This window comes from Legionella sp. PC997 (assembly GCF_014109825.1).
Classification (GTDB): Bacteria; Pseudomonadota; Gammaproteobacteria; order Legionellales; family Legionellaceae; genus Legionella.
Window position 1 is genome coordinate 3007844 of record NZ_CP059576.1, and the last position, 115343, is coordinate 3123186.

Below are 115343 nucleotides of genomic sequence, written 5' to 3' on the forward strand. Positions count from 1 at the left end.
CTAGTATTTTCAATTGTAGACCAATATAAAAAATCATTGCAGCAAATTGAAAATATTTTTATTTTTTTATTTAAAAAAAACAAAGAATAAACCGAAAAATTTGGTGAACTGCAATTCAATTGTTTTGTTCCTGAAAAAGTTTGGGTATACTTCTCAAAAATTTGCCTAAGAGATGCGAATATCATGGGTAGCATATTTAATATGTTTGGTCCTTCACCAATTAGACCGATAGAACAACACATGCGAAAAGTGCACCAATGTGCCAAACAGCTCTACCCATTTTTTGAAGCCGTCCTTAAAAAAGACTGGACGACCGCGAATAGAATAAAAGAAAAAATAATTTCTCTTGAAAAAGAAGCTGATTTAATCAAACGGGATCTACGTCTTCATTTGCCTACTGGACTATTCCTTCCTGTTTCTCGTACTGATCTGCTTGAGTTGCTTAGTGCTCAAGATTTCATAGCGAATAAGACGGAAGATATTGCAATACTCATCATTAGTAGACAAATGACTATCCCAGCAGCAATAGTTCCCATTTTTATGCCTTTTTTAAGTCGTTGTCTTGATGCATCAAAGCAGGCTTGTAAAGCAATTAATGAATTAGATGAATTACTAGAGACTGGTTTCAGGGGCTCAGAAGTAAAGATCGTTGAGGAAATGATCTTAACTCTTTATGAGATTGAACATGACAGTGATGAACGTCTAGCAGATATTCGACATCGTATTTTTGAAATCGAAAAAGATTTATCTGCAATTGATGCGATTTTTCTCTACAAATTGGTCCAATGGATTGATGATTTAGCCGATGGCGCTCAACATGTGGGCAGTCGTCTTCAAATTCTAATCGCGCGGTAGTCAAGTTCTATGGATTATTCAATTATATATCTTCTTGTAGCAGTCATTTTGTGTTTTTTGATGACTTGGGGTGTCGGTGCCAATGATTTAGCCAATGTCATGAGCACTACCATGGGCTCAAAAGCCGTTACCGTCAAGCAAGCAATGCTAATCGCCATAATTTTTGAATTTGCTGGTGCATTTTTAGGTGGAACTGGTGTTACCGAGACAATGCGTGATGGAATTATTAACTCCAGCGAACTTTCTGGACAGCCCTTGATCCTTATAGAAGGAATGTTGGGTGTTTTATTAGCTTGTACTATCTGGATGAATCTCGCGAGCTATCTTGGAGTTCCTGTTTCTATTACTAATGCCTTAGTGGGTTCCATGGTAGGTTTTGGCACGATAGTGCTAGGACCCCAAGCAATTCATTGGAATCAAGTAAGTCGTATTGCCATAAGTTGGATTACCTCCCCGATGATTTCAGGAATCACTGCATTTATATTATTTACGAGTATTCAACAAACTATTTTTGTTAAAAGTAACCCACTAACCAAAGCTAAATTATATATTCCTATTTATCTGTTCCTCATTGGCTCTATTTTGTCATTTATTACCGTATTTAAAGGGCTGAATCATTTTCATATTCATCTGAATTTCAAGCAAAATTTAGCGGTTACTTTAGCAACGAGTATTATTATCACAATTATTGGAATGATAATTATTAAACGCATTCCGGAGCACCCAAGAATAAGACGTAGAGAACGATTTATCCAAGTAGAAAAATATTTTGCTGTACTTATGGCGATGACTGCTTGTGCGATGGCTTTTGCACATGGATCCAATGACGTAGCCTTAGCAGTGGGCCCCCTTTCCATCATTTACAGCTTGATCATGAGTTCACATCAAGTTTTTAATGCCAATAATTACCCCGCATGGATTATCTTATTAGGTTGTGTGGGTGTAGTTACAGGCCTGCTTATGTACGGTAGAAAAGTCATTGAAACCGTAGGTAGCGCAATCACCGCTTTGACACCTAGTCGCGCCTTTGCAGCAACGCTTTCAGCCGCAACTACTGTAGTAGTAGCAACAAGTACAGGTATTCCCGTTTCCGCAACACAAACATTAGTAGGCGCTGTTCTTGGAGTGGGTTTGGCACGAGGTATCGGTGCGTTGAATCTGATTGTAATCCGTAACATCTTTATGTCATGGGTTTTAACATTACCTGCCGCATCTATTTTGACGATTCTAGCATACAAAGCATTACATTTCTTTTTGGGCTAATAAGTGTGTGTAGGCCGGGTGTAGCAACGCAAAATCTGGATGAAGAGTCCCGGGTTTCAGCTTAAGCCTTCACCCAGAATACAATGACTAATTGGACATCCCTTCTTGATGTAGAGAAGAAGCTCTCCCCTTAGACCTCCTGAGAGAATGGTGTATCAACGATTTATAAGCATATAAGGGTATAAAAACATCTGAGGAAAAATTTTGATTGCTAAGCTAAGCAACGATTAAAATTCTTCCCAGATCTCACCTTTTTCATTAACATAATCTTTATTATCACGCATCATAAAAATACGCTTGTGCTTGTTAATTTCTTTTACTTGAGATGCAGATTTATTATGAGTTGCATCAAATTCAAAGAAAAATTTATCATAAGGACTAACATAAGCTTTATCTATATCATCGGAATTCATAACCAATCCAAATAACTATAATTTAAACCAGGTATTTTATAGCTTTTTTATCTAAGTTACCATTACTCTAACTTTTTAAAAAATTAGGAGCGCGGGATGAGTTTAAAGAAAGCGGAGTTACACGTCCATTTGGAAGGTACCATCACTCCTGGATTAGCCGCAAAGCTGGCTGCACGGAATAAATTAGCTCTGCCTGAAGGCCTCGTTGCCCCTGATGGAAAAAGCTATTTATCTAAAGACTTTCTCGATTTCTTAAAGGTGTATGATACGTTGGCCTCGGTAATTCGATATCCTCAAGATTATTATGATATCACCTTTGACTATTTACGAGCTCGCGCCCAAGAAGATGCAATTTATATAGAAATGATGTATTCACCCGACCACGCAGAACTATCCAGTAAAATTCCTTCCGCAGAACATCTGTCAGCAATCCAACAAGCAATTGACGATGCTAAAGATCAATTCAATATCGTAGGACGTATTTTAATTACTGCCGTGCGTCATTTTGGAGTGGAAGCAGTAGAGAATGTTGCAAAACAAACTCATAAAGATAGATTTCCTTGTGTCACCGGCTTTGGTTTAGGCGGGGATGAAGCGAAATTTCCTCCTAAACTATTCAGTAAGGCGTACCATATTGCGGCGGATGCAGGGTTACAATGCACCGTTCATGCCGGAGAATTTGCTCCTGCAGACGGAATGGTTGAGGCAATGGAAAATCTACCCATCCAACGTATTGGACATGGGGTTAATTCCATTTATTCCCCAGATACCATGGCAATGGTAAAAGAAAGGAATATCACATTAGAAATTTGCCCCACCAGTAATATCTTTTTGGGCTTATTTAGAGATATGAATAATCACCCCTTGCCAAAATTTTATGATGCGGGCATTAAAATTAGTATCAATTCAGACGATCCACCCTTTATGAGTACTACTTTAGGTCAGGAGTATCAACGCGTACAAAAGTCATATAACTACAGCGATGAAACAATGAATGCAATAACGCGTATGTCCATAGAAGCTGCTTTTGTTGATGAAAAAACAAAAGCCGAACTTTTAGCAAGAATTTGATTCGATTAAATTGCACTCTGGGTTAAGGTTTGATTCTTAACCCAGAATCCTGGCCCAAAAAATCTGGACTTCTTGTGGGCAGGTTATGAGGGTTAATCATTGCGATGCAACTCACCCATTAGCTGTTCAATATAACGTCTGCAGGTCAAAGGATTATGCAAAAAATTAATAATACGACGAGTCCCACCCGTACCCGTGATGCTAATCATCCCATAACCCAAAAGGCTGCCCATAATAGATTGACGGATGTCGATCGCTTCAATTTTGCTTAATGGAATATCAATTGTTTGTCTCACAACGACGCCAGTGCGTATAATCACGTGATTTTTTTTGATTGTGAGCGAAGAAAAATAATAGGTCATCCAAGTTATGCCAATCCATAACAAGGATAGCGCAGCAAACCCGTATCCAAGTTTATGTAAAAAATCGATTTCCACATAATTAACAATGATTAAAGCGGCACATAACGCAACAACTGGCCAAAAAAATATAATCCAATGCATGCGGGTAAAATAAATAACATTAGTGTCGTAGGGCTTCTCAAACATTGATTCACCTATAATCCTGAAAGTCTACTGAAAAATTATAATATTGCATTTAGCTCGAATTTACTATTCTATACTTCTTACGGAGTATATACTAACTCTCTTACATTTTTTTATTTAGACTCAAAAAATGCGCTCTATCAGTCGTTGCCTCAATAAACAACTTGCTGACCTATGTCAACGCTCTGTTCAATTAGAAGAGCTCGCCAATAAAATAAAGCTTATGCTTCCGGATGTTTTAGCAAATCAATGTCAAGTTGGCAGTTTTAATAAAGGTTGTTTGCTATTAACAACAACTGACGCTGCCTGGGCAACACAATTACGGTATGCGATTCCTGAGTTACGGGATAAATTACGCAAAGAAGCCGGTATGTATCAACTTTCTTCAATTAAGGTGACGGTTATTGAACCCCTGATTGAGTACGAAAAAACATCCCCGTCCAAACATTCATTATCAAAAAAAGCTAAAGAAATTATAATTAGCGAAAGTCAGCAGTGTAATTATGAACCGTTACAAAAGGCGTTATTGCATTTAGCGCATGGTGATAATTAGATACATATAATTAAAATGCAGTCAAAAAAGTTTGTATGCATCCATAGAATAAAATTAGCTTGTTATTGCATCCTAAGGACAACGAAGTGAAAAACGGTTTTGTTTATTTATCTCTATATAATTCCAGATCGCGCATCACCTATCCGCCTACAAATACTCATAATTGATAAAAATTATTTGTTTCAGCCAACGCAGTTGCAAAACGACGGCTTACCCATTCCGATCCAAGATAAGCAAAACAATCTTGTAGATAATCAGTCAGCTCTACTTCTTCCATAACATGTTCTTGCCCACTTGGCTCGACATCATGATGAAAATAGCAATCAAAATAGCGCATTGAAAAATCGACATAATCTCGGGTATGAAGAATAAAGGTGTGCCACAGTTCATCAAGAATAAGCAAAGGGCCAAAAAGGTAGGTTTTTTTACCTTGTTTTGCCCTGTGCACATTTAACCACATCCAAGCCAATAAATCAGCGAATAAAGCCTGGCCTTCAGGCTCAGAAAAGTTCGGATGATGAGAGCAAAAATGCTTCACTACTGTATTATTTTTATAACCCAGTAGCTCGGACAAACCAATCATCCACAACACGCTTTTTTGGTGCTTGGTTTTTGGGTTACATACCGTATGATACGACAAATCATTTCTTCTTTAGTCATCATTATCTCCACAATAAATTGTATACAGTGCAGAAAGTCTAACCAATGTTCACAATGGAAGCAATTTAATTATTTATTATATCGACAGCGTACGGCACAATCTTCTGAGTATTCAGGAGATTGTGCCAAAATATTTACCAAATTACACAGCGGTTCTTATTCACCATGGGGCTGTCGTTAGGAATATGGAAGGCTTCCTGAAATTGAGGAATATTCGCTAAGCTTCCATTTACTCTATATTGTGCTGGAGGATGGGGATCCGTAGTGACCTGATTACGCAGTTGTTGGGGTCGAATGTTCATCGCCCAAACATGTGCTGTTGCGATAAAAAATTGTTGATCTGGTGTCAAACCGCCAATTGTAGGCGCATTTTTATAAGCATCCGAATGCTTAAACGCTCTATAGGCTAATGTAATTCCCCCTAAGTCTGCCGCAGCTTCTCCTACAACCAATTTTCCTTGGACATGTAAATTATCCTCTACGGTATATTGAGAGAACTGGTTCACAATACATTGGGTTGCAGCCTTGAATTTTTCTAAATCACTCGGGGTCCACCAATTTTGTAAGTTACCATGGCCATCAAATTGTGCACCTTGGTCATCAAACCCATGAGTCATTTCATGTCCCATTACAAAACCAATTGCTCCATAATTTACAGCAGCTGGTGCATTAGGGTCAAAAAACGGTGATTGAAGAATCCCTGCTGGAATATTTAAATTGTTCATCGAAGGATCATAATACGCATTGATGGTTTGTGGTGTCATGACCCATTCGGTTCTATCTATTGGCTTACCAATTTTGTTAAGATCACGCTTCGTCAAAAATTCATTAGCACGAATTACATTTAAAACGTATGGCCCTCTATTAATGACCAATTTGGAGTAATCTCTCCACTTGGAGGGGTAACCGACTCGTTCTTCCATCATTGCAAGTTTTTTCAATGCTGCTTCACGAGTTGCAGGAGTCATCCAAGATAGCGTGCTAATGTCTTCTTGAAGGACTGTGCGAATATTTTTAAGTATATCCAATGCTTGTTTTTTATCTTCGGGAGAAAAATAGCGGTCCACATACATTTTACCTATAGCAAAACCCAAGGCCCCATTTTCCGTAGCAACAACTCGTTTCCACCGTGGCAGTATTTTCTCAGCCCCCGTAAGAACCGAAACCATTTTAAAATTTTGATCTACAAAAGGTGCAGACAAATACGAAGCAAAGGCATCAATTAAATGCCAACGCAAATATGTTTTCCAATCATCTAAAGAGACCGTTTTTAATTGATTGTTCATATCCTTAAAAAAACCAGGCATTGCTAAATTAATACTTTTGATTTGGGCAAGTCCCATAGCTGAAAAATACGCTGGCCAGGAAAAATTGGGTGTAACTTGAGCAAGTTGGGCCCTATCCATAATATGATACACCGCATGAGGATCTCGTTGTTCTATTTGGGACATAGAAGCCTTGGCCATTTGTGTTTCTAACTTCATTACGATCATGGCTTCAGCAGCTGCTTTATCAGGCGAATCACCTAACAGCTCAAACATTTTGCGTATATGGTTTATATAAGCCTCTCGAATTTGTTTAAATTTAGGATCATCTTTTAAATAATAATCGCGATCGGGCAATCCTAATCCGCCCTGCATGGCCGCAGCTATCATATCCTTACTGTTTTTAAAATCTTGCATGCTGCCGAAATTAAAAAAAACATCAACTCCAATTTGATGCAAATGAGCTATTTCATTTTGTAGATCAGTTAAAGTTTTTAAATGATTAATGCGATCAAATTCTGGTTGCAAGGGTTTAATACCCAGTTGATTAATGCTAGCTTCATCCATCCCGCTAAAATAAAAGTCACCCACTTTTTGCTCTATGCTACCTTGTTTTGCATTTGTATTTTTAGCAGCATCGATTAGCATGTGATGAATGATATTTTGCACTTTCTCATTAATCAGATTAAAGCTTCCCCAACTCGAATAATCAGGAGGAATGGGATTGTTTTTTTTCCAGTTGCCCACTGCATAAGCATAAAAATCTTTACTGGGTGAGACAGTGGTATCCAACCAATCCATATGCAGTGCTTGTTCAGCATTTGTCTTGGGCGTTTCTTCAGTGCTGGTAGAATATATTGAAGTACTGCATAACAAAGCAAAAGTAAAAAGACTAATATTTAGTTTCATGCTACAACGCTCCCTTGCCAACATTTATGTTAATTCACTAGGAATCCGAAAACGTAGCCAGGAGGAGGCAAATCATAACCAGGGGACATATGCGGTTCTGTTTTCCTGGGTTACGAACATTGTCTTCCCCAGGCTACATTCCTACGCTTCGACAGGATAAAATTCAGTGTGCATTGTAGGGAGATATTCTTCTTTATCAAAATAAGTATATTCCCAAGCGTCTTGTCTTATCATTAGCTCACGCAACAATCTATTATTCAGTTCATGACCAGATTTGTACCCTTCAAATGCACCAATCAAACTAGAACCTAACAAGTATAGGTCGCCAATCGCATCCAATACCTTATGAGAAACAAATTCTGATTCAAAACGAAGTCCATCGTCGTTGAGAACGCGATAATCATCGACAACTATTGCATTATCCAAGCTTCCGCCTTTTGCTAAATCACATTCCCTTAATTTCTCATAGTCGGATAGGAATCCAAAAGTACGTGCTCTACATACCTCTTTCACATATGAAGTTGTTGAGAAATCAAAACTTACAGTTTGTGGCTTATCATTGAACGCTGGATGATCAAAGTCAATGGTGAAGGCAATTTTATACCCATCATAAGGATAAAATTGAACGTATTTTCCATTGTCTTCTACCCGAATGGGTTTAAGAATACGTATGTATTTTTTAGGTGCGTTTTGTTCACGTATTCCTGCTGATTGGATCAAGAATACAAAAGGAGCCGCACTACCATCCATAATGGGTAACTCTGGAGCATTCACATCAATATATGCATTATCGATTCCTAATCCTGCTAATGCGGATAGCAAATGTTCCACAGTAGCAATTTTTACTGCTCCATGGTGTAATGTGGTACATAACATAGTATCGCCCACGTTTTCATATGACGCAGGTATTTCCACTACGGGAGAAAGATCCACCCGTCTAAAAACTATGCCTGTATTAACAGGGGCAGGTCTCAAGGTTAACAGCACTTTTTCACCGGAATGCAATCCTACACCAGTTGCCTGGATCACCTTTTTAGGAGTTCTTTGTTTTGTCATTCAGTGCTCACCTTGTTCCTCATATATCGTTTTTAAATTTTTATTTTGCACGCAAAACCTAGTGATCGTATCAATATTTTAATATTTAGTCTAATTATTTTTTATCAAAAAATTAAACGGCCCTTCATCTACTCTGCTGCAGATGAAGGGATGTAACGTATAATTATGCCTCTTCTTGCCGGCGTAAAAATGCTGGAATATCAAGATAATCTACATCTGGAATGCTGTCGCCATTATGTTTTGCGCCCGAGGACATACCTGATTGAGCTTGTTTGCGAACTACAGCGGGTCTATCTAATTGTTGATAATCCAAAGAACCATCACTGCGCGTTGTTTCAAGCAAACGTGCACGATGAGATTGGGGTTGGGATTGTTGGTGGCGTTGTCGTCCATCGCCTAACCCAGTTACAATCACTGTTACGCGCATTTCATCGGTCATGTCTGGATCAATTACTGTACCAACTACCACTGTTGCATCATCAGAAATGAATTCTTTGACTACATCCCCGACTTCTTCAAACTCCCCTATTGACATGTCAAGACCAGCAGTAATATTGACCAAAATTCCTCGTGCGCCAGAAAAGTTTACATCCTCTAATAATGGAGATGCAATGGCTGCTTCTGCAGCTTGACGTGCTCTTTGTTCACCTACGGCACTACCAGTACCCATCATAGCCATACCCATTTCCGACATCACTGTACGTACGTCTGCAAAATCAACGTTAATCAAACCCGGACGAGTAATTAAATCAGAAATTCCTTTTACTGCACCAAGTAAGACATTATTTGCTGCCTTAAACGCATTAAGAAGACTGATGTTTTTTCCCAAAACACTGAGTAATTTGTTATTAGGTATGGTGATTAATGAATCCACATGTTCTGCTAAGCGACGGATTCCATCCTCTGCAGCCAATGCGCGTTGCTTACCTTCAAACGAAAATGGTTTAGTAACGACTGCTACAGTTAAAATACCTAGTTCTTTAGCAATTTCTGCGAAAACCGGAGCCGCCCCTGTACCAGTTCCACCTCCCATGCCTGCGGTAATGAATACCATATCTGCACCACTCAAGATTTCACGGATATGATCTCTATCTTCTTCGGCTGCCTCGCGACCTATTTGTGGGTTTGCACCTGCACCCAAGCCTTTAGTCAGTTCGTCACCTAGTTGAATATGTATTTTTGCATTTGAGCCTCTCAGAGCTTGTGCGTCAGTATTCGCACAAATAAACTCAACTCCATCAATATTTTCTGCAACCATATGTTGGACGGCATTACCACCACCACCGCCAACACCTACTACTTTAATAACAGCATTATTATCTTGGTGTTGGCCTTCCATTAATTCAAACATAACCTGCTCCCCTCATATGTTTAATCTTTCAACAAAATACGGCATGAACCCTTAAATTGCTCATTACCGATTTAGTTATATACGTTAGTTGTAACCTAAAAATTACCCTGAAACCATTCTTTCATACGGGCCCATAAACTTTGCGTATTATCATTCATTGTGGGTACCTTGTAGTTTGATACATACTGTTGTTGGTATCCTTGCAACAACAAACCTACCCCTGTTGCAAATGAAGGATTTTCTGTTGCTTCAGCCAATCCAGAAACATGATGAGCGCAACCTTTTCTTACAGGCATCTCAAAACAAAGTTCTGCAAGTTCAATACCGCCTCTAACATTAGCAGCACCACCAGTGAGAACTATGCCCGCAGCCATTCTATCTTCAAAACCACTACGTCGTAATTCATTGCGTACTAGAGTAAATAACTCTTCATAGCGCGCCGCAACTACATCAGAAAGAGTTTTAGCTGATATCTTTCTTCCTGGCCTGTCACTAACGCTTGTAACTTCTAACATGAGATCTGAATTTGCTAATTCAGTTAAAGCGCACGCATGATTCAGTTTAATGGATTCTGCTGCTTTTGTGGGTGTCCGTAATGCCATTGCTATATCATTCGTCACTTGATCCCCCGCAATGGGAATGACGGCGGTATGTTGAATCGCCCCTTCACAAAATATAGCAATATCGGTAGTTCCACCACCAATATCTATCAAGCACACACCAAGGTCTTTTTCATCTTCGGTCAAAACGGCATGGCTTGAAGCTAATTGCTCCAGAATAATATCATTTACCTCTAAACCACAACGTCGCACACACTTAACTATATTTTGCGCAGCACTTACTGAACCAGTAACAATATGTACTCGCGATTCAAGTCGTACGCCCGACATTCCTATGGGTTCGCGGATGCTGCCTTGTTGATCGATGATAAATTCCTGCGGCAAAACGTGCAGAATCTTTTGATCTGCAGGAATTGCCACAGCTTTTGCGGCATCAATCACACGTTCTACATCAGCCTGGGAAACTTCTTTATCTCGAATTGCAACGATGCCATGTGAATTTAAACTGCGAATATGGCTACCGGCAATTCCTGCATAAACCGTTCTCACTTCACATCCAGCCATAAGTTCAGCTTCTTGAACCGCTCGCTGAATAGAGTTCACAGTAGCCTCTATATCAACCACAACACCACGTTTTAAACCACGTGAGGGATGACGACCTATTCCGATAATTTCTATTGCACCATCAGCTGTGACCTCTCCAATTAATGCAATTACTTTTGAAGTTCCAATATCCAATCCAGTGATAATATCTTTTTCTATTTTTTTTGCCATTATCGTTCCGTTTGTTGTTTCCACTGCACCGCCATACCACGTGGATAACGCAAGTCCACGCTAGACAATTGCTCAATTTTTTCAGCAAACACTGCTGGATATGCTTTACAAAAACGCTGCAATCGTTCCTCTAACTCTTTCTTTCCCAAATATATTTTTATATCATTGCCTAAAAGTAATACCCAGGATTGGTTCTCTCTTAGATGCAGTCCAGTAGGGTTTAAACCGTACATTGACAATATCTTACTCAATTTTTCGTAAACTTGTAAGACTTCTTCTTGTTGAGATAGTGGTCCTTTTAATTTTGGCAAGCTTAGACCCTCTGGAACCGCACCTTCATTAAATAATCTGCCGTCCTCTGTCATCAGGGCATTATCCCAAATTGCAACGGGTTTTTTTTCAACAAGTCTTATTTTCAATGTGTCGGGCCAAACACGCTCAACCGATGCAGTATCGATCCACCCCAGTTCATTCAATTCGTTCTGTAACGCACTAATTGATAAAGTAAAAAAACTATTATTCAAGTGTTTTGATAATACCCCTTCCAGCTCTTTATGCGTCACATGTTCATAATTTGCAGCGACTTTAATTGTGGTAATTGGAAACCGCTCTGCATCGGATAGAAAATAGTACCCTAAGCGGCAAGTTAAGAATATTGCACTTAAACTTAATATCAACAACCAACAGATATATCGCAAATTACTGGAATCAACATCCCTATTTTTATTCATGGTGCTCACAAATAGTTGGTTACCAAGTGTTGGCGGCAATTCTGATGCACCATTGCAATACGAATCAACTCATCCAATAAATCAGGATAAGCTAAGCCACTCGCCTGCCACAATTTTGGATACATACTAATCGAAGTAAATCCAGGCAAAGTGTTTACTTCATTAAAATAGATCGTTTCTGTTTTATCATTAACAAAAAAATCCACCCGCGCCATACCCTTGCATTTTAAACGGATAAAAATATCTGCAGCAGCTTTCCTTAATTGCTCGTATAAATTCTGACTCATAGAAGCCGGTATAATCAGATCGGTTTGTCCACTTTCTAAGTATTTTGCTGAATAAGAATAAAAACCATCAGGATGATGAACACGTATTTCACCAGCGATGCTAACTCGTGGCTCACCCGAAGGTACTGAACTCTCCAGAACAGACAACTCAATTTCTCGTCCAGACACAAAGGACTCCACTAAGATCTCTTCGTCATAGCGTAAAGCATCATCCACTGCGACTAACAATTCAGCCATATTTTTTGCTTTATGTATGCCTACACTGGAACCCATTGAGCAAGGTTTAACAAACAAAGGCCAACCAAATTCTTCAGCAACTTCATGGCAAAAGTGTTGCCTTTCAGATACAGAGGCATGCCAAGATAAGAGCTTATAATTTGCTGATTTTAAACCATTAACGCAAACGATGCGTCTGGCCATATCTTTATCCATTCCAATAGATGAAGAAAGTACATCACAACCCACATAAGCAACACCCGCTAATTCAAGCATTCCTTGCAAGCAACCATCTTCATATAAAGGTCCATGCACTACCGGAAAAACGACATCAGCATCCACCGATAAACGTCCATTAATAAACAAGCTAACCAAAGGCTTCGAGTGTTCGGTTACTACAGGAAGTTTTTCTTTAAAGGCAAGTAAATCCTGGTATTGGTGAAGATGAAATAATCCCTCTTTATCCATTGCTATAGGAATAATATTATATTTTTCAGCATCCAAGTGAGTAAGCACAGATGCAGCGGAAATTAATGAAATTTCATGTTCTCCGGATTTTCCACCATAAAGCAGAACTAAATTGAGAAGCTTAGACATTTAACGGTCTCCGATTATATGAACTTCGCGCACCAACTCAATTGTTGTCTGCTCACGAACTTTAGTTTGTACTAAATTAATCAAGGCTTCAATATCAGCTGCAGTCGCTGTACCTTGATGGTTGATAATAAAATTAGCATGTTTCTGAGAAACTACTGCGCCCCCGATATTGAAGCCTTTTAATCCACAGGACTCAATAAGTCGAGCTGCAAAATTTTCTGGTGGATTTCGAAACACTGAACCACAATTGTATTCATTAGTAGGTTGCGTGTTTGCACGGTGAGCTAACAAATCTTTGATGACTTGTAGTGAAGTTTCTTTATCACCAGTAGGCAGCTTAAATGTGGCCGAAATGAACCATTCATCGGGAGGGACAGAAACATGTCGATAAACCACCTCATATTCCTGAGGTTTACGAATTCTTATTTCACCATTTCGTGTCATAGTTTGCAGTTCCACCACAAACTGCCACGTTTCGCCACCATGGCAACCCGCATTCATGCGTAAAGCGCCACCCATCGTTCCAGGAATGCCCGCCCAAAACTCACCACCAGACAAATTATTACGCGCACAAAAACGCGCCATACTCGCACAAGATACCCCTGCTTCAACTTTAACAATTTGTTTGTCTAAAAGTGCAATTTCTTTTAAACATCCTTGAGTCAAAATAACTGTTCCTGGAAATCCAGTATCGCGAATTAACGAATTGGAACCTAATCCCAACCATAATAAAGGTTCTGTTTCCGGAAGTTGGCGAAGAAAAATAGCCAGATCAGCAATGCTTATGGGCTTATAGAGCTTCGCAGCAGGTCCCCCAACTCGCCAGGTAGTATATTCTGCCAAAGACTCATTATAAAGCAAACTGCCTTGAAATTCTGTTACAAGGCTACAATCGTTCTCAGTTGGACACATGTTGCTCTCACACTTCCTTCATTAAGTTTACAGCAATTTGACCAATACTACCGGCTCCCTGCATCAATATCACATCACCATCTTTAATTAACTGATTCAATTTTGCTTTGAGCGATTGTTCATTTACCAGAGTTACTGTTTTATCTTTACCTCTAATTTTCTGCGCCAAACTCTCACTAGTTACTCCAGGGATTTCGGGCTCGCCTGCGGAATAAATATCAAACAAGAATAATTCATCAGCAAGGCTCAACACATCAACAAATTGCTCTTGTAGCGATTGAGTTCTCGTATAACGATGTGGTTGGAAGACATGTACCAGACGCTTATTGGGCCATACATGTCGAAAGGCATCGATGGTTGATAAAATTTCCTGGGGATGATGACCGTAATCATCTACAATAAGAGCTGAACCATTTTCAAATTTTTTCTCACCTAACATTTGAAAACGGCGGCCTACCCCTTGAAATTTTGCTAAAGCACGTTTAATAGAAGCATCATCCACCCCTAATTGCGTCGCTATCGCAATAGCGGCTAAGGCATTTAATACATTATGGCGGCCTGGATACTGAAATTGAATGTTTAATTCAGAATAAGGTACTGGACGTACTACGGTGAACTCACTAATAAGCTCATTTTGGGTCCAATTGGTCGCACGATAATGTGCTTCTTCAGAAAATCCGTATGTTAGAGTAGGTCGTTCAATAGCTGGAAGAATCTTACGTACTTCCGGATCATCAATACATACTACTGCTAACCCATAAAAAGGTAGATGATGTAAAAATTCAAGAAACGTTGTTCTTAATTTATCGAAATCATTTTCATAGTTATCCATATGATCCGCATCAATATTAGTTACTATGGCCATCATGGGTTTTAAGAATAAGAAAGATGCGTCACTTTCATCAGCCTCAACTACAAAATAGGGGGATTGGCCCAGTTGAGCATTTACTCCCAAACTATTTAATTTTCCACCAATTACAAAACTTGGATCTAAACCACCTTCCGCTAAGAGGCTGCTTACCAAACTTGTGGTTGTAGTTTTACCATGAGTTCCAGCTACAGCAATGCCATGGCGAAAGCGCATAAGTTCAGCAAGCATCGCTGCTCGTGGTATTACTGGAATCATTTGCTCGCGAGCAGCTACAATTTCAGGATTATTCATACCAACAGCTGAAGAACGCACTACCACATCTGCGCCTTTAATATGTTCGGCTTTATGTCCCATATAAACAGGGATTCCTAAAGATTTTAATCTTTGTACCGTACTTCCTTCTCCTAGGTCTGAACCTGTAATACGATATCCTTGGTAGTGTAATACTTCAGCAATACCACACATGCCAACCCCACCAATTCCTACGAAATGTATTTGTTCTACGCAGCCCATCCTTGAAGATATAAATTGTCCTGAATTACCCACAAATGCCCCCTTATGCTGACAGTGGCCCTAATCCAAGAGCTTGCCAACGATTTTCGTGATCAATGCGCAATAATAACGCAATTACAACACAATTGATAACCATACTTGCACCACCATAACTCATGAGTGGCAGAGTTAACCCTTTTGTTGGTAATAATCCCGAGTTAACGCCCATATTTATAGCTGCTTGTAGCCCCAGCCAAAAAGTCAAACCATAAGCCGTGTATGAAGCAAACAATCGCTCTTGTATATAAGCATTGTATGCGATAGTCATACCTCTAATAACAAGTATACTGTATAGGAGCATGACCATTAAAATGCCTACCAGACCCAATTCTTCTGCTAACACAGCGAATAAAAAGTCGGTGTGTGCTTCAGGTAAATACAATAATTTCTGGATGCTTTCTCCCAAACCAGAGCCGAACCATCCTCCTCGACCAAATGCAATCAAGGATTGAGTTAACTGATAACCACTATTATATTGATCGGCCCAAGGATCTAAAAACGCTGTAAGACGGGCAACTCGATAAGGAGACGACACGGCTAAAAAGGCCAGCGCTCCCATAACTACGAACATCAATCCTATATAATAGCGTAATTTTACACCCGCTAAAAATAGCATAGCCATAACCGTACCAGAAATCACCACTGTGGCGCCAAAATCTGGCTCAAGTAATAATAAAAAGGAAACAACTCCCAAAATTACCATGGGTTTAATAAATCCCAAAATACTATTACTAACTGCATTTTGTTGCCGTACTAAATAGCCTGATAGATAAAATATCATAGTAAGTTTGGCAAGTTCAGACACTTGCACACCTATTGGCCCTAAAGCCAACCACCGTCGGCTGCCATTAACTGACCGACCTATTCCGGGAATCAACACAATGACTAACATAAACAAACAAATTAGCAACATCGGCATGCTGATTCGTTCCCAAACACTACTATCTGTCCTAATCACGATAAGAGCAATCATTAGACCCGCAAATAAATAACATGCTTGGCGAATCAGAAAATGAAATGGTTGGTGGAAATATTTGGTAGAAATCATGACCGAACTTGAGGCCACCATCATCAGCCCGATGATCAGCAAACCGATAACCACACTAATTAGCCATTTATCATAAAGCGAAATAGGTCTACTTACAGGTTTGCCTCGTTGATTCACATGTCTTGGCCGCATTGATTACAATCCATTTACTAAAGACGCAAACGATTCACCGCGATGATTAAAATCACGGAACATATCTAAACTGGCACATGCAGGAGACAATAAAACAACATCGCCCGGTTTTGCCTGTGACTTAGCCACAACTACAGCATTATCCAAAGAAGAAGCGCGCGAAATAGGTACTACATTAGCTAATGCAGCTTCAATCTTATCTGCATCTTCACCAATTAAAATAATAGATCTTACATAATCAGCTATAGGTTGGGCCAGTTCACTAAAATCAGCGCCCTTTCCTTGCCCACCTGCAATAAGTACAATCTTACCTTCCATAGAACCTCCTATTCCATTAATAGCAGATATAGTTGCACCAATATTCGTCCCTTTAGAATCATTAATCCAGTCTACGCCATCGAGAGTTCGCACCCATTGGGATCGATGCGGCAAACCCGTGAAAGAACTTAACACCTTGATGATATGATGATGTGAAATTCCTGCAGCATCCGCTAAAGCAGAAGCAGCAAGCGCATTAAGCCAATTATGAACTCCTTTGATTAATACAGACTCAACAGGCAAAATGCAAGTACTACCTTTTGCCAAATAAATTTTATCTTTTTGGGTAATCAAACCCCAATTGTTTTTTTCAGGAGCATCAACACCAAAAGAAATATGATTCACTCCTGAAGTTGGAATAGTATAATGATCACCACGATTAAACAAAGCAACTTGTGCTTGATGATACACTCGTTGTTTCGCTTGTGCATAAGCTTCCATTGTATGATGTCTATCTAAGTGATCAGGAGATACATTCAGAATGGTAGCTGCGATTGGTGCTAAAGAATAAGTTAAGTCCAATTGGAAGCTGGACAATTCCAGAACCCACAAATCGTATTGATGCTCGTCATCAAGCATATCAAGAACTGGCGTCCCTATATTTCCGGCCACAGCAACTTTGAATCCTGCTGCCTTTGCCATTTCTCCTACTAAAGTAGTCACCGTTGATTTTCCATTAGTTCCAGTAATTGCGATCACTGGAGCATGAATCTCTCGAGCCAAACACTCAATATCACCATAAATAGGGATACCTATTTGCATGGCTTTTTTTAAAAAAGGTATCTCCAACGGCAAGCCGGGGCTTGCAATTATATCTGACAGTTGGGTTAGTACTTCATCAGGGATATGCTGAGTATAAACAAGAACATCGGGGAATTCTTTTGTGAATTCAGCCACACTTGGAGCTTGTGCACGCGTATCAAATGCAATAAAAGGTTTATTTTTCCTACGTAAATATCGCGCTACCGATATTCCAGTTTTACCCAAACCTGCAACTAAATACAAAGGAGAATTCATGAATGCACCTTTTTATCGAAGTTTTAAAGTGGCTAACCCGCATAGCACAAAAACAACAGTAATAATCCAGAATCTGACAATTATCTTAGGCTCTGACCATCCTTTTAATTCAAAATGATGATGTAACGGTGCCATTCTGAATAAGCGTTTACCATGAGTATATTTAAAATAACCTACCTGTAAAATGACCGAAATTGTCTCGATTACAAATAAGCCACCCATCATTAATAAAACCAGTTCTTCTCTAATGACTACTGCGACAATACCCAAAGCAGCCCCTAAAGCTAAAGAGCCCACATCGCCCATAAATAACTGAGCAGGATAACTATTGTACCAAAGAAATCCAAGTCCTGCGCCCACAATCGAAGAGCAAAAAATGGTTAATTCTCCGGTATTTGGAACATAAGGTATACCCAGATAAGGTGCATAGACCGAATTGCCAGAGGCATAAGTAAAAATCCCCAAAGCACCTGCAACCATGACGATAGGCATAATGGCCAAACCATCCAATCCATCAGTCAAATTTACTGCATTGGAGCTTCCCACAATTACAAAATAACCTAAAACAGGAAAGAGAATACCTAAACCTATCGTTAACGATTTAAAAAAAGGAACGGTTAATTGAGTATGGACCGGTAATGTAGCATGCATGTATAAATAAATTACAGCAATAAGCGCAATGACTGATTGCCAAAAATACTTCCAACGCGCAGGCAATCCTTTACTATTTTTTAATACCAATTTGCGGTAATCATCAACCCAGCCTACTACCCCATTTGCCAGAGTCACCAAAAGCACAAGCCATAAGCTGGACTGTTGCAAATCACCCCAAAGCAAACAACTTACCGTGATTGCCAATAAGATTAAAACTCCTCCCATAGTTGGAGTTCCTGCTTTGGATAAATGTGATTGAGGACCATCATCTCGTACCATCTGACCAATCTGTAAGCCTCGCAACCAACGAATCATCGCAGGTCCACACAATAAACCCACTAAAAGTGCAGTTAGAGAAGCTAAAATGGATCTGAAAGTCAGGTATTGAAAAACTCTTAACGCATGATATTGCCCTTGAAATAGCTGCGTTAGCCAGTAGAGCATAATTGTTCCTCTTGGTTAACCCAATTATGGGTTTGTGTTAAATATCGTCCAATAGAATAATGGGCCAAAAAAGCGGCCAAGCATACCACAAACCTACATACCATTCAGCATCGTACAAAAAAAATTCTTTGCTTTTTTATCATCATATAGACAGGTCGCTAGAACTCCTCAATCTAGCAGTTGGTGCACAATTTTTTCCATTGCACTGGCTCGAGACCCTTTCACCAAAACAACAACATCTGGGGCTAATTTTTCTACTAGATTGTGCACCAGTAACTCTTGGCTGGAAAAATGCTCACCTCCGACACCAAACGACTCAGCCGCCAATTTGCTGTAAGAGCCACAACTTAGTAACTGATCAATTCCTAATCGGCGCGCTGCAAATCCAACTTCCTGATGGTGCTGAGTTGCCCAAGTCCCCAATTCCCCCATATCGCCAAACACAAAGATTTTTTTATCAGGACGTTCTGCCAATACTTCTAACGCGGCTAGAACAGAACGTAAATTTGCATTATATGTATCATCGATTATTGTTGATTGATTTTTTCCTTTAAGAACCGTCAAACGTCCTTTTACACCGCCAAAGCTATTTAGCCCCTGTTGAATCTCTTTTATGGCAATTCCAACTGCATAACAGCAAGCTGCAGCAGCTAGCGCATTGCGAACATTATGCAAGCCAGGAATTTTTAAATGAATATCGGCCTGTCCATTAGGTACAATTAAAGAAAATTGACCACAACCTTGCTCATCTAGAACAACATCTTGAGCATAGATATCAGCAGGGTGATCTAGAGAAAAACGAAGAACCTTTTTCTCAATCAATATTTCATCCCAAAAATGAGCATAAGCATCATCATCATTAACTACTGCTACACCGGCAAGAGATAAACCTTGATGTATTTCTCCTTTGGCGCGAGCCACACCATCTATAGAACCAAATCCTTCCACATGGGCTGGAGCTATATTGTTAATTAATGTCACATCGGGATGAACAATTGCAACAGTGTGTGCGATTTCACCAGGGTGATTTGCACCCAGCTCAAAAACTGCATAACGGTGTTGGTTATTTAATTGTAAAATGCTTAGGGGAGCACCAATATGATTATTGAAGTTTCCCTTAGTAGCATGAGAAGGAGGGGGTAAAATGGCAGCAATCATTTCTTTGGTTGTTGTTTTTCCATTAGATCCAGTCAAAGCGATGACAGGGCAATGGATATTTTGTCGATGCGCTGCCGCTATTTTAGCTAATGCTTGTATGGGATCTGCAACAACAAATTGCGGTATACGTACTCCATCTACAGCATGACTTACTATGGCAGCGACTGCACCTCGAGTTTCTGCTTCTTTTACAAAGTCGTGTCCATCAAAACGCTCACCACAAATGGCAATAAACAAACTTCCTGGCTTGAGTTCACGAGTATCTGTAGAAATTCCAGTAAGTTCAGTATTAATCTGGCATGGTTGGGCAAGTAATGCAGCAACAGTATTTAGGTTCATAGTATTCAGACATAGCTAAAAGTCTAGTGTACTAAGACTTGTGCTTAGAGTTCAAGTGGGTAATAACAGTAAAAAAAGTTTAATTTTTTTTCCTTACCAAACGCTATCTTGGATGCGGGTGTACCATGCAGGTTTCAAGAAAATAAGTCGCGTATCAATTCCCGGATTCATCTAGACACCCGGGCTAAATGAGGCCTATCCAGCAGCAAATTCAAAATGAGACTGATTAATTTGTAATAGGCGATAATAGCGAGCAATACGATCTTCAGTTAAGGGTTTACGCTGATCATCCAGTAAGTGCGCATCCAAACCTTCACTTAATTGCCTTGCTGTTTCTAACATCACTGTAAATCGTTCCATATCGATACCGGGATTTTTTGAGGAGTGCATGTACAAACAAAGACCACGCACACTAAAGGCACCAATATTTTGTAAATCAAAAACGCCTGTCGCAGTTGCAGCTGCCAAACTACATAAAACAGGGCCTTGACCATTAGAAAATTGATGGCGGTGAAATAATTGTCCTTCACCAAATCGTAAACCGGCAGCTAAAACGGTTTGTAATAATTCATATCCAGCGAATTGTCTGTTTTCTTTTGCAAGCAAAAACATCATCAAAGTAGGCTGATGATCTGTTTGACCTTTCGTCTCAACTTCTATTTTAGGCGTGGATTTTGACTCAATTTCTATCTTTAATTTATGGTCCTCTTCATCATCCAAAGGCATTAAACGTGGCTGTGATGGCTTTGTAGTCGTTTTCTTTGTTAGTTGTAAATTCTTATCCACTTCAATTTTATTCTCCATTGCCGCAGCATTAACCTTACGCACAGCAATAATGTCATCAGTATAATTTTGTGTGCTATCGGAACTCCTTTCTGGTGTCCCCAAATTAGGTTGATAACGTTCTGGACTTAAGCTCTGTCTTCGAGCTTTCATTAAGCGCCCAATTGCTACGATAACGCCAATTAACAACAGGACATTAAGAATTAAGCTCCAATTTGCCTGCATCATTTACTCCATAGCCAAAGCTTGTGTTACATCAACCGCAACCAAGCGAGATACTCCAGGTTCACGCATAGTTACCCCAATCAAATGATCTGCCAATTCCATTGTAACTTTATTATGTGTAATAAAAAGAAACTGTACGAATTGTGACATCTCTTTCACTAAAGCGCAAAAACGCCCCACGTTTACATCATCTAAAGGGGCATCCACTTCATCTAACATACAAAAAGGTGAAGGATTTAACTGAAAAATAGCAAAAACCAATGCTACCGCAGTCATTGCCTTCTCTCCCCCGGATAACAAATGAATGGTACTGTTTCGTTTTCCAGGAGGTTGTGCCATTACTACAATACCAGCTTCCAACAGGTTATCACAAGTCAATTCCAGCTGCGCTCTCCCCCCGCCAAATAAACGGGGAAATAGGGCTTTGAATGCAGAGTTGACTTGGTCAAAGGTATTTTCCAAACGTGAGCGGGTTTCTTTATCCATTTTTTCAATGGCAGTTTCCAGTGTTGCCAACGCTTGATTTAAATCATTATATTGCTCATCCAAATACACTTTACGCTGTTGTTCTGCAGTAAATTCTTCAATTGCAGCAAGGTTAATAGCCCCTAAGCGTTTTATTTTTTCAGAAAGAGCAATTAATTCATCTTCCCGCATAACCTGAGTGATCTCAGCAGGAATCAACTCAAGTAATGAGGATGCTTGTAAACCTAATTCATCAAGCGATTCATGTACGGAACTAGCACGCACAGCCAAAGCCTGCTCTTCCATTCGAGCTTGGCTTATTTGTTCTTGGATCCGTTTTACCTCGAAATCACAGTTTAAAATATTTTTCTCACATTCTTCAAGCTCCATCCTTAATTGTGAGGACTGCTCCCTGCTTAGAGTCAATTGCAATTCTACTTCATTATGTTTTTGTAACAGTACACTCAATTGTTCGTTGAGCTCTTCTCCTGGACCTTCTGTTTGCAGGCAAAGCATTGCTAAATGTTCCAGCCGCTCCTCCAAAATATTTAACCGCTCTTGTTCTCGCTGAATACGATCGTTTATTTGCTGTATTTTATTTCGCTCTCTATCATATTCCAGTTCTGCCTGATGGAGCATAACCCGAGACTCTTCTACTTGTTTATTTCTTAAAGCCAAAGTGTGTAGCCATTCTTGTTTTTCACGTAGGCAATGCTCATGTTGTTGCTCATACTCTCGACATTGTTCTTCTAAAGATTGTAATTTCGCTTTTATATCATATTCTTCTGCAGCCATTGCTTCCAAAGTTAGGGTTAACTCTTCGCACTCGGAGGCAAGTGCTAGTGCTTGTTGTTCTGCATGAATAATGGCTTGTTCATTAGCACTTCTTGCCACACTATTTACTCTTAATGCCTCATTACTGGCATTTACATTGAGCTGTTGTAATTCGATTTCCTTTAAACTTCGTTGGACCTGCAGGTGAGTCTCATCACGTTCGGTCCTTAAAATCGCAATTTTTTGTTGTTGCTCCTCAACAACTAGAGATAAATCAGAGATTTTTTGTTGTCTTGCCAATAAGCCTAACTCATCCTGAGTTTCTGGAGTAACAAATTTCACCCAGCCCCTTCCCAACCAAAAACCGTCGGGAGTTATAATTGACTCATACTCGGCTAATTCAAGTAACCAGCTCAATGCCTCATCAATATCTTCGGCAGTGTAAATATGTTCCAAGGGGGATGCATGTGCGGGAATATCACCTTTTATTTTATCTATGAGACGTGGATGAGCCCCAGATTGAAGCTCTTTTTTTCTCAGAGTGACAATCTGTTCACCTTGCCGTTCACAAATTGTTCGCTGCGGCCATAGTTCATCAAAAGTTTCTAGGACATAGGCATGTAGTGCTTCATTAAGCACACGCTCACAAGCAGATTGCCACTTGGGCTCCACCTGTAAAACATCCATTAATCGAGGTTTTTCTGACCATTCCTTAATTGTATTCTTGTTGCTTTGCATACCTTGTTTTGCGGCACGCTGGGCTGCCATCAATGCGGCATATTCACTATTTGCATGATGGAAATCATCTTGTAATCCATGTAAGTTTTGTTCTACATCTTGTAATTGGGCGCGTAACCGTTCGGCATTCTCATGACTTTGTTTGAGTTGAAGCTGATCAAACTCTTGATCTGCAATTAATTTAATATGTTGAATCTGTAAATTTTCTCGAGTTTGTTGTAAATCTGCTACGGAAATTCGTTCTTGCTCTAATTGAAGTTTTTCTAATCTTAATAGGGTTTGCTGATGTTTCTCCTCCAGATGCTGTGCTTTAACTTGTGCTACTTGAAATTCCCTTTTTAGGGTACTTCCTTGTGTCTGAGCCTCTTGCCAACGAAGTTCCCATTCTGTCTGTTGTTTTTGCGTATCTAGCCAATTCGTTTCTTGTTCTTTAAACTGATTCTTTAATTGCTCAAGTTTCTTTTCTAAATCGCATGCATGCTGTTGACTATGCGCTAACTCTTCTCTATCGTGTTTGTGTTGTTCCGTAGCAACCCGCCAATCCTCTTGCATTTGCTGTTGATCTTGCTCCAAACGTTTTTTTTCACGTGTCTGCTGTTGTATGGTCTCTTCCAAACGTGCTATTTCAGTTCCCAACTGATAGAAGCTCGCTTGAATTTGCTGCGATTGGGTATCTGCATCATGCAGAGTTTCATTTAAAATGATCCGGTCTTTATTTGCTTTTGCTAATGCACTTTGCTGATGTTCGTAGCCCACTGCTAATTCTTGTATTTGGCGTTGTTTTATTTCTTGTTGGGCAATAAAATCTCGCCATTTTAGCGCTAAAATTTCTGCACGACATAACCGCTCTTCATCTTTAAGAATAAGATAACGTTCCGCCGCTTTAGCTTGACGCTCTAAGCGTTGTAATTGTTTGTCTAGTTCTTCTCGGATATCGGCAACACGGGTTAGATTCTCACGCGTATGTTCAATACGTTGTAAGGTCTCGCGTCGTCGCTCTTTATATTTGGAAACACCTGCCGCTTCCTCGAGGTGCGTTCTTAAATCTTCCGGTCTGGCTTCAATCAGCTGAGAAATAGTACCCTGACCAATGATTGAATAACCACGGGCTCCAGCTCCTGTACCAAGAAAAATATCGGTTATGTCTTTACGCCGACAACGACTGCCATTCAAATAATAAGAAGAATCACCATCACGAGTTACAACGCGCTTTACGGCGATTTCGCCATAACTTGCGAAAGGACCGGCCAAACGCCCTAGACTGTTATCGAAAACCAGTTCAACAGAAGCCTGGCCTACAGATTTACGATTAGAAGAACCATTAAAAATCACATCGGCCATAGATTCACCCCGCAAGTTTCGTGCGGAACTTTCTCCCATGACCCAACGTACAGCATCGATAATATTCGATTTTCCACAACCATTAGGTCCAACAACTGCCACCAATTGGCTCGGAAAATGAACCACTGTAGGATCCACAAAAGATTTGAAACCGGCTAGTTTTAATTGCTTCAAATGCATAGGTCGGGGCAATTTAAAAAAAATAAGCTCGCATTATAACTGAGGATGAGCAGGCTATCTACATAAGTACAAAACCTCTTTCCAATAAAGACCGGATGAAAATAACTTAGGTCGATGTAGCGATTACCTAAAGGCTAATTGACAAACAAATGAACAAGGATATAATTTGGGCATTTAGTAAAAATGGATAGATAATGAAGCGTGTACTCAATAAATCACTCTCCCTCCTTATACTCAGCACTGCTTTTCTTTTTTCAAATCCAATTTTTTCAGATCCACCGAATCTTACTTTAGTAAAAAATGAACTCAAAAATTATTATGATTCAGGCCTATATCAAAAAGAGTTAACTCAAGAGATAAAAAAAGCCCAAAATTATATTGATCAACAAGCCGAAATCAATCAAAAAGAAAAATCACCTAAAAAGCTTGCTTTAATTCTAGACATCGATGAAACCAGTTTATCGAATTATCAATATATGATTAAACGTGATTTTGGTGGGAACCGGGAAGCATATCATCAAGACATAATGGCTGCTAATGCTCCAGCGATTGAGCCTATGCTCACTTTATATCGAGATGCACAAGACCATGGTATTGAAGTATTTTTTGTTACCGGTAGAAATGAATCTGAACGCAAGGCCACGGAAGAAAATTTGCAAAAAGCAGGTTATACTGGATGGTCCGGTCTGTATTTGCGGCCTATGAACTATTCCTCAAAATCAATTATTCCCTTTAAATCCAATACCCGAAAGATGCTCACTGAAAAAGGCTACATCATTGTGGCATCGATAGGAGATCAATATAGTGATCTTAAAGGTGGGTATGCGCAAAAGATATTTAAGTTACCCAACCCCTTTTATTATTTACCGTAGGTATTTGATTATATGCTGCACCGCAGGCGAATAAAGCCGGTTATTCATAGTTTTTTAGAATTATCAGGTACAATTTCATTTGTATCCTGATGGACTATATCTTTTAAAACAAGTGACATTAACAATTGAATTTGTTGCTCATACATTTCTCGATCATATCCTCCTTCTAATCCCCAATATAATTTTTCGATGCAGCTTTTATTCTCTTGATATAATCTGAATAAACTCTCATAAAAATAGGTTAAGTCGGTTTCGTTAAAACGAGTTTTTCGTGCTTCAGCAGTCCCCATTAACTGACCGTCAACAAATTTCCCACAATAAGCTGTTTCCGCTTCATGAGAATCCCAACCTGTAGGTAAAAATAAAGCTACTTTCTGCTGATTCGTTTTCGCTTGTTTGATTTGTTCTTCAATTTTTTCTAATGCAAAAACTAAAGCTGGATGTACTAAACCGGGTTTGCGTACGGTACTACTTAAATCTACTGCAAAATATTCGAAACTTCCTCGTTGCCACGCCTGAATTTTTTGTCCTACATCTGTTGCACTCTGTTTAAAGGTTTTAGTAATAAATGCATTATCTTGTTGGGGATAAACCCTGGAGTCAAAAATATCAATATGGCATATATCCATATCTGAAGCAGAATTCATCAAAATATCACATAGGCCATTGTCTCGATTTACGTCAGTTCCAACAATAATATGTTTCAATGGTTTACTCGATAAATGCTCCAGATATTTAATTAGAACCGCTGACTTATTTAAAATACAAAAACCACTACCCTCGTCACTGTATGCATGATGCGTCGGCAAGCCAAAAGAAAAGTGTATTTTTCCCGAATTAAATAAAGTCATCGCAATATCTTTGATTAATACCTCAAACGTTCCAGGGGTAATGATGATATCTGGAGATAATTGTTTCCATCCTTTTTTTTGCGCTTGGATGCAGTAAATAATAATTTCTTCAAGATATTTTAATGGGTGTACTGCTAATAGAGCCTGGAGTATTTCATCTTCTTCGGGAAATTGCGCAAGAAGTGCCAAAGCGATTTCCGCATCCCCCTTTTTTATTGCAGTAAATAATTGTGTCCAGTGTTTCGGTAGGTTTACAAAATTAGTGGTAGCTACGGGTAAGGATGAGTCTGCTGATTGAATTTTTGTAATTACCTCGGTCATATGTTGGAGACGTTCAAATTGATCTTCGTCCGCACCTGCCGGCATGGCATGCATTTGATTTATATCTTGGGGGGAGGGAATTTGAATACAACATTCTTGAGCGTTATGCGTACTAGGAGAAACCTTAGGTCCAAAAAAATATTTATGCTTCATCTTCATTAATCCATATGAAAGTAAGGAGCAAAAGAGTTTCTGCTCCTAGCGAAACTCCTTTAATTTTTATTAGATTATAGCGTATAGGGGCATGATGCAATGAAGCGGGGCAATTAATTTAAGGCAACAGCACTATAAGGATAAGGTGGGGGTGCATCATAGCTCTCCATCCCATCTTTAATCTCTATAAGTTCTTGAGATAAACCTTTACGCCTTCCTGATTCAATAGCTTTAGGGCCCGCAAAGAAGGTTAATCCAACTCCAGTGGCTGCTGCTAGAGTAGAGGCAATTCCGAAAGCAAGCTCTGTTTCTAATAAGCTAAGTCCTAATGAAAAACCCCAGGCACTTAGAACAGAGCTCGAGCCACAAGTAGTGATAAAACCAGCTATACTAGAGCAAATGAGCAGAGCACCCAATACAATAAGTAGACCACCTAAAACTTGTTTACCCGTAGAGTTGCTTCCCGATGTATAGGCAGCGATATCTCCTAAACGTTGCGCTAGTTGTTTATCTGTAGGATTAACTAAAGCGGAATTTAAAATAAGAACAGTTCGCCCATAAAAATGATAATCAATGTCTTCATGCTTTTGCTTTTTTAATTTTACTTCGGCATCAATTAAATTGACTGCATTGATGATGTGTTTTTGAAGCGCGGTAGGCTTTAAGAGCTTATTCTGAGTAATATATGCCAATCCATTGTTCAGGATTTCTTCTTCCAAAATAGGCAAAAAGTATTCTTGAATTGCAAAACATCCTGGTGCACTTTGTTTATTACTTTCAAACCAGGCAGTCGCACTATAACCAGTCAATAATGGATATGGTAAATCTCCATGTTGCGCAATATGAGTACTTTCAATAAGGCTCCCTAAAACCTTCTCAAACTCGGCATCTTTTTTTTCATTTTTTACGTTGGTGTACATATCCCATAAGAAACCACACAAACGAAGATAATTACTCCGATGGACTTGATTCAAATAGTCAGGATCGCTTACTCCGGGATATATCGTCAATTGATTCAAATACCGCACAGCTATCAAGCAAATACGTACCTGAGGAGAAAGGTCAAACAGGTGCGTGTCTTCGTAATTAGCCAATGCATCCCAAATTCTATTACTCAAATCCTGCACCGATTTCATTGGATTTTCTTGCAACGTTTCTAAAAATAACTGTGCTGCAGGAATATGCTCATTTAACCATGCTCGGCGAGAAAAAAGGTTCTGCAACAACTCCTGGGTTCCAATTATTGCTTGCTCATGAGGAATCATCTTTTGTTCGAGGATATTACGTTCCTCTTGCAAACGGCTTAACTCCAGTTGCAACTTAAAGGTTTCTAGTACCTGAATATTCTCTCCATAATAATGAATCTTGGGACGCATTAAATCCTGAGCCAGCACCATATCCATAGAAACCTGGTGCTCTATTAAGGAAATACGTAAATTCAGAGACCGCAATTGTTCTTCATAGGGTTGAAGTTGTTGCCTCTGGCTTTCAACGAATTGTAAATTCTCTGAGATTTGTTGTTCCAGTGGGGTTAATTCTTTTTGCCAGGATAGGAGATCAGCGTGATTGTAAACAACTGGGTTAGCTGTAGGCATAATGATTCTCACATGTGGGTTACATTAGAAGCGCATTCGATTATACACGGTGGGAACTATTGATTCAATTATTGCATTTTATACTCATAGTAAGTTCTAACTTATTGATTATAAATGCAAAAAATTGGTTAAAAACTTTACCTATTTTCCACTTCCTCCATACATCCACTAATATATTGGGCCTAAACAAAGTGCTCCCTTATTTATTTCATTCAACTTACTTTTTAATCAGAATGGATCACTAGAAATCACCATTAAAATCAAAAATTATTTTTTTATTTATTTCAGAAAGTACCAATTTATGTCTTATAAAAAAATGTGTATTATGTGGCTCCATTAATCATCGATAAAAGGAGTTTTGATGAGGTTTATCCGAATTTTCTCAGCTTTGGGATTGATGGCATTCGCTTGTCTACCCACTCCACTCCATGCTATTTCTGCTGCTGAAGTTAAAAAGCTTTATGAAGAAGCAACTTTAACATTTGATAATGTTTTTATCGGTGATTCCATTACATTTCTGGGTTTATGGCCTGAACTGTTGAACCATAGTACAATTGGTAACCGTGGAATTGGTGGGGACACTACAAACGGTTTATATGAAAGAATGGGTAATATTTTAGCAACAAATCCTAAACGTGTATTCATAATGATAGGGCTAAATGACGCCTATCAAGACAGGACCCCTGTAGATTATATGTTTCTAAATTATAAAAAAATTGTCGATTTATTAATAAATAATAATATAAATGTTGTTATAACTTCAACTGTAATTTGCAATCAAGTTCTTTCAGAAAAATGCCGTAATGCATTACCTAAGATTAATGAGCTTAATAAACGTTTACACTCTCTGACCCAAGATTATAGAATTCCTTACCTGGATTTAAACTCATTGTTGTCCGGAAAAAACGGGCTTGACGAAAAGTTTACCTCCGATGGAGTCCATTTGAATTTGAATGCTTATAAAATATGGGCAGGGCTCGTAGCTCCTTATATCCTATAGTAGTTTTTTATTAAACTTAGGATGGTTGAAAGGAGCCTATTGGCAGTTTATTCAGAATTAAAAGAACATATATATCAAAAAGATCTTAATCAAAATAACCTCCCCAATCCTGGCGAGGCATAGATCATAATTTTATCAAAATTCAAATCACTACTTATAAGCATCCGAAAAAATAACCATCCGCTAACTTTCTTTAAAACATTCACCAGGATATAGCATGCCCCCTAGGGAACCGATACAATGGAAACAGTTCCTAAAATTTCTAAGGACATCGGTTGAGCACCCAAAAAACTTTTGGACCTTATTTTTTCCCATTTATGTTACTCACAGCTATTTTGCTTGGAGGCCTCACAGGTTATTTTTGGGGGTCAGCTACTCTCTATTTAAAACCTTTTGGGGAAATTTTTCTTAACCTCATTTTTACGGCAATTGTCCCTTTAGTTTTTTTTAGTATTTCTTCCGCGATTGCACGCATGGGCTCAATGGGAAAACTCGGTAAGATCTCTTTTTATATGGCGATTGTATTTGTTTTTACCGGAATCATAGCAGCAGTTTATGCTCTTTTTATTGTCAGCCTATTTCCTCCCGCTGAAGGAGTCACATTAACACTTCATGCTCAAGAAAAAACCTCTGAATTAAGTTTTCTCAATCAAATTGCTGATATTTTTACAGTTCCTGAGTTTAGCAAACTTCTTTCCCAGCAGCATATTTTGGCACTTATTGTATTTTCAATTCTCGTAGGCCTAGCGGCATCGAATACCAATAATAAAGAGACCATATTTATAGATTTTTTGAAAGCGGGTGAAGAAATTTTCATGCGTGTTTTTTCTTTGGTAATGTATTACGCACCATTGGGTTTTTTTGCTTATTTTGCAGTTTTAGTCCATGACCTAGGTCCTCAATTGATGACTAATTACCTGCGAATTGGAGTTCTTTATTATACATCCGGCATGATTTATTTTATCCTTGCTTCGACAGCATTTGCCTATTTAGCTGGAAAAACTCAAGGTATAAAATTATTTTGGAGTAACATTTTTTTACCCGTAGTTACTGCAATTGCCACATGCAGCAGTGCCGCGAGCATTCCTGCTAATTTGCTGGCCGCAAAAAAAATGCGAGTTGCTCCTGAAGTTTATGAAACTGTAATTCCTTTGGGTACCATTATTCATAAAGATGGCTCAGTAATCGGTGGGGTGTTCAAGATCGCTTTTTTGTTTGGAATCTTCCACTTAAATTTTTCAAGTCCCAGTGTACTGCTGACCGCCTTAGGAATTTCATTATTAGTTGGTACGGTAATGGGCGCAATTCCAAGCGGAGGCATGCTTGGTGAATTACTTATCCTCAATGTTTATGGATTTCCTCCTTCAGTTTTAATAGCAATAGCGGCAATTAGTATTATCATTGATCCACTTGCAACAATGCTTAATGTAACATGTAATACAATAAGTAGTATGATCGTTGCACGTTTTGTGGAAGGAAAAACATGGTTAACTTAACGTATTGAAGGTAAATTATGAATCAATCCTACAAAAAATTATGGCGCTCTCGTAAAGATCGAAAAATTGCTGGCGTATGTGGTGGTTTAGGGGTCTATTTTGGCGTCGATCCAGTATGGGTAAGAATTATTTTTGTTATTTTTTTCCTCCTAGGTGGTGCTGCATTTATTGCCTATGTTCTGTTATGGCTTCTCATTCCTTTAGAGCCTGAAGACTGGCAGGATGCATAAACCCGTATGCGACCTGCAAGGCTTGATAAGGATTTTTTTCTTTGTTTTTTACATTAAGACTAATCAGATTGGATTTTTAGTTCTAGGTAAGCCTGTACCCACTTCTATGAAGTTAAGTTTAATCGTTCCCACGCAGACGTAAATCTATTCTTAAAACACTATCTCTCCAGAAATGGTTTTCGCGTTTGTGGGAACAATCGATTTTTCCATAACTTCATGCCCGTAAGGTGCTTAAACCATATCTAACCAGTTATTTGCAGTTCATTGTTGTGTAAAACAAAAGACAATGCATTTAAAATCGCTGCAATCCGAAGTACAGATTGTACTGCAACTTTATTTAACTCATGTTCCAACAATTGCTTCACATGTGAGTGAATGCACATTCCACAACCATTGATTGCGGATACTGCCAAAGCGAATAACTCAAAATCCGCTTTAGGTACCCCAGGATTTAACATGGCATTCATACGTAAATTAGCAGGCATTGCTGCAAGTTCCTTATTTTCTGCTAAATGGATAGCTCGATAATAGATATTATTCATTGCCATTAAAGCAGCTGCGGTTTTTACAGCCTGCTCTAATTCCACAGTAATGTATGATGAACCTTCTGTTTTGATGGCATCGATAATATGATTATCTTTTAAAGTATAAGCTACAGATAATGCAACTCCATAAAACTGGGCCTCGGTTAAACCTGATTGAGTCACATTACCAAATAAACTGCTCACATTAAGACGAATATCTTTAGCAAAATCAGGTATCATTTGTTTCAATTGTTCTATAGACATAGTACTCTCCTTTGCAGAAGTTCTTATCGATAAGAACTTCTGGATTTTGCTCTGGTTATAATGTTTCACCGCCAATAGGACGATTACAAGGACATAATTCGTCGGTTTGCAAGGCATCCAAAATACGCAATATTTCTTGGGGATTACGTCCAACGTTTAATGAATTAACACTCACGTGTTGAATCACATTATTCGGATCAATGATAAATGTTGCCCTTAAAGCGCAACCACTTTCCTCATCCCTAATACCTAAACCGTCAGTTAATTTTCCGTGGACATCTGCAAAACTGTACTGATCTAACTGATGTAAATCCTTATGTTCTCTTCGCCACGCTAATTTAACAAACTCATTATCAGTACTTCCCCCGAGTACTACTGCATCTCTATCGTTAAATTCGTTATTTAATTTTGCAAACTCCACAATTTCTGTTGGACATACGAAAGTAAAATCTTTAGGATAGAAAAATAGTATTTTCCATTTTCCTGGAAAACTTTGTTCAGTAATCTCTTCAAAAGCACTTACACCATTTTCTTCATGATTATTAAAACCAGGCTTAGCTGCAACAACAGAAAATTCTGGAATTTTTTGACCAACAGTTAACATATCATTCTCCTCATTCATTTCGTTCAGTTAAATTATAGTTATGGTATATAATTATTTAAAATGAATAAAACAGATAACTTTAATCGGAAAAATCGATGAGTAGATTAATAAGTCTCAAACAACTCCATTACCTTATCACACTATATGATCACCAACATTTTGGTCGAGCTGCGGCTGCTTGTTTTATTAGTCAATCAACCTTAAGCGCAGCCATTACCAGTCTTGAAGAAACTTTGGAAGCTCAATTACTGGAGCGAGATCATAAAACATTTATATTCACACCCTTAGGGGAAGAAATAGTCCGTCGCAGTCGATTTATTATTGAACAAAGTAATGATTTAGTGGACTACGCACGGAATCAGGGAAAAGTAATGCAAGGACCATTTTATTTGGGAGTAATTCCAACCATTGCCCCATTTATTTTAAGTGATTTACAAAATTTGTGTCAGCAACTTTATCCTGAACTTATTTTATTTATCAGGGAAGACACTACGGACAATGTTTTAGACGATTTAAGTAAAGGAAAGCTTGATCTTGTTATTTTAGCACTTCCCTATCCTACCCAAGAATTCAAGACACATGTCTTATGCAAAGATTATTTTAAATTGGTCTTACCAAAAAGCTGGTCCAATAAAGGATTAGACAAAGAAATCAGTCAATTACCGGAAAATAGTATTTTTCTTCTGGAAAAAGAACACTGTTTAACAGGACATGCTTTACAAGCATGCCAATTAAAAGAAAGTAAACAAATTAATCGTTTCTTTGCTACTAGTCTGCATACTTTGATTCAGATGGTGAGTCACCAGCCCGGCATTACCTTTTTGCCTAACCTTGCAATTAACAGCGGAATTCTTACAGGTACTGATTTAGTCTCACTTCCTTTAAAAGGGGCTCACGCCTATAGAGAAATTGGTGTGGCCTGGCGCTCAACTTCCCATAAAAAACACGATTACACGCTATTAACAAAGTTAATTAAACAAATTGTTGTGGCAAAATGTGTCGATGCGATTGAAAAGCCTTCTGAACATACTCCCAATATATTATAGTATCCCACAATCATGGAGAACATTATGCGTAAATACTTAACTTTGAACCTTTTTATTCTTTCCCTTTCAACATCAATAAGTTCCTATGCTAAGGAACAAAACACGGTTCGCATTCCTCAGCTATCAAATAAAGAAGTATCAATATGGACAACCGTTATCCATCCCAATCAGAAACATATTCTAAAAATGCATCGACATGACCATAATCGAGTCATTGTTGCCTTAGATGATGGGCTGCTCAAAGTAGTAAACAATAAAGGAAAAGAACATTTCTTAAAATTGGAAAAAGATAAAGCATATTATCTGTCTAAAGACGTACCGGGGGAATTACACACTGATGAAAACATGAGTAATCATCCGATAAAAGTTGTGGTCATTGAATTAAACAAATAAACGGTTTCGCAAAAGGAACGAAACCGTCCAATGCGCTTTATGATCTTTTAACAAGATTTTTATTCTGAAAACCACAATGATGACTATGGTGGACAGGCAATAAAACACCCAATTTTTGATAGGTTTGAAATTGGGTTTGAGCCCAGAGGGTACTTATCTTAGCATTGACGCGATTTCTTTTTTCTACCAAGCTCGATATATCACTCCATTTTGCATTTGGACTAGCTACTTTGCCTTTTATTTGCATACTTAGAGCTCGTTTTTCTTTAATTAATGGTGCCATTTGTGTGCGAAAAGTATTTTTAATTTTAGCCAACTCTGAGCGTTGCTCCGGGGTTAACAGCTTACCAACATGCTGTTTATAATGGCCTGTGTGATTTATCGAAACTGTCGCACCCGATGCCGCTGGTTGTGCTATTGCAATAGAGGTACTTAATACACTAAAAGCTAAACTATTAATTAAAAGGAAACGTTTTACGTTCATTTTATTTTCTCCTATTAGGTTTTCACAGATAGTGTAAGGAGACAATGTAATAGGAATATGACAAATGCACTGTTTGTTGTAACAACTCTGTTACAATGCTGAACATAGGTCGGTTTGCTGTTATAATAAAGCCGGCATAGTCATAACCTTTAAACGTTATATTTTTTAAATTCTGCTTCCAGTACTTAGACTAAATTTCTTTTATCTGGTGATTCATGAGCACAAGAAAAAGCCACATATTGATTATTGATGATGATCAAGAAATTACGCATTTGATTAATGATTACTTGATTAAAAATGGTTTTCGCACCACCTGGACCTTGAATGGCTTAAACATCAAACAGTTATTAAGAGAACATAATTTTGATTTAATTATTTTAGATATCATGCTCCCAGGCATTGATGGATTAAATTTATGTCAAACAATTCGTCAAACTCATAGCATGCCCATAATCATGCTCAGCGCAGCAAACAGTATTGCAGATCGGGTTGCCGGCCTGGAGTTAGGCGCAGATGATTATATTTCCAAACCCTTCAGCTCTCGTGAATTACTCGCACGGATCAAAGCCCAATTAAGAAGAACGCAAGGTGAATTGGAACAGGATCGTAAAAAACTAACTCCACTACAACAAATTCATTTTGATAATTGGATACTTGATCGCAATACTCACTCTTTAATCGATAAAGAATCTGTAGCCATCCCATTAAGTCATCGAGAATATGAGCTATTGATTATTTTCTTAGAACACCCTGGTCGAATTCTGAGCCGCGATCAATTGATGGACTTATTGTACGACAAAGACTGTGACTCGCAAGATAGAACAATTGATGTACTTATAGGCCGTTTGCGAAAAAAAATTGAGCTCGATCCGCGCAATCCACGCTCCTTATTAACGATTCGAGGAGGAGGCTATCAATTCAAAACTAAGGTTAATTTGGTATGACGCAATTAACCAAAACCGCAAAAAAAACCCTCATCGGATTAATTCTTGGTAACTTATTAATAATTTTTTCCCTCATGCAGCTAGGGAAATATTATTATGAAAACATCCGTTCGCCTCTTCCTCCTAAAGCAGTGCACTCATTGATTCATCTCGTCACCTTATTACAAAAAAATCCACAATCCATATGGCCCTTGATCTTACGAAATCAAAGTATTTCTTGGGCTGAAATAACTTTGTCTCCTAAACCCTTGCATGATAAAAATGCATTGGTAACATTAAAAGCTCCAGTGCTTTTTAACTTAATCAAACAAAATAAAAAATTAGAATTCTCGGTTTTTATAAAAGAGAATAATTGGTTAAATATTAAGGTTATCTCCTTTTTTCCCGTCCAAGCAAACTCAGTGGTCAGCCTGTTTCTTATCTTAATTGGCGCGTTACTCTTCATCAATTATTGGGCCGTACGAACACTCAACCAACCCATTCATACCCTAATTCAAAGCCTTAATTACAGTGAGCACCAAGAAAATTGGTTACCTATCCCAGTGACTGGAAACCAGGATCAAAAAACTATTTTTAAGAAAATTAATGACTTACAAGAAAAAGTGAACAAGCTTTTAGCAAATCGAACTCGAGTAGTTACTGCAATTTCGCATGATCTGCGCACCCCATTAACTCGTTTAAAATTACGTGCTGAATATTTGGAGGATGATCCCAATTACAACAAAATAATGTCGGATATTAATGAGATGGAACTTATGATTCGTGAAACTCTAGATTATTTCCGGGACGTCAATGTTGAGGAAAAGCCCCAACTTTTCGACTTGGTAGCTCTGCTTTCATCACTGAAAGATGATGCTCTAGAACTAAGCTATGATGTCAGTTTTACTAGTGAACCCACGAAGCTGGTCTATTATGGTACGGTGAATTTATTAAAACGGGCGTTCAATAATTTAATTAATAATGCAGTTCATTATGGTTATAAGGCGATGATTCACCTAAATTCCCTAGCTAATAAAATAGAAATTACAATTACCGACCAGGGCCCAGGATTAGCGGAAGCCGATCTAGAACATGTTTTCTTGCCTTTTTACCGAGGTGAATATTCGCGTTCACGCAGTACCGGAGGCACCGGACTTGGATTAACTATTGCTAGAGAAATTATTCAAATGCATCAAGGCGATATTACCTTGACTAATAATTTACAAGGAGGCTTAAAAGTCATTGTAACTTTACCCATAAGAACAAATTAAAATTTGCGCATTCCGAAAAGATACTACCTCCCTAATGCAGTTAATGAGCTTCAGTAGATGGTATCGTCTTATAATGAAATAATTCACAATATTAAAGGCTGAAGAGCCCTCTTGCCAAACTCATGATGACTGCTCAGAATAAGAACACGTCATCCCAAATCCAGTAAGGGATCTCCAGTAAGTAGTATATCCTGCGCTAAGATCTCAAATTAAATTCGCAGCCCCTTCCAGACGTGTCTTAAGTAAGAATAGTATTATATTTTTCTTCTCATTGGGTAGAGAATTGGATTGTACCAAACCCAAACAATATTCAGCGAAGGCTGCAAGTTTTTGCTGGTTTGTCTGTGTCGATTCCTCCAACATATGAGCTTTTCTATAATTATTTTCCAGCTCGTTAACAACAACATCCATCATCTTCGAATCCGGATTTTTTATTTTTTCTATCCCCGCTTGTTTACTAACTTCCGCAATTTGTTCTAAAAGATCGCTAACTTGTTCCGAGGTCACTTCGTTCGTTTGATTCCGTTTGTTCGCAATGGACTTTAAGTCATTTCGATGCGTACTTTCCCAATATTCCCTATCACCCTGGAATGCAATTACAGTCATCAGCACTCGAGAATCAATGTTTTTTTGATTAAATAACGCCCGGTCAGTGATATTAAAAGTCCAATCATTCTTCAGTCTAAAAAAGGGTCGATACAGAGTAGCCATTTGTCTATCGGTTACTGGATCATAGATTGTGAATGTCGTCCCCCAGAAGTTCATACTCGCCTTAGCCAATTTTGTATACCCGTCTGGTCCATAAACATCAAAGGTAGGAAAAAAGGCAAATAATCGTTCATCAGCAGCTCCAATAAAATTTTCATAATTATCGTACACATCAAAATGGGCAGTCAGCGAAAGAAATCTTGAGCGCGCATAAGCTAACTTATTATCAAAAGGATCAAAAAATTCATACGTTAATAACAGACTAAAGAACTTTCTATATAAAGTACCTAATTTTCGTGTTTTTGTTTCAATGTCATAGCTAGTGGTTAAACTGATCCAATGTTCTTTAATGAACATTTCATCTGGAATTTCCGTATTTATTTGGGCAAAACTTGTATTAATACCTATGAATAGTGAAAATAAAATAGCGATTGCATTGTTCATATAAAACTTCATCCTATGCTTCCTTTTTTATTATTTTTATTCGTTCCAGAATGAATTGAATACTGCATTTCATTCATGATTCAGAAGGTTGATTATAGGGAAGTTCTCTTAATAGAAATATTAATTGCATGATGCTGTTTGATATAAGAATAATATTATTATGTTAGCGGAGTGGGATTTTAAAAGAATCCCGTACAAATGCCAACTTAATACGGGATTACATTAAGCATAAAAAGATAAAAAGAGGAAAAGTCCAACTCAAGTTAATTTTGCAGGTAAACTCTTCACATCAGGATTTTTTGAATACGCTTCAAGAATTTCATTAATTAATTGTTCTACAATACTTTCTTTAAGTTCTTCTTCAATCAAACCCATTTTTTCTTTCATACTATTCAGCCGGGTTTCTAATTCTTTGGCAACTGAACCATTAGGAAAAAGCGCGGCCAAAACACGCCTAGCTTCCCCAGGGCCAAGATGACGATATAAGTGGTTTCTCACCGTAGCATCTTCAGCCGTGGTACTAAATGCCCAAAGTTCTACTGGCCCTAAGGTCAAGGTAAGCAACTGAACATTCACACCAGTTTTGGTAGCATATTGAGCTAAAAACGTTCCCCCACCTTGTCGTGGACCATGGACTCGGCTTCGCAAAGCAGTTTTTGCAGTATCCGAGAGTCCAAATATTGCAGTTGTTTTTTCAATCGCTTGTGAAGGTCCTGCATCCATGATGTAAATTGCAGTGGCAAAATCGATCATTACCGGATCAAAGTCATCAACTGACTGGGATAACAAGGCGATTTGTACTTTCCATTTACGTCCTTCCCGCATATCGATAATAACTTGTTCACGCACTGCAGCAGATTTTGAAGTACGATGGAACTCGTCATAAACAATACGTTTGTGATCTTCACGAATTTCTTGCACTCTTTCTTTATGATATTCCTTGTATTGCTCCGGGATATTATTTAGGCTCTCTTCAGTTAAATAATAATGTCTTGCCAACACATAACGTGCCAACATATACATAACCGCCGTCTGTCTGTCTGCGGCATCCCCACCACTTTTTGCAACTTCATCGAGATCAAGCGATACTACCCGTGCATCACCAATATCAAAGGCACTCACACGTGATAAGATAGGATATTCCCGAACTGCCGCAGAGATCATTCGAGAAAACGCGTTAATTAATGACTCACCAGTCGGTGCCGTTATCCGTTCATATAAATCTTCAATAGAGGGGGTACGACAAATGGATGCAGCATCAGCCAATAAAGGCATCGCATAGCGTTGAGCCAACATCGCCTCATGAACAAATCCTGCTGAATAAAGTGAGTCAGTTACTTCCCACCACGTTGATTTTGAATCACGAATAAAACCAATTTCTTCTAATATACTGTCAATAAATTCCTCAATCCCAGGGGAATACGGGGCAGGATTATACTCATCAGCCAAACTTTTATATAATTCATCTACGACCATACCCGCAAGATCGGGCATACCATCGTAGGGCCTTTCTGCCCCAAGCGGCGTAGTGAGTAACGTTATAAAGTTCACTAAAAAAGCACGTTCTAATGCGGTAGGATAACGACATCCTAATTGGGTATCAAAAGGATTAATGGAATACTCAGGGGTCATCCTCAAGCGATGATAAGCAACCAAATGACGTTTTGATGCGGGAAGCGCCTCTTTGAGTAGAGAGATAAGTCCACTACTTGAAGGTCCAATATCAATAATCGCAATACGTGGTAAACGTAACAATCCACCCGACAAGCATAATGCTAAATTAATCGCATTGGATAAAACTGACTTACCAGAACCAGGACGTGCATAAACCAAATCAATCCAAGTAGTTTGTTCTGTAGATCCAGGTTGAAATGGCCAAGGCTTACCATCCGGTGTTCTAAAAAGCAATGCGCCTTTTGTCCAAGGTGAAGCAGGACGAGTAATAGGTAATATAGAGATTACCGAACTGAGGGGAGCGACTGTAGGTACTGCAGTACTATTGAGCGTAGCTCCTAACATTGTGGAAACAAAACCACCAAAAGGGTCACCACAAATTTCAGAAACATCAGTTGATCCCCAGCCTTCAATTGCTTTTACTAACTCAGAACTACGTTGACGCAATAATGGCATTCTGTCTTCAGGTGCCCATGTTGTAGCCACAACCCGCAAGCGTACTAGAGATTCATCCGTATTAAGCTGTATATATTTTAATAAATTTACTGAATCACTGATCAAACGATTTTGGGCAGAACTAAAAGTAAGAATCGCAGCCAGCATTCCTTTGAGCTTAATTGTGGCAAGTCCTTCACTTTCAATTAAGAAAGAAATTCGCCAAGGAACATGGGAAGGAAGTATGCGGGAAAATAACTGAACAAATGGTCTGAGATCCTTAGGAAATAAATCGATGTAGGTTGATGAATAAATCTTATCTCCAACCCTCACTGTGCGTAAGTCTAATACTTCAGCGTCACGAGGAAATACTTGTTTAGCCAATGATGGCCATAATAAATCAGAAGCATCGCCTTCAAAACTGTTTATTTCTCTAATTGTAACCTTATCTCCAGGCAAACTTGGGCGCCATTCATCAGCAGTATAATCTGGATCTGCAGTCATGCGAATTGCATGGATGGCATCATGAACCTCCAATAATTTAACAAACACATGATGCGAATCCATATCATTCACCACCGATCGCACATATGCGTCATGGGTGTCACGTAACTCTGGAATTGCGGCATAGATAGTCTGGCTGTTCTTAAAAGGTGGAGCCTTCATATCTTTAATCATCTTCATTTTAGTTTTGTTAGCAATTTTTAATTGCTCTGATGTTAAATTGAAGGGACGTGTGAACAGCACAAAATATACGCGTTCTTCCGCGCACCAGGATGCCATATAATCAACTCGTTCTTGAAACAAGTCTTCTAAATTCAGTTCCAGTCGTTTGGCAGTAGCCGTAGCGGGTTGATAGGTATCTTGGATCAATTTCTTTATGTTTTGTTTATCATGACTAAAATAAACCTGCAAAGCATGTCCTGGACGCCCCATAGCAGCTTGAAATGAATTGGTTAGACCTGCAACCAAATTATCAAATTCAGCATTTCCTACAAGGGCTGATACGCCTTCAACCTTCAAAACTGATACTAAGGAGCCATCGTGATTAACCAACACTGTTGGACTATCAGCTGTTTCTAAATCAATATATGATTCTGTTGTTTGCTTGAGCGATGTACTTAGCCAGGCAAAGAAGGTATCTATTCCTTCAAAAAAAGATTCTGACCAATGCGCCATTCCGTTCCTCACATTAACTTGAAATTTCTTCTAATGCACTTGCAGCCCATTTTTCAATTTGTTTACGAAATTTGGCCCTTGATGGCAATAGAAGTATATCTTTAAATAATTGAGCTCTTCGCTCTTCGTCATTTACACCTGCATCAATCATTAACTGACCGAATATTGCAGGGTCGCTAGTTCCTTCACCAAATTTTTCTTCCACGAGTTGAGAACGAAACTTGAAAGCTCGATAAATATTTTGTGCACTGGATTTATACCCCGTATCATTAGTGATCGCACAAAATAGTACATGACATATGCTATTCAACTCAGCTTGGGTTAACTCAGGAAGATAGATTAAGGTACCTCCACCATATCCCCCCACGCCAACAGATTCAACAAAAAAGCACTGGGCACAGAAACAACATGAGGTAACCAAGTTATCTAATTTGTTGTTAGCATAATTATTATCAATATTTACCACTTCTTGAAATAAGCGTGCTTGAAATCCACAAAACCTACACGTATACCTATCTCTTTGAAATACTTTTTGCTCGAACGACTTGAATCGCTCGTCTACCTTTCTGGCTGAATACAAACGCCATGAACCTGGCGTAGCCATTAATTTTAATTTGTTTTGTTCTAGATTAACTGCCATATTCTTTGGCTCACATTTATTACAATCAATTTTTGGCAATTATTCGTTTAACACTCATTAAAAGATCCTCTTCCCTTACGGGAGGAGGATCAGAAATGAATCTTACCATTATAAAGCAACTACTAAATTATTAGCCGCCGCTTGTATAAACTGTTCCGCTTGGGCCTGCAGTTTGACCACCACTACCGCCGAACATTGTTACTCCGGTTACCCCTAGAATAGAAGGAAGGAATAATAACGCCGCAGCGATAAATACCAAAGCAATTGGTGTACCTATTGGAATCTGGGTGGGGTTATCTTTATGTTGTTTAAATTTCATAATAGCACCGATTGAGAATCCCAATCCAGCCAGATAAGAACCTGCAGTGATTAATTTGGTCAAATTCTCAAATGACCCAGTAATCGTTGAGGCCATCTTTCCTACAGACATCCCGCCTCCTGCTGCGGCCTCTGGACTTACCAAAGCCAATAAACTTAAACAAATAAAACTGCCTAACCAATATTTGTAGCTAGATTTACTAATGACTTTACTCTTCACCTTTTTCTCCCCAATTTTAAATTTACTCACAATTAAATCAAATTAATATCGTGCTTTGCCTTTCACGATGTCCCATATAAAGTATTATTAATCATCTCAATTGTACCTACAATGTTAATCGCTAATATCCCTCCAAACACGTGAACTAAACCTTTTCCTGTTCCTCCTGGTGGTTGTCCCTGCGAAGCAGAGCGGGCAATCAACACCCATCCTCTTACGAAGGCAACTAAACCGATGACCTGAATAATAATTGTCAAGGGTCTTCCCACAACACTTCCAGAACCGAATAAGGTATCAAGTGTCGTATTATTACCTCCGGTTGGAGCATACTGGAGAACATTTTGATAACCAAAAGTACTCACCATTAATGTTGAAAAAGCCGATGGAAAATAAATAAATAACGCGCCAACAAATAGATATACAATCGGTTCTTTCATACTCGTATTACTGGACATCATCGTACGAGCTTCACCATATGTCTTTAAACTATAGACTGCTTTGAACAAAAAAGCACAACCAATCAGATACGCACCTCCGGTAATAAGACGCTCTACAGGAATCAGCGAATTTGCAATATTATTTAATATATTAACTTGACCTGATATCCAGCAAGCTACACTTCCGCCCGTACATGTATCAGCCATACAACACCTCAACTATCTTCTTGACTAAATCTGATTACTCGCCCTGAACTGGTTAAGACCCTACCCTGCATCGAGTCAATAAGCTTAACAGTCCCATATCCTGCGATTTTTGTCCCTTCTCTTACTGTAAGTGTAGAACCATTTGTGCCAATTAGCCAAGCCCGACCAGGAATTACTGCATTTATATAATAATTTATTTGTGGGGCCACGTGTTGAATACGCACTACTCGCTTTACAGGTTTAGGTTTTGTACGTTCTATTAATACGTTAATTACTTCTGATTGTTTGACAACCTGATTATTTAAATCGGTAATCATTTGATTCAGTTTGGTAATCTGGGCATTCAATGCATTGACATTATTATTAACATTCCCCACTTGCTGGTTCATTGAACTAACCTCGGATTGAACCGATTGTTGACTGGCCTCAATAGATGCTACTTTTTGCTGTAGCGCTGCATTGCTCTCTTGGAGCGCCGAGGTTTGCGGAGATGGCTCTTGTACTACTGGTTGAATAGGTTCCTGTGGAATCTCAGTCACCGGTGGAGCCGGAGGCGGTGTGATTTCTGCTATAGGAGCAGGCGTTATACTTTCCTTAGGAGGGGGAGGGCTTTTAGAAAACATCCCACCGATAAATTTATACATCAACATCGCAAAAACAATAACACCTACCGCAATTAAAGCATTTCGTTTGATATTCTTTTGAGGCCCCATTCCTCCTGGACGTGCGGGAGCAGAGCTTTTTGTATCAAACTCTGAAGTATCTAATGATTCATTCTCAAGAGAATCTAATTCTTCGAATTTATATTCATCGTTTTGATCATTATCTGCCATTTTTACCTACCATCAAATTAAATAGATTTTATATCCTGAGTGAATAAGACCCCAACAGGAGTTCCTGCAAAAACCTCAACAGTTGTAGGTGTGTTAAATAATACTTGAGCTTGCTGCCCCCAAGTTTTACCCACGGTAGCTAAACCAATCACCGCATTTTCTAAAGTAGAACGACCTACACCATTGGCAATGGTTACGTTATTACCACCACCTGTACCACCTATGGTAACTGTAGTATTAGCAGACTGGAATGCATTACCAAAGCCCTCTAAAAATGAGGAAGCAAACAAGGAGCCGTATCTTAATAAAAAGTGATGGTTTGTTTTACTTGAAAGAGCCGTTCTTGCTGTATTTGGATCAATTGCATAAGCTGAGATCGAAATCGTTTTTGGGGCGCCAGGAATTGACATGGAATTAAATGTAATGACCATTTTGTCGGCGTTGGAAGGTAAATTAAAGCTACCAATTAGTTTGGTTCCTTTAAGCCTACCTGCAACTATTGTGGCTAAAATCGGCCCTGGCTCATCACTATTAACTGAAGTATCGATTACAGCGAACAAAACATCACCTGTTTTAATCATATTTACTTCAGTAGTTGATGTGGTAGTCGTGGTCTGAGTAACAGTTGCTCCGGTACTAGGACCAATTCCTGCAGCTGCAGCAACTGCTTTATCTTCGTTTCCTGAAGTATAAGTCTGCGTAGGCACGTTTTTCCATTCTGAGATTAATTGATTCGCCGCTGTTAGCATATCAGAACTTTTTTGTTGAATTTTTTGTTGATATTTTTGTTCGGCCAATTGCTGATTTTGTCTGTCAATAATGTCTTGCAATTGTTGATTACTCGCGGCAGATCCGGGCGTTATAGTTCCTTCGGGCCCCCCTTGTCCTAAGGTTGGAACTCCGCCAACATTAAATGTACCTTGTTGGACATTTGGAGCACCCAAGCCAGCCACTTGAAAAGCATTCATTAACTCAGAAGGGCTGTACCCAGCATTCTTTAAATCATCAGAGGTAAATCCTGCATTCGCTAAATCTTTAGCGCTATAACCCGCTGCCGCTAATTGTGCAGCTGTGAACCCAGCGTCTTTCAGATCTTTCGCACTAAAACCTGCTGCTCGTAGTTCTGCAGCTGAAAATCCTGCATCTTTCAGATCTTTAGCGCTAAAACCTGCGGCTCTTAATTCGGCAGCGGAAAATCCCGCATCCTTCAAATCTTTGGCACTAAACCCTGCATCTTTTAGTTCTTGGGCAGTAAAACCAGCTGCTCTTAATTGTGCGGCAGTACATCCAGCATATTGTTTTATTGATGCAGCACTGACTCCTGCAGCTCGCTCCTTTTTTAACTGCTCAACACTACAACCTGCATTTTTTATACTATCCGGGGTAACCCCTGGAGGTAAGGTTGCTCCTGCTGCATTTATTTCTCCAGCAGAATAGCCTGCTTTCGCTAGTTGATCAGGTGTAAATCCGGCACTTAATAAATCTCCTGCAGAAAATCCTGCATTTTTTAATTCTTCAGCGGTAAAACCAGCATTTTTTAAATCCGCTGCACTAAATCCTGCATCTTTTAATTCTTTCGCATTAAAACCAGCTGCTTTTAACTGTGCGGCTGTAAATCCGGCATCCTTCAAATCCTTAGCACTAAAACCGGCATCTTTTAATTCTTTAGCGCTAAAACCTGCATCCTTCAATTCTTTCGCACTAAAACCCGCATCCTTTAATTCTTTAGCGCTAAAACCCGCATCTTTTAGGTCTTTAGCACTAAAACCCGCATTCTTTAGTTCAGCTGCTGTAAAACCGGCATCTTTAAGTTCTTTTGCAGTATAACCCGCATCTTTTAATGCTTTGGCGGAACATCCCAGGGTTTTTTTAATAGTTAGGGCACTAACCCCTGCTGCTCTTGCTTTTTTCAGTGATTCCACACTGCAATCTGCAACACGGCCAGCTGCGATGATATCTGCAGGACTCAATCCTGCATTTTGTAAATCTTTGGGGGTAAATCCCGCCGCAAGAAGTTGCGCCGGTGTATATCCCGCATCAAGTAAGGATTTAGCACCATACCCAGCATTTTTTAATGCTTCGGCACTACAGCCATTTAATTCTTTAATTTGTTTGGCAGAAACACCGGCGGCGAATAGTTTCTTCAGATTATCTGGATTACAACCCGCAGCTTTGATTTGCGCATCGGTCAACGGAATTGCACTACTGATTTGTTGTGGGGTAAAACCCGCATTTGCTAAATCTGAATCAGTAAAACCTGCAGCTTTTAATGCTTGAGCACTACAACCAGCATATTGTCTAATAAGGGCGGCGCTCACTCCCGCAGCTTTTTCCCTTTTTAAGGCATCAACATCACAGCCTGCTTTTTTTACATCATCAGAAGTAATACCTGGCGGCAATTCACCCTGGGCCGCCCTTATATCAGCCGCAGAATAGCCCGCCTTAGCAAGATCATCTGGCGTAAACCCAGCATTTAATAAATCCCTCGCACTATATCCTGCAGCCTTCAATTCTTCCGGAGTAAAACCAGCTCGTTTTAGATCGGCCGCACTAAATCCGGCATCTCGCAACTCTTTAGCGGTAAATCCAGCAGCTTTTAATTGCGCTGCGCTACATCCACTGATGCGTCGAATTGCTGAGGCGGTCACTCCAGCTTTACGTAATTTAGTCAATGCATCAACACTACAACCTGCTTTTAATACGTCCGCAGCAGTCATCCCTGGTGGTAGACCACTTGCATTGGCGATTTCTTCTGGAGAGTAACCAGCCCCTTTTAATTCATCATCAGAAAAACCAGCATCTTTAAGTTCTCGTGCAGTAAAACCCGCATTACGTAATTCGCAAGCATTAAAACCACAGTCTCTTAAGCGTTCTGCATTATATCCTGCATCTTTGAGCTGTCTTGCATTGTATCCTGCAGCCTTTAGCTCTTTACAGGGGCAAACTTGATTCAAATCCTTTAGTGAATAACCATTATCTTTTAATTGGGCACAACTACACGCCTCTTTCAGATCGGATAATTGGGCTCCTTGGCTAACCACCTGATTAACCACCTTCTTTGAACACCCCCCGTTTTGAAGTGCCTGCAGCCACAGACTTTTTTGAGATCCCTCTTCATTCTCTCGAGCTAAGGTAGCAAACCCTACGCCACTTTGCCCTCCTTGAGAACCGATAACGCCAACTCCCTCACCCAAAGCTTGGGTACGGATAATTGTAGGAATTGCACTTCCCCCAGTTTGCTCCGCTTTTTGGGCCTGATTTAAATTCTGCTCTTCCTGTAATTTAGCATATTGAGCCGTTGGATTGAGAACACCCGGGATTGACTGGATAGCTCCTGGTGTACTCCCAAGAGTAGCAACCGCTGAAGGACCGCTATTTATAGATCTTAATTTTATATAGCCTATCACCACAGCAATTAATAATAATGCCACTGTAAAAATGATAATCACTCGCGTACGCGTGTTTGAAAAAAGCGATTTTATATTTTCTTTTCTGCCAGCCATTTATAACCCTTCTACCTTGAGCTGCATGACCTTCCCATGCCAGGAAACTAATAACACCGGAGATTTTTGCATTTCATAAGCATGCGTCCCATCTGCGCTGGTCATACTTGCTAACCAGCCCGGCGACAATATAGTAAGATTTGTTCTAACATACATTCTGTCGTTAGCTAACCAAGCCCGCGCATCTCCTCCGGTGATACTTAATCGTTTACTTCCAGGAGGTGGTACACCATCTAAAACATGAAGAAGCAATTCACTTGCTGAGGGCGGAATCCCTGTTTCTAGGGGCATGCTTTTAGCATTTGGTCCATAACCTTGCACACGCAAATCAACTCGGTAATCAACAGCTTTTTGACCCGGTATAAGGGTCAACATCACCGGAGTATTCAAACCTCTCAAACGGACGGCCAAATTACCATAATTGTATAATTTTAGTGCTTGAATCATTATTGTATTGCTTGTTTTATCCCATTGAATATTAAATGAGTTTGGGTCCCCTAAATCATAAGCAGCAATTGGCCATGGGGCTCCTGATGAATCAAGAAAAACTAAGGAAGAAACAAATCCTTGCGCCAAACGAATGACAGGTGGGGTAGAGCCTGGAGATAAATTCACAAATTGAGAAGTTGCGGTAGGTTTTGGTGGTGTACCTACCGGTGAAGCTTTTGCATACTCCATAGTCTCATTTAATTGTTTTAAATGAACAATTTGTCCTGTATTCAAGGGATAAAGGCTTTTTGTCATATCCTTATAGGCTTTATTATCAATAATCTCCTCATCATTGCGAGTGATGACCTCTGGAGCATTAGAATTATTGTTAGGAGGGGGTGGAGCAGTGGGTGCCGGGGGTTTATAAATATTATTCGCTAGAGGAATAGGAATATTTGCTTCTGGGCTTGGTGCTGAAGCTGGATTTTGGCCAAGAGGCTGATTTGGTCCTGCAGGAGGGTTCTGCCCTGCTAGCTGATTTTGTGCTGCGGGCTGATTTTGTGCTAAACGCTGCTGCAATAAACGCAACTGTTGTAATGCCTGTTGCGCACTATCAGACTGATCCTGCGCATAAGAAGAACCAGGAACCCCATAAGCTATTCCGGAAAGCAAACAAAACTTTAAAAACCAGTTCAGCTTTTTCATTAAGACACTCCACCCGCGGCAGGTCCTACAACAAATTGCGATATACCTATTCCTCTAGGGGAATTCAAAGTAGATACACGTGTAATCAGCATAGTAACTACATTATTCTGTTGCGTAAACTCACTGGCACTCTGATAGGTTACTAATATTGGCATTTGTACTCGCCAAGAAAAACTGCCATTTAATACACCTTTTTGTAAGATAATGGGAGCGCGGGTTGCGACAGCCGAAACAATCAGCTTTTTAGCTTTAACTGCATCCAGATTATTTGATTGTTGTAAAGCGCTTAAAAATTGATCCCAACCTTCAGGTGTAAAAAACCCAGATGAAGCCTGTAGTTCATCTCTATAATTCACGAAATTATAAGTAAATGCTGCAATAGCAGCTTGGTTTGCCCATTGTAATACTGCAGAATCGGATTGGTTTGGTTCATTTAAAGGAAAAAGTGGTGTTATACGACCATTTATACTCGTCGCAAAATACTTGGGCGCTGGCGGATGAGTAATCATATATACCAATAATGAAGCTAGAACTATATTGACAATAAGAGCTATTAACAATGCAAGCATTACTTTACGCTGGCTGTCTTTATAAAATTTGTTTCTTAGTGCGACAACTGTCAAGGCATCTTCAGCCATAATATCCTCTATTTATACTTATTGTGGTATCAATTTATCCTCACTCTCCGCTGGTGGATCAGGAGGAAGTAACGCATTAGGTGTATAATTCGGAGCCAAAAGAGGTTGCAACTGAATAGGGGGAGCTATTCCACTCGTTGCATAATAATCCCGCTCAGGTTCTGTTAAATGAAGGTAAGCGATCAAAACTCCAAAAATGCAATTCACTATTGAAGAGATAATTAAAGTAATTAATCCACGTCTAAAGGAGAGAACATAGAAATTTTTACTATTTTTTATCAATTCCCAAGTGTTACGACTCATTTTTTCCCCTATGCCACAGCTCGTCTAAATGTTATCTCTACCCTTGCATTAATTGAATTATCACCACCCTTAGTAAACCCAATAATAGGTTTATCACTACCCAAACCTTGTGTAAAGATAAAACGGCTATCTACCCCCTGAGACCAAAGGTATTCACTAACAACTCGCGATCGAGCTAAAGTCAACGCGTGTTCTCTTTGTGGAGAGACATATTTGTTACTGTAACTCGCCACATTAATTGCAATTTTTCGAAACTGTTTCAGGAATACAGCAATTTCATTGAGTAATGGGTAGGACTTCCATTTTAAACGCGGTGTTTCGGGTTCAAACAAATAATTAGCAGGAATACTGATCATATAATCCTGACCAATTGTAATTACTTTTACCCCTCTTTTATTTAATTTTTTAGCGAGTTTCATGATGGTAGCATCACAGGCACCAAGGACCTTACATGGATATTTAGGCTCCTCTTTATCCAGTGCCCAATAGTCACCTTTGCAGGCGGTCAACGTCAATAAGACAACCAATCCAACAGCCTGAATTAGATTAATACGTACTGATCTCACTCACTATCCTCATATTTCAAAATGACCATTTCAAAATGATTCTGACTGTAGTTCTGTTGTGTTCCATCTTTAAGAAAAGGATGCAAATCATTACGTTACAATGAATTGAATAAAATAGCTATTTTTTTAAAAATTTATTTATTGCTTTACATTTTTTTGAATAAAAACAGAGCCGATAGCTTCATTTTTTTTCAAACGGTAAATAGCCTTAGAATACTAAATATTTATGAAATAGGGTTTTGTAATCATAAGACTGAAGGTCTTCTAGCCATGTATCAAATGGCTAGCTTGCTTGCGAAGGCCCTAGGATTTAACAAAGCAGTCAAATCTAAATATTGCAGAAATAGTTTACTCTTCTTCACTTTTTTTCGCTGCTTTTTCACGTTCCGTAGCAATTTTTTCTGATAATGATCTAACCAGATCGGTTAACTCATCTGGAGCAATGAAATCTCTCTCCTCAGGCGGATAGCTGGTAGCCAATTGGAAATCCTTAATCAATTCATTTGCTACTGTGCCTGCATATTTATCTTTAGCTCCAGCCAAACGCTCAATATTCATCATCTGGTTACGTGTTTCATTAATGGGCAGTAAAGACTCAGAGAATGCAGCTTTATCACTAACCAATATCGGAGGCGCACCTTCGTTTACTCGTAGTGGGCTAAATATTGTTAATGCACCTTCGACTTCTTCTTCAATTAGATCTTCGACAGGCTCAGGTTCATTATGACCATGAAATGCAATCAAAGCAGAGACACCTCGCTCTATTGGCTCTTCTATGGGAGATTCTCGTAACAACTTAGAAATAAGCGTAATTTCTTCACTTTCTGCAGTTTTGTTAATTGATAAATCCCCGCTTTCCAATATAGCCTGAAAAGAAGTCAATTGTTTTTGTAACTTCATTAAATAGTCGTCGGGTGGCGCTTCAACTTTCAAAAATTGATTTAGTTTCAATTTCTTCACAGGTTTTGGATTCGCATAAAACATACGGGCACGAACAATTTTTGACTTGAAGAATATATGTGCCTCACCTTCTGTTTGTTCTTTTAAATCCAAAAGATCTACACGTGCTCTCTTTTCAAAAGAAGAACTTTTACTGTCCATATAGGTATTTGCTATGCTGGTATCTTTAGCCTGGAACGAATCCACTTTAGTCACATAGGCTTCCCCTGCTGTTTTGGTGAAGAAATCCCATGTTTCTGTTGGATCTTCTAATTTCATACATATTTTGATGTTCGTGTTTGCACCGATTGATGCAGCTTCTTCTTTAGACGCCTTTTGGAATGCAGGTAAATCTTGCCCTGCGAAAATTGCAGAGAATCCCAGAGAACGCGCTTGTGCAGGGACAACTGCAAAGCCCTGAACTGCATAATACCCATACTCATCCAAAATGCACATATAAGGTGTAGGTGCATTCGTGGGCTTTCTCAAGATCACATCTCGATAATCCCCTTCAACGTCTTCTCCTAAACCTGCAGCCATCATTGCTTTTAATGAAGAAACAATAATCTTTCCAAGGTTAGACAACTCATCTGGAGATTTTTCTAAAGCGGGCAATAATACAACCAGAATCCTACGATTTAATACCACGTCCTTGAAATCTACCTCAGCCAAGTTCGTACGAACAATATGTCCATACGTATCCGCCAATGATGAAAACGCTCTAACCAACTGCATGGTAATAAAACCATGTTGTTCCAAAACCTGGGATACTTGCTTTCCTTTTTTCTCTTTATTGTAACCTGGCAAGGTTCCTAAATAGTTACGTAAAGGGTCGGTAACCAGTTTTGGTATTTGTTCGATATTCACACTTTCTTGATTATCACGTGGGAAGATTTTATCAACAACGATGACTTCTAACCGGTTTAAATCAAAATAGTTACGGATAGTATCCGCATCCAAGAGTATGGCACCTTCATCACGCATATAGACTAGAAGCCGCATCAAAGCTTCTACGAAGGCAATCGCACGACCCTTCCACATGTCTCCATCTCCGCCTCCTTTTGAGTCACCCATTAAACTTACTACAAGTTGGGTTAACATACTGGAAGAACCTTGAGAAAAAGGATTAAATGTATTAGACAGTCTTCGTTCTTGAGGACCAATAATGTCGCGGGCCCCAGTCATAAAGTTGATTAGAAGCAAATCGTCTTCACGCCCCATGCTCCGGACCATGGAAAAAACTTTTGCATAAAGTGAGTTATCCCCTTTGCCGTCCACATAAATGAAACCACTGCCTTGGACTAAAGCATTAAAAGCAAGAGAAACCAAACATTCTGTTTTACCGCTACCGGTTGAACCGAAGATTAATGCATGGGTACGCATATCATCATTAGCAAACCATAATTCATGGCCTGTTTTTCGATCGTTACCAAAAAAAGCGATGCCACGAGCCATATTAGGCTTGTTAACACCTGGCTTCATATCGTTGAAATCTTTTACTCTAGAAATTAGAGGAAGTCGGAATGGTAATTTTTGTTTCCGAGTATAACTGTAAAGAAAACTTCCAGCACCTACAAGCATTAAGAAAGTTGCGGCCTCGGAAAAATAATAAGACATCGCTGCTAGAGTAAAAAGTATAATCGAGATATTAGTTGGATCAGCGAAAAAATCCGCTAATCTCTGCGTCAAAGTCCGCGTATCCCTAAGTAAAAGGGTGGGATCTAACTCATGACGTGATTCGATACCACGCATCATGGCTCTAACTCCTGCATTTGTCGGGGTGTTAACTTAACTTCTTTTATGGCTATTTCCAAAGCTTTAATCGCCTCATCTATCATTGGTACCAAAGAACGCCGGCCCATTTCTTTCTCAGCTTTCCAGTGAGCGTACGGGCCTGCAACTTCTGAAAAAGGTGTTTGTCTACCAACACAATTGAGCATATACCATAAACGTCTATCAACCGGTCTTAACCATAAAAATTCCGAGCTCGGAACAACCCCATCATCCCGGGCTTTTTCTAGTAATGAAGCCATTACACTTAAAGTATAGGCGTGTTTTGTAACAACTTCCTGTATAATTTCTGTGTTTTTATATTTTTCTATTGTGGGTCTAGCAACAGAATAGTCAAGTTTTCCTGCAACATAAGTTCTATCTAAAGTTGTTAAAATATTATTTGCAGCATCTCTATCTCGATTAATACGAGCAAGGAAAACAGCAGCTAACGCGTAAGCTTGTGGTGAACAATGTTCAAAACCATCCCAATACGGGCCTAATTGTAGGGTAAAAACTCGTTTCGCATCCCCTCTTCGAATCCCTGCGGTCATCTCCTGGCCAGGTACAGGATTGTCTAATAATACATCTTCTTTTTTTAACAAATTGTATTTGCGCGCAAATTCCATGGGTGTTAGAGCCATGGCCCAAGGACCTTTATTTATATCTTGCTCGACTAAATCTTCTTTAACAATAGGCATAATTGCAGGCCAGTTAAATTGCTCTTGCTCACGTAATTTTTTCATATCATAAATTTTGCGAAACTTAAGAGTAATATTGGACTGATACAAAAGAACTGCCAAAACAAGTAATACAAGAACTACAGGATAACGCATGAAGTCGCCCACAGCACGTGTAGTATCTACGAGTTGTTCCCAATTCACTGCATTGGGATCAATAGTTTGCATGATTTGAATCAAGCTTGCTAGTTGCTCACTATGAACAAAAAGATTAACTAGTTTTGCTTGCCAAATATTAATTTGAAAAACAACCATCACAATATACTGATGTCCCATTTTCCATATCAGAAACACAGTAATAAACAACAGTACCATGACCCATATTGGACCCATGCCACTATCTTGACCTTGTTGTTGCGGTTGTTGTGCCATTAATGATACTTCAAAATAATTGTTTGCTTTAAGTATATACTGCTCTATGATAATTTTGCGAGAGATCCGCAAGTATATCTATGCTTTTATACCATGTTAAAACAGGATCACTGTTCTTTAATCAAACGACCACGTGAATATTTATAAACACCCGTTAGATGAACAAAACGAGTAATATTTTCTACGTCTAAAGATCTATCTTTTAACGTGAGCAATGGACTACCTAATCTATCATATAAGATTTTATCAGGAGCAAGAGAAATAATATCAGTTTTATTAATGTAAATCGCAACATACGCCTCGTTCTGCTTATTCTCTTTTGATTTAATTATGGCGACTACTTGTTCTTCATTAGTGTAGATTGGACGAGAAATCATTTGACGCGGCAAGTTGGCAATTATCCTTTCCCAGGATGAAAGATTAGAACCATCCGATGAGTATAAAGAAACAAAAACTTCCTGCTGACCGCTTCGTAAAGCAAGGCGATTTGCTAAATGAGCATCAGAGCGAAGTTGCGCTTGGCTACGCGCATTAATTTTCTTAGCAAAATTATCGCGAATTCCAACTAAGCGATTACCAATTGACCTCAGAAAATTTGACTTATCCCAAGGCCCATTTTGAATCGCATAATCCAATGCTTTAAGAATCGCGTCATTATGCTCTTCGGTAAACGTTTCTTTTTTCATAAAAATCAAATATAACCTTATAAGAATGAAACACACTGCATAAAACAATGCAATATTAAGGAGTATAACAGTAATTTCGATTATATAAAAAAGATAAACTCACAAAGAGGCATGTAACCTCTTTGTGAATCGTACAAAAAAAAGATTAAAATTTATTTGAAGTTACTATTAACTCATTCCTAAGCGAGATCCACTTTCATTTTCAACTTCTTTGGCTGTCTCTTGTTGCTTAGATTCTTGAAGTTGTTGCTTCGCTTCATGGAAAAGTGGGTTTGCAACTTGTGTTTGTTGTTTCTCTTCTTTGGATTGTAGCGCTTGCAACGCTTCAGGACCTTGAGTTATTACATTGTTTACGGCATTTAAATTATTTATTGCTGCTTCAAGAAAATCCAAGCCATCTTTACCTGTTGCTAAAGCCACTGCTCTCATTTTTAGAACAGTATCTTTTATGTTAGAGATTTCTTTAGCAGCAACTGTAGCAGCTGGCTCATCGCTTGGTCCGTGTTCTCCGTGAGCAAAAAAACTCTCTCTTTTCAAAAATCCCATCGCATCACCCCTAAAACATAAAAATCTTTAATAGATTTAGTGTACCAAAAAATATCGCCAATGTATTCTAAATCATCAGTGCTTTCGATTTCTTTACAATTTATTTTTAAAAGAGCACCTAGTCGTACATCAACTCATCCAAAGGGGTATAATCACGACTGGGCCCCCCTTGAATTAACTCATTTAATACGTCGGTCATACACAACAAACGTAAAACATTCGGTGTTACCTCATCAAAAATCACTCGGAGTCCTAACAAAGCACCTTCGGCCTCATCAAATGTCGCTCCTAATCCATAACCAAGACATAGGGAGCACAATTGATCCGCCCGTTTTGCAATAGCGGGTAATAACCCTGTATCTACAAAAACCTCATCATAACTCACAAATCGATCGTTAAGATAAAATTTTGCATTTAAACTGGCTGCAATAACTGACATGCATTTACTAATATCTCGTTCCATATTATCGCCACCACGGTTTTGAAGATTTAAGGGAGCCGGCCAAAACGCTTCTTATCCACCTTAAAAAAACAGGAACTGTAAAACCGTAATGCTCAATAATGCCAAAAAACACTGCAGAGATTAAAACCAAAACCCCTGTCCAAATCCTAATGTGCATTAAAAATAAAAAAATAGGGAAAGCTGCTCGAGCATCAACTATAAAAAATCGGGCACTTCGCGCAGAATCTCTCCAATGTGCAGTTTCAGCAAATCCAGCCATATTTCAAGCCTCAAAAATAATCACCTCTTTTGAAAAGTATATACCTAAACAAAGTCTTTATCACCTTGGTAATTTGTAAAATATATAATATTTTTACTACAATTCGTCTATTTAATGAATACTATAGATGATGGCTTAACATTAAAAAAAAGCCCTCTCCAGTAAAGAAGAGGAACTATAAGTACGGATGACGATTTTAATACGGATGACACTTTTATATTATTTTTTATCCATTGGGGAATGTCCTTTGGTAAATGACGCCCCTAAGATGTTGTTTAGGACGTGTTTCATTTCTAATTCCTCAGATGGTTTTTTTGCAGAGGGCGTTAATTGAGGCACAGCAAATTCTTGTGCAACTTCCTCTGTCTCCTGCGAGTTAGCTTCAGTACGGGTATTGCTTTGTCCGGCACCCAGTTTTCCTAACATTTTCGAAGTACTGTATTGACTCATCTGAATTCCTTCTATGACACCATAACTAATAAATTAGCATAAAGAACTTAAGGAATTATTAACACAATTATATTTTTTATAAAAAATACTATTGAGTAGTATGTCTATTTTACGTTATGTTAAAACAACCTATTAAAAAATAGGTTCACTTGTCATTTATGGATGAATGCAATTGCTCAACTGACTCCAAAAGTCAAAGCGATTGAGAAACAATAGAGTCTTAAGCAATGGGACTCTAGAACAGGAGGAAATATGGCTAAAGGTGAAGTTAAATGGTTTAATAACGCCAAAGGTTGGGGGTTTATTATTCCAGAAAATGGCGGCGACGATATTTTTGTTCATTTCTCGTCGATTCATGGCACAGGCTACAAAACATTAGTTCCCGGGCAAACAGTCAATTACGATGTAGAACAAGGGGATAAAGGTTTGCATGCAGCTAATGTAATAGTACTTAGTGAAAATGCTAATACTGAAATGGCTTAATTAAGTTAACGCAGTATCATGTGGTGCTGCGTCCATTAGCCAAGAAAACGAGATAATTGTTCACAAATACTGAATTAAAAACTGTCTTCATGTATGATGACCTTATCCTCTTTAAGGTTAAGAATTGGCAATGAAGCATGGTTTATTACTCATAAATCTTGGCACCCCTAAGAGTGCAGATACTTTATCTGTCGGGAGCTATTTACGCGAATTTCTTACTGATAAACGCGTCATCGATCTCCCTGTTTTACTTCGCTATGTGCTCGTTTATGCATTTATTTTACCTTTTCGTTCCAGACGCTCTGCCCATGCCTATCAATCCATATGGACTGAACAAGGTTCGCCTTTACTATTTCATAGCCAAAACTTAGTTAACCAATTGCAAAAAGAAGTGGGAGCCGAACACCTCATTGCTCTTGGCATGCGTTATGGAGAACCCTCTATTGAGAGTGCTTTGAATAAGTTAAAACATTGCGAATCCATTACTATTCTGCCTTTATACCCGCAATATTCTTCCGCAGCTAGCGGCTCATCCATTGCGGAAGCGATGCGTATCATGAGCAGTTGGGAGCTTATTCCATCCATTCATATCATCCGTGATTTTTTTCAACATCCAGCGTACTTAAAAGCACAAGCCCAAATTATTAAAGCGTCTCTTGAAGAAGATTCCCATGTTCTTTTTAGCTACCATGGAATTCCTGAGCGCCAAATTACTAAAAGCAGCTGTAAGACTATTTGTATTGAATCCTGCCCTCCTTTAAGAGATGAAACTCAAGGTTGTTATAGAGCACAATGTTATGAAAACAGTCGTTTATTGGCCCAGGAATTGGGCTTATCTTCGAATAGCTACAGTACTGCGTTCCAATCAAGACTGGGCAAAACACCCTGGGTAAAACCTTATACGGATCAGATCCTAGCTGAATTGATTGCTCGAGGAATTAAAAAATTGATTGTTGTTTGTCCTTCTTTTGTAGCCGACTGTTTGGAAACACTCGAAGAAATAGGAATGCGGCTCAAACAACAATGGACAACGCTTGGTGGTGAAGAATTAATTAACCTGCCTAGTATGAATGTCGACCCTTTATGGAGGAAGGCCATCATTGAAATCGCGCATCTGCAACCCGCTTCTCAACCCAGGAGCCTTTCGTGAAGCCCCAGCTAATCGTTGCCAATATCTGGGGTATTCTCGTTTCTAAATTGAAGATTATTGGATTATCAAGCATTCTTCTTATTGCTTTGGGTGTCTACTTAAAACTCTATTATCATACGGCCAAAGCTCCAGCCTCATCACTTAAAATAGTGGAGACCGTGACGGTTTCTCCGTCAACAATTGAAAAAAAGATAAAGCTTATTGGCATAATACGCCCTAAGCATGCTGCAGTTCTTATTGCCAAAGGATCGGGAGTGCTTGATATCCTCATGAACTCAGGACAAATAGTCCAAAAAGGTGACTTAATTGCCAAAATAACTAATCCAGATATTGAAAGAAGCTATCAACTCTCTAAAGAAACAGAACGATTGGAAAACACTCAATATCAACGGCTTAAAAATTTACAACAAACAGGATTTGTTAGTGCACGAGAAGTAGAGGAGAAAAAGAGAATCTGGATTGATTCGCAAAAAGAAAAAGCAAAGACCAAAATTGAATTAAAAAATATGCGTTTTTATGCTCCATTCGATGGCGTTATTGGTGCATTTAAAATTAAAGAAGGGGCACAGGTAACTGACGGCGCGGCGGTAGTTACCATCTATGATCCGGATTCGTTAAGCGTTGAAATTGATATTCCCTGTACGAATATTCATTCAATCGATGAAAACCAGCCAATTTATATATTAGGAACACGGTATCATTTAAGTCATGTACAAAAAATGATTGATGATGAAACCCATATGTGCCCAGCGGATGTTGATATCCAATGCACTCATTGCTTAGTAGGAGCCAGCGTATCCACCCAATTGGTTGTGAACAAAAAAACAGAGGCCTTAGTTATTCCTACGCAAGCTTTATTTCTCAAAAAAGGTACAACTCATGTTTATAAGGTCGTGGATAAAAAAATTGAACTTGTAGCCGTCAAAACAGGGTTACAAGAGCAAGATAAGGTTGAGATTATTTCAGGATTAAAATCTGGAGATCAAATAGTAAGCAAAAGTCCCGAGCGATTATATTCGGGACTGGAAGTCTCAATTTATAAAGGCTAAGCATCCTCTTATGAAATTTACAAGCTATTTCTTAAAGCATCCCGTGATTGCAATTATACTTAATTCCATGGTTCTGCTTCTGGGAATACTGTGTTTTAATTCGTTACCTTTGAGAGAATATCCCAATATCAGTTTCCCGGTTATTACAATAAATACCACTTATCCCAATGCTAGCCCTGAATTAGTCGAATCAGTTGTAACTAATGCCCTCGAGGATCAGCTTGCTGGGGTAGAAGGATTAGAACTAATGACGTCACGTTCTAACCCAGGAAACTCATATATTACTTTAAGATTTCGTCCAGGGACCTCCATGGACAAAGCGTTGAATGCCGCTCATGAAGCCGCGCGGTTGGCACAACTTCCATCATCAGTAAAATCACCTGTTATTGAACGTCAGCGCCAGGCGGATGGCTTGCCTTTTATAGGAATTGCCCTGGAGTCTTCTTCGTTAAATTTTGGAGAGCTCACCCATTATGCCAATTTGAATCTAAAAAATACGCTCCGTAGCCTTAAAGGAGTTGCTTCAGTTGATGTATGGGGGCAACCTTACACTTATAGTATTCAATTAGATCAGAAAAAATTATATACATTCGGCATCAATGTTGATGAGGTAGCCAATGCGATTGCTAATAACCATTTATCGCTACCAGCAGGTAGTTATCAAGACAAGATTCCTACTACACTTGATTTTGAATTGAAAACTCCGGAAGATTATGAAAATCTAGTAATCAAAACTCAAAATCATCATCCAGTTTTTCTCAAGTCATTAGCAAAAATTCAATTAACTACCGACACCAGCCAATTTCGAGTTAAAGTCAACGGGCATTCAGGATTAGTACTTGCAATTAATCGCGCGAGTGATGCAAATCCAATTGAGGTATCTCAAAGTGTCCGTAAAGAACTCAACATCTTAAAAAAAAGTTTACCTGATGACATCAAGACTAAAATCATAATTGATCAATCGGAATTTATTAAGGCTTCCCTTAAAAACATTCAATCTTCTATCATTGAATCAATTTGCTTAGTCTTAGTGATCATTTTCATTTTTCTGCGAACTATACGCGCTACACTTATTCCTTTAATTGCAATTCCGATTTCTCTTTTGGGTTCTTTATTGTTTTTGAAAATTGCAGGCTTTAGTATAAATCAAATGACGCTTCTTGCGATGGTATTGGCTGTTGGTTTAGTAGTAGATGATGCCATTATTGTTCTTGAGAATATATGGCGTCATATTGAAGACAATTTATCTCCTATGGAAGCCGCACTTAAAGGCTCCAAACAAATAGGTTTTGCCATTGTCGCGATGACATTAACTTTAACGAGCGTTTATGCCCCTATCGCTTTAATTGACGGCATGATCGGTCAATTGTTCATTGAATTTGCAGTCGCCCTAGCAGGAAGTGTATTCATCTCAGGAATGGTAGCATTGACCCTTTCACCTTTGATGTGCGCTACATTCTTGCATAAAAATACAAAACACCTATGGCCAGGGATTGATAGGTTCCTAAATAGCCTTGCTCAGTATTACTATAAATTACTTAATATTATCATCCATCGGAAAAAAACTACCCTTTTTATCCTATTCCTTTCATTGAGTTTGAGCCTGCTCTTTTACAAAATAATGCCTGGTGAAACGGCCCCGAAAGAAGATCGTGGCTTGATAGGTATTTACACTCCACCGTCATCCGGAGATAACTTGGACACCCTAGAAGCCAATACCAAACTCGTGCAAAAATTTGTAGGTAAAGTGCCCGAAGCAAAAAATACATTAACCTTTTTAGGAACTTGGGGTAGTAGTATTGTTATGCCTTTAAAATCTCATCAACAAAGAACTCGTTCAGCCGAGCAGATTGTTCATTCATTAAAACCTAAAACTGAGCGACTACCCTCAGTCGATGCTTCGATTTGGAGCTGGGACTCAGGATTACCTGGAGTAGAAGATGCACGTAATAACTCTGAACTGGAACTCGTTATTTCAACCACCGAGGATTTCCGCCAATTATTTGAAACAACAGAACGCTTGAAAAAGATACTGGATCAAAGCAAAACATTTGCTTCTACTCGTTATGATTTGCGTCTCGATTCGATGGGATACTCAATAAATATAGATAAAAACACCTTAGCCCAATTAGGATTGACTCCCGCACAATTAGCTAAAACCGTTGAAGTTTTTTTCAGCAGTGATAAGTCCTTAACATTTCAAAAAGATGGGGTCTCTTACAATCTAACCTTGCAGGGATCATCCAAACCCTGGACCCTAGATGAACTTTATCTTACAGCGCCCTCCGGAAAGCGCATTTCATTAGGTTCAGTGGCTCAAATGAAAAGACGTGCCCAGCCCACCGCATTAGAACATGTCAACCAAATGCGCTCGACAACTTTATATGCCCAATTACCTGAAAAACAATCCTTTAAAAAAGGAATGAATGAGCTCTTGGAGCTCGCTAAAGAAAACCTCCCCAACCAGTATAAATTAAGTTGGGGTGGTGCCGCCAAAGCCTATAATGAATCGTCGCATACGATGGTTTTGTTATTTGCTTTAGCGATACTCTTTATTTATGCCATTCTCGCAGCCCAATTTGAAAATTTTATTTACCCACTCATCATTTTACTCACCGTACCTTTAGCTTGTTTTGGGGCCTTATTGTTCGCTTACTTATTTGGTCAATCTCTCAATATTTTTACCCAAGTCGGTTTAGTCACCTTAGTTGGACTAATCAGTAAACATGGTATTTTGATTGTAGAATTTGCGAATCAATTGCAAAAAGAAGGATTTTCATTAGCGGATGCGATAAAGAAATCGTGCTCATTAAGGCTGCGCCCTATTCTCATGACTACTGGCGCTATGGTTTTTGGTGCGATACCGTTGGTACTTTCACATGATGCTGGAGCTGAAGCCAGGCATGCAATAGGTACAGTACTTATTGGAGGCTTATGTGTTGGTACATTATTTACTCTATTTGTGCTTCCTTCCGTCTACTTCATGATCTCACAAATTATAAAAAAACCTGAAAAACAATAAGGAAATAGACCCCGATCCTAGAGCATTTGGACACTCTCAATATGATTTTTGTTCAATATTTAGTCTAAAATTAAAAAAAAGAGAGTATGGACTTATGCAAATGACTCAGACGCCTTTGGAGTTGGAGATATTAAAAACAGAAAGGTTAAGAACGACAATCTTAGCCTCCTTTTTTTTAAGTTTATCTCTTATGTGGATCCTGTTTATTTCTTACGCGCCTGAACAATATTATCAATATTACGGTAAAACATCGGTTATAATTTTTCCAGGTTATTTAGCGGTCATAGGGGTGTATTTTCTTTTGATGCATCAAGTTATTTGTCAATATATGCGCTATAAAAAAAATATCCCTACTCTTCTACGGTATTTTTTCGCTTTTATCGAAATGAGTATTCCAACATTGGCTCTTATTATCATAGCCAACTTTCAAAAATCAGCTTATGTTCTTGTAATGCCACCTGTTTTAATTTATTTCATTTTTATTTTTCTGACTTCACTGACATTAAATGTATGGTTGTGTTTTTTTGCAGGATTAATCGCAGCACTTCAATATTTGAGCCTATCCTATTATTTTTTACATTATACAGATATCTCAGGGATCGTTTACTATTTAACAGGATGGTTTTCCTATGCTGCTCGTGGAGCATTATTGTTAATTGGAGGCATAGTTGCAGGATTTGTGACGACTCAAATGAAAAAACAATTTAATAGCGCTTTTGAAGCTCAACAAGAACGTAATAAAATCGAACATATTTTTGGTATGCACGTTTCTCCTGAGGTTGTATCCAAATTACTATCAAAGAATTCGAATGCAAGTGAATATATACCTGTTTGTATTATGTTTTTGGATATAAGAAATTTTACTCGTTTTGCCGAAGATGCTGACCCATCTATCGTTGTTCAGCATCTTAATAAACTATTTAAATATATGGTTGAAATCATTCATGAGAATAAGGGAATTATAAATAAATTTTTAGGTGACGGTTTTATGGCAATATTTGGCGCCCCCGTTTCCAGTGGAAATGATGTAGAACATGCAGTGAATGCGGCTTTACAGATTATTGCACGTACTGAAGAGGAAATAAAAAAGGGCAATATTCCTGATTTTAAATTAGGAATAGGAGTGCACTATGGCAATGCGATAACAGGTACTATTGGTTCAAAAAGTCGTCTTGAATATACGGTTATGGGAGATGTGGTTAATTCAGCAGCCCATATTGAACAGTCCAATAAAACGTACAATACAAACCTACTCATATCTGAAGAGGCCTACAACAAAGTATCTAATATTAAGGCTGAATTAGTGGGTGATGTTATGTTAAAACATCGGGATCATCCTATTAAGTTGTACAAATTAATTTAATCCATCCTTTTGTTTAAAAACTACTTTATCGTACAACTAATATAAGAATCTCTAGAACATGGAAGAATTAATATAAAACCAGCTAAGTTGGTAAAGAATCCGAAAAAATAATCGAAGCGCTACACCTAGATCTTTTATCTCCCAAAATAAACTTATACTCCGCACAGTTATTTTAAGGTACTATAAAATCGTTCGACTTTTATAGGAGATTATGTTGAAAAGGATCTGTTTTTTAATGATATTTTTTGTTTCTCAAGCAATAAGCTCTGTATTTAGTTCGGAGGATATCCAAAAACTAAGACAACATTTTTATGCCAATATCCAATCTAATGGAGCAATAGTAGCCGCTCCCTCAAAACAAAATCCAGATTATTATTACGATTGGGTTCGTGACTCAGCGATCGCCATGAGCTTGATTGAAACCTGGTACGAATCCTCTCATGCCATTGGATACAAAGAACGTTTATTTAACTATATTTCTTGGACTCAAAAACTTCAGCATCAATATGATCCATTACCGGGGCAAGATATATTGGGAGAACCTAAATTTTATATTAATGGTTCACCGTTTGATGGTTCTTGGGGCAGGCCACAAAATGATGGTCCAGCTTTAAGAGCATCGGTTCTAATTCGTTTTGCGCAACAATTGTTAGATGATAATGAATCAGAATATGTACTGGCGAATCTTTATAATAGTAGTTTGGATCCAAATTCAATGGGCGTCATTAAAATGGATTTGGAGTATACCGCTCATCACTGGTCTGATAAAAATTATGATCTGTGGGAAGAAGTATTTGGAGATCATTTCTTTACTGCCATGACTCAGCAAAAAGCACTTCATGAAGGGGCTGCTCTTGCTCGTCGGCTCAATGACAAGGAAGCAGCTCTTTATTATGACCAACAAGCAAAACTAATAGGTCAGCGTCTCACTGCGCATTTGGATCCAGTACATAAAACAATTCAAGCAACACTTTTCCCCCATCCAGGTCCACAAAAGGCTTTAGAGCTTGATTCATCTATAATTTTGGGTATTTTATTTAATCCACAAACAGAGGGTGATTTAGCGCCAAATAGTTTATATGTCCAAAATACAGTTGAAGCGTTATACAAACAATTTAATTCGATCTTCCCAATTAATAACAACCATTCAGGAGAAATTTTATTTGGACGTTATCCTGGAGATACCTACGATGGATATCAAACCAATAGCATGGGTAACCCCTGGTTTATTTTAACAGCAACTATGGCTGAATATTACTATACGCTTGCTGATAATTTACCTTTAACCAAAATCAATCAACCTGCAATCATAAAACACATTCAAGTGGGTGATAATTATCTGAAACTTATAAAAAATTATGGCAAAGACATGAAATTAAGTGAGCAAATTAATTTAACTACCGGAGTCCAACAAGGTGCGCCATCTCTAACTTGGAGTTATGTTGCTGTTTTACGTGCCATTGATTTAAGAGATAAACTAACTAATAAGTTAAAATAATTTCAAGAAACTTTTCACTAGCCAACGGTCTTTTCAAAGCCCTATGGCTAGTTTTTTATTTCCTTTTAGGTAGAAGCGTAATAAGAGGGTTCTTCTTTGTCTGAATCTTCAATCGGAAATGCCTCTTCGCGTCCTAACAAACGTAGTGGCTTGCCTGACATAATATAATTCTCAATTTGCTCCAAGCTAATGTTTTTTGTTTCAGGCATATAAAAATAGGTATAAATAAGACCTAGAAGACAAATCACCGCATACACAGCAAAAGTGTATTCTATACCCAACATTTTTTCTAAAAGAGGGAAGCTAAAAATGACAATGGTATTAAAAGTCCAGTTACTCATAGCGGAGAAACCCATTCCCACGCCACGAACGTGTAAAGGAAATATTTCAGCCATCGCAATATGGGGTATTGGCCCCACACTCACCGCAAAAGAGAAAATATAAAGAATTAGACAAAGAACTGATAAGTAAGGTAACCAAGGGATTTGATATACTGAAAACATACATAAAAACAAGAGGCTGAAACACATGCCGGAGAAACCAAATAGCAGGAGTTTACGCCGACCTATTTTATCAACACTAAGCATAGCTATTACTGTCACCAGTAAATTAACAAGACCAATACCAATGGTTGCCAAGATTTGTCCCGCGACACTATTCATTCCTAAATTTTTGAAAATTTCAGGTGCAAAATAGATAACTACATTAATTCCGCTCAACTGTTGTAGACAAAATAGCATGGTGCCTAGCATCAAAACTGGTAATAAGGGGCTTTTAAACAACAATAGCCAACTTCCCTTTTTAGGTTCATTAGCCAAAGTCCTTTCGATATCCAACAGCTCATGCTCGATTGAATGACTTTTACGTAATTTTTTTAAAGCCTTGGATGCTGCCTCACGACGTCCCACACTGCATAACCACCTAGGAGACTCTGGCATGAGTAAAATTCCAATGCATAAGACCAGGGCAGGAAAAGCACTTGAAGCAAACATGGCACGCCAATCATTGTTTTCAAGAAATAAATAATTGACTGAATAAGAGCAGACGATTCCTACTGTCATTGCCAATTGGTAAATAGCAACGACTGCTCCTCTTGTTTCATAAGTTGCTGTTTCTGCCAAATACAAGGGGGCCATTACTGAAGCCATACCAATTGCTAAGCCAAGAACTAATCGTGAAATAATAAGTATAGTAATTGAATCCGCAAATCCAGCTCCTAAAGCTCCTAAAAAAAACAAGACTCCGGAAAAAGACAGTAAGGTGCGACGACCAAAACGCTTCACCCCTTTTGATGCCGTAATCGCACCAATTAACATGGATCCGAACAAAGCACCAAAGGGCAATGCTGAGGCCATCACCCCAACATGAGTAGCCGTTAAGCCAAAATGATTTTTAACCAATTCTATAGAACCTGCAATGATTCCTTCATCATAGCCAAACAAAAAACCCGCGACCGAACCGATAATTGCAACAACCCATGTCATATTTAACTCCTTGATCGATAATCCCAAATTGGGGGTAAATACCTTATTCCCAATTTATCGGGATATTCTTTATCTACTCCCATCCTCGTACACTGTGACGCGCCGAAAGAGATAAATCAGTTATTAATGCCCAATCACCTTTTTTAATCGCTTCTTCGGGAACTATCCAGGAACCTCCAACACAGGAAACATTTGGCAGTGCCAGATAATCAGAAAAATTCTTCTCATTAATCCCTCCTGTTGGACAAAATTTAGCCTGCGGGAAAGGACCATGCATCGCCTGTAACATATTGGCCCCCCCCGCAGCAGTTGCAGGAAAAAATTTAAAATGGGTATAGCCCAAAAATAATCCTTCCATTAATTCCGATACACTCGACACACCAGGTATCAATGGGATATTGGAAGAACATCCCGCAGTTAAAAGGGCTTGGGTTTTTCCAGGGCTTAGGGCAAATTTTGCACCCATATCTGCAACGTGTTTTAGTTGTTCGGGAGTAGTTACAGTTCCAACTCCAATTAAAGCTTCGGGGAAAGTTTTTAGGAGTAATTCAACGGCCTCTAAGGCAACTGGCGTTCTAAGTGCGACTTCAATTATATGGATACCCCCTGCAAATAACGCTGTAGCTAAAGGCAGAGCGTCCTCTATTTCTTTAATTACAACAACCGGGATAACAGGTGATGTGGAAAAAATAATTTCCGGCCGCACCAGCCAATTTGGAAACGACATGAAGCTCTCCTTGTAGTCGATTGCAGCCTAAATGAAGTAAGTGTAATTCTAGAAATAAGACTTATCCGATATTCTAATTTTCATCTAAGCCACGATTGTTTTAAATAAACTGCAGCCCCCAATATCCCGGGTTGCTCGGCAGTAATCACATAGGTCGGGATTTTCGCATTGAAATCGCTAAAACGCCCTTTTTCTTCAAAACAAGATCGAAAATCACTGCCATGCAACAAGGTAATTAATCGTGGTACGATACCACCCGCAATGTAAACACCCCCAAAGGCAGCAAAAATTAATGCTAAGTCACCAGCAAAAGAACCTAAAATTTCGAAGAATTGCGCTACGGTCGCTTCAGCAATGGTACATTGTTGTGCTAAAGCCAACGCAATTATTTCTGATGCGGAAACTAGACCTATTTCCCTTTGATGCAAACTAGCCAGTGCTTGGTATAAATTTTCTAAACCCTGCCCTGATAATAAGCGCTCATAGGATACATGCTCATATTTTCGTCTGAGATAACGATAAATAAACCATTCTTGCTCTGTTTTTGCACCCCAACTAATGTGCCCTCCCTCTCCTGCATGAGCAGAATATCCTTCCTGAGTTGACACCAGAAATGCCACCCCAAGTCCGGTTCCAGCCCCCAAGATCGCCCTGGTTCCATTTTGTTCTGCAGTCCCTCTTCCTATTTGGAGAATTTGTTGGGTGGTTAAAACAGGTAAACTCATTGCAATGGCATTGAAGTCATTCAAAACCTTAAGCACTGTTAGCCCTAATTTTTGCTTGACTTCATTAATAGAAAAACGCCAATGTGCGTTGGTCATACAAATCACATCCCCAAGCACCGGACAAGCAATCGCGAGGGCAGCTTGCTTTATTTCATCCAAACCATGTTGTGATTTATAGGCTGAAAACAGGGATTCAAAACTAGGATATGCAGCGCATGAGTAAATTTCAATTTTATCCATAAGCAGATTATTTAAATTGACACGACTGAAGCGTGCAAAAGTTCCACCGATATCTGCAACGATTGCATAATCTTTTAAACCATCACTCATAACACGTCTCTTTTCCCTGAAACAAACTACATGCTCCCTGCTCAGCTCCGGTGAATTGGGATCTTAAACTGCTAAATAGTTCTCTACCCATGCCAAGATAAGAGCCCATTTCAGTTAAAACTGCTTTCGTTCTTAATTCCAGCTCATAATCTGTAACTAATAATTGCAGTACCCCTTGTTCGGCATCAATTAAAATCATATCTCCAGTTTCAATTCGACAAAGTACTTCATTATCTAATGCCTCCGGTGTGACATGAATCGCAGCAGGAACTTTACCTGAAGCCCCAGACATCCGGCCATCAGTAACTAAAGCAACTTGAAAACCTTTATCCATGAGCACACCCAGTTTGGGTGTTAATTGATGTAATTCGGGCATTCCACAGGCTTTAGGTCCCTGAAAGCGCAGTACTACCACGCAATCTTTATTTAAATCGCCTTTTTGGAACATCTGTGCAAACTCCTCCTGACTGGAACATACCACTGCGGGCGCTTCAATTTTACTTTTCCCAGCAGCAAGCCCTGAAGTTTTAATTACCGCCCGTCCAATATTTCCACTTAATACTTGCAAGCCACCTTGAGATTTAAAAGGAGTTTTAGCAGAAGTTAATACACTCTCATCATTTGAACTAGAAGGGCCAGGAGCCCATAACAATTGCTCATTATCTAATAAAGGTTGTTGGGTATATTGCTGCAAACCTAAACCCATCACTGTATGAACATCCTCATGGAGCAATTTTGCATCCAGTAAGGTATGGATAAAATAGGCCATACCACCCGCTCGTTGGAAGTGATTGATGTCTGCATATCCATTCGGGTAAATCTTGGCTATTAAAGGAGTTACGGCAGACAATTGAGCAAAGTCATCCCAATTAATCGAATACCCTGCTGTAGCCGCTATTGCAATTAAATGCATCGTATGATTCGTTGAACCGCCAGAAGCCAATAATGCCACAATGCCATTGACAATATTTTTTACATCCATCAATTTGCCTATGGGCATATAATGATTAGTTAAATCCGTTAAGGAAAGAATTTGTTCTGCCGCAGCCCAGGTTAGTGCATCACGTAAAGGCGTACCCGGATTGATAAATGATGAACCGGGAAGCTGCAATCCCATGGTTTCAATAATCAGTTGGTTGGAGTTAGCAGTGCCATAAAAAGTGCAGGTGCCTGCAGAATGATATGAAGCCGCTTCTGCCTCAAGCAATGCATTTTTATCTACTTTCCCTTCAGCATACAATTGACGAATACGCGCTTTCTCTTGGTTTGATATGCCTGAAGGCATAGGGCCTGCGGGTATAAAAATGAAAGGTAAATGACCAAAGCTCAAAGCTGCCATCAGCAATCCCGGAACAATTTTATCGCAAATACCGAGCATAAGGCCGCCATCAAACATATTATGAGACAAACCTATGGCTGTTGACATGGCAATTACATCTCGGCTTAATAAGCTTAATTCCATGCCACTTTGTCCTTGGGTAATTCCATCACACATTGCAGGAACGCCTGTGGCAAATTGTGCTACGCCACCCGCAGCAGAAATAGCTTTTTTGATTAACGAGGGATAATTCAGATAAGGTTGATGCGCTGAAAGCATGTCATTATAAGACGAAACAATAGCAATATTTGCGTTAGTCATCCCCCTCAGCTTGGCTTTATCCTGTTTCGCACACGCAGCAAAACCATGGGCTAAATTACCGCAATGGAGCACACTGCGATGAGGGCCTTTAATACGTAATTGTTCTATATGCTTTAAATACAAATCTCTGCTACGTATACTCCGTTCACGGATTCGGTCCGTAACTTGAGCTACAACCGGGTGCATTTTTCTTCCTTAAGGTGCGTATAGCACCTGAACATTTGCATCAAAGTTATTTAAAAAAGCACTCACTGGCATTACCATAGAATCATGCTCTGCCATTGCTTGATGCAATACAGTCAATTTCTTCTGACCTAATAAATGTAAAAAGATAACGCGACTATTTAATAATCTTTTTTTAGATAAACTTATGCGTTGATGAGGGGCAGTCTTTGGGCTAATTCGAAGCACTGCTGCAGCGTTATCATCCAACCCCATACCCAGTTCATCAGAGCAAGGAAACAAAGAGGCGACATGCCCATCCTCACCCATCCCTAAAATCACCGCATCAAACGTAGGTAGAGAGGCAATTATTTGCTGTGTTTGTTCTAAAGTACAATCTTCATTGTATAAACTCAAAAAATGAGCTTTAGCTGCCTGATGCTGCAGTAAAAAATTTCGGACTAAACGGTCATTTCGATCAGAATCATGAGCAGGCACACAACGCTCATCGGTCAAAGTGATTGTAATTTTATCCCATGGGAGATCGGTTTTAGACAAAGCTTTAAATAAATCAATAGGAGTTTTTCCACCCGAGACCACTAAATAAGCGTGGCCACGTTGCTCCACTGCATATCTAAGAATACCTTTTATCTGCTCGACCAAATCCTCTGTTAAGATAGAAGCTTCACTAAAACTACGTAACTGCATTTTGCTCCCCCCATACATGCGCCTTACCATTGTATAAACGAATTACTTCTAAAGGCCCCCAAGTTCCTGCAGGATAAGTATAAAGTGGGGTCTCTTGCCTTTCCCATGCTTGCCCAATTTCATCAATCCATTTCCAAGCTTGTTCTACTTCTTCACGACTTACAAACAGATATTGATGGCCTAGCATCACCTCCAACAATAAGCGTTCATAAGCATCGGCAATTCTTTGCGAGTTAAAGAGATGATTAAAATTTAAGTCCAGCTTACTATCTCGTAATTGCATAGTTTCACTAAGACCAGGGATTTTATTCATCATTCGTAATTCTACTCCTTCATCGGGTTGCAAACGAATGATAAGTTGATTAGGAGATAATTCCTGTTTTAATTGTTTAAAAACATTATATGGTTGTGGTTTGAAGTAAATCACTACCTCACTTTGTTTTTTTGATAATCGCTTACCGGTTAATAAATAAAAAGGGACACCAGACCAGCGCCAGTTATCTATAAATGCTTTGATTGCAACAAAAGTTTCAGTAGTTGAAGTTTTATGGGCGCCTTCTTCATTCAGATACCCAGGTATTTGTTGGCCCTTAATCACGTTTCCTACATACTGCGCACGCACCGTGTGCTCCTGGGCATGTGCAGGAGAAATAGGTCGCAATGATTTTAATACCTTTAACTTTTCACTACGAATACATTCAGCAGAGAGACTCATTGGTGGTTCCATTGCCACAAGAGCTAGGATTTGTAAGAGATGATTTTGCAACATATCCCTTACTTGACCCGATTTATCATAATAAGACCATCGTCCTTCTACGCCTACTTCTTCTGCTACGCTAATTTCAACTTTATCAATAGCTTGATGATCCCAATTTGAAGAAAATATCGCATTTGCAAAACGAAGTACTAGGAGATTCAATACTGTTTCTTTACCCAAATAATGATCAATTCGATAAATTTGATCTTCGGCAAAAAAATGGGCCACCTCATTATTAATTACTATGGATGAAGGTAAATCATGACCAATTGGTTTTTCTAAAACCACTCGTGAGGGTTGTTTGGTTAAACCAATACTTGACAGACCTTGGCATGTTTGAGCATAAAGTGTCGGCGGAATTGCAAAATAAGAGATTGCGATTCGCTCCTCGGGACTTACATAATCTAATATCCTCGAATAATCTTCGGGTTGTGTGAGATCAATCTGGCAATAAGTCATCTTATGAATGAGACGTGACCAAACCTGTTCATCCAGTTCTTCATTGATAAAAGCTTGTACTTTAGATTTTATTAACCCGGTATAGTCAGTTAATGTGAAGGAATCCCGAGCGCATCCAATAATTCGGGTATTGGCATGAAGCAAATTGGCGCGTTCGAGTTGATACAAGGCGGGAAATAGCTTACGACATGACAAATCCCCCAAAGCACCAAATATAATTAAATCACAAGGATATTTTACAGCAACTTCTTCGATCATGTTTGTCCCAAACAATCCTTTTTTGAGGTTCAATACTAAATTGAAAGATTGTGCAGATCAACACAAATCAAAGCTTATCCTGAGAAAAGGAGTTTCACGGAAAAGCCTTTGGGGCCAAATGTTTTTGGGACAATCATTGCAAAACCTGATTTTTATGCTATATGAAATAAATAAGATAGCCGTTCGCTTCGCCTGCTTCATTGGCTTAGCTATGAGGCGATGACTAGAGGAGTAATTAGATGTATTTTACCCTAAATCATTATTAGGAGAAGCCGATGCTTAATAAGAGATTTTCTGAAAGATTAAATAAAGAACTTGACAATATTGGTGCACCCGAATCAAGTGCAGAGCGTATTGAAGTATTATCGAAGCTGGTTAAAATACCAAGGTTTAAGGCGGAAGCATTGCTTAACGGCGCCACTAACCCAGATGAAAAATTACTCAATGCATTAGCCCAAGAATTCGAGGTAAGTGCTGATTGGTTGGTCGGTAAAAGTGATTCGTCTCATTAATGTATTTATTCGACTTTATGCGCGCATAAACACATATTGTCTATAATTAGAGCTACATGTTTGTAATTATGGGGTATTTGTATTATGCGAGCACCAATAGATGCATCGCCTATCGAAATTGAAAATTAGCTTCTTCTATTAAGAAGTGATCCTTGTGGAAAATCCTCACTCCTAAAACAATGGACGTGGTCAATGAATTTACGAAAATGCTTGATGCCGCCAAAGTTGAACTCGAAAATGCCCCCTCGTTCTATGAAGCTCATCCTGATACTTCCTTTTTTAAAGAAAGTATCGTGAAGTAATAAAGGGGAATCGTGAGCAAGAGGAAGAAAATTCCGATATTTCATATCGCTAAACGACGATCGTAAAGCAGCTTAACCATGGAACCGATCATTCACACTGATCGGTTTTGCATGTTTCTCAATGTACTCAAAAATTTTGCCAGCTATATTAATTCCAGTGGCTTTTTCCACACCTTCAAGACCAGGGGAGGAATTAATTTCTAAGACTAAAGGTCCATGATTCGATCGAATTAAATCGACACCCGCAACCTTTAATCCCATTGTTTTAGCAGCACTAACTGCAATAGAACGCTCTTGTGGGGATAACTTGACTTTGACCGCTTTTCCACCTTGATGAACATTGGCACGGAACTCCCCCTCTTTCGCTTGTCGTTTCACCGCCGCAATTACTTTTTCTCCGACAACAAAACAGCGAATATCGACGCCACGTGACTCCTCAATAAACTCTTGTACCAAAATGTTGGCATGCATTTCTTTAAAAGCATTAATAATACTCACCGCTGATTGATGACTATCTGCGAGAATAACCCCTTTCCCCTGAGTTCCTTCCAATAATTTAATAACTAAGGGAGCACCCCCAACCATACGAACTAGGTCTTCAGTATCATCCGGTGATTGGGCAAAGCTTGTTAAGGGCATAGGGATTCCTTTGCGGGCTAATAACTGTAATGAGCGGAATTTATCACGCGAGCGGGCTATGGCTAAGGACTCATTTAAAGCATACATACCCATAGTTTCCATATGACGCAAAACTGCTGTACCGTAGTAAGTATTCGATGCACCAATTCTTGGAATGACTGCATCAAAATGAGGCAAGGGTGACCCTCCTCTATAATGAACCTTAGGGCAGGAAGCGGCGACATTCATGTAACAATATAAAGGATTAATAATTCTAATCTCATGGCCAGCAGCTTCTCCCTCTGCTTTCAGACGCTTGTGAGAGTACAAATGTGGATTTGTGGCCAATATTGCAATTTTCATGAAAAACGCTTTCCTCAATTTTTTTATTATTCTAGAAATTTCGAGCCTTTTTACAACTCGCTCGTATAAATAAAGCCTAGTCCAAAAATGTAAAAATCACCTTGGAGCAACAAAATATATTTCAAAAAAATGTTCCCTTAAGAAACCAACAACAGATAATCCTGCGCTAATAAATCTGCATGATGCGGCGTGGTAAAAAATGCATTAAGTTCTCCGTGGGGATTGAACAGCATCAAAGCACCACTATGCTGAATATCATAATTTGTGACATCATTAGTTCCCCTTTCAATTACTTTTGCATAAGCAATTCCCATTTCTCGAGTCATTAACTTAATGGATTCCTCATCTCCTCGGGCCCCATAAAAATTGGGATTGAATGAAGTGACATAATGTCCTAGTTTTTCTTGATTATCACGCTCAGGATCAATTGAAATCATCACGACGTGCGGCAAATTCTTTACACCCTTCTCTTCAAGAATGCGATACATTTTGGATAATTCGGCCATAGTAGTGGGACAAACATAACCACAGTTTGTAAAACCAAAAAACATTAAAGTCCATTTCCCTTTTAAGCTCTTATTGCTAAATGGTTTTTCATCCATTCCTGTTAAATTAAACTGATTCACTTGTCTTGGATTTTCAAGGTAAGTACCATGAAATGAAGACACATCTATTTTTTTCTTAAAATGTACATGCTGACCTACAAAAATTCCTGAAAACAATCCTGCAAGAGCCAGCAAAACAACTACAGTAAAGGTAACACTTTTAGCCTTTAAACTCATTTTACCCCCTTATAGGAACATACATGGAATAAGTCTCATAAACAGCTTTCACAAAAATTACTGTTCTTGGAACTTATTTCATACCTATTCCTTATAAATAATGATCGATCAATAAAAAAACAAACAATAACATCAAATACACGATTGAAAATCTAAATGTTTGCATTGCAACAACAGGTTTATCGGTACGATATAATTTATGCGACCAAAATAAAAATCGCGCACCCAGCACTAAAGCCCCTATTAAATAAAATAAGCCACTCATCCCTACAACAAAAGGCAATACACTCACTACAAGCAATAAGATGGTATATAAATAAACACTCAATTTAGTAAACGCAATCCCATGGGTGACGGGTAACATAGGAATTTGAGCATGCTGATACTCTTCGTAACGATAAATAGCCAGAGCCCAAAAATGTGGAGGTGTCCATATAAAAATAATTAATACCAGCAATAAAGCTTGAGGATCCAATTGATTTGTCACAGCAGTCCAACCCAGCAACGGTGGTGCAGCTCCAGCTAATCCACCGATGACTATGTTTTGGGAGGTGGCTCTTTTTAAGTAACCTGTATAAATACCAGCATAGCCTATGAGGGTAATAAACGTAAGGCACGCAGTGAGTTGATTTACAAATATCACCAAAATTGTCAGCCCAAGAGTACCCATGATTAAAGCAAACCATAAAGCTTGCTTTACAGAAACCTGTCCACTCGCTACAGGTCTTTTTTTGGTTCTGGCCATAATGGCATCAATTCGTTTATCTACCAAATGATTAATTGCAGCCGCACTTCCTGCACACAGTCCAATACCAAGCAGAGAAAGAATCAGCAGCGACATACTAACCCAGCCAGGAGCGGCCAGATACATTCCGACAACTACCGTCAATAACATAAGTAGTACAACTCGAGGTTTGCATAACTCAAGGTAATCACGCCAAGTAGCTGACGAAGATTGAACTACATGCTCAGCGTGCATCATTTTGCCCCTTACGCGTTAAATGCAGCGTACTAAATAAGGTTGCCAGTAATAGTGCAGCAACCCCATTATGGGCTACAGCAACACTAATTGGCAGTAAATAAATTACATTTAAAATTCCTAAAGTAAATTGAACCAATACTAATAAAGACAACACTACAGCTGCGGTTTTAAGATAATTAAAGCTGCTTCTGCATAGAATCAATAACGAGAGTACCAGAATATAAACTGCGGTTATTATTGCCCCTAATCGGTGGATAAATTGAATTGTTACTCTTACATCATGATCGAGTACCCCTCCTTGATAATTAGCTCCCACTGGCGAAAATAAATTAAATCCTTCTGCGAAATGTAGATCAGGTAACCATTCACCATTACACATAGGGAATCCAATACATGAGATCCCAGCATAATTTGAACTAACCCAACCGCCTAATGCGATTTGCAAGAACACAATAAGCAACCCGATTCGTAACCAAGGACGCCATTGTGATAAATCATTTCCCTTTATTGAGCTAATTTGTAATCGAAAACGACTTAAGCATGCAACGATCAGCATACCGCCTAAAAGGTGTCCCATAACGACTACTGGTAACAACTTCAAGGTTACTGTCCACATCCCCAAAGCAGCTTGAAAGAAAACTAAGATAATTAGTGCAGCGGGCAAATGCCAAGACAAATTGTTACCCTGCAAACGCTTGCGTGCTACATAAAAACCTATAAAAAAAATTAACAAAGCTAAAGAACCAGCAGCATAACGATGAACCATTTCCGTCCATGCCTTTCTAGATTCGATGGGAATTTGTGGGTATTGAGTTTGTGCAGCCTGCAATTTGTCCGTAGCACTTGGAAGAACCATCTGGCCATAACAACCAGGCCAATCCGGACAACCTAAGCCTGCATCAGTCAAGCGCGTATATGCCCCGAGCATAACTACGAATAAAGACAAAAGCACAGCAAATGACACTACATACCGTAATAATTTATTCTGCATTAGATTAATCACTCTTTTCTGTTGTATTGAGCAATAACTTCAAATCTTTGTATACATCATTAGGGTTTACCTGAGATGCATAACTGAGTATTAAATAATTACCTGGATCAGCTATAAATACTTTATTTTCAGACAATAAAGCCTCTTTACTAACTTGATCTGCAGATAATTTTGCCACTTTAAAATCTATTTCCTTTAAATAGGCTTGTTGCTTTGGTGATAAGGGAGGTGCTTTATCACTGAGAAGAAGCCATTGATCCACCTGGTATAATTTGCGTCCTAACGCCAGACGAATTCGAGCGAGTATATCGAGCTGCTTCATACACCCTTGATCACAAGCCTCTGAACTCCAAAAGACGATACGCCATTTGGATTTTCCTTCCAAGGCATTCACCATTATTGGTGGATTCAGCAATGTCCCTTTATTAACCCGAGTAGCGCCCAACCAAGAAGGATGCTGGTAAAATAAATAAGCCGCTACGCCGGGGGTGACGAATATTACAACCAACAACACTAAAATATAATATTTACTGGCTTGTTTTTTCATTTTTTTTCTTCAGATTTAAGGCTACAAATATAATTAGTATTACCAATGCCATAGCAAACCACTGCAAAGCATAAGCTAAATGCCGCTGCGGAGGCATGGATACCGTTTCCCATTCACGCACAAATCCATTTGTGTCTTGCTTGTCGAGGCGAATAATAAACGGAGCGACTGATTTTTGCAAAACTTGGCTGATCAATTGATCATCTACACGCTCCAAAATGATCGTATTATTCCCTTTTTCTTCTATAGCCGGCCCTAAAACCCATTGATTTTTACTGGGAAAATAGACTGTTCCTTGTAATTCGATTATTCCTTTGGGGATTTGGATGTTTGGAAGAATTCGCCGTGTCAGTTCACCATGAACCCATCCGCGATCAATTACAATTATAGATCCATCGGACAATCGGAAGGGAGATAAAACATCGTAACCAAATTGATGTTTGTAATGTTGATTATCCAATAAAAATATTTGCGGCAGATAATGACCTTTTAAGGAGAGTCGTTCATATTGCACTGGCAGTTCTTTCTTTACCGCCCAAGGAACTGGGTTTTGCTTCTCTTGGTTTTTTTGTGCCACAATCATTTTTGTTTTTTCATCTGCACGATGGATTTGCCAGAACCCAAGGCGAACGAATAAAGAAAAAACTAGGATTGCCAGAATTGACATCGGCCAGCTTGGGGTGAAACGAAATTTAAAACAGGTTAAACTAGGCATCATTAATTAATTGTTTAAATGTTAGTCATAATTTGACGGCAATTTCGGGAGTATAACAAATGATCACTAAAATTATCATCATCTCTGTCATGATTATCATTGCTGGGGCTTTGGCAAGTGGTCTTATCTTCCTAATTCGAGACCCAGGAAACTCCAAACGTACCGTTAAAGCATTAACGATAAGAATAAGTATTTCAGTAGGTTTATTTATATTTTTATTAATTGCTTTTAAACTGGGTTTAATTAAGCCTCATGGCATTTGATTGGAAGGATAAATTATGCGTATTGTATTAATCAGTTTCCTATTTCTGTGTCAGTGCATCCATGCAGACACCATAAAAAATTACATGAGTATCGCTGATAATATTCCTCAGATGGAAGTTAAAGCAGATCCTCAAGCGCAAGCATGGGCTCGCTCTGCTCGCCATGTCTTAACAATAACGTGCGAAAGTATTGCAGAAACGATGATTCAAGCCAATGAAGTCGCAAAAAATCAAGGAAATCCTATTTTTTGCTTGCCACCAGGGGTACAGCTTAGTGCATTTACGCTTTGTGAATTGATTCAGCAGACATATAAAGAGATCTCAAGCCAGCAAAGTGATAAAGATTCCATGACCGTTTCTCAAGTAGCTTGGTTAGGAGCAAGTAAACACTATCCTTGTCAACAAAATACAGCGGCAAAAAATGAAATGCTTCATGTTTCCGCAGCGCTTGGACAACCCTCCTCACAAAAATAAAAAGCCCTTCTTTTTACATGAGGATTAATTCGCATTGATTTAATCCTTATTCAAAATATTAATTACTAATGTCGCGAATTTCTCTGAGATAACTTAACAAACTGTGCTTTTTTTAACACCCTTCCAAAACTTCTTTCAAAGTTGGACGCCCTAGGGTTTTCATTACTTTTAAATTTTAAAAATATAATGATATATATCATAAAGATTAGCCAACTTGCTGTACGTGAAAGGATAAAATATGATTCCTCCAAACAAGCCAGAAAATGAGGCGGAACGCTTAGCAACACTTTATAAATTACACATACTCGATACCGAGAAAGAGGAACGTTTCGATAGAGTAACGCGTATTGCATGCAAACTTTTTGAGGTCCCTATTTCGGTCATCTCATTTTTGGAAGCTGAGCGTCAATGGATGAAATCCACGCAAGGATTTGACATAAAAGAGGCCAAGAGAAGAACATCTTTTTGTGGCCATGTTATTCTTTCTGATGAAATTATGGTGGTCGAAGATGCAACCAAAGATAAGCGATTTTATGATAATCCGTTTGTTCTTGGAAAACCCAATTTCAGATTTTATTTAGGCTGTCCTTTAAAAGTCAAAGGCTATAATGTGGGGGTAATTTGTCTAATCGATGACAAACCTCGAGCAAAAAGCGAAGTTGATGAAAATGTGGTTCACGATCTTGCTGAAATGGTGGAAATGGATCTGGAGCAATTACAGATTTCCATAACTGATGAATTAACAGGTTTATCTAATCGGAGGGGATTTTTAAAATTAGCCGGCTACTTATTTGAGAAATGTCAACGTGAAAATCAAATGTTTACCCTATTATTTTTTGATTTAGATAAATTCAAATTAATAAATGATCAATTTGGACATGCGGAAGGTGACAAAGTGTTAAAAATTTTCGCGAATGCTCTTCTCCAAAATTTTCGGTATCATGATGTTATAGGACGTTTAGGCGGTGATGAATTTTGTATATTTTGTTCGGGATTGAACCAAAACGATGTATCTGCAATTATTGACCGCTTAAAAAGCGTTTTAAAATGTGCACAATCCTCTAATTATAAGATTGAATTCAGTGCGGGGAGCATACAATATGATGCCAATAAACATCGAACCCTGGAGGATATGCTTGATCTAGCTGATTCTAAAATGTATGCAACTAAAAAAAGTAAGTGAAGTGGCATCGATGCACATAGATTGTAAAGAATGTTCCTTAAACTTTGGGCAACCTAGCCAAACAAAAGCCAAGATGCCCTGATAAATCAACTTAATTAAGCTTCAAGCATGTGAATTATCGCATTATTAATGTCAGGATATACACTAATTACAACAGCAGCTACTAACATAGCTACTCCTACATAACGAAATAGATAAGCGTTCCTGTGGGAAATTAATAAACCCACACCAACTCCAACGCCTAACAATAGAAGAGAGGAAAATAATGTGCCTAGAATAAATAAGGGCAAATTATATACACCCACCCCACCTGAAGTCATCATTTCATTACCTTGGAATATAGTAAACAGAGCAACTAAACCTATGGTTAGAAGTAGTGAGACGCTCGGACGCAAAGAAAGCAACCCCGCACACACAATAAGAGATGCCAGGATACCATACTCTAACAAAGGTATAGACACTCCAGAAAGGTTTAATATGCCACCTAATACCATAGCAACAGCAAATATCAAAGGAATGCTCCACAAAGCTCGTCCACCAATTTGTGCCGCAATTAGTCCCACTGCCAACGTAAATAACATGTGGTCTACCCCATGAATGGGCATGCTCAAACCTTGGACAAAAGGTTCACTTCTCATAAATTCAGCATGATGTGCAAACGCTAACGATGGAACACAAAAAACCAAAAAGATGCCAAAAATTGTGCACCATGAACTGCATTTAATTTTTAACATTTCAATTCTCCCTTTCCCCAAAAAAAAAATTTATAATTTAGTATAGTCCATCCGTGAGCATATAATAAAATTAGTGATTGAAGATTATGAAAATAATCTTAATTAAGGATTGTATGAATTGGGTACAAATGATTTAAATAGGTCTGCACTTATTTGATAAAATCTTTTATAAATCCCCTCATCCGTTATTTAATCATCGAGAAAATTGCTTATGAATAATTAAGTAGACTTTTTCTTTCAAGCCTGGACTCTATTGAGTTGATCCAGGCTAAAAGCAATGGACCTCATATTATTTACTAAATTCTTCAAATGCTTCTAAAGCTTCTGCAGCATACATTAAAGATGGACCCCCACCCATGTAAACTGCCATACCTAAAGTTTCCAAGAACTCTTGGCGTGTTGTTTGTAATTTAATTAAAGCTTGCGCATGAAATCCTATGCAACCATCACATTGTTTCGCAACAGCCAGAGCCATAGCAATTAATTCTTTAGTTTTTTTATCGAGTACACCGTCTTTAGTTGCTGCTTGCGCAAGAGCTGAGAATCCAGACATTACTTCTGGCATTTCTTTACGCATTTTGGCTAATTGAGTACTAATATCTTTGGTAACCTGAGAATATTTATCTGACATTTAAAAAAGCTCCTTTTAGTAATCACTCATTCTCTCTATCATTTTCTTTGTTATTCACCAACAAACAAGTCAATGTTTCGTTTGAGTAATTATTTTATTAATGAATGCCGAAAAGGCACTCTAAGGTCTATTTATATTACCCCAATTGGCGAAATGTAAACAGACCCTAAATTTACCGCATAACTTTGATTAGAAAAAGATTATTGATTAAGAAACAGCTCGATTTAACGTTTCTTTCGCTAAAGTCAGGCGACGCTCAACCTCACCTAACTCTGCTTTTAAATGCAAAATTGCACTGGAATTATGGCTATGTCGGAGGTGCTCCAAAGCTTTACTCATCGCATGTTGTTGCTCTAAAAGCGTATTAATTTCAAATTCAAGATCATTGATCCATTGTTGTCTAGTACTCAACATTTTTATGCCAAAGGAAACGTTTTCTCCTGACTTTTTTTTGCCTTGATGCATTTGACATAAAACAACCAAGATGTTTATTTTTTGTCTAATTCGCTCTGCCAAATATAAAGCACTACGCTTGTTTTGTTGTTTGGATAATGCATGAATGTCCGCTTTAATTTCTGCGATACAGGCTACACCATTTGCTTCTTTATCTAAACGAAATACCCCTCTGGGTAGGCGATGAATGGAGAAAAAGGAACCCAGCTCGCTAATTTTCCATTCCAATTCAGGTAATCGTGCCATTAATTGGCTCAGCAATTCATTAGATTCTGTAATGTCCATGGTGCTTTGTCCTTACATCTCCCTTCACAGAGGCCAGGAAACTCTGCAAAATCTTAATCTGGAACAGCCGCATCCAATATTGGTGTTTTTCCTCGCAACCAGGAACTTACAAATGGTGGTGAACACATGAGAATTAAACCACCAATTAATGTCAACTCGTAGCGTGCCATACCACCTACATTAATTCCTTCTGGTGGAATAAAACTCACGGCTAAAGTAGCACATACACCCACAATACCTACACCCGCTACAAATAACATACCTATTATACCGCCAGGAATTGCAAACGGTCGAGGATGGTGGGGCTCAGCAATCCGCAATTTAATTGCTGCGGCAAACATAATAAAATACATCAGCATATACAATTGAGCAGCTAAAGCAGTTAGCAACCAATAAGATCCATTCACACTAGGCATAAATAAGAATAAACCTGAAAGAACAGTGACAATGCTGGCCTGAGTGAAGAGCATTACAATCGGTGCACCTTTTTCATTCGTACGTTGGAAATATTCAGGTAAATTACCGTCTTCTGCAGCAACCAATAATCCTTTTGTGGGGGCAATTATCCAGTTACTCACACCACCAAGCCCACCTAAAACCAACATTACAGCGACTACAGGCATCATCCAATACATGTGATAACTGGAAAAAAATGCTTCAAATGCTTGCATAATTCCTGCTACTAAATTGATGTCTTTGCCGGGCAAAACAATTGCAATAGCCAAAGAACCTAGAATTAGGGTACTTAAAATAATTCCTACTGAGTAAATTAATACTTTGGGAAAAGCATGTTGTGGATTATCAACATCATTTGCATGAACGGTAGCGATTTCAATACCACAAAAAGACATGATGATCGCAGTTAAAGAGACCCACATGGACTTATCAGCTAAATGAGGTACGATACTTGGAGTATCAAATTGAATTTGCAACGGATTACCCTGGGTAACCCAAAAAGCCCCAAGGCCAATAATCAACGACATGGGTAATAATAAACCTGCAAGAGAACACAGATTACTGAATACAGCTGAAGATTTCATTCCCCGCAAATTTAATATCGTAGCTCCCCAAAATGAACTAACGATTACTGCCCAAAGAAAATAAGGATTACTTGTCAATGCAGGATTAATTAAATAACCAATAGTGCCTGCGACGAAAGATAATATCGTTGGGTACCAAATTACATTTTCTATCCATTGCAACCAAATGGCTAAAAAACCCATCTTTTTCCCAAACGCTTGTTTAACCCAAATGTAAATCCCGCCTTGTTTGGCCCACCCTGAAGCCAATTCTGCTGAAACCAAAGCAGTTGGGATTAGAAAAAATAAAGCACCTAAAACAAAATAAAAAATTAATTGACTGCCAAATAAGGCTGTAGCAGGCAAATTTCGTATACTATCCACAGAACCAACTGTTATCATAGTCAGACTGAAAATTGTCAGTGAATGTTTTTTCTCGATCATCGCATTCCTTCAGTGCAGTTTTGGGGCGTGCAGAAGCTACATTATATTAAAAATTAGCTTAAGGAACCCTTAATAATCGGGCAATAATTAAACAAAATGTTCCTTGATTTTATTTACTAGCCCATAGATTTTTAGCTTGCTCTGTAAAATAGCATGATTTAATAAGAAAATCTCTGCATTTTTTCCTGTCTTAATGTACCAAATTATTAGCTCAAGCCAGAAAAGCGAACACACTCAATTCCCGTTTTAAAATAAAAAATAAAAAGTTTTAAAATACTTACCACACACCGAAAGATTGAATAAAGAGAAACGAAATAATTAAAACAATAATTATTAACTAATATTAAAATTAGATCATGGATGGGAGAGTTTCATATCCTAGCTTCTCTGTGCTATAGTTCCTATTTTTTTCGGGTAATAGATCATGTTTGAAACCTTAACCGAACGGTTGACCCGCTCCTTCAAAAGTCTACGAGGGCAGAGTCGATTAACTGAAGATAATGTACAACAGGCTTTGCGTGAGGTCAGGATGTCACTGCTGGAAGCAGACGTCGCCTTACCTGTCATTAAAGAATTTATCGAAGAAGTAAAACAAAAAGCTTTAGGACAGACAGTCTTAACTGAGTTAAATCCCGATCAGGCTTTTGTTAAAATCGTTCATGATGAATTAATTCATATCATGGGTGATGAACGTGCTGAGCTTAACTTTAAAACTCAACCCCCAGCTGTATTCCTAATGGCAGGATTACAAGGCTCAGGAAAAACGACCAGTACTGCGAAACTCGCACGATACTTAAAAGAATCTGAAAACAAAAAAGTAATGGTGGCCAGCGTCGACGTTTATCGACCCGCTGCAATACAACAGCTCAAAATATTAGCAGAACAAATAGATGTCACTTTCTTTCCCGCAGAAGCCAACGAGCAACCACTAAGTATTGCTAAAAAAGCGCTTGATACCGCAAAAAAACAATATATGGATGTATTGTTGATTGATACTGCAGGTCGTCTGCACATCGATGCCGACATGATGACGGAAATTAAAGCCTTACATCAAGAAATAAACCCAATTGAAACACTGTTTGTTGTAGACAGCATGACCGGACAAGATGCTGCGAATACAGCAAAAGCTTTTCATGAAGCCTTACCTTTAACAGGAGTCATACTCACTAAAACAGATGGCGATGCGCGTGGGGGTGCCGCTCTCTCAGTAAAACAAATTACGGGACAACCTATCAAGTTTATTGGTAGTGGTGAAAAAGTAGAAGCTTTGGAGCCATTTCATCCCGAGCGAATTGCCTCCAGAATCCTTGGCATGGGTGATATTCTTACTCTGATTGAAGAAGTCGAACGGAAAGCAGACAAACAAGCGAGTGAAAAACTAGCTAAAAAGTTGAAAAAAGGCAAAAGTTTTGATCTAGAAGACTTCAAACAACAACTGCTGCAAATGAATAATATGGGCGGTATTGCTGGTATGATGAGTAAACTACCCGGCGTCAGTCAAATGATGCCGCAACAAGCAATGAAACAGGTCAGTGACAAAGCTATGGCACAAACTATTGCTATTATCAATTCCATGACCCCCAAAGAACGTCGTATCCCCAAACTTATTGTGGGTTCACGCAAGAAACGAATTGCATTGGGTTCAGGGACACAAATACAAGATGTAAACAAATTATTAAAACAATTTGAACAAATGCAAAAAATGATGAAAAAATTTACAAAACCTGGTGGAATGCAAAAAATGATGCGTGGACTCGGTGGTATGGCAGGATTAAAAGGCATATTACCGGATGATTTTAAATAATTCGCAAGAATTACTTCACATGGTGAATTAATTTTCGTACAATACACGGCATTTTTACGTAACCACTCTAAAGTAGAGGAAAATAATGGTCGTTATACGTTTATCAAGAGGTGGCGCCAAAAAGCGTCCGTTTTATCATATGGTCGTTACTGACAGCCGCAAACGCCGCGATGGTAGTTATATTGAGCGTATTGGTTATTTCAACCCTGTAGCTCGTGGACAAGAAGTGCGTCTGCATATCGATGCAGAAAAATTGAGCCACTGGCAAAAAGTAGGGGCACAGTTATCTGATCGCGTCAGCGCTTTGATAAAAGAATTTAATAAGAAAGGCGAAGCTGCTTAATAAAGTGAATAATCAGGAAAGCTGGATAATAATTGCCCGTTTTGGGCGGCCTCATGGTGTTAAAGGTTTTGTTACGGTTCACTCCTTTACAGAACCTCGTGATAATGTTCTAAAGTATGCAAATTGGCATGCGTTTATTAATAATAAATGGCAACCAATCAAATTGTTGCATGCCGAAGTACAAAATAAATCCATCATAGTCCAAGTTGAAGGTTATCCTGAGCGCGAAGTTGTAGCTCAGCTCACTAATATAGAAATTGCAGTGCAACAGGAACAATTGGCAAAACTGGAACCTGGTGAATATTACTGGCATCAACTTATAGGTATGAATGTGATCAACCAACAAGGAGAATCTTTTGGGAAGGTCATTGAAATAATCCCTACAGGTGCAAATGACGTGCTGGTCGTAGAAGGTACTAAAAGACTGTTAATACCTTACTTGCCTGGAAAATTTGTATTAGATGTGGATTCCACCCAGCAGATAATCACTGTTGATTGGGATATGGATTTTTAAGCGGTGCTTCATTTCGGTGTAATTAGCTTAATACCTGAAATACTTAATGCCTTAAATTACGGTATTACAGGAAGAGCCATTGAGCAAGGCTTAGTTAAAATTGATTGCTGGAACCCAAGAGATTGGTCTTCCAGGCCCTACAGGCAAGTTGATGACAAGCCTTATGGGGGTGGCCCGGGAATGGTAATGATGTATGAGCCCTTGAAAGGGGCCATTATGCAGGCACGTAGTCAAATGCCGAGTCATTGTAAAACGATTTACCTGAGTCCTCAGGGCAAGGTTATTCGACAAAATGACTTGAATCAAGTGGCAAATGACAAACAACCACTGCTCTTTATTGCTGGGCGATATGAAGGAATTGATGAGCGTATTCTTCAAAATTATGTAGATGAAGAATGGTCTCTTGGAGATTTTGTTTTAAGTGGTGGTGAGCTCGCCGCTACGGTGTTTATCGATGCTATTATTCGTTTAATACCGGGGAGCCTAGGGCATCTTGGTTCCGCAGAACAAGATTCATTTATGAATGGTTTACTGGATTGCCCGCATTATACACGACCAGCAACCATTGAAGGATTAGAGGTGCCGCCTGTTTTATTAGGTGGTCACCATAGAGATATAGAACTGTGGCGGCGAAAGCAATCTCTAGGTAAAACCTGGCTTAAACGCCCAGATTTACTTGAAAAAATACAGTTAAGTGAAACAGACAAGCAATTGCTTGCTGAGTTTAAGTATGAACACGGTGATTCCTAAAGGATGAACCAATTTGAGGAGTAGTCCATGACTAATATTATTGACCAACTGAATGCTGAGCAAATGCAAGGCAAGGAAATCCCAGATTTCAATCCTGGTGATACTGTTTTGGTTCAGGTGAAAGTAATTGAAGGTACCCGTGAGCGTTTACAGGCATTTGAAGGTATTGTTATTGCAAAACGTAATCGTGGTTTAAACTCTGCATTCACTGTTCGTAAGATTTCACACGGTGTTGGTGTTGAGCGTGTATTCCAAACTTACAGTCCGATTGTTGATAGTATTACTGTAAAAAGACGTGGTGATGTTCGTCGCGCCAAACTTTACTATTTACGTAATTTAGCTGGTCGCGCAGCGCGCATCAAAGAAAAGTTACCTGGTAAGAAAGCGGATTAATACTTAATTCCCTGAACATATAATCCCCGTACAGCGGGGATTATTCTTATTTTCTTCATGTTAAGAAAAAAATCTTAATCACATAAATAGATTTAATCCAAAGTTTTTCTAAAAAGCAAAATTGCTGAAATAACAATCAGAAACATAAACAATAAAATGGGCCAAATATCAGGCCAGAGAATGCTCAAATCGGCGCCTTTCAACATAATATTACGTGTAATTCTTAAAAAATGTGTTAGCGGAATCACTTGGCCGATGTTTTGCGCCCAAAGTGGCATCCCACTAAATGGGAACAAAAATCCAGAAATCATAACTGCAACCAAAATATAAGCATTAGTTGAGGCTACAGCTTGGAATTGAGTCTTGGCGAAGGCAGAAATCGCTAATCCCATTGCTAAACTTCCAATCGAGTAAGGTGCCATAATCAAAAGATAAAGTAAGAAGCTTCCGTGAAAAGGTACCGAGAAGACAAAAACTGAAATGATCAGGAGCATAAATAAGATAAGATAACCCACTATGAAATGGGGGATAACTTTACCTAAAATTATATTTGCTGCGCTTAGTGGTGTAATTAACAGTGTTTCGAAAGTCCCTACCTCATATTCAGCAGTGATTGACATGGCAGTAAGAAGCGTAAGTGTTGTGAACATTAGTACCGAAATTAAACCAGGGACAATATTATATTGTGAAAAACCTTCAGGATTAAATTTAGGGTGTATATCAAATTTAAAAGGTGTTTGCTGGGAAGAAAGATAGTTTAAAGAACCAGACAAATCACGTTCAAACAATTGTGCTGGAAGAGCAACTGCTGCTCGAAATGCATTGGAGATTGCTACTGGGTCAGAAGCGTCCGCTTCAATGAGGACATGAGGTTTTTCTCCTCTTATTAGACTCTTTGAAAAATTGGGAGGAATATTGATAACAAAAAGCCCCTTTCCACTTTGTAAAAAATTCTCTGCTTCTTTTTCATTATGAGCAAAATGATTTAAGGAAAAATATCCTGTATGTTTAAAACCTTCTAATAATGATCGCGTAAAGGTAGTACTCTCAGAGGATACAACTGTAGTTGGCAAATATTTGGGATTGGTATTAATCATAAAACCGAATAACAGTATTTGCATGATAGGAACTAAAAATAAAAACAAAAAAGTAGAAATATTTCGTTTGATTTGTATAAACTCTTTTTTAGCAACTGATAGGACACGATAAAATTCTATTTTTATCATCTATGATCTCTGCTCACCGAATGTAGAAAGCCAAACAAATACATCTTCCAATGATGACTCAATTATTCTTCCATTAAAAAATTCATTTTCAATATAAGGCTTTATTACTTTAAACAACTCCTCCTTATTTTTACTACTCACATGGAGGGTATTATGGAATCTTAAAACTTGATCGACTCCCTCAATAGCTTCTAATTGATGGGATAACATTGCAATATTTCTTCCTTTTATTTCCCAAGTAGTCAAATTTACAGAATTTAAAATTTCTCCAATCGTTCCTGACATAAGGGTTTGACCATAACACATGTATGCAATTTTATTACATTTATCCACTTCATCTAAATTGTGTGAACTTAATAAAATAGTAATTCCTTCCTGTGATAATTGATGCATTAACTCCCAAAACTCTCGTCTCGCCTTAGGATCAATATTGGCGGTTGGTTCATCCAATAATAACAATAAAGGATCATGTAATAAGGAAACGGCTAGTGATAATCGTTGTTTCCAGCCACCAGATAAGGTACCTGCGATCTGATTTTTGTATTGTTCCAAATCAAATTTATGCAAGTATTTTTCGATTTGATTTTTTCTATCAACAACACCATAAACTTCAGAGAAAAACATCATATTTTCGTAAACAGTTAGATCCTTATAGAGACCAAAGTTTTGCGACATATAGCCAACAAGAGCTTTAATCTGACGGGATTCTGTTACAATATCAAACCCTACACACTCACCAGAACCAGAATCAGGAGTAATAAGGCCACACAACATTCTTAAGGAAGTAGTTTTTCCGGCTCCATTTGGTCCCAAGAATCCATATATATCACCATACTCCACTTTAAGATTTAGATTTTTTACCGCCTGATATTTATTGAATTTTTTTGTCAAATTGCTTACATCGATAATATAATTGCTTTTATCCATAAAAATACCTATTAAATAACTCCACCCATACTCAATTATGAAACTGTTACGTTTCCTTGACGCTTCAGAAGGGGTTCCTACTTCTTTCCCGAAATTTTTAAAAGAATTCTTTGTAAAAAAGATGGGCGAGGAATGGTTATGAACCTTTTAACAAGCTCAGCTTCTATAACCAATAATTCGCTATCAATTTTTGCAAATGCCGACTCTTTTCTTTTCATATCCGTCATAAATTCAGAATCTCCAAACATTTGGTTTAGACTAATTTCAGTAGAGCTACTGTTTTTAAAACTAAGGAGAACTACCTCTCCTTTAAGTAGGTAATAGCATGCATTCGCGACATCCCCTACTTGATACAAGTAGGAACCTCCAGGAACCTTAATATTTTTTGCAGTTTTCACCATCGTCTGTACCTTCTCATGTGAGAAATTGCTAAAGAGATGGTGAGCTCTTATAAACTGAATTAAAAGAAATTCTTCACTTAACTTTTTCAAATTAGGATATTTTATATGGGGTTGTTTCAAAAAACTCAGAAAATCAGGAAGACTAATTTTAAGTAAATGCATAGAGGTTAGTGATTTTACCGTTGCCGTGAGAAGTCCGGTATGTGAAACAAATCCTTCTGAGGATAAACCGATGATATCCCCTTTACTTAACTCAGCAATACGCATAGTTTGCATGGTTCCCAATGAATGGACCGCTCTGACAACCTCAGCGCTTCCTGAAACAATCAGAAAAATACAATCAATAGGTTCACCTTCAATCACAAGTATTTGCTCTGCTGCAGCAAATTCAGATTTTGCATATCCAATGAGCTGATGCGCATCTTCTCGATTGAGAAGACAGAAAAGAGGATGTTGTAGAATGAGATCCTCATACTGCTCAAAGTTTTTTTTCATAAATTTATCTGTTCTCTCAAGATTGGCACCAAACTTATTAATCTAACGTTCTTCTAAAAAGTACGATTCCAAAAAAAATAATAATTACTGAAAACACAATTATAGGCCATGTATCAGGCCATAAAATATCAAACCCTGCCCCTTTCAACATGCTATTTCGGGTGATCCTTAAAAAATGGGTCAATGGAATAATTTGGCTTATTGTTTGCGCCCAGGGAGGTACTCCCGTAAATGGAAATAAAAAGCCAGAAACCATAATTGCGACGAGACCATACGCGTTTGTTAAGCCTATAGCTGCAAATTGTGTCCGCGTAACCGCTGAAATAGCGAGACCTGTGCCCAAACTGGAAATAGAATAAGGCGCTAAAAGTAATAGAAATAAAAAAAAGCTACCATGGAAAGGAATAGAGAAAATGAAATACGCGATTATTAACAATATAAAAAAAAGAAAATACCCTAAAATAAAATAGGGTAAAACTTTCCCAAAAATAATATGTGCTGGTGTTAAGGGGGTTATTAATAATGTTTCGAAGGTTCCTCGCTCAAATTCTGAGTTTATAGATACAGCAGTTAAAACGGTCAACGTTGAAAAGATTAATAATGCAATTAATCCGGGTATGGTATTGTACTGGGATATATTTTCTGGGTTATATTTAGATTGGATATCGAAAATAAATGGGGCATCCTTAGAAGCTAAATAACTCAGAGAGCCTTGTAGTTCATGTTCAAATACTTTCGACGGTAATTCAGAGGCCGCTCGGAACGCATTTGCAACGGCTACAGGGTCGGATGCGTCAGCTTCGATTAATACATGCGGATGTCTTCCCCGAATCAAATCACGGGTAAAATGAGGCGGTATGTTGATAACGAAAAGAACGGAGCCACTAAGTAACAGTCGCTCTGCTTTTTTTTCATCTTCGGTTATTGTTTGAATTGAAAAATAATTTGTATTTTTTAGGCCCTGCAATAAAGCGCGGGTGAACGAGGTATTCTCAGAAGTAATGACCACGGTTGGAAGATGGCGGGGATTGGTGTTAATGATGGCACCAAACAATAATATTTGAACAACTGGAATGATAATTAGCCATGAGAAAATCAAAATATCTCGTCTAATTTGAATAATTTCTTTCTTAGCAACCGACCAGATACGAAGAAATTCATTTTTAATCATTTATCGTCCTTGAATGAGAACTAAAAATACTCATTTTTCTCAAACAGATTTCTGAAATTTTCAAAAACATCCATAAAAGATAAGATCTATATATTTGGCAATCATCTTTACCCCGGGTGTTCTGTGATTTGGTCACCGAATTTTAAGGGAGGTTAAGCTTTAAATGTTGAGTTATTAATCAAATCGAAGGCCGCGAAACAAATCGCAGAAAAAATGTACGACGATTGTCAACACACCTTATTTTCTTGATATAAATCTTAATCAATTATAGTGTATCGTATCTTAATATTATCCTGAGTAACAAGCTATGATCGTGAAGATTTAAAAGCTTGTTTAGAACAATAGAAATGCTCATCAACAGAATGCAAGGAACAACTTAAGTAACCCCAACTGCGTGACTGGTGAATTACTGGTAAGGCTATATGTTTATTTCTTCGGATACATATTGTCAGAAGTTACTATTTGGTGGTAAGTTTTTTTATTCCTGCCCATTGAATCGATAAATTCGTTTAAGATCAAAATAATATGCAAGAATTCATTCCAAGATGGTTGTTTTTTCTTATGATTTGCGCCCAGCTTTTGGGTTGTAAGGAGAAGAACAATTCGTTGCAAGGATATGTTGATGCTGATTATACCTATATATCAAGCAATTTTTCAGGAAATCTTATCAGCCTGGATGCTCGAAAAGGTACTGCAATAAAAAAAGGAGAGCTGTTGTTCACACTGGATGGACAGCCACAGCAATCCCAACTCGAGAAAGCGCAAGCAAATCTTACCCAAGCCTTGGCACAAATCAAAGTAAAACAAGCAGATCTTGACTTTCAAAATAAGTTATTGATTCGATATAAAAAATTACTAAAATCAGGCGGGGTCAGTCTTGAACAACTCGAAGAAGTAAAAAACAATTACCTTAATGCTCAAGCATTATTAATTTCCCAACAGGCATTGGTCGAGTCGTCGAGGGCAGAACTAACCCAAGCGAAATGGAGTGAATCAAACAAAAAGAAATTCTCCTCTATTTCAGGGTACGTTTACGATACCTATTTTACTGTCGGTGAGTTAGTATTATCAGGTCGTCCAGTATTATCTATTGTTACACCTGAAAATCTAAAGGTTATTTTTTATATTCCCGAGCCTTTATTATCACAATTAAAATTAAAAAATGAAGTCAGCATTAGTTGTGATGGATGTAGTGATACATACCTTGCGACTGTAAGCTATATTTCTTCAAAAACTGAATATACCCCCCCTTACATATTTAGTGAAAGTTCAAGAACCAAATTCGTTTATCGAGTCGAGGCAAAACCCGTTAAAGAAGCATTGAATGATTTACATCCGGGCCAGCCAGTTAGCATCAACTTGATTTATAATCGTTAAAAGCGAAGTATTCGCCATGATGAAGTTAATTCGTTATATAAGAAGATGAAATGCAAAAAATTTATTTATTTTTATGCACAATAATACTTACGAGTTGTAAGGTGGGACCCAATTTTCATTCACCAGATGCCCCCCAAACGCCACACTATAACAATGGGTCTGTGAAAACAAAAACTGTCGGCGCCCCTAGCAGGGCCGGTCGACCGCAACAATTTATCTTTAGAAAAAATATATCCAAATCATGGTGGGAACTATTTCATTCAAAAGAACTAAATTCTTTTATTGAACAAGGATTAAAAAATAATCCATCCATAGCAATGAGCAAAGCCAATTTGCGCAAAGCTCAAGCCAATTTGCTTGCTGAAGCAGGACCTAACTTATTTCCTACTGTGGATACCCAATTTTTAGGAAGTCGTGAAAGAAATAGTCTACTCGCCACGGGCATCAATCTTACTCCGACCCCAGGAACAACGCTCCCATTTTCCTCAGTAAATACTTTTGATCTGTACAATGCCTCAGTTAGTGTGAGGTATAATCTAGACTTATTTGGCGGTAATCAGCGTCAGCTAGAAGCTTTAAAAGCAGCAATAGATTATGAACGCTTCGAATTGGAGGCTACTTATTTAACATTAACCGCAAATATAGTTACCACAGGCATCACAATTGCATCCTTGCAAGAACAAGTTAAAACCACAAAAGAACTTATTGAATGTCAAAAAAAACTGGTGAAACTTGAAAATGATAACTACCTTCTTGGACATACTTCCCGAGTAGACTTACTCAATAGCAAAAATCGACTTAAAGAAACCCAAGCGCAACTTCCTGTCCTCAAAAATGATTTGGCAAAAAAACATAATGCTCTTGCAGTGTTAACAGGCTCATTACCGAGTGAAACAGAACTTTTTGACCTTACGCTGCAAAATATCCAGTTACCCATAGAGCTGCCAGTGACTCTTCCCTCACTTTTAGTCAAACAAAGACCGGATATAAAATCCTCTGAGTCGTTATTGCATAAAGCAAGTGCTGAAATTGGTGTGGCTACTGCGAATCTCTTCCCCAAATTAAATCTAGGAGCTACTTATGCGTGGTACTCAACTGCACTTAGTACTTTATTCAATCCTGCAAATAATGTATGGAACTACGGCGGCCAAATAGCGCAAACCCTTCTTAAAGGTGGGTCGCTACGTGCAAAACGAAAAATCGCAATTGCAGTATATGATTATGAACTTGCAAGGTACAAAAAAGTAGTACTAGATGCATTTCAACAGGTTGCAGATGTATTACATGCTCTGGAGTTCGACGCCGAACTGTTGCGTGAACGGGCAACTTCAGAAATTAATACCCATGAACATTTTAAAATAGTGAGAATGCAATACCAACTCGGTAAAGTGAACTATTTGTCGGTATTAAGAGCAAAAGAGGCTTATCTAAAAATTCATCTTAAAGTAATTCAGGCTGAAACGGCTCGTTATAATGACACAGCAGCGCTTTTTCAATCATTAGGTGGAGGATGGTGGAGTAAAGGATAAATATCTAGCGTTTTTTTAATTGGAACTCGTATTCACCTCTTTTTCTTCTTACAGTTGGAGAAGTACGCAATTTCGCCAAATTTAATTTCATTAAAATTGAAATATAAAACCACCCCAGATCAAATTCCGTATTTAGATAAGAAAGCTTGGCAGAGGAAGGATTGTGATGGTGATTATTGTGTAATTCCTCTCCATTTAACAAAATCCCTATATGCATTAAATTTCGCGAATTATCCTTAGTATCAAAGTTTCGATACCCACATTTATGAGTAAGGGCGGCAAATGCCCCAAATAATACCGTAGTAATTGCAAAAATATTTATATCCCACATTACCATTCCCCACAAACCAAAGAGCACGATATATAATGATAAAAAAAGTACCAATCCTAGAGATTGAAATTTAGTAAAAAGAAATTGCTCCAGAGCATCGTTATCGGAGATGGTTCCATATTTTTCTATCAGTGATGAAGGATTGCATTGGGCACAAATTTCAAATCCACCCAAGAATAGATTAAATGTCCCCTTATATATTGGACTATGTGGATCAAGTGGTAAATCTGCTTTTTGATGATGTAAGCGATGAATGGAGACCCATTCAGCTCGATTTAGCCCGGTAGCAAGCCAGAGCCAAAATCGGCAAAAATACCTTATTGGCAGTACGAGTTCAACCGACCGATGTGTTTCGCATCGATGTAAATAAATACTAAAGACAACAATGGTTATATGATAAACAATAAAGCAAAATATCAATTTTCCTTCCCAACCCAGGTCCCAAATCCCATAAATAAGTAACTGATTATTGAAAATAAGACAAAAAAGCAAATAAACAATTAGGAATGACGATACTAATAAAACATCTTTGGATATTATCCTTGGATTTGAAATCTTCATTACAACCTCTCAACCCCTACATGAAACAAATCTGAGTTATACTTATGCCTTTATATTTACATTTTTTTCGCCTAAAGCTTTCATTACTTCAGTACCTGTCTTTAACTCCGGTGGAACTTTGTTAAGATGATGAATTATTTTTACCTTCTCTAAAAAACATAATAAATAATAAGTGATATCTATTTGCCACCAGCGAAATCCTTGGCGTGATGATCGTGGGTAATAGTGATGATTGTTATGCCAACCTTCGCCCAAAGTAATTAAAGCCAGCAGAAAATTATTCCGACTTTCATCTCCTGTCTCAAACGTTTTCGTACCCCATACATGGCAAAGTGAATTGATAGAAAAAGTAGCATGGAAGAGGATAATTGTTGAAATAATCCCCCAAATAACTAACTGTGGGCCATTAGTTTGAAGCTGAGGATAATAATGGGCTAAAAAGCTACCTATAAAATAAAGTATGAATAATAAACAGATAGGGACCACATTATCATAACGATTCAACCAGCGTAATTCAGGATATTTTGCAAAATCCTGTATCGCTTTGTAGTCTGTTTTAAAGTTGTCTGAATAAAAAATCCATCCCACATGACTCCACAACAGACCATGTTGTACTGGAGAATGTGGATCTTGTGATTTCTCTGTATAGCGATGATGATGACGATGATGACTTGCCCACCAAAGCGGTCCTCGTTGTACCGCTGCCGCACCTATTACAGCAAATATAAATTGCCAAAACCGATTTGTTTTAAAGGTCTTATGTGAAAAATAACGATGGTAAAACCCAGTTATTGCAAACATTCTAAAAAAATAAAGGAACATAGCAGTTATTACGGCTGTAATGCTCCACCCAACCCAAAACACTGCTAAGCAGCACAAATGAAGAAGTATAAAGATGAAAACACGCGCCCAATGTATCGTACCTTGCTGTAAATGATTCTCTTTAAGACTCGTATCAAACCATCCATGTATGGAGAATATTAACGATTTGAATTTCATTTTTACCTCTGGAAACGAAAATTCGTTATCTATAAGGAATATGAAATAGGTATGAGATTTGATATTTTCTATAAACAGCAGAATAATTCATATCTAAATGAACACGGTTTACGTCACTGAAAATACAATCTCAGAGCTACAGCATAAACTTTGCACCCTAACTTAGCTCATATATTTTCCATAATGTATATAATTGTAGCAAATATTCATTCGTTAGCATTTGAGAGCAAGCAAAAAGTACAAAAAATTACTGAATCTTAACTAAATTTGCCTCAGGAAATTAATTCACTGGAAAGGATTGCGGGTTTTTATAATAAATCGACAGTTTTTTTGTCATCCAACCATTATCGGGAAATGTCGTTCCCGGTACCTCCCAAACCCCCGTTGCAAAAGCACCAGCTCCCCACAAAATTGCAAAAACATGTGCTTCAACTGCCTTTTTCAATTGCACATTATTATTATGAGCCCAATTAAAATGGTTTAATACCAAACAACGAGTAGCATTTTTTCCAGCACATAAACTATACCCTTTAGGTAAATTAGCAATATCTTGATTAATCCAAGAAGCACTATTGCTTAAATCGGGTTGCAACCTTGAATCGCCAAAAAAATATACAGGAGCTGAGCCTTCTTCATGAGCCTCAAGAAGAGGCTCATCCTGAGTTGGGATATGGGCAGCAGGTATTTGCCATAACATTGCCGGTATGTAGCTTTTTCCTGCTTGCTTTCCTAAACCTTCGCTAATCTGTTTCGTCATCGTTAGGAAATTTTGCCAGGCAGCATCATTATAAAACGTTGCCTGATTCATGAGTAAATTTGGGTATTTACTGCTGTAATCATCGGCACCATATCGATCAAAATAAATAAAATCAGGTTTGTAGGGACTGGTGAATAACTCAAAGCTTTTCAAGTCAGCCAGAACCCTATCCACATAAGGTTTAACAGCAGTTGGCCCCCGATGAATCCACCACCCCCCTTCTGGAACTGCTGAAATATTTTCATGTACTCCCAGCGCGACATGAGGTCCAAAATGCTTCGCCATCCAGTTTTGAGCCTGTAACCAACCATTAAAATTATCAGAGAAATCAGGTAGGTCAGGGCTTTGGGTTGCTGAGGTACAAAGAGGCATCACATATTCGTTAACGCATGTGGCAAACGCTTGTCCGGCAGTATAGTTATCCGTTTTAGTTTTAAGCCAAAGAAGTAAATCATTTGGGTTGCCATTAATTAGGATCGGTTTATTATCCCATCCATAAGTGCAAAGAGGTGTTTGAGTAGGAGTGAAGTTAACTTTTTTACTCATCATACAATAAGCGTTGGAAACAGCCTGGGCTACGGGGATGTATAAAGATTTAACTGCTTCGACACGATTTGTATTTCCTAAGTAACCCAGCATATCTGGGTTTAATAAAATAGTGCCATACGTTCCAGTATTGCTATAAGCATTAGATTCTAATGTTTTAGACAAAAACATGAGATTAAAAAAATGCTTTGTTAAATCATCTAAGTTAGTAATGCTATCCGGATTCCAACCACCACTTAGTTGCCAACCGTATTCAACTAAAACAGGATTAACCGCATGACCAGTCTTGGCTTTTATATTATTAGCCATGTTAATCATGTTCCAAATTTTATAGGGAGTTTCTACTTTTCCAGGATCACCGTCGCCACCTGAACCATTGTATGTAAATACAGCATCAACACGAATATTTGTCGGCTCTTGCGGAGCACCATTCGTTATAGTTCCCATAGCTAGGTAGTTTGGCCAACCGGAAACAATATAATTGCCTGTATTTTGACCAAAAGAAAAGGAAGATAGGCTCATTGCAAAAACAATTAAAAAGCTCAAACTCATTTTTGTCATTGTATAGTTCCTAAATTATTCATCAGACTCTAAAAACGATGGGGTTACACTATTGCTGATTTTACTGATTGGACTGATGCTTGGAAAAAAACGAATTATACCACAACAGACCATAATGTTCACAAACAACACCTAATAAACAAAAAACAACCAATTTTAATGATCGTTATTGCTGATATACTATTGAATTGAAAAATGTTGTTGCGGCTCGACTTAAAACGACCGATCTGTGTGTCGATTTTTAAAAATAAAGGCCACAGGAGGCAAATTACTCACCTATGTCTTCATTCCATAGCGTTCTATTTTGAGCAATGAAGTCTCGCATCATGGTAATACATTCTTTATTTTGTAAAACCTCAAGTTTTATACCATGTGATGTTAATAATGATTCTTCCCCCATAAAGGTTTGATTCTCTCCAATCACAACATGAGGAACTTTATAAAGAAGTATAGCTCCGCTACACATGGGGCAAGGCGAAAGAGTGGTGTATAAAATGGATTGCTCATAAACTTTAGCTTGCTGTCTCCCCGCATTCTCTAATGCATCCATTTCAGCATGTAATATGCTGCTTCCCTTTTGAACCCGTTGATTATGTCCGCGCCCAATGATCTCGTCTTGGTGAACAAGCACGGCACCAATGGGTATTCCTCCCTGAGCGAGACTCTGACGCGCTTCTTCTATCGCTGCTTCAAGATATCGTTGATGAGGTCCTGACATGGTAATCCCTGCAATGACAGTAATATTAGGAATATTCTCCAGGATTTAATCATTATAAACAAGAATATAAATTTGGAAAAAATAATCTGAGCCTATTGTGCCGCAGTTGTATCAAATCACTTACTTAGTAGCATTTATCATACATTAACCGTAGAGCAGGAAGAGAAAAAAAATCCATCACGATCGAATAAATCGAAAACGCAAAATTTGTTGGCCAAAACTGGAAAGACACAGGGAATAATATAACTCAATAGATTGAGCATCACATAACCCTTCTCAAGACTTGGTTGCGGGATTAACGAAGCCTACATCCGAGATGGATCTCAAAGAAGTAGGCAGAAAGAAATTCACATTAAGAGATTGTGCATGAGCCGCTATTGTTTGGCAAACAAACTGGTGCACGGTTGACTACTTTCGTACGTGTAGGAGCAGGTGTTGGCGTTGGTTGAAAGAAGTGTGGCTGATATTCCGTGGCGGTCGGTTGGGATTTTTCTTCCATTTCTTGTTGATTCACATGATTGCTTGTTGCATTCGAAACAGGAGTGCTGTGTAATTGACTATCCGCTGTTTTTTGCGCAGGTTTAGCTGTTTTATTTTCGGTATTAGTCGATGCAGGCTTCACGGAAGGAAAATTATTTACAAGGCTTCGATTAAAAATAAACGGTTTCTGAAATACTGTCCATTTCTCATGCCCAGTAATGTGCTTTAATGCATATAAATGTATTTCATTATTTATTTCTTTATAACGGGCAAAAAACTCAGTCCGGGAATAACACGTATATTCGTGACTTTCCTTACGTGCCTGTGCAAAAACACTATTGAGGTCTTCCTCACTTTTAAAAACCCTATTCTTGTATTTATACTCCCAACCGCCAGGATGGGTATTTGAAGAAATTGTTTCATTTCCAACACCTTCAGGAAATGATATTAGTTTAACGTAATCTGTATTTTGAAAAAACCGTTGCAGCTCTTCTTCAACCAGCGCAAAACCCTTCATTACCAGCCTATAACTAAATCCAGAAATATTGGGGAGTGTTAAAATTGTGTATAAGTCGGGATTTGAAAATTCTTCTTTTGTTTGGCCTACGGCTGTCCTCCAAACAACATCACTCGAAGCAAGGTTCTGCCAATCTTTACAGACTAACTCTAAATTTGCTAAATCCCTTGGGCCTAAAAATGTCATTATATGCTCTACAATCTCTGCGGGTATTTCGGGTAACGGATCTTCATATTTCTCTTGCATGATGGTTCTCTTTATGGAGTTGATTAACAATTGCCATATGATACATGATTAATATTAAGTCAAAATTAACAGATAATGACCTAAGCTCCCCAAAAAAACCAGTGCAAAATTTGTGAAAACTTAACTCAAAAGCAAGATAATAAGTAGTGCTTTGCCACCAAGTAAATAATGACTTAGGTTAAAAATAAAGTAAAACCACTTGCTCGCTTTTCTAGTGGTAATAGTTCAAGCGTGCTTTTAATACATTTCCAATAAAAATAGAGATAATAATCGCGAAACACTGAAAGCAGGATAACCTGCAGTAAAGTACCTGCAGCAATATTTTCTTATCCATGCTATTTGCTGACCAATACCTCACTTATTGCCCATAAGTCACTGTGAAGCTCTTTAATGCTCATCTCTTAAAATCTCGATAAACCTAATTTAGAGTGTGGAGGTTTTCACAAGCGAATTCTTTATATAACAGAATTTCCAGCAAGCCAGGTTGTAAACGCCTGTCTCTAAGTCAAAAGTTGAAAATCTTGGGGGAAGTCATATTTGAATACAGATAGAATTAAAATGACCCTAAAAAATCTGTAGCATAGGCGCCTATGCTAGCATTTTTCAGAGCCAAACAGTATTAGGTCAGTACATCTATTGAAAATGGAGGGCTAAACTAGTTTGGTTCATTTTGCTTCACCACATCAACATCTGCAGATGCATAAAAGAGCTTAAGTTCTTTTATTTTTTACTCATTTTTAAAAAGTCATCCCCACCCGTTGAGCTAATTCATCCTGGGCTTTTGGTGTTTCTGCTACCTTCGCTTTGCGAAGTTCTCCAACAGCTGGATAAGAAAAGAGAATGCCTGAATCATGACCAGGTAATAATACAGTCATAGAACATACCGCATCCTCAACCTTACCAAAATAATTACCCAATGCTTCACTTCCCACTGCTTTATAACGAAGTGAATGCATCGCATCTGAATAGTCCTTAGTATCCTTCGGATTTGTTGTGGAGAGATATTCTTTTGTTGGCCAAAACAAAGGATAAAAATCAAAATATCCCTGCGTTAGTATAAGATTGCCCTCTCTGCTATTAGGACCTCTATAATAATCCAAGAGAGGCTGTACCACAGCACGAACATCTTCTGCAAGAAATGGTGATCGAAAATCGGATATGACGACGGTAACATCGTTTTGGAGCAAATCAGTAATTGGTTCTTTAATTATCGCAGCCACTGAACTATCAAAACTCATCCTTAAATATTTTTTATCGTCAGTATTAACACTAGCTGCCTTCACATGTTGACGACGACCTGTTACACGGACTATTAATTCTAATTCCTCTTCATCTGCCATATGATATGTATCAGTACACTTTGATTTCAACAAATTAAAGTCATCTTGATTAGAATTCTGTGGATTAAGTTTACAAATATGAAAATCCTTAGGTGCTGCATAATAAAGATCGCCATTGTACAAAATGACGGCATTTTTATTTTCTAATACTTTGTCCATTTCGTTCTTAAAATTGAATTTTGTTGGATCAACAGCCACTTTAAGAAGTCCGCAAGGAAAATCACCTGGATAACATATATCAATATTTATAATTAAGTGTTTGCTCTCTGAATCAAAGACGATATTTTGGGCATAGGAATCACTTGGAGTAGGTCCGGATCCAATGGTGATAATAACTTGCTTAACATCGGCTCCAACATTGTTTAAATATCCCAATAATTGAGCTTTATTCTCCATATCTACTTTATCTTCTCGAGTGAATCTATACATATCGACACCTGTAAATTAGTTAATATTTTTAGAGGATGATTAATGCCCCCTGATGGGGTGCGATTGTACATTATAAGAACAATAAATCCAACAAAAATATTATATGGGCAACAAAAGATCATACTTTATTGAAGCACAAACCGAACTTCATTTAGCAGGTTTTGTATTTTTTGTGATCAAAGATTTACGTAAAGTCAACTCAAGTTTCATAAGAATTTTTTATCCGATGAGATGCTACATTTTTAAATTGGAATCAGGCGAATCAATCGAGTTAAAGATTATAGCTTCCCCGGAAATTACTTCACTAAGCGACTTATCACCTGAGACGATATTAAAAAAGCTAATCCCTATCGTGGTTATTTTTCTCCAAGTATGTTCCAGGGTGGAAGGAGGAGAGATTCTGTCTAACTGCTCTATTTCTCCTTTTCCAGGATGCAATTCACGAAGTGAGTTAACGTAGGTAGTAATAACTTTAGATACTTCAGGTGTTAGTTCTGTTTGTTCATATAAATAGCCGAGAAAACGTTTTGCCAAACTCAATCGCGTAGCATAAAGTTCATCATCTTTTATTTTTATACGTTGTAAATGCAAAATATAATCTTCAAGGAGATATCTTGGTTGCGTAATCGCGTGAATTTTTTGAAATGCATCGGCTGACTCTTTTTCGTCAATATCTTCTACCCACTTATAAAAGCGAGTCTGCATCCCTTCTAATAATTCTTCATACATAAATGAATTCAACTGGTTAAGATTTTTTTCAATAAACTCTTTTATTTCGTCTCGTGGAGTTTCTTTTTTGGGGAGTTCAATTTTCTCCCATTTAAGGTTCTGAAAAACCATACATATAAATAAAGCAGAAGTAATTGATTTAAGTGAATAGTCTAATTTTCCTCGCAATGGCTTAGCTTCCAATTCATATACTGCTTGTAAGAGAGCTAACTTTTGAGCGTCTCCTTCTAGATAACCATTATGCAACCATTCAAAGATCAAAAAATTGACTGTGTCATCCGCATCTAAAAGTTTATATTTTTGAGAAATAAAATCGGTCCAATCTAAAAATAGTAAATATTTTCCTTCGCGCAGGGCTTTAATATATTCCGAACTGGATGAGAGCATGACGATCCTTGACTGCTTTTTTAGAATCTTATCCTATACTTAAAAAATATAAACATGCAAATGGTGCACACTATGAAAAGGAAATGGTATGTAGCTATTGCTGTATTTTTTTTACCCTTTAATTTAGTTTACGCAAATTGCGATTTAACCCAGTTTCGTTGGGAATGTGACTTGCCGGTGAAAGTTAAAGCCAGGCCAGGAGCGACCTCCCTCGTCTACTGTGGTAACTCCTATGGTTACCTCACCAAACAGGAATACGATATTCTAGCCCGCTACCAACGTGCGAATGTTAATATGGTTTTGGATATTAATGGCGAATACATAGACAGCCCTTGTATCGGAGCACAGAGATAGTAAAATAGCTCAGATTAACTCCTTCATTTAGGAATGATAGCCTGGGCGCGCGCAGCAAAATCCAGGTTTTCCTGAAGCTAACTTTCCCGGGTTTCCACTGCGCGGCACTCCAGGCTATACGTATATTATTTAGATGATCATTGAACTCGATGGTATTCCAATAGAAATATCAAGAAAAAAAATTAAAAATATGAATCTACGCATTTACCCTCCTGACGGCTTAGTTAAAGTAAGTGTTCCTCTTCGATTCAGTGAACAACTTATAAGACAAAGTCTTGAATCTAAAAGTGCATGGATTCATAAACAAAGAGAGCGAATTCGTAACCGTGCTGTTGTGGAAGCATGTACTTTTGAAACAGGATCAACAATAGTATTTAGAGGAAACAAATATTTATTAATCATCGAAGAACATTATGGTCCTTCACAAATTAAAATCCAAAATGAGTTGATCTACTGTTTTACCCAACCCAACAGCACTCCAGCTCAAATACAAAACCTGGTTGAGGGGTGGTATAAGCAGCAAATGCAAAAATTATTGCCTGAGCTCATTCATCGTTGGGAAGCTATTGTTGGAGTTAAAGTAGCTGAGTGGGGGATCCGAAAAATGAAAACACGTTGGGGTTCCTGCAATACCAGAGCAGCACGTATTTGGTTAAATCTTAATCTTATTAAAAAACCACCGATTTGTCTTGAATATGTTCTTGTTCATGAGTTAGTTCATCTGTTAGAACCTAGTCATAATCAACGATTTTATGGGTTAATGAGTAAATTTATGCCACAATGGCGCGAATATGAATATCACCTTGAGGGGCGTATACTTTGATTGATACCGAACATCTGATCAATGACCTTTGTAAGCAAGGATTTTGTATTATTGATGACTTTCTTGAGCAAACGCAATGCCAATCATTACGCACAACCGCCCAAAAATTATACGAACAGGGATTATTTCGTGGTGCCAAAATTGGTCTGAAACTTGGATCACATAAAAATGAGTCCGTTCGTACTGATGAAATTTTGTGGCTGGAAGAGAATGAAACCGATCCAGCAATCCAATTCTTTTTAAAACGAATGAAACAATTGGCTCAAATATTAAACCAGTCCTTGTTTTTAGGGATACATGAATTTGAAACGCACTTCGCTGCATATCAACCCGGTACTTATTATAAAAAACATGTGGATCAATTCGCTGCCCAAAAAACCCGCAAAATATCATGCGTATATTATTTAAATCCGCACTGGACCCCTGATTTTGGAGGTGAGTTAAAATTGTACAATACAGAGGATCAATTAATTCAGAATGTGTTGCCATTAGAGAATCGCTTCATATGTTTCAACAGTGAATTGCCCCATGAAGTATGTGTTACTCATCAACCTCGATACAGCATTACTGGCTGGATGAAAACACCTGCCCACTTTATATTAACAAAGGTGCATTCTCCAATTTCCAAAAAAAGTTATGAAGAAAGCGATTAGATAGATAATTAGAATCTAACCTTGTTCGTGAAACAAGATTATTGTGTATAATGATATTTTCATTCTCATTTGATCTTCTATGCATGCCTTAGACATTAAACAATTATTCAAAACCTATGCTAATGGGGTACAAGCATTAAAAGGCATTGATTTAACCATAAATAAGGGTGATTTTTTTGCTTTACTAGGTGCCAACGGTGCTGGAAAGTCGACAACCATTGGTCTAATTACATCTTTACTCAATAAAACCTCAGGTAGTATCAGTATCCATGGTTATGATTTGGAAAAAGAGCCTGCGAAAGCCAAATCCTGTTTGGGTCTTGTCCCCCAAGAAATCAATCTAAATATTTTTGAAAATTGCGAACAAATTCTTCTAAATCAAGCAGGATACTACGGGATTTCACGGAAGAATGCGCAACCTCGAGTTGAAACTCTTTTGCAACAATTAGGTCTTTGGGAAAAAAGAAACTCCATAACACGACATTTATCTGGAGGAATGAAACGTCGACTCATGATTGCCAGGGCTTTAGTACATCAGCCCAAAGTACTCATTCTCGATGAGCCTACCGCAGGAGTAGACATAGAAATTAGACATAGTATGTGGGAGTTTCTCACCCGAACTAATGCAGAAGGCACAACGATTATTCTCACCACCCACTATCTAGAAGAAGCAGAGCAATTATGTAAAAATATTGCCATCATAAATGAAGGGGAAATTATAAAAAATACCTCGATGAAAGCTTTACTTCAAACCTTGCGCCATCAAACTTTTATTTTCAATACAGAAAGTCGTATCGATACTCTACCCGATTTATTTCCCTTTAAGCCCACATTGGTTGATAGTACTACGATAGAACTTCGGGTGGACAATAATTTGAATTTAAACGATGCATTTGCTCTGTTTACCAAAAATGGAATAAAAATTCATAGTATGCGAAATAAAACCAATCGCTTGGAAGAACTCTTTTTGGATCTTATAAAAAATGGCCATTAAACAACAAGTTGTTGCATTATATACTTTGGTGAGGCGCGAGTTGGTTCGTATGTTTCGTATAGCAAGCCAAGTATTTTTACCCCCTGTGATTACAACTACGCTATACTTTCTTATTTTTGGTAGCTTAATCGGCCCCCGTATCGGCTCCATCCAAGGAGTCAGTTATCCGATGTTTATTGCTCCTGGATTGATCATGATGTCCGTTATTGTTAACTCTTACGGGAATGTATCTTCCTCTCTTTACAGCGTTCGCTTTCAAAAAAGTATCGAAGAAATGCTTGTGAGTCCGATGCGTAACAGCCTCTTGCTCCTCGGCTATGTCTTGGGTGGAGTATTTAGAGGATTAATTGTCGCAATATTGGTTTACATCATTGCAAGTTTTTTCTTAACCATTGAATTAAGTCACTTACCAATGACCTTACTTGTAGTATTGCTGGTAGCTGCTGTATTTTCATTAGCCGGTTTCACCAATGCGATGGTGGCGCGAAATTTTGATGATATTATGATTGTTCCAACATTTATACTCACACCGCTCACCTATTTAGGTGGTGTATTTTATAGTATCAATATGCTGCCAGAATTTTGGCAGAAGGTATCTCTACTAAATCCTATTTTGTATATGGTTAATGCATTGCGACAAGCAATGATTGGCCAAAGCGAGGTGGATATCTCTTTAGCAATGGGAATTATTTGCCTCATGTTGGTGTTACTCACCTTTCTGAACATGTTTTTATTAAAAAGAGGGGTCGGGTTTCGCGAATAATTATGGATGTCCACCTAACAGCCTAGATGAGCGAAGCGTTATCCGATTTTTAGTTGATGCTCGTCCCTTTTATTTACGCTTAAAACCCAAAGCCTGTAAACGTTGTTCCACTGAAGGGTGGGTTGCAAAAGCATTACTTAACGATTTCACAGGATCAATATCGGATGGATCAAAAAGATAGGAAGCCTGCCTCACCTGCTCATGGGGTGTATTCCCATATTCCGCTGAATATTGTTCAGCGTGTTGTTGATGATCATCATTAATTTTCAGCAATGCCCGGGCTAAAGGTTCGTTATCCCGCATTAACTCCACACAGCCCGCATCAGCCATATATTCACGGGTTCGACTTAAGAATAGAGTTAATAAAATAGTAAGTAACGGTAACACATAACGAAGAATTATAATCACCATTAATAAACGGTTGTCCTCCCGTTTACCATCACGCTTAAAGACTGCGGAATAAAATAGGATATCTATTACGATCAAAAGAATATTACTCAAAATTGCAACGGTTAGCGTTAATTTAATATCATAGTGACGAATGTGACTTAGTTCATGGGCCATTACTGCTTGTAATTCTGCCCTGTCCAGTTTTTCCATTAAACCGCGAGTAATGGCAACCATTGCTGATCGTTCACTATACCCGCTCGCGAAAGCATTCATATAATCCGCTTCGATAATAAAAACTTTAGGCATGTACTGCAAACCTGCAGCAACTTTCATTTCTTCAACTACATTATACAGTTGTTGTTCTCGTAAATCCCGGGCAGTTTGTGGGGTAATTTCATGATATTCCGTACCTAATAACATAATTCGATCATAAAATGCATAAGTTATTAATAATGACACCACGGCAATACCAACCATTATAAGAGTGGCATAGGGAATCACGCGCAGATGGATCAACGCGTTAAAGCATTGCTGCAAAGTCACTTGGGGATATGTAGATTGCAAAATAAATAAATCAGCAATGAAGCCCACACCAAAAAAAATTGCAACAAAAAAAGTAATAACTCCATAGGTTTTACGTTGATTCAACCGTATTTGTTCGCGCCAATTCCCTACGCCACCATGATAGTCTTCAAGTTCCATATTCTAGACTCAAAATTTTACGGTATAGTCTTCTTTAGCTTGAATCTGCTCTTCAGGAAGTCCCCAATAAACAAAATCTTTATCTAGAGCGGAAGGAAAAAAAGATACCACCATGGATTCAAAGAAGGATTTCTTTTTAGCATTATAACGCTCTATGCCATCATTATAAGCCTGCTTGGAATATGCTAATTTATTTTCAGTATTAACAATTTCTTCCTGCAATTGCATGACATTTTGACTTGCTTTCAGATCAGGGTAATTTTCAAATACCACATTGAGCCCAGATGCAATTTGAGAAATTTGATTTTCCGCAGCAATACGGCCCTCTTCATCTCCCACAGCTTTAGCAGCTTGCGCCTGATTACGTAAAGCAACTACATCCTTTAATGTAGTTTTTTCGTAATCCATATATTTCTTTACCGCTTCAATGAGCGATTCAAAAACTTTAAATCGGCGGTCCAACTGGATATCTATTTGCTTTTTATCGTTATTAATCGCCTCGATTAAGTGAATTAAGGTGTTATAAACACTAATAGCCCATAAGAATAAAAGTACTACAATAATAATAAGGGCAATCAAAAATGTACTCATTTTTCATCCTATGTAAAATTTTCTACAATTTAGTTATATATCGAAAACACCAAAAAAAATAGTGAAATGACTGAGTAATTTTTTGCAAAGCCAAAACATACGAGTAAAGTTAATGAATAAAAGTCAAATTGGATGGTGTGTCCACTTCTTAGCATATTATCTGTGTTGGATAGCTTGTTTCTATTTTGCAGCACAAAATAATGTATTGCTCGGAACAATAATTGGTCTTCTGATTATTGCGGTGCAAATCGCCTGGCAATCAATTAATCGATTACCTTATTTAAATGCTCTTTATTTTGCACTTCTTATCGGAGTCATTGGCTCACTGACGGATACCATTTGGCTGCATCAAAATTATATTTACTTTAAAGCAAATCCCTTTAGCTTTTATTTTACAGCCCCATGGATGATTTGTATTTGGTTAAGTTTTGGATTAAATCTTATTATTCTTAATGAAAAATTCACTCGTTACTATCTCATTTGGTTCCTACTCATTCTTTTTATGATGCCTTTTGCTTATAAAATTGGCGAAACCTGTAATATCGTTGTGATCGAAAAAAGTTATCCCTTTTATTTTTTTGTAGGAATTACTTGGGCCTTTCTCTTACCTGCTAGCTTTTATTTATATCATTATTTAAATAAACCCAACATTGTGAACCCATGACCTCAAGCTGTCCCATCATCGCGCATCCAAAATAGGCTTCAAAAATTGTCCTGTATAAGAACGTTCACATGCTGCAACTTGCTCAGGTGTTCCAGTTGCCACAATGCGGCCCCCTTTGCTTCCTCCCTCAGGTCCAAGATCAATAATCCAATCTGCAGTTTTAATCACATCAAGATTATGCTCAATAATCACCACCGTATTCCCTTGCTCCCGTAAACGAAATAATACAGCTAATAACTGCTTGGTATCGTGAAAATGTAATCCGGTAGTCGGTTCATCAAGGATATAGAGGGTACTTCCAGTATCCCGTTTCGACAATTCCCGAGATAATTTAATTCTCTGAGCTTCACCACCAGAAAGTGTGGTAGCACTTTGTCCCAATTTAATATAGGACAAACCAACATCCATCAAGGTCTGACACTTTCTGGCCAATACAGGAATGGCTGCAAAAAATTGACTTGCATCCTCAACAGTCATTTCTAAGACTTCATGAATGTTTTTGCCTTTATACTGAATATCCAGAGTTTCTCGATTATAACGTTTTCCCTTGCACACATCGCATGATACATAAATATCAGGTAAAAAGTGCATTTCAACTTTAATCAAACCATCTCCCTGACACGCTTCACAACGCCCACCGCGAACGTTAAAACTAAATCGTCCGGGCTGATACCCTCTTGCTCGAGATTCCGGAGTTGCTGCAAATAACTCCCGAATATGAGTAAAGATACCTGTATACGTAGCTGGATTAGAACGCGGGGTCCTCCCAATCGGACTTTGGTCAATATCAATTACTTTATCGCATAAATTCAAACCCAAAATTTCTTTGGCTGATCCTGGAGTAAATAAACTTGCTCTATTTAACAGATTGGCCGCACTCGGATATAAAGTATCATTTATCAGACTTGATTTTCCCGATCCTGAAACTCCGGTAATACATGTAAGTAACCCTAAGGGAATACTAACATCGACATCAACTAAGTTGTTGCAAACCACTCCTTTGAGATGAATCATTTTTTCGGAGTTAACGGGCAAGCGTGTAGTAGGAATTGCAATGGATTGCTTTCCAGATAAATATTGACCCGTTAAGGACGCTGGTGCTTCCATAATTTCTTGCGGTGTACCCCTTGCAACAATTTCACCACCATGTACCCCAGCCCCTGGACCTATATCCAAGACAAAATCAGCACTGCGAATTGCATCCTCATCATGCTCGACCACAATAACCGTGTTTCCAAGATTTCGTAGGTGCATTAGGGTCTTTAATAATCGGTCATTATCTCTTTGGTGCAATCCAATTGAAGGTTCGTCCAAAATATACATGACCCCAACCAATCCAGAACCAATCTGGCTGGCTAAACGAATGCGTTGCGCCTCTCCCCCGGATAAGGTTTCAGCACTGCGAGCTAATGAAAGGTAATCCAAGCCGACATTGACCAGGAATCCTAATCGCTCCACAATTTCTTTATTAATTTTGGCCGCAATTTCACCTTTATATCCTGTCATCCGCAGATCTTTAAAAAATGCATAAGCTTTTTCGATCGAATACGCCGTAATTTCGGACAGATTTTTATCATCAATAAATACATGCCGTGCTTCTTCACGTAATCGTGCACCATGGCAACTCTGGCATGGACGAGAAGATAAATACTTTGCAAGCTCCTCACGTATCATTCCTGACTCAGATTCACGATAACGACGTTGCATATTAGGAATAATCCCTTCAAAAGAGTGCCGTTTTACGGTATATCCCCCATTAGGACGATGATAATGAAAATCTATCACCTCGCGTCCACTACCATACAAAACAATCTGGCGAATCTCTTCGGACAAATCACAAAATGCAGTTTGGACATCAAAACGATAATGCCCAGCCAGCGACTCAAGCATTGAGAAATAATAAGTCGTTTTTTTATCCCAGCCGCGTATAGCACCTTCAGCCAAACTGGCCGTTTGATCGTGCACAACCCGTTCCGGATCAAAAAACTGATCAACCCCTAATCCATCACATGCAGGGCAAGCACCCACTGGATTATTAAATGAAAAAAGTCTAGGTTCTAACTCACTGAGACTGTATCCACATTCAGGACATGCAAATTTAGAAGAAAAAACAAGATCATCAAATTGATTATCCATTGAAGCCACTATGGCGAGGCCTTCTGCTAAATTTAACGCATTTTCAAAGGATTCACTTAAGCGCTGAGCGATATCGGGCCTCACCTTAAAACGATCTATTACAACTTCAATCGTATGTTTCGTGCGTAAACCCAGCTTAGGAGGGGAGTCCAACTCATATAATTCTCCATCAATACGAGCACGTACATAACCTTGAGCTTGCAATTGTTGTAACAGCTGAACCTGCTCACCCTTTCGCTCACGCACTACTGGAGCCAAAATCATTACTTTACTGTCAGTGGGTAAAGCCAAAACATGATCGACCATTTGGCTAATGGTTTGTGCATGCAGACTAACATGATGCGTCGGACAACGGGGCTCCCCCACCCGAGCGTAGAGTAGCCGCAAATAATCATATATTTCGGTAATAGTTCCTACTGTAGAACGAGGGTTATGGGAAGTGGCTTTTTGCTCAATGGAAATCGCCGGTGATAAGCCCTCTATCGAATCGACATCGGGCTTCTCCATCATAGACAAAAATTGACGTGCATAAGCAGATAAAGACTCAACATAACGACGTTGCCCTTCTGCATATAAGGTATCAAAAGCTAAAGAGGATTTCCCGGAACCTGATAAACCCGTAATTACAATTAATTTATCACGAGGTAAATCCAAGTCGAGGTTTTTTAAGTTGTGGGTTCTTGCACCACGTATGGTGATAGTATGCATAAAACTCGGTAATTTGGTTTAAAAAAGTTATGGTTTAGTTTTAAATTTTTCGGTTACAAACTATACAATTATACGTCAAAAAGGCGTGTACAGCATCAAAAACCGCAATTTTTTAGTACACATTTTTTATTTACAGATTATACTACAATAAAAAAATTTAAGTTCTTCATTTTAAAAAAGGATTTTAAATATGGAAGCTCTTTTGCCAAGGATCTTATTATGGCTCATACTTTTCATATCGCCCTTGACTCTTTATGCACAAAATAAGGAGGCAATTAGTCAATGGGTCAAACAAATCCTATTGAATACTTTATCCCTAGATTACACCTATCAAGCAAGTAATGATTCAGAGTTACGTAAAAATTATACTGCCAATGCCTGGGATGCGTTATCCAATTTCTTAGGCAATTATTTGGATGTCATTCGCGAGAACCAACTTACACTTCATCCTATTTTTATTACAGAACCTTACGTCGTAGAACAAGGTATGGCTCTGGGAGTCCATTTTTGGCGCGTTAATGAAGTTGTTTCAATTCCTGAATTAAAAGTTACAATTTCATTTTCGTTAATAGTGATTGAAGCCAATCCTCAACCCGATGGAGGTGGGCGTTTACTCATCCAGAGCATGGATATGATTAAAAAGGACAATCCATGAAGCTATTAACTCGTTTTAAACTGTTTCTCTGGAAATTTAGCCATTTTAAAGTTCGCATGATCGGTTATTTAAAACCCCGGTTACTCCAATTGACCGATAATGAAATTATTATTTGCTTGCCTTTAAATCGACGGAGTCGTAACCATTTAAATTCAATGTACTTTGGTGCACTGTGTGTCGGGGCTGACTTAGCTGGGGGTTTACATGGTTTTTATCATGCGGCGCAAAAACAGCTTAAAGTTTCTCTTGTTTTTAAATCATTTCAAGCACAATTTTTACATCGTCCAGAATCGGATGTCTATTTTATTTGTCGTGAAGGGGCAAAAGTCAAAGCCATGATAGAAGAAGCGAAACAAACGGGAGCACGTATTACTCAGCCCATTCAGATTAAAGCCTATACAGATTTCCCTGACCTTAAAGAGTCTGTTGCAGAATTTGTTTTAGAATTGTCATTAAAAGTACGTCCCTAATTAATCTGTTTTTTTTTAATAGTAAGGACACAAGTAATCATTGATTTATCTCCCAGAACAGACGAAAATATTACCAAACTGTGATATTATTAGTTTCGATTTATATACTAACAGTCAATACTTTATGAATTCATTAGGCTATCTGTAATGATATTTGAAGAATATGTAAAATTATTAGAGTCATTCAAACAAAACCAGATTTCTAAGGTACTGGAACAAATTGACACTAAAATTTTTGAAATTCTCTACAGCAAGCATGTTAGTCCTCGAATAATTCCTTATTTTCCTCGCTACGAACTTTGTTTCATGTCCGATGAAACCGTATTAGAACCCGGAAAGTTATATATTAGAGAACTCAAAGGAAAAATTGCTTATTCAGTTCTCACTCCAGACAACCAAACCATCAAAGATGCTGTTTTGGAAGAACTGGATGCGCCATCCCCTCTTAAATACACCATCGCTCCCATGAGCAGGGTGGTAAAACCGCAAGCAGGTTTTTTTTATGTCCGCATGGTTGCAACGGGTCTTGAATATACGGTCATAGACCCCACTGGTAAATTAATAGTTGATGTAATTAAAAAAGAAGAATTAAAAATTAATTTAGGCTCAAATTTTACCCCTAAAGATCTAGAGCCTTTTATGCCTGAAATTCTTAACATTACATCAAAAAGAAATCATACGCTTCCTTTTACCCTGGATACTTTAAGAGCGCGAGTACTGTCAGCGACTTCGAGAAGAGGCCATACGAAGTGGGCTCCCTTGACTAATTATTCTCTTGATCCGGATAATATTTCCCAAATTAAGAAACTAATCAACGCTCTTCATTATGGACGCCTGACTTTTTTAGATTTGGAAAATATCGATGTCAGAGACGTAAAACGAAGTTTTACGGATCTGAAATTACTCTACGGTAAAACAGTAGATCTGGCTTATGAAGCCAGTTACTTACTCACTCATTTAGATGTTGACCTAAGAGATATGTTTCAGGAAGAACTTTCAATTATTCTGCCTTTATTCAGTCAAATACAAGTTTTTGCAGAAAAATATGCTCACGAGAACAAATCAATCGTAAAAGCACTCGATCCCTTGCCGTTAGCGTACAAAGCAGGGACCGTGGCAGGAATTGCTGTAGATCAAATGCGTCCAGCCGGGGGGGATGTAGATTATAACTTCCTTGCTCAATTCAGTGCAGTGTTGCCGAGCTATATCGATACATTAACCAACTACATAAAACAATTTTCCTCTGAAATTAAAGAATCCGAAGAAAAACTAAATAAAGAAAAACTGGACGAATTACAAAATGCAGCACTTAATCTATTAAATGAGATTGAAAATTTAAAGGGAAACAGCATCTTTGTTTCACTTAAATTTTTAAATTACATTCATATCATTCGCAATGTAATTACTTTATCTATGAGCTCGTTAGAACAAATAGGCGAACTCAGTGAATCTTCCCAAGACGTTCTGCGTGATAAATTAGCCCAACTTAAATACAACGTATTACCTGGTTTATTTAGTTTGGTTGATAAAATTGAAGACAATACCATGCTTAAGCCAGGAACTTTGTCTGTTCCTTTAATGGAAAAAGTCAAAGTTCTTTATGAACAACTTCTTTATCTCCCTAAGAAAGCAATTGATTTTAAAACCAAAGGAGAAGAGTTACTTGAGATAGAAGATTATCGATTTATCGAATTAAGATTGGAAATGGTCTATAAAAGGATTGATAAAGCCAACAAAGCCTTATACAAAATTCAAAAAGCCCAGGATGCCTGTAAGAGTTTTTTTGAACTGCTAAATAATCCTGCTTATCAAAACCTTCGTTTATACCAACTCCCTCCTGAGGTAAAGCAAGTCCTTATAAAACACTATAAGCTTCTTAAACCTTATATGAATCAACTCGATATTGATTTAAATGAACTCATAATCTCGAAACTCACAGGACCTGAAAAAGAAGAGTGGTCCTCATATATAGGAAAGCCTTTACGTTTTGTAAGAAGACAACTTCCAGCAGACCATGTAAGTTTTGTTTTGGCAAAAAAAGACGCGTTGACCGATTTAATTACTAAAGATGAAAACAGCCAACTCTTTCATATTAATTTAAATAAAGACTTAGTTGATTCAGTACTTAAGAAAGCGAATTTAGCTTTATTCCCTTTTAGAGAAAAAACAAATGTATATTCTCTCGATGAATCAATACCATTACAGGTCGAACAAGAAAAGGATAAGAAATCCAGGCTCTCAAAAGCAGA

Annotated in this window: 108 protein-coding genes and 3 pseudogenes (1 of these 111 cut by a window edge); 40 read left to right on the forward strand and 71 right to left on the reverse strand. The window is 38.3% G+C overall.

The window, feature by feature from the left end; translation table 11 throughout:
- The first annotated feature begins 183 nt into the window (after positions 1 to 183).
- The gene (locus HBNCFIEN_RS13075) at positions 184 to 855 is read left to right on the forward strand and encodes a TIGR00153 family protein (RefSeq protein WP_255464222.1); all 672 of its coding nucleotides are present in this window, start codon (positions 184 to 186) and stop codon (positions 853 to 855) included.
- Between the two features lie 9 nt (positions 856 to 864).
- Positions 865 to 2118 carry an inorganic phosphate transporter gene (locus tag HBNCFIEN_RS13080; protein ID WP_182391513.1) on the forward strand — a complete coding sequence of 418 codons (1254 nt, stop codon included), beginning with the start codon at positions 865 to 867 and terminating at the stop codon, positions 2116 to 2118.
- Between the two features lie 227 nt (positions 2119 to 2345).
- Here HBNCFIEN_RS13080 and HBNCFIEN_RS13085 read toward each other — a convergent pair whose 3' ends face one another.
- Entirely contained in the window at positions 2346 to 2531 is a 186-nt protein-coding gene (locus HBNCFIEN_RS13085; protein WP_182391514.1) for a CBU_0585 family protein, read from the reverse strand.
- A gap of 96 nt (positions 2532 to 2627) precedes the next feature.
- On the opposite strand from HBNCFIEN_RS13085, the gene HBNCFIEN_RS13090 reads away from it, so the two are divergent.
- The gene (locus HBNCFIEN_RS13090; RefSeq protein ID WP_182391515.1) at positions 2628 to 3602 is read left to right on the forward strand and encodes an adenosine deaminase; all 975 of its coding nucleotides are present in this window, start codon (positions 2628 to 2630) and stop codon (positions 3600 to 3602) included.
- A 92-nt stretch (positions 3603 to 3694) separates the two neighbouring features.
- On the opposite strand, the gene HBNCFIEN_RS13095 is transcribed toward HBNCFIEN_RS13090, so the two are convergent.
- Positions 3695 to 4150, reverse strand: a complete 456-nt coding sequence (locus tag HBNCFIEN_RS13095; protein ID WP_182391516.1) for a PH domain-containing protein — start codon at positions 4148 to 4150, stop codon at positions 3695 to 3697.
- Positions 4151 to 4277: 127 nt separating this feature from the next.
- On the opposite strand from HBNCFIEN_RS13095, the gene HBNCFIEN_RS13100 reads away from it, so the two are divergent.
- Positions 4278 to 4700, forward strand: a complete 423-nt coding sequence (locus HBNCFIEN_RS13100) for a DUF721 domain-containing protein (protein ID WP_182391517.1) — start codon at positions 4278 to 4280, stop codon at positions 4698 to 4700.
- A gap of 157 nt (positions 4701 to 4857) precedes the next feature.
- On the opposite strand, the gene HBNCFIEN_RS13105 is transcribed toward HBNCFIEN_RS13100, so the two are convergent.
- The 15 genes from HBNCFIEN_RS13105 to smc form a co-directional block, all read right to left on the reverse strand.
- Positions 4858 to 5283: a hypothetical protein gene (locus tag HBNCFIEN_RS13105; RefSeq protein WP_182393702.1), complete on the reverse strand. Its 426-nt coding sequence runs from the start codon at positions 5281 to 5283 to the stop codon at positions 4858 to 4860.
- A gap of 211 nt (positions 5284 to 5494) precedes the next feature.
- A complete protein-coding gene (locus HBNCFIEN_RS13110) occupies positions 5495 to 7534 on the reverse strand; it encodes a M13 family metallopeptidase (protein WP_182391518.1) in 2040 nt (679 codons plus the stop codon).
- 141 nt (positions 7535 to 7675) lie between these two features.
- Positions 7676 to 8590, reverse strand: coding sequence for a UDP-3-O-acyl-N-acetylglucosamine deacetylase (gene lpxC, locus HBNCFIEN_RS13115; protein WP_182391519.1), 915 nt, complete (start codon positions 8588 to 8590; stop codon positions 7676 to 7678).
- Between the two features lie 163 nt (positions 8591 to 8753).
- The gene (ftsZ, locus tag HBNCFIEN_RS13120) at positions 8754 to 9941 is read right to left on the reverse strand and encodes a cell division protein FtsZ (RefSeq protein ID WP_182391520.1); all 1188 of its coding nucleotides are present in this window, start codon (positions 9939 to 9941) and stop codon (positions 8754 to 8756) included.
- 95 nt (positions 9942 to 10036) lie between these two features.
- Positions 10037 to 11275, reverse strand: a complete 1239-nt coding sequence (gene ftsA / locus HBNCFIEN_RS13125) for a cell division protein FtsA (protein ID WP_182391521.1) — start codon at positions 11273 to 11275, stop codon at positions 10037 to 10039.
- On the reverse strand, positions 11275 to 12006 hold the full coding sequence (locus HBNCFIEN_RS13130; RefSeq protein ID WP_182391522.1) for a cell division protein FtsQ/DivIB: 732 nt from the start codon (positions 12004 to 12006) through the stop codon (positions 11275 to 11277). The genes ftsA and HBNCFIEN_RS13130 overlap by 1 nt, the downstream gene beginning before the upstream one ends.
- A 5-nt stretch (positions 12007 to 12011) precedes the next feature.
- Positions 12012 to 13106 carry a D-alanine--D-alanine ligase family protein gene (locus HBNCFIEN_RS13135; RefSeq protein WP_182391523.1) on the reverse strand — a complete coding sequence of 365 codons (1095 nt, stop codon included), beginning with the start codon at positions 13104 to 13106 and terminating at the stop codon, positions 12012 to 12014.
- The gene (gene murB, locus HBNCFIEN_RS13140; protein ID WP_182391524.1) at positions 13107 to 14018 is read right to left on the reverse strand and encodes a UDP-N-acetylmuramate dehydrogenase; all 912 of its coding nucleotides are present in this window, start codon (positions 14016 to 14018) and stop codon (positions 13107 to 13109) included. It abuts the gene before it with no gap.
- A gap of 7 nt (positions 14019 to 14025) precedes the next feature.
- Complete coding sequence (gene murC, locus HBNCFIEN_RS13145; protein WP_182391525.1) at positions 14026 to 15435, reverse strand: UDP-N-acetylmuramate--L-alanine ligase; 1410 nt, start codon at positions 15433 to 15435, stop codon at positions 14026 to 14028.
- Positions 15436 to 15445: 10 nt separating this feature from the next.
- Positions 15446 to 16621: a putative lipid II flippase FtsW gene (gene ftsW / locus HBNCFIEN_RS13150; protein WP_182391526.1), complete on the reverse strand. Its 1176-nt coding sequence runs from the start codon at positions 16619 to 16621 to the stop codon at positions 15446 to 15448.
- Between the two features lie 3 nt (positions 16622 to 16624).
- Positions 16625 to 17956: a UDP-N-acetylmuramoyl-L-alanine--D-glutamate ligase gene (murD, locus tag HBNCFIEN_RS13155; RefSeq protein ID WP_182391527.1), complete on the reverse strand. Its 1332-nt coding sequence runs from the start codon at positions 17954 to 17956 to the stop codon at positions 16625 to 16627.
- 12 nt (positions 17957 to 17968) lie between these two features.
- Positions 17969 to 19054: a phospho-N-acetylmuramoyl-pentapeptide-transferase gene (mraY, locus tag HBNCFIEN_RS13160; protein ID WP_182391528.1), complete on the reverse strand. Its 1086-nt coding sequence runs from the start codon at positions 19052 to 19054 to the stop codon at positions 17969 to 17971.
- Between the two features lie 168 nt (positions 19055 to 19222).
- A complete protein-coding gene (gene murF, locus HBNCFIEN_RS13165) occupies positions 19223 to 20551 on the reverse strand; it encodes a UDP-N-acetylmuramoyl-tripeptide--D-alanyl-D-alanine ligase (protein WP_182391529.1) in 1329 nt (442 codons plus the stop codon).
- Positions 20552 to 20746: 195 nt separating this feature from the next.
- The gene (locus HBNCFIEN_RS13170; RefSeq protein ID WP_182393703.1) at positions 20747 to 21559 is read right to left on the reverse strand and encodes a cell division protein ZipA C-terminal FtsZ-binding domain-containing protein; all 813 of its coding nucleotides are present in this window, start codon (positions 21557 to 21559) and stop codon (positions 20747 to 20749) included.
- Between the two features lie 3 nt (positions 21560 to 21562).
- Positions 21563 to 25057: a chromosome segregation protein SMC gene (gene smc / locus HBNCFIEN_RS13175; protein WP_182391530.1), complete on the reverse strand. Its 3495-nt coding sequence runs from the start codon at positions 25055 to 25057 to the stop codon at positions 21563 to 21565.
- Positions 25058 to 25251: 194 nt separating this feature from the next.
- On the opposite strand from smc, the gene HBNCFIEN_RS13180 reads away from it, so the two are divergent.
- Complete coding sequence (locus HBNCFIEN_RS13180) at positions 25252 to 25929, forward strand: HAD family acid phosphatase (protein WP_182391531.1); 678 nt, start codon at positions 25252 to 25254, stop codon at positions 25927 to 25929.
- A 44-nt stretch (positions 25930 to 25973) separates the two neighbouring features.
- Here HBNCFIEN_RS13180 and HBNCFIEN_RS13185 read toward each other — a convergent pair whose 3' ends face one another.
- The gene (locus HBNCFIEN_RS13185) at positions 25974 to 27254 is read right to left on the reverse strand and encodes an acetylpolyamine aminohydrolase (protein ID WP_182391532.1); all 1281 of its coding nucleotides are present in this window, start codon (positions 27252 to 27254) and stop codon (positions 25974 to 25976) included.
- A 113-nt stretch (positions 27255 to 27367) separates the two neighbouring features.
- A complete protein-coding gene (locus HBNCFIEN_RS13190; protein ID WP_182391533.1) occupies positions 27368 to 28849 on the reverse strand; it encodes a hypothetical protein in 1482 nt (493 codons plus the stop codon).
- Positions 28850 to 29210: 361 nt separating this feature from the next.
- Between HBNCFIEN_RS13190 and HBNCFIEN_RS13195 the strand changes: the two genes are divergently transcribed.
- From HBNCFIEN_RS13195 to HBNCFIEN_RS13205, 3 genes are all read left to right on the forward strand, one after another.
- Positions 29211 to 29849 carry a GDSL-type esterase/lipase family protein gene (locus HBNCFIEN_RS13195; protein ID WP_182391534.1) on the forward strand — a complete coding sequence of 213 codons (639 nt, stop codon included), beginning with the start codon at positions 29211 to 29213 and terminating at the stop codon, positions 29847 to 29849.
- Between the two features lie 317 nt (positions 29850 to 30166).
- Positions 30167 to 31345, forward strand: coding sequence for a dicarboxylate/amino acid:cation symporter (locus HBNCFIEN_RS13200; RefSeq protein ID WP_182393704.1), 1179 nt, complete (start codon positions 30167 to 30169; stop codon positions 31343 to 31345).
- A 17-nt stretch (positions 31346 to 31362) separates the two neighbouring features.
- Positions 31363 to 31575 (forward strand): PspC domain-containing protein, encoded by a 213-nt coding sequence (locus HBNCFIEN_RS13205; protein ID WP_182391535.1) that lies wholly within the window; start codon positions 31363 to 31365, stop codon positions 31573 to 31575.
- A gap of 242 nt (positions 31576 to 31817) precedes the next feature.
- On the opposite strand, the gene HBNCFIEN_RS13210 is transcribed toward HBNCFIEN_RS13205, so the two are convergent.
- Positions 31818 to 32363 (reverse strand): carboxymuconolactone decarboxylase family protein, encoded by a 546-nt coding sequence (locus HBNCFIEN_RS13210; protein WP_182391536.1) that lies wholly within the window; start codon positions 32361 to 32363, stop codon positions 31818 to 31820.
- 55 nt (positions 32364 to 32418) lie between these two features.
- Positions 32419 to 32967, reverse strand: coding sequence for a peroxiredoxin (locus HBNCFIEN_RS13215; RefSeq protein ID WP_182391537.1), 549 nt, complete (start codon positions 32965 to 32967; stop codon positions 32419 to 32421).
- Between the two features lie 95 nt (positions 32968 to 33062).
- Between HBNCFIEN_RS13215 and HBNCFIEN_RS13220 the strand changes: the two genes are divergently transcribed.
- Positions 33063 to 34013, forward strand: a complete 951-nt coding sequence (locus tag HBNCFIEN_RS13220; protein ID WP_182391538.1) for a hydrogen peroxide-inducible genes activator — start codon at positions 33063 to 33065, stop codon at positions 34011 to 34013.
- Between the two features lie 24 nt (positions 34014 to 34037).
- On the forward strand, positions 34038 to 34406 hold the full coding sequence (locus HBNCFIEN_RS13225; protein ID WP_182391539.1) for a hypothetical protein: 369 nt from the start codon (positions 34038 to 34040) through the stop codon (positions 34404 to 34406).
- A gap of 37 nt (positions 34407 to 34443) precedes the next feature.
- Here the strand turns inward: HBNCFIEN_RS13225 and HBNCFIEN_RS13230 are convergent, their stop codons facing one another.
- On the reverse strand, positions 34444 to 34890 hold the full coding sequence (locus tag HBNCFIEN_RS13230; RefSeq protein WP_182391540.1) for a Spy/CpxP family protein refolding chaperone: 447 nt from the start codon (positions 34888 to 34890) through the stop codon (positions 34444 to 34446).
- A gap of 215 nt (positions 34891 to 35105) precedes the next feature.
- Between HBNCFIEN_RS13230 and HBNCFIEN_RS13235 the strand changes: the two genes are divergently transcribed.
- Both HBNCFIEN_RS13235 and HBNCFIEN_RS13240 read left to right on the forward strand, forming a co-directional pair.
- On the forward strand, positions 35106 to 35834 hold the full coding sequence (locus tag HBNCFIEN_RS13235; protein ID WP_182391541.1) for a response regulator transcription factor: 729 nt from the start codon (positions 35106 to 35108) through the stop codon (positions 35832 to 35834).
- Positions 35831 to 37084 carry a cell wall metabolism sensor histidine kinase WalK gene (locus tag HBNCFIEN_RS13240; protein WP_182391542.1) on the forward strand — a complete coding sequence of 418 codons (1254 nt, stop codon included), beginning with the start codon at positions 35831 to 35833 and terminating at the stop codon, positions 37082 to 37084. Before HBNCFIEN_RS13235 ends, HBNCFIEN_RS13240 begins: the two co-directional genes overlap by 4 nt.
- A 204-nt stretch (positions 37085 to 37288) precedes the next feature.
- Here HBNCFIEN_RS13240 and HBNCFIEN_RS13245 read toward each other — a convergent pair whose 3' ends face one another.
- From HBNCFIEN_RS13245 to dotG (HBNCFIEN_RS17870), 7 genes and pseudogenes are all read right to left on the reverse strand, one after another.
- Entirely contained in the window at positions 37289 to 38248 is a 960-nt protein-coding gene (locus HBNCFIEN_RS13245) for a hypothetical protein (protein ID WP_255464223.1), read from the reverse strand.
- A gap of 246 nt (positions 38249 to 38494) precedes the next feature.
- Entirely contained in the window at positions 38495 to 41524 is a 3030-nt protein-coding gene (locus HBNCFIEN_RS13250; protein WP_182391543.1) for a type IV secretion protein IcmB, read from the reverse strand.
- A 13-nt stretch (positions 41525 to 41537) separates the two neighbouring features.
- Positions 41538 to 42164 (reverse strand): type IVB secretion system protein IcmJDotN, encoded by a 627-nt coding sequence (gene icmJ, locus HBNCFIEN_RS13255; RefSeq protein WP_182391544.1) that lies wholly within the window; start codon positions 42162 to 42164, stop codon positions 41538 to 41540.
- A 130-nt stretch (positions 42165 to 42294) separates the two neighbouring features.
- The gene (locus HBNCFIEN_RS13260; protein ID WP_182391545.1) at positions 42295 to 42702 is read right to left on the reverse strand and encodes a type IV secretion protein IcmD; all 408 of its coding nucleotides are present in this window, start codon (positions 42700 to 42702) and stop codon (positions 42295 to 42297) included.
- Between the two features lie 62 nt (positions 42703 to 42764).
- Positions 42765 to 43346 carry a type IV secretion protein IcmC gene (locus HBNCFIEN_RS13265; protein WP_182391546.1) on the reverse strand — a complete coding sequence of 194 codons (582 nt, stop codon included), beginning with the start codon at positions 43344 to 43346 and terminating at the stop codon, positions 42765 to 42767.
- Positions 43347 to 43354: 8 nt separating this feature from the next.
- Positions 43355 to 44179 carry a type IVB secretion system protein IcmG/DotF gene (icmG, locus tag HBNCFIEN_RS13270; protein ID WP_182391547.1) on the reverse strand — a complete coding sequence of 275 codons (825 nt, stop codon included), beginning with the start codon at positions 44177 to 44179 and terminating at the stop codon, positions 43355 to 43357.
- Positions 44180 to 44265: 86 nt separating this feature from the next.
- Positions 44266 to 45810: pseudogene (gene dotG, locus HBNCFIEN_RS17870) on the reverse strand (type IVB secretion system protein DotG/IcmE); the annotation flags it as partial.
- Here dotG (HBNCFIEN_RS17870) and HBNCFIEN_RS17875 point away from each other — a divergent pair.
- Positions 45776 to 45868, forward strand: a pseudogene (locus tag HBNCFIEN_RS17875) (hypothetical protein); the annotation flags it as partial. The pseudogenes dotG (HBNCFIEN_RS17870) and HBNCFIEN_RS17875 sit on opposite strands and share 35 nt — an antisense overlap.
- On the opposite strand, the pseudogene dotG (HBNCFIEN_RS17880) reads toward HBNCFIEN_RS17875, so the two are convergent.
- The 12 genes and pseudogenes from dotG (HBNCFIEN_RS17880) to HBNCFIEN_RS13325 form a co-directional block, all read right to left on the reverse strand.
- A pseudogene (gene dotG, locus HBNCFIEN_RS17880) lies at positions 45829 to 47682 on the reverse strand (type IVB secretion system protein DotG/IcmE); the annotation flags it as partial. The pseudogenes HBNCFIEN_RS17875 and dotG (HBNCFIEN_RS17880) overlap by 40 nt on opposite strands.
- Positions 47683 to 48816, reverse strand: coding sequence for a DotH/IcmK family type IV secretion protein (locus HBNCFIEN_RS13280; RefSeq protein WP_182391549.1), 1134 nt, complete (start codon positions 48814 to 48816; stop codon positions 47683 to 47685).
- Positions 48816 to 49454 carry a type IVB secretion system apparatus protein IcmL/DotI gene (locus HBNCFIEN_RS13285; protein ID WP_058466659.1) on the reverse strand — a complete coding sequence of 213 codons (639 nt, stop codon included), beginning with the start codon at positions 49452 to 49454 and terminating at the stop codon, positions 48816 to 48818. The genes HBNCFIEN_RS13280 and HBNCFIEN_RS13285 overlap by 1 nt, the downstream gene beginning before the upstream one ends.
- Before the next feature lie 18 nt (positions 49455 to 49472).
- Complete coding sequence (gene icmM, locus HBNCFIEN_RS13290) at positions 49473 to 49757, reverse strand: type IVB secretion system protein IcmM/DotJ (RefSeq protein ID WP_182391550.1); 285 nt, start codon at positions 49755 to 49757, stop codon at positions 49473 to 49475.
- Between the two features lie 8 nt (positions 49758 to 49765).
- On the reverse strand, positions 49766 to 50323 hold the full coding sequence (gene icmN / locus HBNCFIEN_RS13295; RefSeq protein WP_182391551.1) for a type IVB secretion system protein IcmN/DotK: 558 nt from the start codon (positions 50321 to 50323) through the stop codon (positions 49766 to 49768).
- Between the two features lie 348 nt (positions 50324 to 50671).
- Positions 50672 to 53017, reverse strand: coding sequence for a TraM recognition domain-containing protein (locus tag HBNCFIEN_RS13300; RefSeq protein ID WP_182391552.1), 2346 nt, complete (start codon positions 53015 to 53017; stop codon positions 50672 to 50674).
- A complete protein-coding gene (gene icmP / locus HBNCFIEN_RS13305; protein WP_182391553.1) occupies positions 53014 to 54144 on the reverse strand; it encodes a type IVB secretion system coupling complex protein DotM/IcmP in 1131 nt (376 codons plus the stop codon). Before icmP ends, HBNCFIEN_RS13300 begins: the two co-directional genes overlap by 4 nt.
- Positions 54145 to 54251: 107 nt before the next feature.
- Entirely contained in the window at positions 54252 to 54830 is a 579-nt protein-coding gene (gene icmQ, locus HBNCFIEN_RS13310) for a Dot/Icm secretion system protein IcmQ (RefSeq protein ID WP_182391554.1), read from the reverse strand.
- A gap of 168 nt (positions 54831 to 54998) precedes the next feature.
- A complete protein-coding gene (locus HBNCFIEN_RS13315) occupies positions 54999 to 55376 on the reverse strand; it encodes a hypothetical protein (RefSeq protein ID WP_182391555.1) in 378 nt (125 codons plus the stop codon).
- A 118-nt stretch (positions 55377 to 55494) separates the two neighbouring features.
- Positions 55495 to 55839 carry a type IV secretion IcmS family protein gene (locus tag HBNCFIEN_RS13320; RefSeq protein WP_182391556.1) on the reverse strand — a complete coding sequence of 115 codons (345 nt, stop codon included), beginning with the start codon at positions 55837 to 55839 and terminating at the stop codon, positions 55495 to 55497.
- Position 55840: 1 nt separating this feature from the next.
- Entirely contained in the window at positions 55841 to 56098 is a 258-nt protein-coding gene (gene icmT / locus HBNCFIEN_RS17615) for an IcmT/TraK family protein (protein WP_220470997.1), read from the reverse strand.
- A gap of 219 nt (positions 56099 to 56317) precedes the next feature.
- The gene (locus HBNCFIEN_RS13325; RefSeq protein ID WP_182391557.1) at positions 56318 to 56548 is read right to left on the reverse strand and encodes a hypothetical protein; all 231 of its coding nucleotides are present in this window, start codon (positions 56546 to 56548) and stop codon (positions 56318 to 56320) included.
- 252 nt (positions 56549 to 56800) lie between these two features.
- Between HBNCFIEN_RS13325 and HBNCFIEN_RS13330 the strand changes: the two genes are divergently transcribed.
- The 6 genes from HBNCFIEN_RS13330 to HBNCFIEN_RS13355 all read left to right on the forward strand — a co-directional run bounded on the left by HBNCFIEN_RS13330 (position 56801) and on the right by HBNCFIEN_RS13355 (position 65113).
- Complete coding sequence (locus HBNCFIEN_RS13330) at positions 56801 to 57031, forward strand: cold-shock protein (protein ID WP_182391558.1); 231 nt, start codon at positions 56801 to 56803, stop codon at positions 57029 to 57031.
- 130 nt (positions 57032 to 57161) lie between these two features.
- On the forward strand, positions 57162 to 58181 hold the full coding sequence (gene hemH, locus HBNCFIEN_RS13335; protein WP_182391559.1) for a ferrochelatase: 1020 nt from the start codon (positions 57162 to 57164) through the stop codon (positions 58179 to 58181).
- Positions 58178 to 59230, forward strand: a complete 1053-nt coding sequence (locus HBNCFIEN_RS13340; RefSeq protein ID WP_182391560.1) for an efflux RND transporter periplasmic adaptor subunit — start codon at positions 58178 to 58180, stop codon at positions 59228 to 59230. Before hemH ends, HBNCFIEN_RS13340 begins: the two co-directional genes overlap by 4 nt.
- Positions 59231 to 59240: 10 nt before the next feature.
- Complete coding sequence (locus tag HBNCFIEN_RS13345) at positions 59241 to 62252, forward strand: efflux RND transporter permease subunit (RefSeq protein WP_182391561.1); 3012 nt, start codon at positions 59241 to 59243, stop codon at positions 62250 to 62252.
- A gap of 100 nt (positions 62253 to 62352) precedes the next feature.
- Entirely contained in the window at positions 62353 to 63615 is a 1263-nt protein-coding gene (locus HBNCFIEN_RS13350; RefSeq protein ID WP_182391562.1) for an adenylate/guanylate cyclase domain-containing protein, read from the forward strand.
- 235 nt (positions 63616 to 63850) lie between these two features.
- Positions 63851 to 65113 (forward strand): glycoside hydrolase family 15 protein, encoded by a 1263-nt coding sequence (locus HBNCFIEN_RS13355; RefSeq protein ID WP_182391563.1) that lies wholly within the window; start codon positions 63851 to 63853, stop codon positions 65111 to 65113.
- Between the two features lie 65 nt (positions 65114 to 65178).
- Here the strand turns inward: HBNCFIEN_RS13355 and HBNCFIEN_RS13360 are convergent, their stop codons facing one another.
- From HBNCFIEN_RS13360 to zwf, 6 genes are all read right to left on the reverse strand, one after another.
- Positions 65179 to 66597, reverse strand: a complete 1419-nt coding sequence (locus HBNCFIEN_RS13360) for a sugar porter family MFS transporter (protein WP_182391564.1) — start codon at positions 66595 to 66597, stop codon at positions 65179 to 65181.
- Between the two features lie 73 nt (positions 66598 to 66670).
- The gene (locus HBNCFIEN_RS13365; RefSeq protein WP_182391565.1) at positions 66671 to 67324 is read right to left on the reverse strand and encodes a bifunctional 4-hydroxy-2-oxoglutarate aldolase/2-dehydro-3-deoxy-phosphogluconate aldolase; all 654 of its coding nucleotides are present in this window, start codon (positions 67322 to 67324) and stop codon (positions 66671 to 66673) included.
- Positions 67325 to 67404: 80 nt separating this feature from the next.
- On the reverse strand, positions 67405 to 68379 hold the full coding sequence (gene glk, locus HBNCFIEN_RS13370; protein WP_182391566.1) for a glucokinase: 975 nt from the start codon (positions 68377 to 68379) through the stop codon (positions 67405 to 67407).
- Positions 68372 to 70204: a phosphogluconate dehydratase gene (edd, locus tag HBNCFIEN_RS13375; RefSeq protein ID WP_182391567.1), complete on the reverse strand. Its 1833-nt coding sequence runs from the start codon at positions 70202 to 70204 to the stop codon at positions 68372 to 68374. The genes glk and edd overlap by 8 nt, the downstream gene beginning before the upstream one ends.
- Before the next feature lie 9 nt (positions 70205 to 70213).
- Positions 70214 to 70888 carry a 6-phosphogluconolactonase gene (gene pgl, locus HBNCFIEN_RS13380; RefSeq protein WP_182391568.1) on the reverse strand — a complete coding sequence of 225 codons (675 nt, stop codon included), beginning with the start codon at positions 70886 to 70888 and terminating at the stop codon, positions 70214 to 70216.
- Positions 70875 to 72362 carry a glucose-6-phosphate dehydrogenase gene (gene zwf, locus HBNCFIEN_RS13385; protein ID WP_182391569.1) on the reverse strand — a complete coding sequence of 496 codons (1488 nt, stop codon included), beginning with the start codon at positions 72360 to 72362 and terminating at the stop codon, positions 70875 to 70877. Before zwf ends, pgl begins: the two co-directional genes overlap by 14 nt.
- Before the next feature lie 275 nt (positions 72363 to 72637).
- On the opposite strand from zwf, the gene HBNCFIEN_RS13390 reads away from it, so the two are divergent.
- Both HBNCFIEN_RS13390 and HBNCFIEN_RS13395 read left to right on the forward strand, forming a co-directional pair.
- Positions 72638 to 72874, forward strand: coding sequence for a hypothetical protein (locus HBNCFIEN_RS13390; protein WP_182391570.1), 237 nt, complete (start codon positions 72638 to 72640; stop codon positions 72872 to 72874).
- A 152-nt stretch (positions 72875 to 73026) separates the two neighbouring features.
- Positions 73027 to 73176 carry a hypothetical protein gene (locus tag HBNCFIEN_RS13395; protein ID WP_182391571.1) on the forward strand — a complete coding sequence of 50 codons (150 nt, stop codon included), beginning with the start codon at positions 73027 to 73029 and terminating at the stop codon, positions 73174 to 73176.
- Positions 73177 to 73248: 72 nt separating this feature from the next.
- On the opposite strand, the gene rimK is transcribed toward HBNCFIEN_RS13395, so the two are convergent.
- The 6 genes from rimK to HBNCFIEN_RS13425 form a co-directional block, all read right to left on the reverse strand.
- Entirely contained in the window at positions 73249 to 74157 is a 909-nt protein-coding gene (gene rimK, locus HBNCFIEN_RS13400; protein ID WP_182391572.1) for a 30S ribosomal protein S6--L-glutamate ligase, read from the reverse strand.
- Positions 74158 to 74294: 137 nt separating this feature from the next.
- Positions 74295 to 74939, reverse strand: a complete 645-nt coding sequence (locus HBNCFIEN_RS13405; RefSeq protein ID WP_182391573.1) for an SCO family protein — start codon at positions 74937 to 74939, stop codon at positions 74295 to 74297.
- A 91-nt stretch (positions 74940 to 75030) separates the two neighbouring features.
- Positions 75031 to 75918, reverse strand: a complete 888-nt coding sequence (cyoE, locus tag HBNCFIEN_RS13410) for a heme o synthase (protein ID WP_182393706.1) — start codon at positions 75916 to 75918, stop codon at positions 75031 to 75033.
- The gene (locus tag HBNCFIEN_RS13415) at positions 75908 to 76912 is read right to left on the reverse strand and encodes a heme A synthase (RefSeq protein WP_182391574.1); all 1005 of its coding nucleotides are present in this window, start codon (positions 76910 to 76912) and stop codon (positions 75908 to 75910) included. Before HBNCFIEN_RS13415 ends, cyoE begins: the two co-directional genes overlap by 11 nt.
- A gap of 4 nt (positions 76913 to 76916) precedes the next feature.
- Entirely contained in the window at positions 76917 to 77459 is a 543-nt protein-coding gene (locus tag HBNCFIEN_RS13420) for a hypothetical protein (RefSeq protein WP_182391575.1), read from the reverse strand.
- A complete protein-coding gene (locus HBNCFIEN_RS13425) occupies positions 77440 to 78174 on the reverse strand; it encodes an SURF1 family protein (RefSeq protein WP_182393707.1) in 735 nt (244 codons plus the stop codon). Before HBNCFIEN_RS13425 ends, HBNCFIEN_RS13420 begins: the two co-directional genes overlap by 20 nt.
- A gap of 59 nt (positions 78175 to 78233) precedes the next feature.
- Here HBNCFIEN_RS13425 and HBNCFIEN_RS13430 point away from each other — a divergent pair, with 59 nt between their 5' ends.
- From HBNCFIEN_RS13430 to HBNCFIEN_RS13440, 3 genes are all read left to right on the forward strand, one after another.
- A complete protein-coding gene (locus HBNCFIEN_RS13430; protein ID WP_182391576.1) occupies positions 78234 to 78437 on the forward strand; it encodes a twin transmembrane helix small protein in 204 nt (67 codons plus the stop codon).
- Positions 78438 to 78452: 15 nt separating this feature from the next.
- Complete coding sequence (locus HBNCFIEN_RS13435; RefSeq protein WP_182391577.1) at positions 78453 to 78911, forward strand: phosphatase; 459 nt, start codon at positions 78453 to 78455, stop codon at positions 78909 to 78911.
- A gap of 238 nt (positions 78912 to 79149) precedes the next feature.
- Complete coding sequence (locus tag HBNCFIEN_RS13440) at positions 79150 to 80094, forward strand: sensor domain-containing diguanylate cyclase (RefSeq protein WP_182391578.1); 945 nt, start codon at positions 79150 to 79152, stop codon at positions 80092 to 80094.
- Positions 80095 to 80189: 95 nt separating this feature from the next.
- Here the strand turns inward: HBNCFIEN_RS13440 and HBNCFIEN_RS13445 are convergent, their stop codons facing one another.
- The 4 genes from HBNCFIEN_RS13445 to HBNCFIEN_RS13460 all read right to left on the reverse strand — a co-directional run bounded on the left by HBNCFIEN_RS13445 (position 80190) and on the right by HBNCFIEN_RS13460 (position 83660).
- On the reverse strand, positions 80190 to 80828 hold the full coding sequence (locus HBNCFIEN_RS13445) for a HupE/UreJ family protein (RefSeq protein WP_182391579.1): 639 nt from the start codon (positions 80826 to 80828) through the stop codon (positions 80190 to 80192).
- Between the two features lie 289 nt (positions 80829 to 81117).
- Positions 81118 to 81459, reverse strand: a complete 342-nt coding sequence (locus HBNCFIEN_RS13450; protein WP_182391580.1) for a carboxymuconolactone decarboxylase family protein — start codon at positions 81457 to 81459, stop codon at positions 81118 to 81120.
- Between the two features lie 207 nt (positions 81460 to 81666).
- Positions 81667 to 82197 (reverse strand): hypothetical protein, encoded by a 531-nt coding sequence (locus tag HBNCFIEN_RS13455; RefSeq protein ID WP_182391581.1) that lies wholly within the window; start codon positions 82195 to 82197, stop codon positions 81667 to 81669.
- A gap of 53 nt (positions 82198 to 82250) precedes the next feature.
- Positions 82251 to 83660, reverse strand: coding sequence for an amino acid permease (locus HBNCFIEN_RS13460; protein WP_182391582.1), 1410 nt, complete (start codon positions 83658 to 83660; stop codon positions 82251 to 82253).
- A gap of 424 nt (positions 83661 to 84084) precedes the next feature.
- Here HBNCFIEN_RS13460 and ffh point away from each other — a divergent pair, with 424 nt between their 5' ends.
- From ffh to rplS, 5 genes are all read left to right on the forward strand, one after another.
- A complete protein-coding gene (gene ffh / locus HBNCFIEN_RS13465) occupies positions 84085 to 85464 on the forward strand; it encodes a signal recognition particle protein (protein ID WP_182391583.1) in 1380 nt (459 codons plus the stop codon).
- Between the two features lie 85 nt (positions 85465 to 85549).
- Positions 85550 to 85807: a 30S ribosomal protein S16 gene (gene rpsP, locus HBNCFIEN_RS13470; RefSeq protein ID WP_182391584.1), complete on the forward strand. Its 258-nt coding sequence runs from the start codon at positions 85550 to 85552 to the stop codon at positions 85805 to 85807.
- Positions 85808 to 85811: 4 nt separating this feature from the next.
- Entirely contained in the window at positions 85812 to 86321 is a 510-nt protein-coding gene (rimM, locus tag HBNCFIEN_RS13475; protein ID WP_182391585.1) for a ribosome maturation factor RimM, read from the forward strand.
- Between the two features lie 3 nt (positions 86322 to 86324).
- Positions 86325 to 87071, forward strand: a complete 747-nt coding sequence (gene trmD / locus HBNCFIEN_RS13480; protein ID WP_182391586.1) for a tRNA (guanosine(37)-N1)-methyltransferase TrmD — start codon at positions 86325 to 86327, stop codon at positions 87069 to 87071.
- A gap of 27 nt (positions 87072 to 87098) precedes the next feature.
- A complete protein-coding gene (gene rplS / locus HBNCFIEN_RS13485) occupies positions 87099 to 87464 on the forward strand; it encodes a 50S ribosomal protein L19 (protein WP_182391587.1) in 366 nt (121 codons plus the stop codon).
- Positions 87465 to 87556: 92 nt separating this feature from the next.
- Here the strand turns inward: rplS and HBNCFIEN_RS13490 are convergent, their stop codons facing one another.
- From HBNCFIEN_RS13490 to HBNCFIEN_RS13505, 4 genes are all read right to left on the reverse strand, one after another.
- On the reverse strand, positions 87557 to 88690 hold the full coding sequence (locus HBNCFIEN_RS13490; RefSeq protein ID WP_182391588.1) for an ABC transporter permease: 1134 nt from the start codon (positions 88688 to 88690) through the stop codon (positions 87557 to 87559).
- Positions 88691 to 89617, reverse strand: a complete 927-nt coding sequence (locus HBNCFIEN_RS13495; RefSeq protein ID WP_182391589.1) for an ABC transporter ATP-binding protein — start codon at positions 89615 to 89617, stop codon at positions 88691 to 88693.
- Between the two features lie 77 nt (positions 89618 to 89694).
- Entirely contained in the window at positions 89695 to 90513 is an 819-nt protein-coding gene (locus HBNCFIEN_RS13500) for a cyclic nucleotide-binding domain-containing protein (RefSeq protein WP_182391590.1), read from the reverse strand.
- Between the two features lie 37 nt (positions 90514 to 90550).
- Positions 90551 to 91684 carry an ABC transporter permease gene (locus HBNCFIEN_RS13505; protein ID WP_182391591.1) on the reverse strand — a complete coding sequence of 378 codons (1134 nt, stop codon included), beginning with the start codon at positions 91682 to 91684 and terminating at the stop codon, positions 90551 to 90553.
- 525 nt (positions 91685 to 92209) lie between these two features.
- On the opposite strand from HBNCFIEN_RS13505, the gene HBNCFIEN_RS13510 reads away from it, so the two are divergent.
- Together HBNCFIEN_RS13510 and HBNCFIEN_RS13515 are read left to right on the forward strand one after the other, a co-directional pair.
- On the forward strand, positions 92210 to 93061 hold the full coding sequence (locus HBNCFIEN_RS13510) for an HlyD family secretion protein (RefSeq protein ID WP_182391592.1): 852 nt from the start codon (positions 92210 to 92212) through the stop codon (positions 93059 to 93061).
- A gap of 50 nt (positions 93062 to 93111) precedes the next feature.
- Positions 93112 to 94590, forward strand: a complete 1479-nt coding sequence (locus HBNCFIEN_RS13515) for an efflux transporter outer membrane subunit (protein WP_182391593.1) — start codon at positions 93112 to 93114, stop codon at positions 94588 to 94590.
- Between the two features lie 4 nt (positions 94591 to 94594).
- Here HBNCFIEN_RS13515 and HBNCFIEN_RS13520 read toward each other — a convergent pair whose 3' ends face one another.
- The 7 genes from HBNCFIEN_RS13520 to HBNCFIEN_RS13550 form a co-directional block, all read right to left on the reverse strand.
- Entirely contained in the window at positions 94595 to 95482 is an 888-nt protein-coding gene (locus tag HBNCFIEN_RS13520; protein WP_182391594.1) for an acyl-CoA desaturase, read from the reverse strand.
- Between the two features lie 42 nt (positions 95483 to 95524).
- Positions 95525 to 96481, reverse strand: coding sequence for a fatty acid desaturase (locus HBNCFIEN_RS13525; protein ID WP_182391595.1), 957 nt, complete (start codon positions 96479 to 96481; stop codon positions 95525 to 95527).
- A gap of 280 nt (positions 96482 to 96761) precedes the next feature.
- Positions 96762 to 98345: a hypothetical protein gene (locus HBNCFIEN_RS13530; RefSeq protein WP_182391596.1), complete on the reverse strand. Its 1584-nt coding sequence runs from the start codon at positions 98343 to 98345 to the stop codon at positions 96762 to 96764.
- Positions 98346 to 98613: 268 nt separating this feature from the next.
- Positions 98614 to 99063 carry a nucleoside deaminase gene (locus tag HBNCFIEN_RS13535; RefSeq protein ID WP_182391597.1) on the reverse strand — a complete coding sequence of 150 codons (450 nt, stop codon included), beginning with the start codon at positions 99061 to 99063 and terminating at the stop codon, positions 98614 to 98616.
- 352 nt (positions 99064 to 99415) lie between these two features.
- On the reverse strand, positions 99416 to 100306 hold the full coding sequence (locus tag HBNCFIEN_RS13540) for an F-box protein (RefSeq protein WP_182391598.1): 891 nt from the start codon (positions 100304 to 100306) through the stop codon (positions 99416 to 99418).
- A gap of 737 nt (positions 100307 to 101043) precedes the next feature.
- Positions 101044 to 102075 (reverse strand): hypothetical protein, encoded by a 1032-nt coding sequence (locus HBNCFIEN_RS13545; protein WP_182391599.1) that lies wholly within the window; start codon positions 102073 to 102075, stop codon positions 101044 to 101046.
- 234 nt (positions 102076 to 102309) lie between these two features.
- Positions 102310 to 103191, reverse strand: coding sequence for a helical bundle domain-containing protein (locus HBNCFIEN_RS13550; protein ID WP_182391600.1), 882 nt, complete (start codon positions 103189 to 103191; stop codon positions 102310 to 102312).
- A 72-nt stretch (positions 103192 to 103263) separates the two neighbouring features.
- Between HBNCFIEN_RS13550 and HBNCFIEN_RS13555 the strand changes: the two genes are divergently transcribed.
- From HBNCFIEN_RS13555 to HBNCFIEN_RS13575, 5 genes are all read left to right on the forward strand, one after another.
- Positions 103264 to 103545, forward strand: coding sequence for a hypothetical protein (locus HBNCFIEN_RS13555; RefSeq protein WP_182391601.1), 282 nt, complete (start codon positions 103264 to 103266; stop codon positions 103543 to 103545).
- A gap of 133 nt (positions 103546 to 103678) precedes the next feature.
- Complete coding sequence (locus HBNCFIEN_RS13560; RefSeq protein WP_182391602.1) at positions 103679 to 104368, forward strand: M48 family metallopeptidase; 690 nt, start codon at positions 103679 to 103681, stop codon at positions 104366 to 104368.
- A complete protein-coding gene (locus HBNCFIEN_RS13565; RefSeq protein WP_182391603.1) occupies positions 104365 to 105021 on the forward strand; it encodes a 2OG-Fe(II) oxygenase in 657 nt (218 codons plus the stop codon). The genes HBNCFIEN_RS13560 and HBNCFIEN_RS13565 overlap by 4 nt, the downstream gene beginning before the upstream one ends.
- Before the next feature lie 79 nt (positions 105022 to 105100).
- Positions 105101 to 106015 carry an ABC transporter ATP-binding protein gene (locus HBNCFIEN_RS13570; RefSeq protein ID WP_182391604.1) on the forward strand — a complete coding sequence of 305 codons (915 nt, stop codon included), beginning with the start codon at positions 105101 to 105103 and terminating at the stop codon, positions 106013 to 106015.
- Positions 106005 to 106778: an ABC transporter permease gene (locus HBNCFIEN_RS13575; RefSeq protein WP_182391605.1), complete on the forward strand. Its 774-nt coding sequence runs from the start codon at positions 106005 to 106007 to the stop codon at positions 106776 to 106778. Before HBNCFIEN_RS13570 ends, HBNCFIEN_RS13575 begins: the two co-directional genes overlap by 11 nt.
- Before the next feature lie 69 nt (positions 106779 to 106847).
- On the opposite strand, the gene htpX is transcribed toward HBNCFIEN_RS13575, so the two are convergent.
- Together htpX and HBNCFIEN_RS13585 are read right to left on the reverse strand one after the other, a co-directional pair.
- Positions 106848 to 107870, reverse strand: coding sequence for a zinc metalloprotease HtpX (htpX, locus tag HBNCFIEN_RS13580; protein ID WP_182391606.1), 1023 nt, complete (start codon positions 107868 to 107870; stop codon positions 106848 to 106850).
- 9 nt (positions 107871 to 107879) lie between these two features.
- Positions 107880 to 108461, reverse strand: a complete 582-nt coding sequence (locus HBNCFIEN_RS13585) for a LemA family protein (protein WP_182391607.1) — start codon at positions 108459 to 108461, stop codon at positions 107880 to 107882.
- Positions 108462 to 108573: 112 nt separating this feature from the next.
- On the opposite strand from HBNCFIEN_RS13585, the gene HBNCFIEN_RS13590 reads away from it, so the two are divergent.
- Positions 108574 to 109125, forward strand: a complete 552-nt coding sequence (locus tag HBNCFIEN_RS13590; protein ID WP_182391608.1) for a DUF2878 family protein — start codon at positions 108574 to 108576, stop codon at positions 109123 to 109125.
- Between the two features lie 15 nt (positions 109126 to 109140).
- Here the strand turns inward: HBNCFIEN_RS13590 and uvrA are convergent, their stop codons facing one another.
- The gene (gene uvrA / locus HBNCFIEN_RS13595; RefSeq protein WP_182391609.1) at positions 109141 to 111969 is read right to left on the reverse strand and encodes an excinuclease ABC subunit UvrA; all 2829 of its coding nucleotides are present in this window, start codon (positions 111967 to 111969) and stop codon (positions 109141 to 109143) included.
- A 190-nt stretch (positions 111970 to 112159) separates the two neighbouring features.
- On the opposite strand from uvrA, the gene HBNCFIEN_RS13600 reads away from it, so the two are divergent.
- From HBNCFIEN_RS13600 to HBNCFIEN_RS13610, 3 genes are all read left to right on the forward strand, one after another.
- Positions 112160 to 112624, forward strand: coding sequence for a DotI/IcmL/TraM family protein (locus tag HBNCFIEN_RS13600; protein WP_182391610.1), 465 nt, complete (start codon positions 112160 to 112162; stop codon positions 112622 to 112624).
- Positions 112621 to 113094 (forward strand): DUF4442 domain-containing protein, encoded by a 474-nt coding sequence (locus HBNCFIEN_RS13605; protein WP_182391611.1) that lies wholly within the window; start codon positions 112621 to 112623, stop codon positions 113092 to 113094. Before HBNCFIEN_RS13600 ends, HBNCFIEN_RS13605 begins: the two co-directional genes overlap by 4 nt.
- Before the next feature lie 147 nt (positions 113095 to 113241).
- On the forward strand, positions 113242 to 115343 hold the 5' portion of the coding sequence (locus tag HBNCFIEN_RS13610) for an SdhA (RefSeq protein ID WP_182391612.1). Its footprint extends 3601 nt past the window's final position; 2102 of the gene's 5703 nt are visible here — the first part of the coding sequence; the start codon lies at positions 113242 to 113244; the stop codon falls past the right edge of the window.

Coding starts and splice junctions, on each gene's coding strand:
- HBNCFIEN_RS13075 (WP_255464222.1), top strand. CDS start 184: ATGGGTAGCATATTTAATATGTTTGGTCCTTCACCAATTAGACCGATA.
- HBNCFIEN_RS13080 (WP_182391513.1), top strand. CDS start 865: ATGGATTATTCAATTATATATCTTCTTGTAGCAGTCATTTTGTGTTTT.
- HBNCFIEN_RS13085 (WP_182391514.1), bottom strand. CDS start 2,531: ATGAATTCCGATGATATAGATAAAGCTTATGTTAGTCCTTATGATAAA.
- HBNCFIEN_RS13090 (WP_182391515.1), top strand. CDS start 2,628: ATGAGTTTAAAGAAAGCGGAGTTACACGTCCATTTGGAAGGTACCATC.
- HBNCFIEN_RS13095 (WP_182391516.1), bottom strand. CDS start 4,150: ATGTTTGAGAAGCCCTACGACACTAATGTTATTTATTTTACCCGCATG.
- HBNCFIEN_RS13100 (WP_182391517.1), top strand. CDS start 4,278: ATGCGCTCTATCAGTCGTTGCCTCAATAAACAACTTGCTGACCTATGT.
- HBNCFIEN_RS13105 (WP_182393702.1), bottom strand. CDS start 5,283: ATGATTGGTTTGTCCGAGCTACTGGGTTATAAAAATAATACAGTAGTG.
- HBNCFIEN_RS13110 (WP_182391518.1), bottom strand. CDS start 7,534: ATGAAACTAAATATTAGTCTTTTTACTTTTGCTTTGTTATGCAGTACT.
- lpxC (WP_182391519.1), bottom strand. CDS start 8,590: ATGACAAAACAAAGAACTCCTAAAAAGGTGATCCAGGCAACTGGTGTA.
- ftsZ (WP_182391520.1), bottom strand. CDS start 9,941: ATGTTTGAATTAATGGAAGGCCAACACCAAGATAATAATGCTGTTATT.
- ftsA (WP_182391521.1), bottom strand. CDS start 11,275: ATGGCAAAAAAAATAGAAAAAGATATTATCACTGGATTGGATATTGGA.
- HBNCFIEN_RS13130 (WP_182391522.1), bottom strand. CDS start 12,006: ATGAATAAAAATAGGGATGTTGATTCCAGTAATTTGCGATATATCTGT.
- HBNCFIEN_RS13135 (WP_182391523.1), bottom strand. CDS start 13,106: ATGTCTAAGCTTCTCAATTTAGTTCTGCTTTATGGTGGAAAATCCGGA.
- murB (WP_182391524.1), bottom strand. CDS start 14,018: ATGTGTCCAACTGAGAACGATTGTAGCCTTGTAACAGAATTTCAAGGC.
- ftsW (WP_182391526.1), bottom strand. CDS start 16,621: ATGCGGCCAAGACATGTGAATCAACGAGGCAAACCTGTAAGTAGACCT.
- murD (WP_182391527.1), bottom strand. CDS start 17,956: ATGAATTCTCCTTTGTATTTAGTTGCAGGTTTGGGTAAAACTGGAATA.
- mraY (WP_182391528.1), bottom strand. CDS start 19,054: ATGCTCTACTGGCTAACGCAGCTATTTCAAGGGCAATATCATGCGTTA.
- murF (WP_182391529.1), bottom strand. CDS start 20,551: ATGAACCTAAATACTGTTGCTGCATTACTTGCCCAACCATGCCAGATT.
- HBNCFIEN_RS13170 (WP_182393703.1), bottom strand. CDS start 21,559: ATGCAGGCAAATTGGAGCTTAATTCTTAATGTCCTGTTGTTAATTGGC.
- smc (WP_182391530.1), bottom strand. CDS start 25,057: ATGCATTTGAAGCAATTAAAACTAGCCGGTTTCAAATCTTTTGTGGAT.
- HBNCFIEN_RS13180 (WP_182391531.1), top strand. CDS start 25,252: ATGAAGCGTGTACTCAATAAATCACTCTCCCTCCTTATACTCAGCACT.
- HBNCFIEN_RS13185 (WP_182391532.1), bottom strand. CDS start 27,254: ATGAAGCATAAATATTTTTTTGGACCTAAGGTTTCTCCTAGTACGCAT.
- HBNCFIEN_RS13190 (WP_182391533.1), bottom strand. CDS start 28,849: ATGCCTACAGCTAACCCAGTTGTTTACAATCACGCTGATCTCCTATCC.
- HBNCFIEN_RS13195 (WP_182391534.1), top strand. CDS start 29,211: ATGAGGTTTATCCGAATTTTCTCAGCTTTGGGATTGATGGCATTCGCT.
- HBNCFIEN_RS13200 (WP_182393704.1), top strand. CDS start 30,167: ATGTTACTCACAGCTATTTTGCTTGGAGGCCTCACAGGTTATTTTTGG.
- HBNCFIEN_RS13205 (WP_182391535.1), top strand. CDS start 31,363: ATGAATCAATCCTACAAAAAATTATGGCGCTCTCGTAAAGATCGAAAA.
- HBNCFIEN_RS13210 (WP_182391536.1), bottom strand. CDS start 32,363: ATGTCTATAGAACAATTGAAACAAATGATACCTGATTTTGCTAAAGAT.
- HBNCFIEN_RS13215 (WP_182391537.1), bottom strand. CDS start 32,967: ATGTTAACTGTTGGTCAAAAAATTCCAGAATTTTCTGTTGTTGCAGCT.
- HBNCFIEN_RS13220 (WP_182391538.1), top strand. CDS start 33,063: ATGAGTAGATTAATAAGTCTCAAACAACTCCATTACCTTATCACACTA.
- HBNCFIEN_RS13225 (WP_182391539.1), top strand. CDS start 34,038: ATGCGTAAATACTTAACTTTGAACCTTTTTATTCTTTCCCTTTCAACA.
- HBNCFIEN_RS13230 (WP_182391540.1), bottom strand. CDS start 34,890: ATGAACGTAAAACGTTTCCTTTTAATTAATAGTTTAGCTTTTAGTGTA.
- HBNCFIEN_RS13235 (WP_182391541.1), top strand. CDS start 35,106: ATGAGCACAAGAAAAAGCCACATATTGATTATTGATGATGATCAAGAA.
- HBNCFIEN_RS13240 (WP_182391542.1), top strand. CDS start 35,831: ATGACGCAATTAACCAAAACCGCAAAAAAAACCCTCATCGGATTAATT.
- HBNCFIEN_RS13245 (WP_255464223.1), bottom strand. CDS start 38,248: ATGAAGTTTTATATGAACAATGCAATCGCTATTTTATTTTCACTATTC.
- HBNCFIEN_RS13250 (WP_182391543.1), bottom strand. CDS start 41,524: ATGGCGCATTGGTCAGAATCTTTTTTTGAAGGAATAGATACCTTCTTT.
- icmJ (WP_182391544.1), bottom strand. CDS start 42,164: ATGGCAGTTAATCTAGAACAAAACAAATTAAAATTAATGGCTACGCCA.
- HBNCFIEN_RS13265 (WP_182391546.1), bottom strand. CDS start 43,346: ATGGCTGATACATGTACGGGCGGAAGTGTAGCTTGCTGGATATCAGGT.
- icmG (WP_182391547.1), bottom strand. CDS start 44,179: ATGGCAGATAATGATCAAAACGATGAATATAAATTCGAAGAATTAGAT.
- HBNCFIEN_RS13280 (WP_182391549.1), bottom strand. CDS start 48,816: ATGAAAAAGCTGAACTGGTTTTTAAAGTTTTGTTTGCTTTCCGGAATA.
- HBNCFIEN_RS13285 (WP_058466659.1), bottom strand. CDS start 49,454: ATGGCTGAAGATGCCTTGACAGTTGTCGCACTAAGAAACAAATTTTAT.
- icmM (WP_182391550.1), bottom strand. CDS start 49,757: ATGAGTCGTAACACTTGGGAATTGATAAAAAATAGTAAAAATTTCTAT.
- HBNCFIEN_RS13300 (WP_182391552.1), bottom strand. CDS start 53,017: ATGATGCGTGGTATCGAATCACGTCATGAGTTAGATCCCACCCTTTTA.
- icmP (WP_182391553.1), bottom strand. CDS start 54,144: ATGGCACAACAACCGCAACAACAAGGTCAAGATAGTGGCATGGGTCCA.
- icmQ (WP_182391554.1), bottom strand. CDS start 54,830: ATGAAAAAAGAAACGTTTACCGAAGAGCATAATGACGCGATTCTTAAA.
- HBNCFIEN_RS13315 (WP_182391555.1), bottom strand. CDS start 55,376: ATGGGATTTTTGAAAAGAGAGAGTTTTTTTGCTCACGGAGAACACGGA.
- HBNCFIEN_RS13320 (WP_182391556.1), bottom strand. CDS start 55,839: ATGGAACGAGATATTAGTAAATGCATGTCAGTTATTGCAGCCAGTTTA.
- icmT (WP_220470997.1), bottom strand. CDS start 56,098: ATGGCTGGATTTGCTGAAACTGCACATTGGAGAGATTCTGCGCGAAGT.
- HBNCFIEN_RS13325 (WP_182391557.1), bottom strand. CDS start 56,548: ATGAGTCAATACAGTACTTCGAAAATGTTAGGAAAACTGGGTGCCGGA.
- HBNCFIEN_RS13330 (WP_182391558.1), top strand. CDS start 56,801: ATGGCTAAAGGTGAAGTTAAATGGTTTAATAACGCCAAAGGTTGGGGG.
- hemH (WP_182391559.1), top strand. CDS start 57,162: ATGAAGCATGGTTTATTACTCATAAATCTTGGCACCCCTAAGAGTGCA.
- HBNCFIEN_RS13345 (WP_182391561.1), top strand. CDS start 59,241: ATGAAATTTACAAGCTATTTCTTAAAGCATCCCGTGATTGCAATTATA.
- HBNCFIEN_RS13350 (WP_182391562.1), top strand. CDS start 62,353: ATGACTCAGACGCCTTTGGAGTTGGAGATATTAAAAACAGAAAGGTTA.
- HBNCFIEN_RS13355 (WP_182391563.1), top strand. CDS start 63,851: ATGATATTTTTTGTTTCTCAAGCAATAAGCTCTGTATTTAGTTCGGAG.
- HBNCFIEN_RS13360 (WP_182391564.1), bottom strand. CDS start 66,597: ATGACATGGGTTGTTGCAATTATCGGTTCGGTCGCGGGTTTTTTGTTT.
- HBNCFIEN_RS13365 (WP_182391565.1), bottom strand. CDS start 67,324: ATGTCGTTTCCAAATTGGCTGGTGCGGCCGGAAATTATTTTTTCCACA.
- glk (WP_182391566.1), bottom strand. CDS start 68,379: ATGAGTGATGGTTTAAAAGATTATGCAATCGTTGCAGATATCGGTGGA.
- edd (WP_182391567.1), bottom strand. CDS start 70,204: ATGCACCCGGTTGTAGCTCAAGTTACGGACCGAATCCGTGAACGGAGT.
- pgl (WP_182391568.1), bottom strand. CDS start 70,888: ATGCAGTTACGTAGTTTTAGTGAAGCTTCTATCTTAACAGAGGATTTG.
- zwf (WP_182391569.1), bottom strand. CDS start 72,362: ATGATCGAAGAAGTTGCTGTAAAATATCCTTGTGATTTAATTATATTT.
- HBNCFIEN_RS13390 (WP_182391570.1), top strand. CDS start 72,638: ATGCTTAATAAGAGATTTTCTGAAAGATTAAATAAAGAACTTGACAAT.
- rimK (WP_182391572.1), bottom strand. CDS start 74,157: ATGAAAATTGCAATATTGGCCACAAATCCACATTTGTACTCTCACAAG.
- HBNCFIEN_RS13405 (WP_182391573.1), bottom strand. CDS start 74,939: ATGAGTTTAAAGGCTAAAAGTGTTACCTTTACTGTAGTTGTTTTGCTG.
- cyoE (WP_182393706.1), bottom strand. CDS start 75,918: ATGCACGCTGAGCATGTAGTTCAATCTTCGTCAGCTACTTGGCGTGAT.
- HBNCFIEN_RS13415 (WP_182391574.1), bottom strand. CDS start 76,912: ATGCAGAATAAATTATTACGGTATGTAGTGTCATTTGCTGTGCTTTTG.
- HBNCFIEN_RS13420 (WP_182391575.1), bottom strand. CDS start 77,459: ATGAAAAAACAAGCCAGTAAATATTATATTTTAGTGTTGTTGGTTGTA.
- HBNCFIEN_RS13425 (WP_182393707.1), bottom strand. CDS start 78,174: ATGCCTAGTTTAACCTGTTTTAAATTTCGTTTCACCCCAAGCTGGCCG.
- HBNCFIEN_RS13430 (WP_182391576.1), top strand. CDS start 78,234: ATGATCACTAAAATTATCATCATCTCTGTCATGATTATCATTGCTGGG.
- HBNCFIEN_RS13435 (WP_182391577.1), top strand. CDS start 78,453: ATGCGTATTGTATTAATCAGTTTCCTATTTCTGTGTCAGTGCATCCAT.
- HBNCFIEN_RS13440 (WP_182391578.1), top strand. CDS start 79,150: ATGATTCCTCCAAACAAGCCAGAAAATGAGGCGGAACGCTTAGCAACA.
- HBNCFIEN_RS13445 (WP_182391579.1), bottom strand. CDS start 80,828: ATGTTAAAAATTAAATGCAGTTCATGGTGCACAATTTTTGGCATCTTT.
- HBNCFIEN_RS13450 (WP_182391580.1), bottom strand. CDS start 81,459: ATGTCAGATAAATATTCTCAGGTTACCAAAGATATTAGTACTCAATTA.
- HBNCFIEN_RS13455 (WP_182391581.1), bottom strand. CDS start 82,197: ATGGACATTACAGAATCTAATGAATTGCTGAGCCAATTAATGGCACGA.
- HBNCFIEN_RS13460 (WP_182391582.1), bottom strand. CDS start 83,660: ATGATCGAGAAAAAACATTCACTGACAATTTTCAGTCTGACTATGATA.
- ffh (WP_182391583.1), top strand. CDS start 84,085: ATGTTTGAAACCTTAACCGAACGGTTGACCCGCTCCTTCAAAAGTCTA.
- rpsP (WP_182391584.1), top strand. CDS start 85,550: ATGGTCGTTATACGTTTATCAAGAGGTGGCGCCAAAAAGCGTCCGTTT.
- rplS (WP_182391587.1), top strand. CDS start 87,099: ATGACTAATATTATTGACCAACTGAATGCTGAGCAAATGCAAGGCAAG.
- HBNCFIEN_RS13490 (WP_182391588.1), bottom strand. CDS start 88,690: ATGATAAAAATAGAATTTTATCGTGTCCTATCAGTTGCTAAAAAAGAG.
- HBNCFIEN_RS13495 (WP_182391589.1), bottom strand. CDS start 89,617: ATGGATAAAAGCAATTATATTATCGATGTAAGCAATTTGACAAAAAAA.
- HBNCFIEN_RS13500 (WP_182391590.1), bottom strand. CDS start 90,513: ATGAAAAAAAACTTTGAGCAGTATGAGGATCTCATTCTACAACATCCT.
- HBNCFIEN_RS13505 (WP_182391591.1), bottom strand. CDS start 91,684: ATGATTAAAAATGAATTTCTTCGTATCTGGTCGGTTGCTAAGAAAGAA.
- HBNCFIEN_RS13510 (WP_182391592.1), top strand. CDS start 92,210: ATGCAAGAATTCATTCCAAGATGGTTGTTTTTTCTTATGATTTGCGCC.
- HBNCFIEN_RS13515 (WP_182391593.1), top strand. CDS start 93,112: ATGCAAAAAATTTATTTATTTTTATGCACAATAATACTTACGAGTTGT.
- HBNCFIEN_RS13520 (WP_182391594.1), bottom strand. CDS start 95,482: ATGAAGATTTCAAATCCAAGGATAATATCCAAAGATGTTTTATTAGTA.
- HBNCFIEN_RS13525 (WP_182391595.1), bottom strand. CDS start 96,481: ATGAAATTCAAATCGTTAATATTCTCCATACATGGATGGTTTGATACG.
- HBNCFIEN_RS13530 (WP_182391596.1), bottom strand. CDS start 98,345: ATGACAAAAATGAGTTTGAGCTTTTTAATTGTTTTTGCAATGAGCCTA.
- HBNCFIEN_RS13535 (WP_182391597.1), bottom strand. CDS start 99,063: ATGTCAGGACCTCATCAACGATATCTTGAAGCAGCGATAGAAGAAGCG.
- HBNCFIEN_RS13540 (WP_182391598.1), bottom strand. CDS start 100,306: ATGCAAGAGAAATATGAAGATCCGTTACCCGAAATACCCGCAGAGATT.
- HBNCFIEN_RS13545 (WP_182391599.1), bottom strand. CDS start 102,075: ATGTATAGATTCACTCGAGAAGATAAAGTAGATATGGAGAATAAAGCT.
- HBNCFIEN_RS13550 (WP_182391600.1), bottom strand. CDS start 103,191: ATGCTCTCATCCAGTTCGGAATATATTAAAGCCCTGCGCGAAGGAAAA.
- HBNCFIEN_RS13555 (WP_182391601.1), top strand. CDS start 103,264: ATGAAAAGGAAATGGTATGTAGCTATTGCTGTATTTTTTTTACCCTTT.
- HBNCFIEN_RS13560 (WP_182391602.1), top strand. CDS start 103,679: ATGATCATTGAACTCGATGGTATTCCAATAGAAATATCAAGAAAAAAA.
- HBNCFIEN_RS13570 (WP_182391604.1), top strand. CDS start 105,101: ATGCATGCCTTAGACATTAAACAATTATTCAAAACCTATGCTAATGGG.
- HBNCFIEN_RS13575 (WP_182391605.1), top strand. CDS start 106,005: ATGGCCATTAAACAACAAGTTGTTGCATTATATACTTTGGTGAGGCGC.
- htpX (WP_182391606.1), bottom strand. CDS start 107,870: ATGGAACTTGAAGACTATCATGGTGGCGTAGGGAATTGGCGCGAACAA.
- HBNCFIEN_RS13585 (WP_182391607.1), bottom strand. CDS start 108,461: ATGAGTACATTTTTGATTGCCCTTATTATTATTGTAGTACTTTTATTC.
- HBNCFIEN_RS13590 (WP_182391608.1), top strand. CDS start 108,574: ATGAATAAAAGTCAAATTGGATGGTGTGTCCACTTCTTAGCATATTAT.
- uvrA (WP_182391609.1), bottom strand. CDS start 111,969: ATGCATACTATCACCATACGTGGTGCAAGAACCCACAACTTAAAAAAC.
- HBNCFIEN_RS13600 (WP_182391610.1), top strand. CDS start 112,160: ATGGAAGCTCTTTTGCCAAGGATCTTATTATGGCTCATACTTTTCATA.
- HBNCFIEN_RS13605 (WP_182391611.1), top strand. CDS start 112,621: ATGAAGCTATTAACTCGTTTTAAACTGTTTCTCTGGAAATTTAGCCAT.